The following is a 115,343-nucleotide window of genomic DNA, read 5'->3' as shown; positions in this document are numbered from 1 at the left end:
TAAACAAAAACGACTTAGGCTCTTTAATATGCTCAGTAGATTTAGCCTGACACAAGCGGACGTACGTATCCTGTAGTATGTCGTCGACTTCTTTAGGCGGCACAAGGCGCGATAGCATTTTGGCCATCGAGCCGCGCGCCGACATATAGGCATTATGTATGGCTGTTTCTATGGGCATATTGTTATTTTTTATCGTTGTTACTTACTAAGACGACAGCCACGCTATTTTCCCCCAGTATTTTCAACATTATCGCTCAAAAATTAAATTTGTTAATGGGTTGTATATAATGCGGCGCTAGTTTAAAACAACACCAACAATAAAGAGGAGGGTGACGCGTAGGCATTTCCCCTTCATAAATTAATAATAACAATAGCGTAAATACAAATATGCCTGTGGCAAATAACCCATTCGACACACAACCCAAGCTGCCTTTTAAGCCTAAAGCTTTAACGGTTGCGCTGTGTATGGTGTCGTTCGGCGCAAGTCACACCGCTATTGCTCAATCGGTGCTTCCTCACCAACAAGCCGAAGTAATTGCTCAAAATAAGTCACCGCTTCCAGCGATAAATTTCGCTATTCCCGCACAAAGCGCAGATGAGGCGATCATCGCGTTTGCAAACCAGGCCGAGCTGACCGTAGTCTTTCCCTTCAATAAAGTCAGACATGTCTTTGCCAACGAAGTAAGTGGTAACTATACGCCGCAGGAGGCAATTAAAAAGCTTTTAGCTGGTACGGGTCTGAGTGCTCACATTGTTGATAACACACGCATAAAAATAGTGCCTGCTAGCGATGGCGATGAAAACAATCACTTGCTAGGTCGCCTGTTTAACGCCATTACCGCACAAGACGATAGCTTGGTGACCGTACCGGATGAGCAAGGTAGTTACGACATTGAATACATTGAAGTAAGGGGCTTGCGAGCGCGTGTTGCTCAATCGGTGGGGATTAAACGCAACGCGAACGTCATCATTGATACAATCCAGTCGGTGGATATGGGTAAGTTCCCCGATCAAAACCTCGCAGAAGCGCTGCAGCGTGTGTCTGGCGTATCTATCGACCGCGCAGAAGGGGAAGGGCAACTTGTTACGGTGAGGGGCTTTGGGCCGGAATTTAATCGGGTTTTATTAAACGGCAGGCCCATGGCAACCGATAAGCTCGGGCGCGAATTCAGTTTTGATACACTGGCTTCTGAGATTGTCAGCAGTGTAACCGTACACAAACAAAGTCAGGCGACTATGCAGTCGGGTGGCATTGGCGCTACGATTGATGTTCAAACTGCTAAACCTTTATCCTTCAAGGGAATGCGGGCGGCTGGCAGCGTCAAAATGCAGTACGACACCAACTCGCAACAATACGCGCCTTCTACCTCTGCTATGTTCAGCAACACCTATTTAAATAACTCGTTTGGTATTCTAGCCTCTTTTACTCAGCACAAGCGCCAAGCGCGGTTAGAAGAAGCGCAAATTGATGGCTGGTTGGTAAATACTAACGTACCTGAAAGTGAGCTTTCTGAATACGTTCCTACGTTATACGTTCCCAGAAATTACGATCAAAGAGTGCGTTTTGACGATAGAACCCGCACGGGGTCTGCACTCGTTTTACAGTATAGACCTAACAACAAGCTAGAGCTTACTGCCGACTATTTGGGGTCGACATTCGATGTGGAGACCTCGGCAACCTCAATGGGGCATTGGTTTACATCAAGTAATCTTGAAGATGTTACGGTTGATAAAAACGGCACGGCGGTGGCTTTTTCACAAAACAGTGGGCACGCCACCGACTTTCACGCGCGCACATTTAACCGTTCGTCGACTTTAAAAAGCTTCGGTTTTGCAGCAAACTATATCGCGAGCGATAGCGTAATTGTTGATGCTGATCTGTCTTATTCAATGGCTAATGTCGATGACAATAACGGAGAGGGCAATTCACTCTCTCTTATCGGCTATTTAAATCGCTCTTCATTTGACCATACTCAATCAAACATATTGCCGGCTATATCGGGCTTTGAACAAGCCAACCCTCGTCAAGTTAACGCTTTGGGGGAGCCTGTGGGGGTATCCCATTACTTAGACCCAGCTAACGGCCGTTCTCATGTGATGCTGCGCAGAGGATGGAGTGTTGACGACGATATAGGGCAAGGAAAAATCAATGTAAGCGTGCTTGGCGACGATAACTGGTTTAGCAAAATTGACGTTGGCGGAGCATTAACTCAGCGAGAAAAAGCCAACGAAAGAAGAGACAACGAAGCCGACGCAAGACACTGCAGTTTTTGTGGCTATTTTGATGCACCTGATATTCCCGATAGCTTCCAAACCATATTTGACGCTGGCGACGATTTTCTTGGGTCAATTAGTGGGCATGAGAACATACCTCATCAGTGGCTGCGTCACGACGGCGATACATTATTTCGTTACTTGGAGAACGCCGGTGATGTCAGTTTAGCCGCTGAAACTCGGGGGAGTTCTTTCGCGGTTAAGGAAACCGTGTATGCGGGGTATGTTCAAGCCGCTATTGAAAAGGATTTTGCGCCTTGGTTTATTGATGTGCATGCAGGGCTACGGGCTGAGTATACTGACGTAAAAGTAAGTGGTGTCGACGAACAGTTGTCGGCGTTAGTTATTTTAGACCAAACCGAACTGGGGCAAGAATTTGGCGCCTCGGTAAGCATTGATGAATCGTCAAACTACACCAATGTTTTACCTAGCGTAAGTTTTAAAGCCAGCTGGTTAGATAGCTGGGTATTTCGCGCGGCTTATAATCACAGTATCACCCGCCCAACCTTAGAACAGATGGCGCCGGGCGTAACTTACACCACCACGCGACAAGGTGGTGATCTGCGGGCGCGTATCGGAAACGCACAGCTATTGCCCTTTGAGGCAAAAAACATTGATTTGGCCATTGAGCATTACTACCAGGAAAATAGCTATATATCGGCAGGTTACTTTAGAAAAACGGTAGATAATTTCATTGTTAATGAAAGCAGTACACAAACCTTTAACAACGTGACTGACCCTAGCACCGGCACAGATCCAAACGCGGTTGATGATGCTGATGCATTAGCGCAGTTTTCCGTAATATCTCCTAGCAACGGTGAGTCTGCAACGGTTGAAGGGGTAGAGGTAGCAGTACAGCATTTGTTTGGCGAGTCAGGGTGGGGAATTCAGGCCAATGCGAGCTTTGTAGACAGCAACGCTGAATTAGACACCGCCAATATCCGTTCAACCTTCGCACTTACAGGGTTGTCGGGTGCAAAAAACATGGTGCTTTTTTATGAAAAAAATGCGCTGCAATGGCGGGTGGCCTGGAACCAGCGAGAAGGGTTCTTGCAATCACTGAACCAAACCCAAAGCACCGAGCCTACCTTTGTTAGCCCCTACAAGCAGTGGGATATGAGCCTTTCATACCAATTTAGCCCGAGGGTTTCTGTATTTTTTGAAGGAATCAATATTACTAACGAAACCGTGCATAAGCGCGGCCGATTCAGCAATCATCTCTTGCTTGTGCAAGACGCGGGGGCGCGCTACGCCTTAGGTGTAAACATCACGTATTAGTATTCGGTCACACGCAATGTGCAAGCGCCTAGCATTTATGTTCCTTGTGTATTCTTCTCCAGTGTTTCTATTTCTTTCCACAGTTTTTCTGATTGGGCGGTAAGCAATGAATAAGTCTTTATGTCACCGTTTCTTTGCGCGTGCATGGCTTTTTCAAGAAGGGCGTCATACTGCTTCCGCATCTTTTTGGTTGGATTGCTTTTAAAAAGTCCAAACATAGTGAAAGTCCTAAAAAGAGAGATAGCGAGAAAACGTTTGAACAGGAACTTTCGATCACCCATTTTCGTGAACAAACTTTCATAAACATTCATGGGAGAATACTTGAGTGAATAGCAGGCCACTTGGCTAAGTTGAACTCAGTATGGCCTGCACTTTGGTTACATTAGAACTGGTAAGTGACGTAGGCACTTATACTTCTGCCTGGCTCTGAGTAGCGCTGGTATCCATTGCCGCTTACGCCGCCAAAGAAACCACCAGTACCGTCTCTTACGCTATTAAGTACTTCCCAGCGGTAATACTCTTTGTCTGTAAGGTTGTAAATTGCCGTGGTAAAGCGCAGGTTTTCAGTAATGTCGTAGTAGGCGAGCAGGTCGAAAACAGCATAGCCTGCAGGCGTATGCGATGGACCTGCGCCGTTGTTCAACGAGGTGTAGCTAAGTTGAGTACTTTCTTCTACCCCTTTACTCAAAATTGCGACAAGTTCTGCGCCCCAATCACCTTCATCAGATACGTAGCCTAATCCAACTGTTGCGGTATCTGGCGATACGGTTTCTAAGTCGTCACCTGCATTGTTGAAAGCAGACGCGGTGTCGTAGGTACCGTCCAACGCTGTATATGCAAAACGACCTGATACATTATCGGTAAAATGATAATTGGCGGTAACTTCAAAACCGTCAACAGTCAGTTCACCCGTATTTTGTGGCTGCGTGAATACATCATCAGTGTTCACTACAGTTTCACAACCGAAACGACCGCACTGCACGGTAGTTACTTCAGTGCCATAAGGCGTTGAATAAGTCTCGTCTTGAATCATGTTGGTGTACTCAGTTCTAAACACCGACACGCTGACATTCCCGTTCTCGAAATCACCAATATAAGTGAGTTCAAAGTTAGTCGACTCTTGAGCATCAAGCTCACTGTTGGCTATACGATCAAGATCAATAAAGGTGTCACCAGTTATAATGTCGGTAACTTCATCCCCTGAGTTCGTGCCAAAATATAAGCTTTGTAGCGTAGGCGCTTGGTAGCCCTGAGCAACACGGACATTTATAGAATGACCTTTTACGAATTCGTAGGTAGCACCAATCTCACCAACCACCGCACTAAACTCGCTGTCTGTGATGCTTAACCCTGTGGGGTCTGAAAATGTGCTATCTACAGTAGGCGTGTATTCGGTTGAATCGTAGCGAAGTCCAAGGTTTACACTTAATTGCTCGCTAAGTTCAACCGTGTCAGCTAGGTAGGCTGTAATTAACGTTTTTTCGGTTTCTGGAACAAAGCTTTGGTCGCGAATAGGGTAGCCGTCTAATATAGGCGAGTCCGCGGTTTGTCCAGCGAACCTGCGGTCAAACATCACCGCTTCAGCGTCCACCTGTTGAAAACTAAAACCATAAATAATCTCATGGTTAAATTCTCCGGTGATTGATTTGGCCAAATCAACATTGAAACTCAATGAGTCCTGGCTGAAATTGCGGTCTTCGGTACGCAATATAGCGTCGCCGTCTGCACTGCCGTAAAGAAAGCTGGTTACACCCGATGAAAACAGCTCTTGATAGTTCAATGTCACATCTATGCTGTCAGCAAACGCTAGGCCCAAGTTTTCGTTGTTAAAGAAAAGCCCAATTCGCTCGCGGTTATTTTCATCCGCTGAGGTGAAGTCAAAATAAGAATCACTTTGGCGAGAAAGAGGTACGCCGTTCGTTTCTCTGTCTGTCTTTTCGTAAACAAAGCCTAGTTGCTGGTGCTTAGAAAAGTTATAAGCAAGTTTAAGTAAAACTGCATCGACTTGATTATCCATCGGGTCAGCCTGACCACGTGCTGAGCCAGAGATATTCTCACCATGGCTGTGGGCTTCTGTTTCACTACTGTCGCGCATTGTGTATTGCAATAGCGAGTCGAAGTTACCCGTTCTGTTAGCGACGGTGCCGTGTACTAGCCATTCGTCAGAGCGTGCATCAAAACCGGTTTTCAACTTAACGCCTGTAGCATCACCTGTGGCAGGTAAAAAGTCGCTCGCTTCATTGGTCACGTAGGTAACTGAGCCTGCAAGGGAGCCTGGTCCTTGCGCGACAGCGCTTGGGCCTTTAGTGATATTGACGGCTTTTACGTGTTCCAATTCAATTTCGCCGCGGCTCGATCCATACATTCCATAAGCGGCGAATGAGCTTGGGTTTAGCGTTTCGCCTTGACCGACGCCATCTACAGTTACTGCTACGGCGTCTCCTTCCAAGCCGCGAATGTTGAAGCCATCGTTACCGAAACGGTTACCCGTATCATTAGTTTGTACTCCTGGGATATAGCGAGCGGTATCTTCAATATTTGTAATTGAGCGCTTTGACAGAGTTTGTGCATCCAGCACGGTTTCGACAGTCGTTGTCAGGGTTTCTTCACTTTTGGCCTTTGTAACTGCCAATTCTGATTGTTGAGCTAGGGCAGGAAGTGTTAGCGCACAGCCAAGCGAAATAGCTACCGTTGAGCGTTTAAATTTCATTGTTCTTTTCCAATTTTTAATAAAAGTGCAAATAATTAGTATTTCGTATCAACGCTAAACCTCCTGTTTGCGTCGGTTGATATCATTTTTATTTTTCTTAAATCGCGCCTGTCAAAGCGATTTCTTGACACTTCGTGCGTCAAAAATCGATCGTAATACTATTGATAACCATTATCATTTGCAATAGTATGATTTCACTTTTACACAACTAGAAAATAAAAAACCATGAAAAAACACACGCTCATCAGTTTACCCTTGCTTATTGCAAGCTGCTTCAGTGGCGCTGCTCTAGCCCACGTGGCTTACCTAAAACCGCTTCAGTTTGAACCGGTTAGAGGCGGTAAAGTCACGCTGGATGCATCTTTTGCAGAACAATTTTTTGTACCAGAAGCGGCAATTACGAATGCATCGTTTGAAGTGGTAACCCCTAGCGGCAAGCAAGTGAGTGTGGAGAAGGTTGTCGATCTGTCTACCCGTAATGTTCTTGAGCACACTTTAGAGGAAGAAGGGACTTACCAGTTTTCGACCGGAAAACGCATGGGGGCAATTTTTCGCGTGTATGAAAAGGACGGTGAGCGAGGCTCTATGCGAGGTAATGAAAAGCCTCTACCTGAAGGTGCGATACTAAAAGAGCACTTTCAATCAGTTACGTTTGCAACAACGTACGTAACGAAGAAAGGGCCAAGTGAACAGGCGTTAGCGCCAAGAAACGACGGCTTAGAGATCGTGGCAATTAATCACCCTAACAGTTTGTTTGCCAACGAGAGTTTTAATTTCAAAGTTCTGTTTAACGGTAAGCCTGTTACCGATCATGAAATCTCGGTGTACCAAGGAAAAGATCAGTTCGCCGAAGAATCTGATGTAGAAAAATTAACGACAAATGCCAAAGGGCAAGCGTCATTTACTCCTTCAGCACAAGATGTCTATTTGATGCAAGTAAGACTGCGTACCGACGCGCCTGATGGTGCAGACGTGCCCACTTATAGCTACACCACCACACTATCATTCGAAGCCTATTAATCATTGAGGGTACAAGGAGATAATTATGTTTAAAACAGTAAGTTTAGCCGTTGTATCTGCGCTTTGTATTAGCGCTTCGGCAGTAGCGGCACCACATAGCGCCAGCGGCATTATATTGACCTATGACTTAAACAAAGACGAGTCACTTCCATTAGAAGAGTTCGTTGATGCCAGACGCGCTCGCTTCAATGCGTCTGATACCAACAAAGACGGTGTACTTGATGAAAGTGAATACGTTTATGAGTGGGAAGGCAAAGTAGAAAAACGGTTAGCTGAAGACAGAAAAGCATCGGTAAAACAAACTCACATACGTTTCCATGCTGTCGATAGTAACGATGACGAGTTCATTACTATTGATGAAGTAAACGCGGTGGGTGAGCGAAGTTTCTCGCGTATGGACAGTGATAATGATGGTGTAGTTGCACTGGGCGACCCTGAACCAGCGCCCCGTCGCTCGGCGTCACAGGAAAAAGATGACAAACCTGAGCTAGTACAGCGCCCTATGTTGCGCATGCCGACCAGCCACAATATTGAAGGCTTTGTCACCTTATACGACCAAAACGGTGACGAAAAGGTAACAAAAGAAGAGTTTCACGCCGTTCGCAAAGCGCAATTCCAGCGTACAGACGAAAACAGTGATGACAAGCTTACAGAGCAAGAATACGTGCTTGAGTTTGAAGACAGGCTGGATGCACAGATCGAGAAGACCCATGAAGGGCAAATTAAACAAACTTACGTTCGCTTTGAAGTTCTTGATACAGACGAGAATGGCAAAATGACATTTTCAGAGTACATGGTGTCTGGGTTTAATGCCTTTCATCGCTACGACACTAATGGTGATGGCTACTTAACGTTAGCTGATCCAGCGCCTGCGCCACGTCAGCAGGAGCAAAGTGACACCACCACTGCACAAGTCAGCGAATAATGGTTGGGCGTTTCCTTTTATATCTGGCGGTATTTACCGCCAGCTATGCTGTTAAGGCCGAGTTGTATGTGTTTCCTGCACCATCACCAGAAGCAACCTCCCACACACTTAACACAGAAATAACCCTGTACGAAGAGCAGACACTTAGCGCCATTGAGCAAAAGAATATTGATCTACTGATTAAAGACACCTATCAAACGCTAGATAAATCAAACGCAACGAGTGCGCTTAGCGAAATTAATCAACGTTACGAAGGTACACTTCCGGCGTGGCTGTACAGTGCCATTAAGCGGTGCGAGGATTGGTTTAATCGGACTGAAGGTAACATAAGCTGCCGCAACGGTGCGCTTTATGACTATTGGGCCGAATATGTTCAAGGTAAGCATGACCTTTCGCGTCGCGAAGTGAGACGTCTTGCTCGTGTGGCGCGCATTGCTGAGGTCAATTTTAATGACGATAACAGCGTGGCATTTGCGTCACCTATCCAGTGGGATTTATCCGAGTTCACAGCTTCTCTTGCCGTAGATCGCATTGCTCACTACCTGACATCAATTAATATTCGTTCTTACCACATTAGCGCGCAAGGGCTAGAAACCCACGCGTCGAACCAAGGTTTTAGTTGGCAGGGGACCGTGGCGCAAGAGGCTGTAATTCAAAATGGCCGCGCAACGGACGCTGTTAGTAATCCAAGCACCATCGCATACATCAGGCCGTGGCAACGCCCAGTACTTTCTACTTCAAAGCTGGCGTCTTTAGAAAAGGGCGTGTTAAGCCACAGTGACGGTTGGCCTAGCGCCAAGTTTCAAGCCATATCAGTGGCGGATAACGCATTTGAAGCCATGTTGTTAGCACACTTTTCGGCAACCAAAACAGCGCAGCAAGCCATGGAGTTAGTTAACGCGAACCCATCACTAGCGCTGAAGTTAATTGATGAAAATGGCAGGGTATTTACCAGCAACACCTATACGGCTCGCACGTCGGGTAAAAACAAGGCTGAAAAAAATGGCCACGCCATCTCAATTGATATCACCTTACCGCTATTTGACATTGCAGATTATCGCGGTCCTTACGTAAGCGTGTGGATAAGCGACGAAAAGAACCGGCTAGTAAAAAGCTTGGCGCTTCGCGGCACCAGCGAAAGGTGGCTAGGCGAGCTGCGCACATGGTGGCGAAGAGTGGGTCGGAAAAATGAAGGTTTAGTCGATGGGTTTGCCGGGGCTACAAAGAAAAACGCGCCCTTGCACATAGAGTGGGATGGATTGGATGATTTTGGACAAAGCGCAAACTCTTCGTCGTTAATACTTCACGTTGAAGTGGCTAGAGAGCACGGCGGTCGAAGCTATGAGAAAATTCCATTTACCTTTGATAGCCTGACTTCACCAATAACCGTAACGGGCACGGATGAAATCGCGTCTATTACACTTTCACTAATGAATTAGTCGTCAATCTTAAAATTGCAGTAACGTAACGAGCACTACCAAAGGCAGCTATCGCAAATCGCTATCTGAAGTTTTCATAGTCCTCATTATTAGGGCTGAGCGTTTTACCCTTTAAACGTGATACTGGCGTTTGCGGTTAGCCTGCCTTCTTTCACATCAACAGAATCCGAAATATCGTTAGGTAAACAGCCGCTGTGCAGCAAGTTGGCTGGATACAACACGGCGCGATTAAACATAGGCTCAATGCGGGCGATTTGGATGAACATGGCGGTATCACCGTTTATGTACGCTTTAGGTGGTAGCCCTACGCTGGTGGCTTGACGTTTTAAGGTTTTAAAATAGCCTTCGTATTGCGCTGCATTAACCCGCTCTAACCCCGTTTCAATATGTCGATAGAATGCAGTACCGCCCAAAGGTGCGCTAAACAGATAGTGTACCAATGCCCATTCATTATCCTTTTGCGTATCGATGTGTGGAATACATTGAATGGGCGACAAATTTTTCGGCTCTTGATTGGCTATGGAAAGTTGCACTAGGGGTATTTGAAGCGGCTTTTCCACGCCAAAATCTTGTAGCCCATTATGCGAAGCAAGTTGGCTAAACAGCAGCGGAAGCGAGGTATGTAGGTGTTCGACATACTCCTGGGGCGGGTGACTTCTCACCCCCGGATAAAAGTCGCCATCTCGTTTTGTAAACGGGTGGTGTTGAGCAATTGTTTCTACCAAACTCAGCGGGTCTGGTATGAAACCATCGATAACAACAATCGGTGTGGCTTGCTCACCAACCTTAATCAATTTGTAGTTTGAAACCATGCGTCTGCGTTTTTATTCGCCTTGTTCTTTTTGTCGATAAGGGCATAGATTTGTGCGTTTGACGCTATGAGCGTGTAAATGCATTGCAGCATGTGTTGTGCATGCAAATCAGCAATCGCGTCAGCACTAAGCGCCGCTAGCTTATCTTCATCAATGGTATATAACCCTGTTATAGACGTTTTGCTTTCGTTTTCAAAGGTAATATCTAGGGTGAATGGTGTGATAAGGTTGTGCTGTTGCAGCGCGGCAATAAAACGTTGATTTTGCGTTTCACCGTCAAGAAGCTGAGCAAGGATCTGCTGCTTTTCTAACAGGTAGTTACTGGGCTCTCCCGTGTTATCAAAAAGCGGTGTGCCTTTTTCTTCGCTTACTGAAGCGTTATCCATATCAATGCACAGCACCCGGTTGCTGCTGTCAGCGCTTTGCGCTTCCGTTCCTACATAAAAAGGCAGGCGTTCAAACTGTGCGGGAATATAAACCGCATCCCATTCACCTTGTTGCCAAAATAGGTTTTCTTTTTCTTCAAAACCTAATAAGGCAGATAAGCCAAATTGTCCAGAATCGTCAAACTTGGTGATCACCACGGGGTAATGTACCACAAGCTTGTTGAGTTCAGAGACCACCACAGGAACAAGGTGCTGATTGGCACTGAGTGACAATGCATCGTCGGTTACTTTCAAATCTGCATGTTGTTTATTATTAATGGCAACCATGTGAGTCATACGTAGGCCCTGCTTATTGATTTACGTTAAACGGCCTGCAGGCCGAATTGGTGAATTTTATTAATAAGTTCGCGATGTTTAGGCAGTTTCTCCACCGCCATGCCGCGAGCTTTTCTGTTCTGCATCAACTGTTGCTTAGCAAAGTCGGCGTTAACCCATTGCTGATGTGCGCCTAAATCTGAGGTGAACCCCATACCGTACAGGACATACTGATAGCTTGCCGCGGGGAATACCTCGTTGTTGCTGGTAAAGTCTTTGTCACTAGGTGGGTGGTATTGCCACAGTGCGAGTAATTCTTTTAATGAATCCGGAATAGTATGACTATCGCGATTGTCCCGCCAAAATGCGCTGTCTTCTCGCTTACTCAACATGTAATGCAGCTTTAAGAAGTCGATAATTCGCTGCCAACGGTAAGAAAAGGTGTCATTAAAGCGCTTCGCCACAATATCCATTACGGCTCGGTTTGCTGGTAACTGTTCAGCAATCATTGAGGCAGACAGCTCCACCAGTACAAGCGCTGAGGCTTCTAACGGCTCTAGAAAGCCCGCCGCTAGCCCAACAGCCACGCAGTTATTTTGCCAAAAGCGCTGCCTGTGTCCGCTTTGAATAGTAATGTCTTTTACGTTTATCCCATCTATGCCGTTTAACGTGCTGGTTTGGCGAACGTATGTGTCTAAGCGAGCATAGGCGTCATCTTTACTCTGATGCCTACTGGAATAGACGTGGCCTACACCTCGGCGTGACTGCAAACCGATATCCCAAATCCAACCGGCGTCTTGTGCGGTGGAGATAGTGTGGGAAGCAATAGGACTTTGCGGGGTGTCATAAGGCACGTGTACTGCTAATGCTCGGTCGATAAAAAGTACATCGTCACAGGGAATAAACGGCACTTTGTAATGCTCACCAAGCAGCATAGATTTGAAGCCGGTACAGTCAACAAAAAGGTCGCCCTCTACTATTACCCCTTGCTCGGTATTAAGGGCTTTGATATCGCCGTTATTGCTGCTTTCAACGCGGTTAACGTCGGCCAGCACATGGTGTACACCTAGTTTTTCAGTGCAGTGTTTGGTTAAAAAGGCGGTAAATTTTCCTGCATCTAGGTGATAAGCATAGTTTGCGGTGCCTGCAAACTCTGCGTGGCGTATGCTTTTAGGTGCACAACCTGCTTCGCATATCGCTTCCTGAACACATACTGCATGGGAAAAAGATTCGTTTAATTCTGGTGCAACAGACTGCCAATAAGGGCCTAAATTTGTTTGCGAAAAACCTTGGGGCAGCATGAGAGGGTGGTAGTAAAAATCGTGCTCTTCACCGCTGGTCCACTTAGCGAACTTTGCCCCTTGCTTGAATGTGGCGTCGCATTCTTTGATGAAAGTGGTTTCGCTAATACCCAATGCAATTAGTGTTGAGCGCATGGTTGGCCAAGTGCCTTCGCCCACGCCAATAATAGGCACATTGGGGCTTTCTATTAAGGTTACTTTAATGTCTTTGCGGGTAGCGCATTGATGTTGCGCTGCAATACGACCAGCCGTTAGCCACCCTGCGCTACCGCCACCAACTACTACAATGTGCGTTATGGGAGTTGCTGTTGTCATACTGATTTCCTGAATAAAAACTGTGGCTACCAAAGGGTAGCCACGAATGTGGGACCAACAAATGTCGGCCCCAATTACGCGAAACTAAAAGTTTCCGCGCACACCGAAGGCCCAACGTCTGCCGCTGTCTTCAACCAACAGCAAGTGATTAGAGAAGCGACCGCGTTTATGTACAAACTCTTCTGTAAGGTTAATACCTTCAAAGAAGATTTCTACATTGTCTGTCACGCTGTAGCTACCGCTAATGTCAAGCTGTTGATAAGACTCAACAATGGTTGGGCCGTCACCCTGCCCTTGTGTTAACGACTGAACAAACTCATCACGCCAGTTATAGGCAAGACGAATTTGATAATCGTCAGTTTCATAAAATGCCACCAAGTTGTAAGAATCACTTAACCCGGTTAGTGCAAATACCTGATTAATATCGAATGGATCGAGTTCGGCGTCACTGTCAACGATAGTTCCGTTGGCAAGCACCCCAAAGCCATTATCGAAAGTGTGCTGAAGCGCAAGCTCGAAGCCGTCTACCGTCGCGTCTTCACCGTTATTTGGCAGAGTATTGGTAAACACAGCTACGTCGTCACCCGCATCTGGCGCGCTAGCGTTAGTGCCTGTAGAAGGGTCGGTTAGCAGGCTGCCGTCAGCAAGCTCAAAGGTTTTGTCTTCTTGACTATTAACAATAAAGTTCGATACCAGCTTTCTGAAGTAACCAATCGATGCATAGCTTGCTTCGTCATAGTAATACTCTAGTGACAAGTCCAAGTTATCCGATTTGAATGGCTCTAACGCAGGGTTACCACTGGTAGATGTTAAGTCACCACCTTGGCGGGTGGTTGTAATTACCGTTACCGGCGACATGCTGTTAAGCGTAGGGCGAGTAATAGTTGAACTCGCCGCAAAGCGCGCAATTAAGTCGTCGGTAATTTCCAAACGTACGCTGAAGTTTGGCAATAGCACGTCGTAATCAGACTCAGTGGCAATACTTTGCGCATCGCCAAAACCAGCCAGCATTTCGGTTTGATCCAGAATCGTTAAGCCCGTTATTGGCGCTTGCGTTCCGTTAACCGTCACATCCGTCATTTCATAACGCACACCAGCGGTTGCGCTTAAGAACATGTCTGCAACTTCGCCTTCAAAGTCGAATTCCATATAGGTAGAGATAATATCTTCTTCAACTTCAAAGCTGTTATTACGACGCACCGCATCAAAACTAATCGACTCACCATTTACGCTTTGATAATAAGATTCTAAAAACGCAAAGTTGGCTTCGCCATCATGGGCAAGCCAAGAGGTGGGCATGCGACCGCTACCACTTACGTCAGAAAGAAAATCGCTGCCTGCGTCAAAAACGTATTGGCTGCCTGCTGGGATCTCAGGTAAGTCTGGGTAACCACAGTAAGTACAGTGAATACCTACACCTTCATTGTCCCAACGGGTAAGTGATTTGGTTTCGGTGCTGTACTGTGCGCCAAAGCGAATTTCAGTTAAGCCGCTGCCATCTGTTACGTATTCGCCGTCAAAGCGCAGCTGGCTCACTTCATCTTCTACCGCCCAGCCTCGACGCAGCATTACGTGAGCTCGGCTGTTAGCTTCATCAAGATGATTGCTCACACCATCAGGTGTCAGTGCAGGGTTGTATATAGGGAATCCGTCAGGACCAGTAACAATCGCGCCATCTAGTTCTTGTTGTCCGCTATAAATATTGTCATTAGGCGAAGCGAACATGCTGGCAACTGGTAAAATGTTGTCATCTACTTGGAATCGTACGCGGTTGGCATAACCAATAAGTGAAAGCTGATCGCCGCCACCATTATTGGCTTCGCGTTCGGCTTCTGAATGACTTAAATCAAACGATAAATTCAGATTATCAGAGTACTGGTAATCAAAGTTAAGGCCTATGGCATAGGTATCAGTTAAACGGTCGAACGTTTTGGCGTGCATATCTGTCGCCAAACCTACCTCTTGGTATAAATCGACAATAGTACCGTTTGCATCAACCGTTGGGCTGCGGCGATTGCCGTTTTCATCAAACAGGCTGCCGTCATCACCTACACCCTGAATGTTAGGTGCGGTAAACCAGTGGCCGTACGACGTTGCTTCAGACTCTACGTCAAAATCTGAATACAGTGCGTCAGCAGTTACAACCAGTTTGTCGTTAGGTGCATATTGGAATACAAGATTAGCGTTTGTTCGGGTACGCTCTTCAAAGGTCACTTTGTGATCGTAGTTTCGCGGTGAAAATACATTGCCTGTCCAAGCGTCGCCTGACTGCGTAACAGGGTTTGGCACGCCAACGTTCTCTAGCCAACCGTCCATCTGAGCCTGGTTAAGGCGAGTCTCACGCTCTTGGTGTGAAACGGCAAGTAATACACCGAAGGTGTCGTCATTGAACGTGTTGCTAATAAGGCCAGAAAATTGCGGCGTAGTTTCTTCGCTATTTTCGTCGTACACGCCTTTTACCGAGCCCGCCATTTTAAAACCGTTTAATGCGAACGGGCGCGCGGTATTAATATTAATGGTAGAGCCTACACCACCAGACTGCATTGTGGCCGTTGACGTTTTATGCACATCAAGGCTGCTTACTAACTCAGAAGCAATCGTGTCGAAACTGAACGCACGCGAATCGTTTTCAGACGCCATTTGACGGCCATTTACCAACACGGTGTTAAACTGTGGTCCAAAACCACGTACGGTAATTAGCTGGCCTTCACCGCCTGAACGGTCGATAGATACGCCGGTAATACGCTGTAGTGATTCAGCTAAGTTGGTATCGGGAAAATCACCGATGTCTTCTGCGCTAATGGCGTCGACTACGCCAGCAGAGCTGCGTTTAACATCCATCGATTTTGCAACCGATGAGCGGATACCACTTACCTCAATCACTTCTACGTCTTTATTGGGTTGCGCGTCTTGGGCAAATGCACTATTCGCAGAAATAGCCGACGCTAAAACTGCTGCCACTGAGCATGCAAGCTTGGTTTTCCTATACATGATGGTGTGTGTCCTAATCGTTAATTTTAATGCGCCTTATGGTGTGCACCCCACTTGGCTTTCTCTCACAGCATTTCGCTGTTAATTCATCAAGACGACACGGTTTGTAAAATCCCCCAAATTTATTTAACAATTTTTTAAATTAATTGAATCACCTTATTTAAAAGGCGTGATTTCTTCGACATCGATTATCGTATTTCACCTTTACGTGTGTTTAAAAAGTGCACAATTATTAATGTATTCACAGAATAAATGCTTCTTTATCCACTTCATTTATCGCCTGTATGCCATTTCTATATAAATATTAGTTATGACTCGTAAGTAAATGATACTAGTGATGTATGCCCATATAGCGTAGCTTTGCCGCAGTTTCGCTTGAAAAATAAGCGGAATAAGGGGTGCTATTCGAAGCAAAATAAATACAGAAATTGCCTGTTCTGTTTTTGATTTCGCTAGAGAATGCTAGGCATAAGTGAATAAAATGGCTTAGTACTGTTTAAAGGGTGTCATTCTCGGATAGCCGGAATGTGAGGAGAAGCGTGTGAAAATCATAATATTAAATGAGTCAAAAGCGCCAGATCCGCTAAATAATGTGGAGAAGCGATGTGCGGCTACACCTAGTAGTGCACAGCGTCTGGTGAAAAAAGGGGCGACCTTACTGCTTGAAGCAGGAGCAGGCGTACACTCAGGGTATTCAGATAAAGAATACAAAGATGTAGGCGTAACTGTCATCGATGATGTGAATGATGCATTATCAACAGCAGATATGCTCGTGGCGGTGAACAAACCCACCGATGCACAGCTAGCGTTGATGAAAAAAGGGGCCATTGTGGTAGGCCATCTCGACCCTTTCTTTCAGCAATCGCTTGTTGAGTCTATTGCAGAAAAGGGGCTAACCGCTATTTCTGTAGAGATGATCCCTCGTTCTTCTCGTGCACAAAAAATGGACGCATTGAGCTCGCAAGCGAGTCTTGCGGGTTACGTAATGGTGATGCAGGCGGCGAATCAGTTGCCATCAATATTACCTATGATGATGACACCGTCAGGAACAATAAAACCAGCAAAGGTATTTATTATTGGAGCTGGCGTAGCGGGTCTTCAAGCCATAGCAACCGCGAAACGCTTAGGCGCAAACGTACTTGCTTATGACACCCGCCCTGTGGTGGCTGAGCAAGTAGAATCGCTAGGTGGCAAATTCCTTAAGATCGACATTGGGGAAACAGGCCAAACGAAGGACGGTTATGCAAAAGAACTGACCGATGAACAAAAAGCGAAGCAGCAAGAAGCGCAACGCGACGCGATTGCCGACTCTGACATTGTTATTACGACAGCGCAGTTATTTGGTCGCAAGCCACCAGTGCTTATCTCAAAAGATACATTAGCACTCATGAAGCCGGGCAGTGTGGTTGTAGATATGGCCGCAACATCAGGTGGTAATGTTGAAGGTTCGGTTGCTGGCGAAACCGTTGAAGTTAACGGTGTAAAGGTAATTGGTAATGGTAACTGGAGCCAGTATGTGGCTAAAGCCGCCACCGACATGTACGCCAATAACATCTACAACCTTGTGGATGAGTTCTTCGACGATGAAACCAAAACCTTTGGGCTGAATTTAGAAGACGACATTCTGGCCGGCTGTGTTATCGCCCACGACGGTAGCATCACCAACGACATGCTTAACAACGCATACAAAGGAGCCTAATCATGGAAATCATTTACCTACTTTTCATCGTGCTACTGGCTGCTTTTTTGGGTTTTGAGTTAATTCGAAAAGTCCCAGCAACCTTACATACACCCTTAATGTCAGGCTCTAACGCGATATCGGGTATTACGTTAGTGGGAGCATTGGTAGCCTCGGGTAGCGACAACAACTTGCTAACGACCATTCTTGGTACCGCAGCGGTGGCGCTGGCCAGCATCAACGTGGTGGGTGGTTATCTCGTTACTGATCGCATGCTTGGCATGTTCAAGAAAAAAGATAAATAAGGAGTACGCAAGTGAGTGATATCGTAACCGTAATAAACCTTGCGTACGTAGTAGCTGCGGCACTATTTATACTAGGACTTAAGTTACTTAGCCATCCAGATACCGCGAAAAAAGGTAACCTTATTTCTGCCATTGGTATGCTGGTTGCTGTCGTCGTCACCCTGCTTGACCAGCAGATTATTAGCTATCATTACATCCTGCTAGGTTTTGTTATTGGTGGCGCCTTTGGTGCGTGGAAAGCCAAGACCGTTGAAATGACGGCAATGCCAGAAATGGTGTCGTTATTTAATGGCTTTGGTGGCGCAGCGTCATTGCTTCTGGGTTGGGCAACATTAGCCGGAATGAGCCTAATTACTCTTAAAACGGAAAGTGCGTTCACTTTTATTACCCTGTTTTTCACAATTTTAGTTGGGGGCATTACGTTCTCTGGCTCGGTGGTAGCCTGGGGTAAGTTGTCAGGAAAAATGAGCTCTAAAGCCGTTATTTTCACAGGGCTTCGCGAGCTAAGCATCTTGCATCTAATTGGCATGGTGGTGATAGGTTATTTCTTTACTACCGACCCAAGCAACCCACTTTGGATTTACTGTGCTATTGCGTTGTCACTAAGCTTCGGCTTGTGGGCTACCATTTCAATTGGTGGTGCAGATATGCCAGTGGTTATTGCGCTTTTAAATAGCTACTCAGGTGTAGCAGCGTCGGCGGCAGGTCTTGCTACAGGTAACACAATATTGATTGTTACCGGTCTACTAGTAGGCGCTTCAGGCTTAATTCTTACCAATATTATGTGTAAGGCCATGAACCGTTCATTGATGAATGTGTTGTTGTCTGGCTTTGCCAAGCCAGTCGAGGCCGGCGAAAAAATAGAAGGCGAGATTAAAGTACTGTCGGCGCAAGATGCATTTTATGTATTAGAAGCAGCGCAAGCAGTACTGGTGGTGCCTGGTTATGGTATGGCGGTTGCGCAAGCGCAGCATGCGGTACGTGAACTTCAGTCGTTGCTAGAGGAAAATGGCTGTACGGTTGACTACGCCATTCACGCTGTAGCGGGGCGTATGCCGGGCCACATGAACGTGTTATTGGCAGAAGCTGACGTGCCTTATGACCAACTATACGAGATGGATGACGTTAACCCTCGTATGGAAAACTATGACGTGGTTATTGTTATCGGTGCAAACGATGTTGTTAACCCAGCAGCCAAAGAGATGAAAGGCAGCCCTATTTACGGAATGCCAGTTATCGAAGCACATCGTGCGAAAACGGTCTTTGTACTTAAGCGTTCTGCGAATGCCGGTTTTGCCGGTGTAGACAACCCGCTGTTTTTCAAAGACAACACGCGCATGGTTCTGGGTGACGCTAAAGACACTATTAACAGCATTATTCGCGAGTTCGGAGACGACTAATACAGCGTATCTTTTTGATACATCTTCTATAAAGGCCTGTTTAAACACAGGCCTTTTTGTTGGGTATTAAACTTAATTATAAAGTACTCAACTATAGTTGTAGTTGATGCTTATCAGCTCTAGTATGTGAATGCTATAGATGTTGAGTTAGCTATTCATATAGTCGCATAGAGATGTACGAATAAATGTCTACGACCCCTTTTCATATTGAGCCGTTTAGAAATTGTATTTTGGTCACGCTTCGTGGCGAGTGGGATATGTCTACCAACATTCAGTACCTTGCTAAGCTTTCTGATTGCTTGAAAACCCGTAAAGGCAGACCCTTTCACTTATTTGTAGACATGCGTAGTTGGCAAATCCCCAATTCTGATACCTTCAATCAAATAAAAGCGCCCATTAAGTTAGATAGGCGAAGTCAGCTCAGCGAGACATGGCTGGAAGATGAAGCAACAGATGCTGATCACATTGCAGAGAAGTTTTTTAGCGCGCCATCAATTAAACTGGGATTTGAACTTGAACGTACTCAAAGCATCTCAGAGTTTATAACCCATTGTGAAGAAAAAGCAGATAACGTCGTTTTAGATTATGTTCGAACTTGGATAGGCTAAAAAAGCCCGCGTTCGATAAACAAAATTCGTCGCGACAATAGATATTTTATATCGCAACAACTATCGCGTTCAGTCTTACGTTGACTATAATACGCTGCTTATTTTCGCACTTTCTATGCTAGGTATTGGCCTAGCCCACTTACAAATAGGTGAATAAATTGTCAGATTGGAGCATCGAAGAAGCGGAGCGCGTCTATGGCGTGTCTCAATGGGGTGGCGGCTATTTTCAAATTGGTGAAAACGGCAACGTCCATATTACCCCTGTTCCTGAAGATCCTAGCATTCGAATCGACTTTAATTCGGTAATTGAAGATATCCGCAAAGAAGGCGTACAGTTTCCTGTTGTTGTGCGCTTCCACGATATTCTGCGCTCGCAAGTTGCAGGCTTGAACAAAGCATTTAGAAGCTCCATCGAAGAAGCCGAATACCAAGGCCAGTACCAAGGTGTGTATCCGGTAAAAGTAAACCAAATGCGCGAAGTCGTTGAGGAAATTGTCGATGCGGGCAAGCCATTTAACTATGGCTTAGAAGCGGGGTCAAAAGCCGAGCTTCTGACTGTGCTTGCCATGAATACTAACGAAGAGTCTCTGACTATCCTAAATGGTTATAAAGACGACGAAGTTATGCGTCTTGCGCTGTTAGGAAGAAAGCTGGGTCGCCGCGTTGTGGTAGTAGTTGAAAAATACACCGAGCTTCTTCTTCTGGTAAAAATAGCCAAAGAGCTGGATATCGATCCTATCATTGGTGTGCGCTCAAAAATGACGGTGAAAGGTCGTGGTAAGTGGGAAAGCTCTGGTGGTGAACGTGCGAAATTTGGTTTAACCATTACTGAGATCATTAACGCAGCCCGCTACCTTGAAGAGCAAGGCATGGCGCACTGCTTAAAGCTGCTGCATTTCCATATTGGTAGCCAATTAACAGACATTCGTGCGGTTAAAGAAGCGGTAACCGAAGGCGCGCGTATTTACGCAGACCTTCACAAAATGGGCTTCGAGCTAGATTATGTTGATGTAGGAGGTGGCCTTGGTATCGATTACGACGGCAGTAATTCAACTAATGAATCGTCGCGTAACTACAGCATGCAAGAGTATGTTGCTGACGTTGTCTATGGCATGAAGGAAATGTGCGACCTTGAAGGCGTACCGCATCCGCATCTGGTTAGTGAAAGTGGACGTGCAATCACTGCGCATCACAGCTGCGTTATCACGGAAATTGTGGGCGAAATTAAGTCGAATGCGTCGCAAATGGATACATCAGCAAAAGCGGGTGAACACTTCTTCCTTAAGAATATGCGCGAACTTGCAGACACGTTTGATGAACAAACGAACATGCATGAAATTTACAACGATGCGTCGCAGTATAAAGAGCAAGCGCTAGATGCATTTAAATTACGCGTGTTGTCACTTGAAGAGCTGGGCAAAATCGAAACGCTGTACTGGCAAATTATGGGTCGCTTACAGCAGTGGTATCGCAACGAAGAATATGTTCCAGAAGAGCTTCAAGAGCTAGATTACAGTTTGTCGTCTCAGTACCTTTGTAATTTCTCTGTATTCCAGTCGGCTGCTGATACATGGGCCATCGACCAGCTGCTGCCGGTAGTGCCTCTTATTCGTATGAATGAAGAGCCAACGGTCAATTGCTCGCTAGTGGATATTACCTGTGATAGCGACGGTAAAATTGATCAGTTCACTATTGGCCGTGAAATTACTGACGTACTGCCAATGCACCCACTTAAGAAAGATGAGCCGTACTACATTGGTTTGTTCTTAACGGGCGCTTATCAAGACGTTATGGGCGACATGCACAACTTGTTTGGTCGCTTAAATGAAGTGCATATTTACAGCTATGACGACGATCCTGAAGACTTTTACATTGAAGAAGTGGTGAAGGGGTCATCGGTAGAAGATGTACTTAACGTTATGCAGTATAACCCGCGCGCAATGGCATCAGACGTAAAACGCATGATAGACAAGCAAGTGTGGGACGGAAAATTGAACCCTCGTGAAGGGGTTCGCTGGACTGATTTTTACGAAAACTGTTTGGCAGGTTATACCTATCTAAAACAGTAGCGTTTAATATCTGAATGAAAGTACCTAAAAGCCGATGCCGATATTACTTATCTGCGTCGGCTTTTTTCAAGTAACGCTTCCAAAACTCGGCTGTCGTTGAATTAATCATATTCGACTCTGCGTTCATCAGCATCACATAGCCAACTTTGTGTTCAGGCAAAAACGCCACGTCAGCGCGATAGCCTTTTACCCAACCCCCATGATAGTTAAGCTGTAATCCATTTAAGTCGTAAATACGCCAACCCAAACCATAGTGAGCATCGTCAATCATGCCGCGCCAACCTCTGCGGTAGGTTTCACGCTTCGTTTTCACGCGCTTTGTAGTGACATAGTCCACCATTTCATCGGATATGACCGTTGGGAACTCGCCTAGCAGCGCTTGCAGATAAATCGTCATATCTGAAATGCTAGCGTTAACGCCAGCAGCTGGAGAGAACCGGTAGTAGTTGCTTTCTACCTTTCCTTCGCGCCATTTATTTCTGGCGATAGCAATATGAGGTTGAGCCCATGATTCTGATGCAAGCAATCCGCCTTTTCCAACACTGGCTGTTTTCATACCTAGTGGTGCAAACAGGTTGGCCTGAAGCTGTCGTGAGTAAGAGGTATTATTGTTGCTGAAGTAGTATTCCAGCGCACCAAAGAGTGCATTTTGATAGGTATAGCATTCACCCGGCGCACACAGTGGTTCAAGCTCGCCCAGAGATTTAAGCACGCGCTCCAGCGAGTAGTCAGCTTCAATAAGGTTGTCGTAAGCGTTGGGCATAAAGCCACTAGATTGGCCAACGATATGTTGCAGTTGCAGCGCATTCATTCCTTTGCCTTTAAAAGGAATGTCGGGTAATAAGGTGGTTATCGGTGTTTCCCAGCTAAGCTGGTTTTTTTCTACAAGTTTAGCTGACAACAACGCAGTAAAGGTTTTTGAAACAGAAGCTAGCCTGAATACTGTGTTCTCTGTAACTTTCTCTCCGCCGCGTTTGCGGGTACTTCCATATACGTAAACCCTTGGCGCTTTGCCCTGTTCATAAAACACAAACGCATAACCAGGCACGTTGTATTTTGAGGCTTCCTTTTGAACGTAACTAGCATAGTCATCAAGCCAATCCGCAAAAGCGCTTTGTGTAATGACCATTAGCATCGCTATCAGCCAAATTTTAGACAGGCGCAGCTTGAAGGTGCGCAAAGAGTTCAGCATACAGTCAGCTCGTTAAGCCTGTGGTTTTCTGATACATCCATCAGGCGCTCATTATTATTATCGCATTATTATGCGTTTAGCTGCTCCAATGATCAAATGTCGCTAATTATGCTCACTATCTCTTCAATGATTTGATTTATTCTAGCGGTAAGCGAACCGTTGTAAGAATATGCAAGAAAGGAAGAGAAGTTCGACTAGCAAGATTTGTAATTATTGAGTTCTGATTTTGTCGCACCAACAGAGCCAATGCACGATACACTAGATAAAGGTGATAAACGACAGGTGGGAAGTGCATTCTAATGCCAGACAGTCTTTTTGTCTCAGACATGAGGGTTTCAGAAAACTCGACAACTGCTGAGTCAGTGCTTTCAAAAGCAAGGCTTAGCAGAGATCCGCGCTTTGACGGACGATTTTTTGTGGCGGTAAAAACAACCGGTATTTTCTGTAGGCCAATCTGTCCAGCGCGACTTCCTAAAGAAGAGAATGTGACTTACTTTCAACACGCCACACAGGCAATGGCACATGGTTATCGTCCATGTTTTCGCTGCAGGCCTGACAGTGCACCTCGTTCAGCGGCGTGGAAAGGCGTGGGCGCAACGATTAACCGAGCGTTGTCGCTGCTATCTGTTATTCCCATTGAACGCGTTGCGGATATTGCTATGCGGTTGGGTATTAGTGAGCGTTACCTAAATAAGTTGGTCGTCAATGCTGTGGGCATACCGCCTAAGCAGTTTCAAAATATGCAGCGCACTTTGTTTGCAAAGCAGCTTATTCAACAAACTCATTTATCTATGACAGATATCGCAATTACGGCAGGCTATCAATCACTGAGACAACTGCAGCGGGCCATAGAGCAATATTGCGCTACGTCTCCTACCCAGCTTAGAAAAAGAGAGCCGGTTCAACAAAAGGCTATCTCTTTATTTCTTTCATATCGGCCGCCGTACAATTGGCCCTATGTACGAGATTTCTTGGCAACTCGCGCTATTGAGGGCATGGAACGAGTAACGAACGAGAGCTATGAACGATACTTTTCATGCAATGAAAGTTTAGGCTTTTTTAAAGCCATTCACGACGAGGCGCGCCACGGATTCAAACTTCTCATCGACATGCCTGATTTAGGTCGTCTTCATACGATAATTGAAAACATAAAGCAGGTACTAGATCTTCACGCTGACCCGCTGTTAATTGAACAAAGCCTATTGCAGTCTGGGTTACCGCCGAGCAAGTTAACGCCTGGGCTACGCCTTCCCAGTGCATGGAGCGTATTTGAAAGTGGTTGTCGGGCTATTGTAGGCCAGCAAGTTAGTGTAAAAGCGGCTATTGGCCAGGTGACTTTACTGGTACATCAGCTGGGCGAAACGGTATCTGATGCGCTCCCGTCAAACGGTCTTGAATCTATAACGAATGAACGCTACAGCTTTCCCTCGCCTGAAAGTGTGGCCGAAAACAGTCTGGAATTCTTACGTATGCCACAGGCGAGGAAGGAAGCCGTGCGTCATTTTGCTCGTTTATTCATAAACGGTAACATGCCAAGCCATGAAGACATATTCGCCATTAAAGGCGTGGGCCCGTGGACGCTCGACTATTTAAAAATGCGGGGGGAGAGAAACCCTGATATTTACCTTGGCGGTGATTTAATCGTTCGTAAAATGGCGCAGCAGTACCCCATAGCGCCTGAAAAAGCGGCACCTTGGCGCAGTTATTTAACCCTTCAATTGTGGCAGTTAAGTAATCAGTAAAGAGAGTCGTTAGTATGAAATATACAGATTTCGTGAACAGCATACAGGGGCTTGTTAAAGTTGAAGCCACTGATAAAGGTATAACGGCTATCGAGTTCGTGAGTGCCGCTGAATCAGGTAATACGGCCAACGCAAAGCAGGGTGGCATAGGCAGAAAAACTGCAGCGCAAGAAAGCGTGCTAAGCAACGACTTTCATTCGCAAAAAAACGCCATCACCGAAGCAGCGTGCAGTCAGTTACAAGCATACTTTGACGGTACGTTACGCGAGTTTGACCTACCGCTTTGCCCTAAAGGTACGGCGTTTCAGAATCAGGTGTGGGATGCCTTGCAGCAAGTTAAATACGGCGAAACCGCTAGCTATTTAGACATCGCAAAAGCCATTGGCAACCCAAAAGCTGTCCGCGCCGTGGGTATGGCAAATGGTCGTAATCCTATTGCTATTGTCGTGCCTTGCCATCGTATAATCGGAAGTAATAAAACCCTAACGGGCTATGCAGGTGGTTTACCGCGTAAGCAGTATTTACTTAATTTAGAAGGAGCCCAAGGGGTGCTGGGGCTATAAAAGAATGGGTGATAAGAAAATGGTGATAAAAGAATGGCAATAAGAGACATTATCTCGCTGCTTGTGTTAGCCGGTATCTGGGGCGGTTCATTTATTTTCATGCGTGTTGCCGCACCAGAATTTGGCATTTATGTATTAGTAGCCATTCGTACCGTGCTTGCTACAGCGGTATTGCTACCATTGCTGCTAATACGAGGGTCGGTAAAAGACATAAAGCGCCACTGGTTGGCCATTGCGCTGGTGGGCATGGCTAACACGGCGGTGCCTTTCGTCCTGTTTAATTACAGCAGCCTGCATTTAGAGGCAGGGGTGAATGCCATTTTAAATGCCACGGCTCCCATGTTTGGCGCCATTGTCGCTTGGCTGTGGTTAGGTGACAAACTAACAAAGTCAGCAGTAGCGGGGCTTTTTGTAGGCTTTGTAGGCGTAACCGTTATTAGTCAGCAAAAGCTTGGCGAGGGCGATATTAGTTTTCTTCCTATTTTGACTGCATTATTGGCCACCACTGGCTACGGCATAGCGGCGTGTATGATGAAGAAATGGTTGCAGGGGGTTAAACCTTTGGTTGTCGCTACAGGTAGTCAGGCTATGGCCAGCGTGATGCTAGCACCATTCGCGCTTGCGACCTTGCCAGAAACAATGCCAAGCGTTAATGCATGGGTAAATGCGGTAGCGCTGGCTGTCGGTGGCACGGGCATAGCGTATATCTTGTATTTCAAACTCATAGCTGACATCGGCCCAGCCAAAGCCATTACTGTAGCTTACCTAGTACCACTATTTGGCATTATTTGGGGTGTACTGTTCTTGCAAGAGCACTTATCAATTCAAACCATTGTGGGTGGTTTAATGATTTTGTTCGGTGTGGCGTTAACCACAGGCGTTCTCAAAAGAAAACGCCTTAAGGTTAAACCTGCTTAAATTGAATCAAACTTGGGCTAGTCTATCAGCTGCATTCTTACTAAATTGCTGCCGTCGCGCTTGGCTTGATAAAGCGCGTCTTCCGCGTGCGCGGTTACTTCGTGCATAGCGCGCGGTGACGCGGTGTAAGATATACCAATAGACGCTGTAATAAGCAGTTCTGGTAACTCTTGTAGCGGCGGCAAGGTTGCGATGCCGTGACGAAGATTTTGTGCCATATCAAAAGCCACATGCGGGCCGGTATGTGGCAATAGAATAATGAATTCTGCACTGCTCCAGCGTCCCAATACATCCTGCTCGCGCAAGTGCTCAGCCAAGTAGGCCACAACTTTATCTAATAAGTCGTCGCCTGCGTTTCTGCCGTGAGCGTCGACAATGTCAGAAAACTCATCAATGCTAATCAGCATTACGCTTAGTGACTTATGTTCAGCCAGTAGCGTTTTGTAGATAAGCTGTAAATTCTCTTTTTCTGGAAGACGGTTAGTATGGCGAACAACCAGATCTGGCTGCATGTCTTTTCTAAAGTAATACAACAGATTGTAGATAAGCAAAAACAGCGAGAATACAACAACCAGTAGTGTTACAACGCTGAATATAAATGCTTGTGAAATTTCAGCCTGACGTTCTTCAAGTGGACTGAGTAAAAACACCGTCCAACCAAATTGATTAAGTTTTACTTCGGCAATAAGGTAATCATTCTGGTCGATCGTCACTAACTTATTGTTGAGTGCCTGCTCGTTCTGGATAGTAAGGGGAAGGCTGGCATACCAAGGCAATTCTGACAAATTGGTAAAATCAGAGTAAGACGCAATAAGATTAGGATCAGAAGACAGCATAATGTCGCCCTCACCATCTACAAACAAAAAGTCGTAGCCGTACTCTTGCTTATAGGTATCGAAGACCTCGATAAAACTGCGCAGACTCTTTCCAACACCAAAGAAGCCCAAGAAGCGGCCATTTTCATCGTGGATCTTTATATCAATATAGAAATGGGTGTCTTCCCATTTACCGATATCTGCCACGGCATCGGTAGGGTAGTCCTTGTACTTGAAATACCAGCTTACTTCCCCTTCAATCAGGTTAATTATGCTGCCATCAGAATTATATTGTTTTCTGTCTGCCTCGCTGGCAATAAAGAAAGACAACCCAAACTCGTTTTCAAGACGATCCAATGTTTTGAAAACAGCCTCTTGGTCAATCGTTTCTCCATCCATCAAGTCTACTAACTCGGTGGAATGCCCCAAAGCTTCTGAAATATGGAGTGGTTTTAAAAGTTGCTCCACAATAAGTGAGATTGCGGGCGAAAGTGACTGTTGTTGCGCGCGACTCTGCTCGGCAACAATCTTGGAAATACTAAAATGTACCAGTGTAACGATAGCGATAACCACTACCGCGAATAACACTAAAATGCTTCTATGCAGTGTTCTAAATGTGTTCACAGACTGCGCATGCTCCCTTGCCTGACTGAACTTTACCTATAATGGTAAGTATACCTGTTGCAATATTGAACTACTAGGTGACTATCATTAACTTTAGACTAAATAACAATGAAGGAAAACACCTAGTTTTCGCACTCTGCAAATAGCTTTTGATCACGAATGAACCGCTGACATATGCTATTTCCTTGGTTACACTATGCTCCGATTTTTCATTCTCTTTGCGAAATAAAGGAATTATATGGCTTTCTCAGTGGTTGTTTTAGCGGCGGGTAAAGGTACTCGTATGAAATCATCGTTGCCCAAGGTGTTACACAAAGTAGGTGGTGTACCTATGGTGCAGCGAATTATCAACACAGTAAAATCACTGGGTGCTGACAATATTCATTTGGTCTACGGTCATGGCGGCGACCAGCTTAAGGCAACGGTTGTTGAAGATAATCTAAACTGGTGCTTACAGGCCGAACAGTTAGGTACAGGCCACGCTGTTCAGCAAGCGGCACCTCATATTAAAGACAATGAAGACGTGCTTGTTCTGGTTGGCGACGCGCCACTTATTCGCGAAGAGACACTAAGTGCGTTAAAAGCTGTGAAGGAAAGCTGTGATTTAGCACTGCTCACTGTAAATCTAGACGACCCCACAGGCATGGGCCGTATTATTCGTGAGAATGACAACATTACCGCGATAGTTGAGCACAAAGACGCCACTGATGCCCAGCGTGAAATTAAAGAAATTAACACCGGTATGATGATGATGTCTGGCGTTGATCTTAAGCGCTGGTTGGGCGAGTTAAGCAATGATAACGCGCAAGGTGAGTATTACCTTACCGACGTTATTGCCATGGCAGCGACCGAAGGCAAGCGAATTCAGTCAGCACAGCCACAGTCTGCGGTAGAAGTGGAAGGCGTTAATAATCGTTTGCAGTTAGCTAACTTGGAGCGCGCGCTTCAGCGTCGCCAAGCCGAGGAGCTAATGACCAATGGCGTGACCTTACTGGATCCTGCTCGTTTTGACTTACGCGGCCAGCTTGAAACCGGTAACGACGTAATTATCGACGTTAACGTTATTGTTGAAGGTAAGGTGACACTTGGTAGCAACGTCAACATTGGTGCAAACTGTATTCTGCGCAACTGTACTATTGCCGATAACGCTGTAATTGAAGCTAATTCTATTGTTGAAGAAGCCTGTGTAGGTGAAGCCTGTACGGTCGGGCCTTTCGCTCGACTACGCCCTGGTGCAGTAATGCAGAAAAATGCCAAAGTGGGTAACTTCGTGGAAATGAAGAAGGCTATTTTAGGCGAGGGCGCCAAAGCGAATCACTTAATCTACCTAGGCGATGCAGAAGTGGGTGCCAAAGCGAACATTGGCGCAGGCACTATTACCTGTAACTACGACGGTGTGAACAAGTCCAAAACCGTCATCGGCGAAAATGCCTTTATCGGCTCAAACTCGTCGCTTGTCGCGCCTGTAAACATTGGCAAAGGGGCTACTGTAGGTGCTGGTTCCGTGATCACGTCAACCGTAGACGAAGACGCGCTAGCCGTTGCCCGCGGTAAGCAGCGCAATATTCCAAATTGGCCGCGCCCGACCAAAAAATAAAGACGTACCCTTATTAAAGCTCGCTAACGGGTTACATGATGAGATAGGGCTGGCAAACACAAATAGTGATTAGCTAGCCCAGTTTCTTCTTCAGTCCCATCAAACTATCACCCAGTCAGAAAGATGACAAAATCAGAGGGCTTAAATTAACGTCTACTGTGTCGCTGTAAACACAACTCATTCAGCTATCTGTCTTCTAAATAATGAACTATCTATGGTTTCCCCTATCTATCATTACTGATAGTGTGTGTTTACTTACCTCTTAATTCTCGTTACACAAGGATATGCGATGATATCTACACTTCTGGTTGGCTTTGGATTTTCCGCCACAACCTTTCATTTGCCATTTCTAAATTATCTACCGCAGTTCTCTGTCGATGTGGTTATCTCTTCAAAACCTGATGTGGTTAACGCAGTTTTACCCCATGCTGAAGTGTATGGCTCGTTGGAAGAAGCGCTTAAAATTCACGATGTAGATTTGGTGGTTATTACAACCCCAAATCACCTTCATGGGCCACAGGCGAAACTGGCATTAGAGCACAGCTGTCACGTATTGGTAGAAAAGCCATTTACATTAGATAGTGAAGAAGCAGAAGCTTTAGTAGAGCTTGCACATTCTCAAAATAAACAGCTTTGTGTTTATCACAACAGACGTTTTGATGGCGATTTTCTTACGATTAAGCAGCTAATTAACGATGAAAAACTTGGCGACATTAAACGTTTGGAAAGCCGCTTCGATCGATTTCGCCCAGTACCACGAGACAGGTGGCGTGAAAATGCAGGGCCAGGAAGCGGTATCTTCTGGGATTTAGGTCCCCACTTAATCGACCAAGCGCTACAGCTTTTCGGCGAGCCGGAAGAAGTGTCGGCAAACATACAGGCCTTGCGTGAAAATGGACAGTCAGATGACACGTTCGATGTAACACTTCACTATGTTGATAAAGTTGTAAAGCTAGGTAGTTCAGCTTTTCAGGCAGGAGCAACATTGCGCTACGACTTGCAAGGCACAAAAGGCAGCTTTCGAAAGTTCTATTTAGATCCGCAAGAAGATCAATTGCGTGCAGAGCTATCCTTTGATGATGAACACTGGGCGATTACAAAAGATAACGAGCATGGCGTGCTAGCTGTGGTCAATGAAAGCGGCCAGCTAGTTGAAGAGACGGTGACAACATTGAAGGGTGAATATCTCACGTTTTTCAATCGCCTTGCTCACGCTATTGAAGACGGTAAATTCTCGCCGGCTGACGCGAGTACGGTCGTACCTGTTATCAAAGTCATTGAGCTAGCCATAAAAGCGAGTGCTCAAAAGAAATCGCTGGCGTTTAATTAAACAATTACCTTGATCGTCGTTTCAATTTAACTTACGATGCTTTCACTTTAAAACTAATAACTTTCGTTTTGAAAGTTATGATTGAATGTTGAAGGTGTGTTTGCGGACTGTTTTGCAGACTTTTCATGGCTTGTTCTCAATTGGAACAACGCGTACAGGAAGGTTTAGCGAGAAGGCGGCAAGAGCATGAGGTTATATTGAAAAGTAGTAAATCGGTTGAACAGCGCCGCCAGCAGATAGTGGCGTGGGTGAAAGAGCATGGTCAATCTCAAGTTGAAGATTTGGCCGTGCGTTTTGCTACGTCTGAAGTCACCATTAGAAAAGATCTCGCAGCCCTTTCGCAGCAAGGTTTACTGATTCGACAGTTTGGTGGCGCAGTGCCTGTACCATCATCTACCAACTCAAATGCTGGGCCATCTCAGTTTATTACCAGTGACCCTTTCGCGAATTCAACTACTAGCCCAGCAATTAACGCTATAGGCCAACTTGCAGCGAGCTTGGTCAAACCGGGCAATAAGCTCGTTATAGACTGCGGGTCTACCACCGCATCCATCTTACCCCATTTATCACATGCCGATGATTTAGTGGTAATGACCAACACATTATCAACCGCCAATTACCTTACCCAAAGTGAAAAAGAGCCGACGGTGTTAATGGTAGGGGGCACATGGGATGCCCAATCTCAGTCGTTTCAAGGCGCTATGGCTGAACAGTTGGTTAGTGCCTATAGTTTTGACATTGCGTTTATTGGTGCCGCGGGCATAGATGTCAACAGAGGCACCACCACCTTTAACGAGCTTATTGGTGTAACCCGCGCCATGGCTGTGGCGGCTAGTAAGGTGGTTATAGTAGCCAGCTCAAAGAAATTAACGCATAAAATGCCTAACCTAGAGCTAAGCTGGAAAAACATTTCTGTTTTGATCACTGATGAAGGCATTTGTAAACAAGACAAACTTAATATTGAAAATCAGGGCGTGACAGTACTTATTGCAGCGCCGAGTGGAGAATAATTATGTGTGGAATAGTTGGCGCTGTAGCTGAGCGTAACGTGGTTGAAATCCTATTAGAAGGTTTAAAAAGACTGGAGTATCGCGGCTATGATTCAGCTGGCGTAGCGCTATTGCAAGGCGACGGCACGCTTACGCGTATTCGCCGTACAGGCAAAGTACAAGAGCTTGCTGATGCGGTGGCAGAAGGTGAAGCTTTGGGTACAACTGGAATTGCTCATACCCGTTGGGCAACGCACGGTGGTGTGACTGAAGCGAATGCGCACCCACACTTTTCAACTGAACGTGTAGCTGTTGTTCACAATGGTATTATTGAAAACTACGTTAACTTAAAAGCACAGTTAAAAGAGCAGGGCTATACCTTTACCAGCGACACCGACACAGAAACTATTGCTCACACCGTACACGAAGAGCTTAAGTCAGGTAAGACTTTACTAGACGCTGTGCAAAGTGCCGTTAAAACCTTCCACGGTGCGTATGGCACCGTCATCATGGATAAAGAAGATCCTAGTCGCGTAGTGGTTGCACGTTCGGGCAGCCCGCTTGTAATTGGTTTGGGGCTTGGCGAAAACTTCATTGCGTCAGATCAAATGGCATTATTGCCAGTGACACGCCGCTTTATCTTTTTAGAAGAAGGCGATGTGGCAGAGATTACTCGTCGCGACGTTAAAATCTTCGATAAAGACGGCAATGCCGTTGAACGCGAAGTGATTGAGTCGAATATCGAGCACGACGCGGGTGACAAAGCGGGTTACCGCCACTACATGCTTAAGGAAATTCACGAGCAGCCAACCGTTGTTCGTAATGCGCTTAAAGATCGTATTGACGAAAACGGACTTACTGCTGACATATTTGGTAAAGGTGCTGACGAGATATTCAAAAAAGTACAGCATGTACAAATTATTGCCTGTGGTACCAGCTACCATGCGGGTATGACGGCGCGCTATTGGCTAGAACAATATGCAAATGTGTCGTGCAACGTAGAAATTGCATCAGAATTCCGTTACCGCAAGTCAGTAGTGCACCCAAACAGCCTGCTTATTACTATCTCTCAATCAGGTGAGACAGCCGATACGTTAGCTGCCCTTCGCTTAGCAAAAGAGCTGGGCTATATGTCTAGTTTGACTATCTGTAACGTTCAGGGTTCGTCATTAGTACGCGAGTCAGACCTTGCATTTATGACCCGCGCTGGCGCGGAAATTGGCGTTGCGTCTACCAAAGCTTTCACTACTCAGCTCACTGCGTTCTTAATGCTTACCCTAGCACTGGGCAAAGAAAACGGCATGACAGACGCTGACAGCAAAGCTATTGTCTCTGCGCTTCATAGTCTACCTGCAAAGCTTGAAGAGACCTTAGCGATAACTGGTGGCATTGAAGATTTAGCTGAAGAATTTGCAGATAAGAACCACAGCTTGTTCCTAGGTCGTGGCGATCAATACCCTATTGCCATGGAAGGAGCGCTTAAGCTTAAAGAGATTTCTTATATTCATGCGGAAGCGTATGCGTCTGGGGAATTGAAACACGGCCCACTTGCGCTTATTGATGACGAAATGCCCGTTATTGTGGTTGCACCTAACAACGAACTCCTCGAGAAGCTAAAGTCGAACGTTGAAGAAGTACGTGCCCGTGGCGGCATCATGTATGTATTTGCGGATAAAGATGCGGCGTTTGAAGGTGATGAAACCATGCGCGTTATCAACGTACCGCACTGCGACGAACCAATCGCACCTATCATTTATACCTTGCCACTACAACTTTTGAGCTACTACGTAGCGCTAATTAAGGGCACCGACGTTGACCAGCCGCGTAACTTGGCGAAGTCGGTTACGGTGGAATAAAGCACACTGCTGAAGCACTTATTCGTGCTCACAAACAAAGCCTGCGGCTGACAAAAGCGCAGGCTTTTTTGTTTTCAATAGGCGATTATTGGCTGCTAATTAAGTGGCTTTCCTGCAAGTCCATGACTCACTATTATTTCACTTCTCTTTCCACCACTCTCACTTTATCGATAAACCTTCTCCATCCGTCTTACTTTGTTAGGTAAGGCAGTTGTAAAACGAGGAGTAAGGTCATAACTATAAGTCATAACAGGTTTCAACATTGCGAGGCAATATGGCTATCCCATACTCACTGCTAGATTTAGCGCCAATATCTGAAGGTTTTGGCGTAAAAGACGCGTTAAACAATTCAAAGTTAATGGCTGTGGAAGCTGAGCGCTGCGGCTATGAACGTGTGTGGTTAGCCGAGCATCACGGCATGCGTGGTGTTGCCAGTTCTGCCACCTCAGTAGTGTTAACGCACATTGCTAATGCTACCTCGACTATTAAAGTGGGTGCGGGCGGTATTATGCTGCCAAACCATGCACCTTTGGTCATTGCTGAACAGTTTGGCACCTTGGCTGAATTATTTCCCAATCGCATAGAGCTTGGACTCGGTCGTGCACCAGGCACTGATATGGCAACCGCACGCGCGCTTCGTCGCAATTTGCAAAGCGATGTAGACAGTTACCCAGAAGATATTCAAGAACTTCAGCACTACTTGGGTACACCGCAAGACGGGCAGCCAATTGTCGCAGTACCTGGGGCAAATACTCATGTCCCACTGTGGTTGCTTGGCTCTAGCTTATACAGTGCCCAAGTGGCGGCAAAAATGGGGCTGCCATATTCGTTCGCCTCGCATTTTGCGCCCGATGCGCTGTTCGATGCGCTTCATGTGTACCGCAATATGTTCAAATCGTCGCCTCAGTTATCAGCGCCAAAAGCGATGGCTGGTGTGATGGTGGTGATTGCTGAAACCGATGAAGAGGCTGAACTCCTATTCACGTCAGTGAAGCAGCAATTTATGAACATGCGACGTGGTCTTAATCGGCCTTTCGCTAAGCCTATGCCTAACTTTGACGAATATTGTACGGCGACTGACGAAGCAATGTTATCGAATGTATTGAGGTATGCGTTGGTAGGTTCGAAAGAGACGGTGCAAAACAAGCTAGCTCAGTTTGTTGAAGCGACGGATGTTGATGAAATTATCGTGTCGATGCCGATTTACGATATAGAAGCGCGCCTGTTTAGTGTTAACGCATTTGCGGAAATCGCATCTTAGTTTTAAGAAAGCTATTCCCAGTATTGAATATTTGGTTATAACTTCCACTATGAATGACCTTCGAATAACTTTATGATACGTCTATATGTGCGTATTTTCAGTTAGTTGTGTTAGGTTCACAGTCATGACAAAGGTCTGGTTTTCCCTTCTTTTAGCTTTATCATCTTTGATGTGGGGCGCTAGTGCTGCTTTTGCGAAAGAAACCCTGGACCTAATTGTTCTTGAAACACTGCCTGTTCCAATTGTCGCTGATTCGCGGGCCGAGTTCGAAAAGGAACTTGCGCGGATTATGCCCGATCACGAGATTAACGTAACATCGTATAACGCCGAAGGCTCTGAAGTTCGTGCTAAGGAGATACTTACCGAGCTTGCACAAAACCCAGCGCCTGACCTTATTGTATCGGTGGCGACCCTTGCCACCAGAGCGCTGAATGCGTCTGAAGCGTTTGTTGATGTACCTAAGCTGTTTATGGCGGTCTCAGCACCGGTTGAAGAAGGAATAGTTTCTGCTATTGGTGCGGTTAGTGAACGCAACATGACGGGCGAGTCACACGTGCTAGACGCAAAGGTAAAGCTAGATATGTTAGAGGGCGTGCTCAGAGCGTCTAAGCCCTCATCGCTTTTTACCATCGGTCTAGTCCATTCTACATACCCATCGTCAAGTAACTTGGTTAATCAACTTCTGGCACTGAATGGTGACTACGAGAACATAAATCTTGTTGCTGTTAGTACACCGTATATAGAAGGAGATGATGGACTGGTTGAAATGACTGACAGCATCATCAACAGCTTGCAGCAAAAAACAAACGAGCTGGATGGTTACTGGCTTTCATCTGGGCCGCTCGCGGAATCGAATGGCTTAGTAACAAAGGTAAAAGAAGCTACGGGACTGCTTCCTTTATTTGCAGAAAGCATTTCCTCTGTGAAAGAAGGTGCGCTTCTTGGCGTAGTATCTGAGCCAGCGAGTATTGGCAAATCAGCTGCAAGAAAAGCCAAGCTAATTCTTGAGAAAAAATCGGCGAGGGACATTCCCGTTGATAAAATGGATACGTACACTGTAGCGGTAAATGTGTCTACAGCAATCAAACTGCAGTTACCCATTCCTTCAAATTACTTGAAGCTGTCGAAAAAACATGTGTATCAATAAGGCCTAATTAGAAGTAAGTATGCGGATTAAATCGAAACTGCTGGTTATCTACATTCCAATTTTATTAATTGGTATGGCACTTACAGGGTATTGGGCTTATTTGACGGCGTACGATTCAGTACGCGAAAGAGAATATCAGCTCCTCACTCAGACGCTTACATTAAACGTTTTAGAGATCATTGACGAAAGACGTGAACTGCTTATTGAGTCGGGCCTAGAGAATGTGCCTGTGTTTCGCGAGGCCTATCAAAAGGAAGTGTTTGAAGAGCTAAAGTCGTTGCAGCAAGCCACCGACCGCCACTTTGCGATCAGTGACAAGAGTGCTGATACTGTGGTGTTTAGTACGATGGAGCACACTGTGGTTCCTAATGTCGAAGATGCGACAATCGCAACCATTGCCAGTCGTAAGGTCGCCTTTGGTGAGTCGAATATTAACGATGCTGACGTGTTATTTGCGTGTGCGGAATTTGCGCCATGGAATTGGAAAGTTACCGTATTGCAGCCTGCTGACGCACTGCAATCTTCCCTATCTACTATTGCGTGGCTAACGTCATTAGTGACGCTATTTGCTGTCGTTATTGTCAGTTTGCTTATGGGAAGAGTCACACAGGTGTTTGTTGTTTCTCCTATCGAAAAAATAAAATCAGCAGCAAGTCGCATTGCGGTTGACCATAAGAAGGTCAGTATAGGCTTACAGCAGAACGACGAGTTAGGTAGTTTAGCGCGAGACGTTGAGGCAATGTCTGGTGAAATAGAGCAATACGTTGCTCAAGCTCAGCAAGCAAACCGCGCAAAAACGGATTTTCTTGCGGTAATGAGTCACGAAATTCGCACCCCACTGAACGGTATTCAGGGATTAGCAACGCTACTTCTTGATACGCAACTGTCGGATAAGCAGCATCAGTATGCCAGTGATTTGAAATCATCGGCGTCTATTCTAGCGACCGTTATCAACGATGTTCTGGATCTCTCAAAAATTGAATCAGGTATGTCAGAGGTTGACGTTACAGAGTTCGATCTTGACGCAATGCTGAATGACCTTATTACGCTACTGGGTACCAATGCTAGCGCCAATAGTACGCGTTTGGTTTACAAAAGTAAGAACATGGAATCGGTGGCAGTAACCAGTGATATTACGAAGTTACGCCAGATAATCATTAACTTGGTGAGTAATGCAATTAAGTTTACTCATAAGGGCACTGTGACTATTTCCGCCAAACTCAAACAGCCTTCACAGGATACCGTGAGCGAGAACCATTTGGTAATTGCGGTTAAAGATACCGGTATTGGTATTGAGCCAGACAGGCTCGAGCATATTTTTGATAAGTTTACGCAGTCCGATTCATCAATTACGCGTAAATACGGTGGCACTGGGCTAGGTCTTGCTATTGCAAAGCAGCTTGCACAAATATTAGGTGGTGATATTAAGGTGGTGAGCAAAGTAGGTGAAGGTTCATGTTTTACCGTTACCGCCAACGTGCAGAGTCGTCGCAGGGTGGAGTCGTCGGCCGATTCAGATTCCGCGCGACAAGCAGAGCGCGCTAGCTTACCAGAAGGTATTAAAGTTCTGTTGGCTGAAGATAATGCCATTAATGCTGTGGTAGCACAGGCACTCTTTGAACAGCTGAAATGTGATGTTGAGCACGTTGATAATGGATTGAAAGCCGCTGCACGAGTTGAAGAGGGCGGTATAGATGTTGTTTTCATGGATGTGCACATGCCAGTGATGGACGGCATTGAAGCGACAAAACGCATTCGAAAGCTTGATGGAGAGCTTAGCAAAACCCCAGTTATCGGGCTTACCGCCGAAGCATTCAAAGAGCGTCACGTGTCATTTAAAGAAGCGGGGATGGACGACATCGTTACCAAACCTGTCACCGTTGAGGCACTGCAAGAAAGTTTGTCAAAACTGGCGCTTAATCAAGAAGTCACTGATAATAGTTAACGAGATATAGCTTCAGTAATTTGAAGTTGTAAGAGCCCGTGGGGGATTTCAACATGGGCTAATATATAGATGCTTTAACAGTAACTTATTGCTTAAGGTGGCGTGTGCAAATCAATAAAACCCGCGAGCTACTTCGGCTGAGAATTGCGCTGATCATTGGTACTGTACTTGTGCTTGCCTTTATGGCTGCTGACTTGATGCTACTACCAAGCAACATGTACGAGTTGTACATATTCGATCGCTTACTTCTTCAATTCCCTATTATACTCGTCGTTGTTGTACTCTCCTTCTGGCGCAGATTCATACAGCTTCGAGCCAATATTTTCGCAGGGTTACTTATTGCGCTTTCTTACAGTAACTACTGGTTAATATGGGTTTGCTGGGAAGAGCATAGCTTCATTTTCCCCTACGAGGGCACCATTTTATATGCTTTCTTCTGTGTGTTTGCGCTGGGCATTGCCTTTAAATTAGCGCTAGCAGCCAACGTCATCAATATTCTGGGTTTCTTGGGGTTAATGTGGGTTGCGCCGGTTTATGGTGACAGAGTTCCAATCTCAATGGCATTTGTATCTGGGTCTTTGTTTATTTGTGTCTATGCCCGTTATCGGTTAGATCGCAGCGTACGCATGTTAAAAGAAACCAATGACAGGCTACTTAAACTTAGCAAATTTGACCCCTTATCTGATTTATTGAATCGGCGTGCGTTACGAGAGCAGAGTGAAAAACTGTTGGCGTTGAGTAAGCGTCATAAAGTGTCGATGGCTGTGATGATGCTCGACTTAGATGATTTTAAAAAATATAACGACTGTTTTGGTCATCAGCAGGGTGATGAAGCCATAAAAATACAAGCCCGCATTATGAAGCAGGTCTTTAAGCGAGAGACAGACATATTAGGTCGGTACGGTGGCGAAGAGTTTATCGTTGTATTGAGCGACATTCAGAAAGAACAAGTTGAGAAGCACTGTGATGCACTTTTGAATAAGTGGACAGAAGCAGCATTAGAACATGCACAAGATGCAAAGCATCCTTTAATGAGTTGTTCCATTGGTGTGGTGTTTGCCAAGTCGGCCGAGAATATGTCAATTGATTACCTTATTGACGAAGCAGATAAAGCACTTTACGAAGCAAAAGAAAAAGGCAAAGCCCAGTTTGTATTAAATCAGGCGCAGTGCTTAGAATAACACTGCGCTTTTTCACGATTGGCTTACAGCTTCACAATCATCTTGCCGGTGTTCTTGCCTTCAAACAGCATATTTAGGCCCATCTCGGCGTTCTCTAAGCCTTCCACAGTGTGTGCACGGTACTTGATTTTACCTTGTTGGACATAAGGCGAAAGCTTTTGCAGTAGTTGTGGAATTTCACCCCAGTGATCAGGCATAGCAAAACCGCGAATGTTAATTCGCTTTTTAATCAGCGGGATCCAGTTCGGGCCCGGTGACGGCTTTTCAGACTGGTAATCGGCAATCATTCCACATACCACAATTCGGCCATGGGCATTCATTCTGTTAAAAATGTGCTGCTGAATAGGACCGCCCGTATTTTCAAAGAAGACGTCTATTTTATTTGGTGTTAGTTCGGCTAACTTTTCTTCTAAATTGTCGGTTTTGTAGTTTATAGCCCCATCAAACCCAAGCTCGTTAACTATCCAATCGGCTTTATCTTCGCTTCCTACTACGCCAATTACACGCAGGCCGTCTGCTTTAGCAAGCTGACCTACAATTGAGCCTACAGAACCTGCTGCGCCCGTAACAATAAGTGTCTCACCTTCTTTGGGCTCGCCAAAGTTATATAAACCTGTTGTGGCCGTTAGGCCTGGTAGTGCAAAAACACAAAGGGCCATTTCCTCAGTAATGCCAGGCTGAAGTTTGTTAAAACCAGAACCGTCGCTGAGCACATATTCACTCCAGCCAGTCATTCCCATAACTTTGTCGCCAACCGAAAAATTAGGGTTGTTAGACTCAACCACTTCGCCCACACCGCTTGAGCGCATTACATCGCCAAGCTTCACAGGTGGAATATAGCTCTCTCTGTCTTCACTCATCCAACCTAACATCGCAGGGTCTAAAGACATGTGAGTTTGCTTTATCAAAATTTGACCGTCTTTAGGCGTGGGAATTTCGAGCTCTTTGCTTTCAAATAAATGTGGCCCAATTTTTCTGTCATGGGGGCGATTAACGAGTGTAATAGCTTTGTATGTTGACATGGTGTCCTCCTGTTACAAGCACAAATGGTCGACGTTTTATCGAATGTAAAAGTGCATCGCTAAACACGGTTACATCTGCGCTGTTTAAAATAGGGTGGGGGTTATAGACATAAACACAACCTATTTATAAATTTGAGTGAAACCTTTTTGCATTTCCAATAGGTGTTAGTGATAGTTAATTAAAATGGTGTTAACAATATTGAGATCTTTAGTTAACTCTGTTTTATCAAGGTTGCTTATAAATACGTCGAAGTTGTAGCCATAATTGTAAAAAATGCGATAAAAGTGCGTAAATGGCGTTTACTTGCATTGAACAAAAGTACTCAGATCCGTAGAATGCCCGATGCAATTTTCCCCTTTTACAATGAGTATCTTATGAAGCAACAGTTTTCTTTACGTGCCTCAGTTTGCTTAGCGCTTGCTACCTTAGCCTCTTCTTCTGCGCTGGCAGCTGGTTTCCAAGTTAATGAACACAGTGCAAACGGTCTAGGCCGTGCCATGGCTGGTCAAGCGGCTAAGCCAGAGAATGCCTCCATTTTAGCAACTAACCCTGCAGCGATTGGTGTATTTAAAGAAGCTGAGTTCAGTGCATCAGTAAGCTTTATCGATCCGAACGTAGATATCGATGGTGTTGTTAGCTATGCGTTAGGCGAAGCCCCAGTTGGCCAACCTATGCCAGCAGCAGAAGACAACATTGCAGATACTGCTTTTGTTCCAGGATTCTTTTATGTAAGCCCAATTAATGAAAAGCTATCTGCTGGTGTAGGTGTATTCACAACCTACGGTCTTCGTTCAGATTACTCTGATGATTTTGGTGCGCTGCATTTTGCTGACACAGCTGAAGTAAAAACGGTTACCCTAAACCCTGCTGTATCTTATAAAGTGAATAAGCAGCTTATGGTAGGTTTTGGTTTAAACATCACTTACGCTGAAGCTGAAATTGGTTCTGGTGTATCAAACACGCTAGCGGGCACTGTTGCAGGCCTAGCGCCAACAGCAGAAGCATTAGGTATTACATTGCCTACGCTTACTCCTGGCAATTCACTGTTTAGCATGGAAGGTGACGATTGGGGCTATGGTTGGAACGCTGGTATTTTCTGGCAACCAACTGATATGACTAATGTTGCGCTTTCATACCGTGCAGAAACGAAACTAGAACTTGAAGGCGCGGTATCTTCAGAGACGCCAGTGTTTCCTATCAACTTAAACCAGCCTGGTAGTCTAGATTTGAACCTTGCTGCGATTACAGAGCTAGCGATTGATCAAAAAATTGACAATCAGTGGTCTGTACAAGCAAGTGTTACTTTCACTGACTGGAGTACGTTTGAGAAGCTTGAAGCTAACCTAGAAGACGGCATCGATTTCCTAATTAAAGAAGAGAATTTCGACGACTCATGGCGTGCAGCGCTTGGTGTAACTTACATCCTAAACGATGAAATTACCCTTCGTGCTGGCTATGCTTATGATGACGGTGTGGTATCGGTAGAAAACCGCTCACTAAGTATCCCAGATACAGACCGTCATTGGTTCTCTGGTGGTATGACTTACACGGTTAGCGAAGATACATCAATAGACGTGGCTTACGTATTCATAGATGGCCGTGAAGCGAATATCGACAAAGATAGAACGATTCTAAGCAATGTTCTTCCTGGTACTGACTTTACCACTAACTTCTCAGGCACACAGTCAGCTACTGCGCACATTCTAAGTGTTCAAATGAACACTCGTTTCTAATTTCAAAGAAGCCAAGTTAAATAAGAAAGGCAGCGTATTTACGCTGCCTTTTTGGTAATGACCTATGCACACTGGTATAACGTCGCATTTTTTATGTGCGATGGGGTTCTTGTGCGCTGTTTAACGACTAAATTTGCGCAAATAAATCTTGAAGACATGTAATTGCTGCGCCGATTTTTGCAGGCATTAGCTCCCTTTTCGGTGTAACCGCATAAACCGTATAATCTGGTAACTCCCAGTCAGTGAAGAGCTGCTTCATTTCACCAAACTTTAATAGATGTCTCACTTCTGGTTCGGGAAGAACCGCATAGCCAACACTATCTTGAGTAAGTTTAATCAATGTCTGCATTGAGTTGACATCAATGCGTTGTGTATCCAATTCATACTCGCCTTCGCTTTCGTGCTTCATGACGTATTCTTCAATATGTCTGTGAGCAATGTATGTATGCGCGTTAAGCGCTTCAGGCGAAGTCAGAGTTTCGTTTGCAAGTGGATGGTCTGCAGAGACACATAAAATGCGCTTCCAGGTCGCGAGTACCAAACTGCTGAAATTTGTATCTGATACTGGGGCGAAGCAAAGAACAAGATCGGCACTGGAAGCGATAATGTCTTTAGGCTCGTCAGTTACGGTTAAAGAAATAGTTATTTTAGGAAATTCTTCACAAAGCTTTTTCAGTGGCTCGCTTAACAGTCCTCCGCCAAAACCCTCCGGCGCGATGATGTTTATTTTACCTGTGGGATCATCCTGCAGACTTTCAATTTTTTGCTGGGCAAGTTCTGCGTTTTGTAGCATTTGCTTACTGGTTTCGTAATAGATGCGCCCTGCTTCCGTTAGGCTCAAACTTCGGGTATTTCGGTTAAAAAGGCTAAGGCCGATATCGTGTTCTAGCTTTCTTAACTGCTGACTAATAGCAGAGACAGTCATGTGCAGCTCTCTCGCAGCTACACTCATGCTGCCGCTATCGGTTACTGCAACAAAAACCTGAAGAGAGCGAAGTAATTTAGTATTCATGGCGCTTAGTTAATCCTTTTTATTGGCCGCAGTATTTTGACTGTTCATTTGTAGCAAATTAACGACGGAAATAGTCGAATTCTACCGTATTTTAACGTTGATGAACGCTTTTGAAGCAGGTCTTTACGCAATGCTTACATTGGAAAGTTATGCATTCTCTTCGCATTTGTAGCTAAAATTAATTTTGGAGCTCGCCTTGTTTTAAAGATGTTTTCTTTATGTTTTTAAATGGTAAATTATTGAAATCCAGCGTTTCTTTGCCCGGTTAAAGTGCTAGTTTAACTATTCACTAACTATGCAGCTGAGAATCGCGAATGAAACAGTTTACTTTGATGATTATTGTTCTGCTCTCCACCTCGTGGATGGGCGGTTGTACTTCTACTAAAACGTCCGATGGCGCTTCATACGGGCCCGCCGCGTTCTCACAGCCTGCGTTTACTGCTGTTACCGTAGCCTACGCACCCGAAATGCAGGGTATCCTTAATCGTATTGAGCAAGATCCCAATGCATCCATTCACACAACCACAACCATCAAAGGCGTTACGTATCGCATAGGTACCTATCACGACGAGCCAATATTAATATTCGCTACTGGAATGAGCATTGCAAACGCTGCTATGACTATGCAGATGGCGTTGGATTACTTTCCGGTTAAGCAAGTGGTTTACATGGGGATTGCGGGAGCGGTTAACCCAAAATGGCAACCGGGTGACGTCATTGTTCCGGCGCGTTGGTACTACCATGATGAGAGTGTGTACACCAATGAAGATCCGAATGCTCCGGGGGAATACATACTGCCTGAATATTATGCAAAGTTCATTGAAGAGCAAGATGAACGCCGCGCTAAAGATCCTCACACACCAAAATATAAGCCCTTTCACTTCATTCATCCTGACGAAGTGCTTATTGTGAAAGAGGGGATGGATAAACCACAAGATACCGCCTATTTCAGCGCGACACCGCGTCTTTTAACTGCGGCGAAACAAGCTATGAGCACTATGCCAACGCAGCGCGTGCTTGGTGAGCGGGATGCCGAGCTCTTTGTAGGCGGAAATGGTATTACTGGGTCTGTCTTTATGGATAACCGCGAGTATAGAAAGTGGACAAGAGACGTGTTCAATGCCGAAGTAACTGAGATGGAGTCAGCCGCAATAGGTCAAGTATGTACCGTTAACGACGTTGACTGGATTATTGTTCGAGCTATTAGTGATTTGGCTGGCGGTCAAGAAGGCGTTAACGTAGAGAACAAGTACGACGATGAAGTGTCGCGAATTGGCGCTAACGTTCTGTTTTCTGTATTAGATACACTCGCTGAGGACGAGTAGTCGATAGTATGGCAAACATTGAGGCAACGTTGCTTCTTTGCATATGAATGTTAGTTTCAAAACTAAGCCAATCGCGACAGCCTAAAAATAAGTAGGCGGATAGAGAAGGTAAACAGTACGCGCTATCCGCCTTTCTTAGGTGCTTCTAACGCTATCAACTGAACGCCAGCGAGCAAGCTGTTGTCGATACGTGGCTAGCGGATGGTTCTGACCATATTTATGGTATTTGTCGCAAGTTTTACTTCAACCAGAAAAACAATGAGCGCACTGATTAGAAACATCATAGCCAGTATGAACAATACGATGACTGGTGTTTTTAAATCGACAACCCATAGCGACCCAGAAAACAGCGCCATAATGACGGTACACACCATCAGTCCAGCGGCGACACATAGCCCAATCGCCCAGTTAATCACTTTTACCCTGCGCCATAGCACCTTAATTTCTTTTTTTGAGCGATCGACAATATGCGGATCTGAAAGGGTATGAATCTGTCTTTCTGCCACCCTCACCCTGTCGGATATTCGGCCCAGCCGAGACGACATAACATTGAGGAAGCCCGCAATACCGGTAAGTAAAAATACGGGGGCAACAGCGAATTCGATAAGCTGTGAAAGACTAGGAATAAGTGTGTCCAATGGTTCCTCCAGCGAACAAAGTTTTATGTTCTTAATTCAGGCAAAGAGTGATTGACCCATTGCTGAATCTACTAACGTACTGCCAGTCTATATGCGTTAGATACACGTAAATTAGAAATAGTGTATAAAACTAAGACTTATGTTGTGACAGTAAAGTCTGCGAACTGCAAAGTCTACGCCAACGCTTAAATCAGAGATATGACGTAATGGTCAAAATGCCGCAACAGTTTAGCGAGTTTTAACCCATTCTTGCCTAAATTAACGATACACTAGCATCAGTTGCTAAAAAAACATTTTGTCATCATAAGGATAGATAATGCGCTTTGCCCCAAGCTTTCCTCTGTCGTTGCTAGCTGTGTCTCTGCTATCGCATGCAGCCATCGCTCAACAAACCAATGAAATAGAAAGAATTGAAACCACGTCTTCTCGTATACAGGGAAATATGAATGCTTCCGGTTATGCAGTGTCGTCTATTTCAGAAGAAACGCTTTCGCTGCTTTCATTTCAACATATCCAAGAGTCGCTGAATTACATTGCGGGTGCCGGCGTACAGCGGGGCAATGGGCAAGAGTATTTACCTGCCCTTCGTTCGCCAGTGTTAACCGGCGCTGGCGCGTGCGGCGGAATTTTAGCTGCAGAAGATGGTATTGCGTTGCGCGCAGCAGGTTTTTGCAATATTAACGAGCTGTTTGAAGCACACGGTGAAATTGCACAGCGTATTGACGTGATAAAAGGCCCTGCGTCAGCGCTTTATGGCTCTAATGCGATACATGGTGTGATTAATGTGATTACCCCTGACACAACCCAAGGCGACGGGGAGGTTAGCGTTGATTACGGGTCTTATGGGTTTCATCGCGTAAAGCTTAAAGAAGGGAAAGACTTTGGTCGCAGCGGCGTGGGTATTGCTGCCAGTGTTACCAGAGATACAGGATATCGAAATGAAGAGGGCGTTGACCAAGAGAAAGTCTCGCTTCGCCACAGGCTAGAGTGGGATAACTCGGTTATCACGAGCGGCCTTACCTATACCCATCTGGACCAAGAAACTGCCGGCTACATCGAAGGGTTTGAAAGCTACAAAAATACACAAATAGCCAAAAGCAACTCAAACCCCGAAGCGTTTCGAAAAGCAGAAAGTTTTAGGCTATGGAGCAAGTTCGATACAAGCTTTAGCGGTGGTCATGCACTGTCGATTACACCTTACTTACGCAACCAGGACATGCGTTTTAGAATGCATTTTCTTCCAGGCAAACCCCTTGAAACGAATGCCCAAAAAGGCGTTGGTGTGCTGTCTCAGTTCAATTACGTCTTCAATGACAACTTAAATACGGATATAGGGCTAGACGTAGAATACACCGAAGGTGAATTAACCCAGTCACAAGACAGCGCCACAGAAGGGTCAGCCTTTTTGGTTGAAACCATTCCTGCAGGTAAACACTATGATTATGATGTAGATGCCACGCTATTTGCGCCTTTCTTTACCTTTAATTGGCAAGCTGAGCATTGGGCTATTTCTGTCGGCGGGCGCTTTGAGTCTATGCAATACGACTACACCAACAATATGAATGTTGGTCGTGTACGCGAGGATGGCACACAGTGCGGTTTTGGCGGCTGCAGATATTCCAGACCAGCAGACAGCGAAAATGATTTTAATAACTTTAGTCCGAAGTTTTCACTTCGTTATCAACTTAATCCTCAAACACAGTTATTTGGCGGCATCGCAAGAGGCTATCGCGCGCCTCAGGCAACAGAGCTGTATCGTTTGCAGCGTGCACAGACTGTTACTGATCTTGACTCGGTAACGGCCGATAATATCGAGATGGGCGTTTCAGGTACACTATTTGACGGCAGCTATACGCTTAGCCTTTACAGCCTACAAAAAGATAATGTGATTTACCGCGACAGCGACTTTTTCAACGTAAGCAACGGCGAAACGTGGCATAGAGGCGTAGAACTTACTTTTGACCAACCGTTAAGCGATATACTGCACTTAGATTTTGCTGGTACATACGCAAGGCATACCTACGAGCACAGTCAGCTCTCAGGTGAACAAGACATTAAAGGTAATGATATTGATACTGCGCCAAAGCTTCAGTTTAACGCTCGTTTAAGCTTTGAGATGTCGAGCAAAGTACAAACGCAACTAGAGTGGCAGCATGTTTCGAGCTATTTCACCGACGCTGAAAATCTCAACGAGTACGAGGGGCATGACTTGGTACATGCGCGTGTACGCTACAGCGTGAACGAAGACGTTACATTGTATGCGCGGGTTAACAATGTATTTGATACGGACTACGCTGAACGCGCCGATTTTACTAGCTTCACAGGCCCTCGATATTTTCCTGGGCGGCCTCGAAACTTCATGATAACGGCATCGTTCACGTTATAGCTTCAAATAAGCAGCTGTAATAGATAATTATTAATCTTGAAAATACAGACTATTGCCGTGATTTGCTTGTACCGCAGCGGCATCAGGCGTAGTCTGTAGGCATCAGCATGGGTCTCAGTCACGCCATGTATAGCGCTTGGAAAGGTCAGGCGACATACGTGGAATGATTGTTAATAGGTATACCCATGCAAAAAATAGTAATTGTTGGTGGCGGTGCTGGTGGTCTTGAATTAGCCAGTCGCTTAAGCCGCACCCTCGGGAGAAAGAAACAAGCCGAAATTACCCTCGTCGATCGCAGTCGAACCCATATCTGGAAGCCGCTATTACACGAAGTGGCCGCCGGTGTAATTGATAAGCATTCAGACGGTGTGGACTACGCCATCCACGCTGCAGCTCACCACTACCGCTTTCAATTAGGTGAAATGTGCTCGCTTAACGCGCAAGCGCAAACCATAACCTTGTCGCCTTTAATCGATGAAGAAGGGACTCAGGTTTTGCCTGAACGCGAGATTCATTATGACCAGTTAGTGCTGGCGGTTGGCAGCGTGAGTAACGACTTTGGCACACCTGGCGTTGCTGAGCATTGCTACTTTCTTGACTCGTTAAAGCAAGCTGAACGTTTTCACAGAGCGCTTCTTAATCAACTAATCCGCATCAATCAGCAAGAAGATAAAGACGCCAGAATTGATGTCGCTATTGTCGGGGCAGGAGCAACAGGTACTGAGCTAGCCGCTCAACTTCACCATGTGGCGAATTTGTCCAAGGCGTACGGAATGCCAGACATGTCAGCTTCTCGTCTTAAGATTACGATCGTAGAAGCGGGAGAGCGTATATTGCCTGCGCTACCTGAGCGTATAGCAAACTCTGCAAGAAAAGCGCTGCATAAGTTGGGCGTAGACATTAAAGAGCAAACCATGGTGGCAGAAGCCGACGCGAAAGGGCTGATCACAAAAGACGGTGGTCGGATTGACGCTGATTTAATGGTGTGGGCTGCGGGGGTGAAAGCACCGGACTTCATAACAAAGCTTGCGCTTTTTGAAACGAACAGAGCTAATCAAATTCTTGTTGATAAGCAGCTTCGCAGTTCATCTCATAAGAATATTTGGGTGTTAGGCGATTGCTGTGGTTTCCAGCAGGAAAATGGGAAGTGGGTGCCGCCTCGAGCGCAGTCTGCCCACCAAATGGCGGATATTGTTGCGCATAATATAACGTCGCTATTTACTCAAAAAGACACGAAAGATTTTACTTACAAGGACTATGGATCCTTGGTTCACTTAAGTAAATACAGCACTGTTGGAAGCTTAATGGGCTCACTGTCAAACAGCAGTATGTTCATTGAAGGGCGTCTAGCTAAGTTGGTTTACGTTTCTTTGTATAATATGCACCAGTTTGCAGTACACGGAAAAATTAAAGGTGCTCTAAAGCTCCTTGTGAAGAAGTTAAGTCAGGCCATCAGCCCTAAGCTGAAGCTTCACTAACCACATGTAAAAAAAGCCCCATGTTTGGGGCTTTCTTAAATCATAAATTTAGTTCGCTGGGACTAAATGTAAATAGCTATTGTTTCACGCCTTCAACGTGAAGCTCTAATTCTACCGTTTGCGACGCTGGGCCTAAATCATAGTCGATGCCATAATCTTTAAGTGCAATCGTCGTTGTGCCCATAAAGCCTGCACGATAGCCGCCCCATGGGTCTTTGCCTTCGCCAATCTTTTTGGCTTCAATTGTAATAGGCTTTGTTACACCATGAAGCGTGAAGTCACCCATTACATCCATCATGCCATTGCCTTTATCGACAATTTTTGTGCTGACAAACTTCGCCTCTGGAAAGTCGTCAACGTTTAAGAAATCGTCGCTCTTAAGGTGCTTGTCACGCTCTGCGTGGTTTGAGTCGATACTGTCGGTATCGATAGTCACCATAATTTTTGCTGCACTAGGTGCTGCGTCGTCGTAACTAAAAGTACCTTTAAAATCGTTGAAGCGACCAGTAAGCCACGAGTAGCCCAAGTGTTGAATTTTAAAGTTGATAGACGCGTGGGCGCCTTTGCTATCAATCACATAATCTGCGGCGTTAGCGGTGCTTAAAGACAGCGCAGCGGCCAAGGCAAGTGTTAACTTCTTCATCATTTCTCCTTTTTCCTCAATATCATCGAAGCCGTAACATCTGCTTCAGTGTGTCATCGTTACTAATAAAGTGGTGTTTCAGCGCAGCCAGCGCGTGAATGATTGCTAATACAATCACTGACCACGCAATATAAAAATGGGCCTCTCCTGCAATGTCTTCTTGATTTTCAAAGAACTCGCCCATTGCAGGTACAGAAAACCAATTAAATACGTCGATGCTTCTTCCATCGGCCGTTGAAATTAAATAGCCGCTCGCGAATAGCATGATAATCAAGGTGTACAGAAGCCCATGACCTATGCGACTTAACCTTTTTTCTAACGGGGTGCCATGTGACGGCGGCCGTGAAGTAACAAAGCGCGTGACTAAGCGAATAACAGTGATGGCAAGCAAAATTAATCCAACACTCTTGTGCCAATGCGGTGCCGTCTTATACCAGTCGCTGTAATATGTGAGGTCGACCATCCACAGCCCTGAAGCAAACATGCCGACAATGGCAATGGCAGATATCCAATGCAAAATAACTATAGGTCTGGACCATCTTGATTTCATATCACTTCCGTTATTACTTACTTGCAATCAGGTTGTTTAGACCTTCAGTTAATGCGTTATCTCAAACGCTAAATGACCGCTGAAAAAACACCTCATGCATCAATTGAATCTAGTGTATTTCTAATTACGTTGGCTAAACATCACATTTAATGGGAGTGTTCGTTCTTGTTTTTAGAACGAATGTACAGAAAATAACCCACCAAACCTGAGTCGCGACACGGCTAGTTTTCTAAGACATGTCGTTTAATGGTCGATAAAATGCGCTAAACACCTCTATTAAACGCGCTAAATACTCTTATAGTTTAAATAGGCAGTAACAAAAGTGGCTGCTTTGCTTCAATGTTGTTTAGTTCAGTAGAGGTTGTACGCTTTGCGCGTTTCGTACGTTTTGTTGGCCGTTATTCTGCCAGCGTTATTTTCATCACTAGTATCCGTCTCCGTATTGGGAGAGGGAAGAAGTGTGCAAAATATTGCGGGGCAGTCGAACAGTGCAAATACGCTCTCAACCCTCATTAGCGAATGGGAAAGCTCCGCTTTTGAAGTATCTGACGACGACATTGATGATGGCATTTCGTTTGTCGACATCACCAGCGGCTTGGAAAAATACCGGTTTTCGGCTGGAAAAACGATTGATGCAAAAGCCTTTACTAGGCAGCGCGATAACATCATTCGAGGGCCACCTTCTTTCACTTAATCATTAAAAAACTGAATTTTTTATTTTTGATTAGGAGAAAGGTATGCACGCCTTAAATCTATATAAAACCGAAGCTATCGATACATTGGCATGGCCGGTTGTTGAAAACACTATTACTGTAAAATCATCTGCTATGGCGGTCTTCACTGACTTTAAGCAGCACTTACCACACGTTATTGATGCTCGAACTCCAGCAACGAAAATAGAGTCGATTATGCGTCAGTCTCATGTGCGTATGATGCTGGTGGTAAACAGTGAGAACCGTTTCATTGGTATTGTGACCAGTCACGATGTCGGTGAACAGCAAATCATTCAGCGTGTGAGCGAGCTTAAGATTAAGCGAGAAGAGCTCACTGTTCATGATTTCATGCGTCCTAAAACCTCGCTCATGTCGTTTGATTTCAGTGAGCTAATACGTTCATCAGTGGGCGACGTGATAGAAACACTCAAAGACTACGGGCAGCACCATTGCCTTGTCATGGACAGAGACAGCCATGAAATTCGTGGCGTAATCAGCGTGAGTGACATTGCTAGAGAGCTGCGTTTGCCGCTTGATATACAGGGCCGCCCTACGTTTGCTGAGCTGATCAACATTCTTGCCGCTTAATTTTCAATTTTCTCAATACTGAACCATACTTTGACTACGTGTTGTTTCAAAACAACTCGTAGTCAAAGGCATATATCGCCTTAACGGTATTTGCTAGCTTAATATTTTATCGAAGTAGTTAGGTGGTTATATGCAGTATGCTCATGGTGAATTTATTATTACACGCTGTGGTGATGCGGTGCTAACGCAAGCTTATGGGCCGTGGAACAGAGAGTGTGTAAATAGCTTTGCCAGTGAGTATCGCACGCTTTCCGAGTGCTTACATGGGAAAGCTTGGTGCGATATTGTTAGTGTTGTTGGCGAATCACTACTCATTCCTGATGCTGAAGCGCTGCTTCACGAACGTGTGGCTTCGGTAAATCCCATAGGGCTCACTCATGTGGCATTAGTGATGGGAGAGTCAAGCGTTCGAGCAACCACGCAGGCGCAACTTAAACGCGTGTATCGCGATACCAATATTGATTATATTTTTGTGGATTCCATAGAAGATGCTGTTGATTGGTTGTCTTCAAAAGGATTTTCCGTCGATAAAGATGGCATCGATTTGCATCGTGAGAAAGTAGCAATGAAGCTGTAGATAAAACTTGGTACGCATTTCGCAACGTTTCATAACATCTGTATAACATTGTTCGATGAAACGAGGCGATATTATGAATAGATCACTATTTCCTACCAGCGTTGTTACGAAAGCCTTCACTTGGGCATACCAGGAACTGGGTTTAAATATCAAGCAAGCTTCTGAAATATTGGATATTTCTCCATCTTCTTTGGCGCAGACTACGCTACTTGGGTTTGAGAGTGGCACATCAGAGTACAGAAAGCAGCTCGCTTTTATTCGTATGTATCATTTACTCATTTCATTGTCAGATGGGGACAGTGAGCAAATGAAGGCGTGGTTTAGCAGTTACAATATAACGCTGGGCGCGACCCCTTTTGAAATGTGCAAAGCGTATGACGGCATTGAGAGAGTCGCCGATCAGCTTCGCAAACTGAAGCAGTCGACTTATGGTCGAGAGCGCACACTCGCCGTTGTTGAGTTTTCTCATAAAGAGCACGTTGAAAAGACAGGTGCAAGGCTTCACTAAGCCACTTACTTAAGCGCTTTCGTCAATCGATATTATAAAGTCTGCGCACGCTTGCACCTGAGTAACGGGGATCATGTGGCCAGCGCCAGAAATAATTTTGTGTACCGCACTTCCTATTGCCTTTGTTACCGCGGTGATGTGCTCGTCGGGCCTCAAGATAGTATCTTTTTCACCATACAATACCCCAACAGGGCATTGAATATCTTCATAACGAGTTTGCTGACGGTGCAGACTGCCCTGCGCAGATACTGTATCTCTGCTACCTTCATAAAAGCTTCGAGAGTGAAGCGCTAATAAACCACCGCCTTCAGTTGAAAAGGACGGGGGGACAGGTTCGGGGTGAAAAATTTGTGCGACTTGTTTTCGACCTAACTTTGCACGCAGTGGACTGGCAATGGTTTTTGCAACACTGCTGCGTACCCATTCATTGGGTATGTAAAGCACCGAAAGAGGCCCGGCACCACCTTTTAGTGGTGTAGTTAACGGGCATAGAAGCGAAACCGATTTTATTTTGTCAGGTGCATCGATTGCCATCCTCAGTGCAATTCCTCCTCCCATTGAATGCCCAGCGATGCTCGCACTACCTATTCCCTCTTTTTGCATCCACTCGAGTATCATTTTACTTTGCTGTTCGAAGCTGGCGGATGTGCTTTTATAGCGGCTCGAAAATCCGCTGCCTGGACGATCAATGGTATAGACCGTGTAGCGGGAAGCGAGGGTTTTTGCTAATTCGCTAAAATTGTTACTATTGCCAAGTAAACCATGAATCAGCACAAGCGCCGGACCGTTTCCTTGCTTTTGCCAGTGAATAATTCCACCATCAACAGGCGTAAGTTTTCCTGATGGTGTGAATGAAGCTTCGATATTGCTGTCCATTTTGGCGGTAAACCAAATAAGCGCTACAACGATACAAATAATGATGAGCAATGCGATGATCATGTTTTATGTCCAAAATAAGGATAAAAAACAACCTATCGGTTAACGCAAAAATGGTCAAGTAAGCAGTAGTGATAGTGACCTATAGATGTAGAGCCGCTAGTGCTGCAACGTTAACGTGGTTACGCCATGACGTATTAGGATTTGAGATGGAATTAATAATAACCCCTTCTATCGCGATAGATGAAAGCGAAGCTGAATTGCAAGCTATTCGAGCACAAGGTAGCGGTGGGCAGAATGTGAACAAAGTAAGTAGCGCCATACATTTACGCTTCGACATAAATGGATCATCGCTGCCTGAAAAGCTGAAAGAAAAGCTACTTCAGCTTAAAGATAGTCGCGTAACCAACGACGGTGTTTTTGTGCTTAAAGCGCAAAATTATCGAACGCAAGAACAAAACAGAGAAGATGCGCTAGCGCGACTTGTTGCGTGGATAAAGGCTGCGACAATTGAACAAAAACCGCGCATAAAAACAAAGGTGAGCCGTGCGGCAAAAGCACGTCGTGTAGATGTAAAAAAACAACAAGGTGCTAAAAAATCTATGCGTAAGAAAGTGGAATTTTAAACAAAACTAATCTAAAGTATAAAGCCTTATAGATGTCATTTCGCAAGACAACGGAAAATTCTTACAATAATAAATGAATGTGTCTTGTGCTTATGCTAATTATTGGAACTTAGGGAAGCATACAAAGTGACGCGTTCGAACGTTATTCCTATGGTGTTATTTGCAGCCATAGTGGTTTCGCTTGGGATTAATACACCGCAAGCCGCAAACGAGATTATTGCTCGTTTGTTCAACAAATCTATTTCTAATACTGAACTACAGCCTTCACAGGCTGATGTTGACCGTTTTCAGTCTATTTTAACTGACAAGTCTGAGAAAGAAGTACGAGCTATTTTAGCTCAGCGTGCACTTGGTAATAAAATTACCGAGTCTGTTCTTTCAGATTTTGCCGATAAAAATGCGATAGAGCCAAATGAAAGCGAAATTCAATCTGCGTATTCTGTAATAAAATTATGGACCGTTGATTTGGACAGCGATGGCGCCTATCAAGATGAAGAGCTAGAGCGTTATCGTTTGGCAATGGCGGAAGGCATGGCAAAAAGCTGGAAAGTATCGAAAGCCCTTTACGAAGCGTACGGCGGAGATGTGGTTTTTCAACAGGATAACCCGTTAACACCAGTAGGAGCTTATCAAAAACTGTTTGAACAGTATCGCGAAAAGGGTGAGTTTGTTATTTACGACCCTGCTTTCAAAGCTGCGTTTTGGAGTTCAGTTAAAATGAAATATGCCAAAACTTACGACCCAGATAATATAGATTTTTCACTTCCCTGGTGGGAAAAGAGCATGACTGCTTCAGAAAAATAGTTCGAAAAGCCCTGTTTTTACAGGGCTTTTTTAATTCTTTTAAAAAAATCAAACTCAGTGCGGAATAAAAACTTTTCTTCAATCGTTATCTCAGTGTCCTTTATGAAAAACGGAGATAAACGGATGAAAAAGTTAAATACTGCAATTGCACTGGCTTTAGGTATCGCGTCAACGTCTGTGTTGGCTCAAGAAACCACGTTCTCTGCTAACACATCAGCTAATGCGTCGACTTCTACATCACTTTCACTAACAAGCGGTGCAACTACACAGTCTGCAAATCAGGTTAATACGCAGACTTCTGCCGAAGGCGAAGCATCTACGCAGAGCCAAATGTCCACCGAGAGCTCAGCCGATACCGGTTTACAATTATCCGCAAACCAAACAAGCAACGATCTATCTGCCGATCAGGGAGTGAGTCAAGTTTCTGCAACATCAGATAAGGCGAACTCGATAACTTCGCCAGTGGCAGGCGCACTGACAAGTAGTGTATCTGGGTCATTATCTGTACTGTCATCAGCGTCTGGAAATGCAGAACAAGTCGATGGAGCAGAAAGTGAAGCAGAAAGTACAGCGCAGACAGCGCCAAGCTTGGCATTGAACCAAATCGGTTCACTAGCAAACAATGGCGCGGAAAATACCGCAGGAGGTTCGCTAGCTGGCAGTGTAAGTGGTGCACTAAACAATACTGCAGAAACAGCAGCAGGTAGTACCTTATCGAACACGGCTGCAGGCACCATCGAAAGTGCGGTAAACGGCGGCGTAGCCAATACAGCAGCCAGCACCGTAGCAAGCTCAGTGACCAGTTCTGTAACCGGAATGGTTGGCACCGCTGTCGAAGGAACAATTACTGACACGGTAGGAGATACGGTAGAAGGCACGGTAGAAAGCACGGTAGAAGGCACGGTAGCAACTACGGTGGATAGCTCTGTAGAAGGCGCAGTTTCAAATACAGTCGAGCAAACTGTGTCAGCAACAGTCGCAAATACGGTAGGAAATACGGTAGGAAATACGGTAGGAAATACGGTAGAAGGTACGGTAGAAGGCACGGTAGAAGGCACGGTAGCAAATACGGTGGATAGCACCGTAGCAAGCACCGTAAATAATACCGTGGCGAGTTCGGTTGAAAGCGCCGTAACAAGCACTGTAAACGACAACGTAGCTTCAAGTATTTCAGGTGCGCTTGGCCTTTAATATAAAGGCCTAAACCATTAGGTGGGCGTAGAGCAATCTTGAGCTAGCACGTTAAATAGCCACCTTAAAGTCTGAGTGCGGCTTGTCTAAATAGAAAGGCAAGCCGCTATTTAAGGTCTAGGCTGCAGGTGCGAATACACTGCCTCGCTATCGTGCATTCCTTAAAGCGAGCACCTCAAGTCAAATCTCACGTCTCTCCTTAAAAACAGCAATCGCTAAGTTTCACTTTCTCTGTGGTAGGTAACAACAATGAATACGCAAATACTTCAACACTCATCAACAACAAACAACCTTATTCGTGGCGGCCGCAAATGCCTATTGCCGTCCGTGGCAGCTGTTTTACTCGGTAGTAGCGCTGCTAATGCGGGCTCTGACAGTCACTCGCACAATGATGAAGATGCGAATCATACAAACGCAAAACACCAAACGATTTCATTCTCAGGGTCTGGCTATTTAGGGTACCGCTCTGATAGCAATGTGAGCGTTAGCGAGCTCGATACGAATTCAGATGTGGCCGACGACGCGGTACAGTCAGAAGCTCAGCTAAAGGTGCTGGTGAAGCCCACAGCGAAATGGGAAAATGTACTGTCGGTAAGTCAGGCGAATACCAACTATCAAACGCTAAGCGAGTTCGATCTTGGCCTTACCACACTGTCCGCTAGCACCAGCTATGCGTTTGACTTCGCCAAACTAGGAGCGCACTACTATCACGCTAGCGCTGAGCTAGACGGGCGTGACTTCCTCACCTATCAACAGTCTGGATTATCTGTCGGAAAATTGTTGGGGCAGCGCACTTACTTGCGTGTTAGTAGCGACCTTATCGATAAACAATTCGAGAACACGCCTGAAGGTGCGCCAATTCGAGATAGTGAAGCAGCTGCTGTGCGCAGTGACCTATTTTACTTCTTCGAAGGGGAAGACTTCTTCCAAATCGCACTTAAGTATCAAAATGAAGATGCCCAAAATAATGTGTTCGATTACACCAGTATTGGGATGGATCTAGCGTACACCTATCCTCTAGCGGTGTTTAGTAAACCCTTGAAGCTTACGGTTGCCTATCAATTAGATGTAAGAGATTACGCCTCAGAACAAGATGGAGGTATAGGCAGGGAAGACGACAGACACGTTGTTGAGATGAGTGCCGATTACGCCATTCACAACAATGTTGATATTAAACTGTCTACGCAATATGGAGACTTTGCTTCTAGTGTCGATGGCGCAAATTATCAAGAAACCATTGCTGAGTTAGGCATTAACGTTCATTTTTAGTGGGCGTTAATATAAATTCTATAATGAACAGCACGCTTAATTTAAGGCAGCACACCAAAACCGAATACGCTGTCTCGTCCGGGAGCCCCTGCATCTAAAGCTAGCTGCTGAAGTTTCAACAAGGCAGCGTTCCTTTCTTGTTTTTCGCGCAAAAAGCATGCATACAAAGCGGTGGCGCGCGGTGAAGCCATAGAGGTTCCCGTTTGCCTGATCGTTTTTCCATTAGGATGTGCGGCATTTACCGACACGCCAAACGCACCAAAATCAACGTAATCCCCTTGGTTTGCCCACCGGTAAATTACATTAGATTTATCAACGGCCGTAATGCCCAATGTTTCTGTATAAGCCGCGGGGTACAAGGGTAAAGAGGCTGGCCCCTCGTTGCCCACCGCTGCAATGATTTGAATACCGCTCTTATCCAATTGATTTATGACCCGCGCTAAAATAGGGTTGTCGGGACCTGCAAGACTCATGTTTATGGCGTCTACCTGCTGTGATGCAAGATAGTTTAAACCTTCAATTAACGACATTAGCGTAGCGCCTTGGCTAACGCTATTACGCGAATAAAACACACTGGCGTTAAATACCTGGCTAGACTTAGGCAACGACGCCGCCAATAGGCTGGCTACTGCGGTACCGTGGTCTGACGAAAAGGCAACGTCAGTTTCGCTGCCCGCATTGCCATCTTGCTCCTGATTTCGATCTTGATTATGACCAACAATAAAAGACGCTTGCGTTAAATTAACGTGTGAGAGCAGTGGGTGATTGGACGCTACATGAGTATCAACCATTTCAATGCGCAGTGGGGTTGGACAGGTGTCCAGCTTTTCCCTGCTTATCTCTTGAAAAGACCCGTTCGAAGTGGGCTTGGTCTGTGATAAATAAATATGATTTCGACCAATTTGAGACTGCAAATTATGGGGCAAACTGTTGCGAATAGACGACACATCATCCTCATCTCCTGTGACTTTAACTTTAAAAAGCCACTGAGAGAGCGCGGGCAAAAACTGAGCTTTTTGTATTTCAATATTGGCACCTTGAAAATGTACTTTGTCGGCTTCTTCCCCTAGGAATAGCCACTCCTTTTCGACAGCCAGAAAGCCATTTTCAACCGTTACTTCATTAACAACTACCTGGCCTGAAGTCGATAAAATAGTGGTTGCTGCAGGAGCGATAAATTGGGGGGCAGGAATGTCGCCTAGTACGCCCGACGCCACTGTTGATAAGTCTCTGGCGCCTTCGATAGATGATTGCGCTTTTCGTCTTGCTTCCTCGCGAATGGCGTTTAGGTCGGAGGAGGTTCTATCAATTATCGGACGCACAGGAGACACCACTTGATTCAATGTTCCTGCTAGTTGGGCTTGTGATATTGGTGCCGCAATCAAACTCAAAATCGCCACAATGAGTGTGTACTTCATTTTACTACCTTTACGTTAACGTTGGGGCAGATCGGTGCCTAAAGAAGGAATGGCATAAATTGTGCCATAGCCTCTATTAGAAGCCTGTGGTCCATTGTGCACAAACGTTGTTCTAAATGTGCGTTAAAGGCGAACAGGCATTTACCACTACCTTACAGTGTAGTGACGATTAGACAGAAGAAAAATTCCAATGCGACCCTTTAGACTGTTAAACATTCGCCTTGTCTAGATGGCTCATAGACCGCTGCAATACAGTGCAGTAAAAAATAGGTCTTAGTACGTGGAATAAAAACAAGAGTGGCTCGTTAACAGGGTAGAGATAACGGGAAACCTCACAAAGGTACATGAAAATGAAAGATGAGTTGACTGAACTCGTCCCGTCATTGCGAAAGTTTGCATATTCGTTGACGGGTAACATGCATGATGCTGATGATTTACTTCAGAACACGCTTGAACGGCTATTGAGTAAACCGCTTCCTGAGCAAGTTACATTAATGGCTTGGGCATTTAGAGTGTGCCGCAACTGTTGGATAGACGAATACAGAGCGAAGAAAGTTAGAACCAATGCGACTGATGCCCTTTCCTATGAAGCGCAATCGGCGAATAGCTGCAATGACATAGATGACGCTATAACGCAGACAATTACGCTTAAACAAGTCTCAAGCGCTATGGATGAGTTACCCTGTGAGCAAAGAGAAACCCTTTCTTTGGTTGCTGTACAAGGGATGAGTTACGCGGATGCTTCTGAAGTGTTGCAGGTACCGACGGGCACCATTATGAGCCGTCTTGCCAGAGCGAGAGCAAAAATATCAAACTTACTAAATGGTCAAAACGAGGTGCTATCGTGATCTTAACTGACGAAAAACTCTCAGCATTTTTAGATGGAGAGTTAGATACCGCTGAGATGGATCTGGTTCGTGAAGCGATAGCGCACGATGTTACCGTTTCTGACCGACTCGCCGCACTTGCAGAAGTGGATAGAGTTGTGAAAGTTGCTGCAGAAAAAGCGACAGCAGTGGCGCTGCCTAAAGAAATCGTGGCACTTTTGAGTGATGAAAAACCGCTGAGCCAAGAAAGCGAAGTACAGGCCTCTGGCGTGAGCTTAGTTAGCGAAAGCTCGTCAAATCAGAGTTTTGCGGAAAATGTTAAGCCGTTTCCAAAGAAGGTGGACGTAACTAATAGTGGGCTAGGTGGGCAAACAAAGTGGAAAGGACCTTTTGCAATAGCGGCGAGTGTAGCGGTATTAGCAAGCTTAGTGTTCTTTAATCAACAGGGCGCTGAAACAACGCAGCCTTCTCATTGGGCGAGAGTATCATCGGTACTCGACAGTAATCTAACTGGCGAAGCAACAACCTTTGATTCAGGCGTGACGGTTACGCCACAGTTGTCTTTCGTAAATACGGAGTTTAACTACTGTAGACAGGCTGAAGTCTCATCGAAAGATGAACTAAATGTAATGATTGCTTGTAAAGATAAGCAAGGTGCGTGGCAGCTTGCCGCTAGCAAATTGGACGAGCTAGGTGAGAATGCAGGTCAATACCAAACCGCCACTAGCGCTAAAGTAATGGAAGAAGAGTTAGACAAAATGATGGCGTCTGCGCCATTAAACCGAGAGCAAGAGAAAAACGCAATTGAAGCAACTTGGCTAGCTGATAAGGCCGAAGGAGTAAATGATGAAAACTAAAATTATGTTAGTACTTGCGATATTAATTATGGCGGGCTGCGCCAGTCAACCCGATTATAGACAGGCCAAAAAAGGCGGCTTTGGCTACACGGAAAGTAAGTTGAGTGATACCCAATATCGCGTGCATTTCAAAGCGAAGGGGTCTGATAAAGGCAAGGCGATGGATTACGCCATGCTCCGTGCTGCCGAGCTTACGTTATTAGAAGGCTACGACTGGTTTGTAGTGACTGACCGAGAGACCTTAGTAGATAAAGAGACCGTGCAAACCACACCTACCGCAGGCTTTAGCCAGCGATATGCACGGGTTACCGAATGCGGTGTGCTCACTTGCAGAACGTCCTACCACCCTACTACCCAATTCGAAACGGGTGTATTTGTAGGGGGCTCTCAGCAAAGTGAGATCGAAAGTATCTTGAGCATTGAGATAGGCAAAGGTACGCGTCCAACGTCGGCAACGAGCTTTGACGCAAGGGAAGTTCGCGATAACTTACAGCCTAAGACGGAAGAGTGATAAAAAATCAAAGGGCATAACCTCCCTTGACTTTGACACAAATAAAAAGGGCCGCTGCATTATGCAGCGGCCCTTTTAGTAGCAGTAAAGATTAACAACACAGTGATACCAGATTGTTATACTGCCAGTGTCTTAATTCATATATTGAAGACGGCGATTAATTAAAATAACCATCGACCTCTTTTTCAGCTTCGTCACGGCTTTTGCCATAAGCTTGTTGAATCTTACCTACTAGTTCTTCACGTCGACCGTCAATTACATCTAGGTCGTCATCGGTAAGTTTGCCCCACTTTTGCTGCACCTTACCTTTCATTTCTTTCCAATTACCTTCAATACGATCACTGTTCATAACTTGCTCTCCTTATCCAAACAATTGGTTGAAAAAACTGGCGGAATAATTGGCCAGTTATTTTCTTAGCAGCAAATGCTGTTCCATTGTGTAGGTATATGAAAGTATTGAATTTGTTGTTTATGAAAATTCTGTCGTACAGTTGTTTTTTATGCAGAATTTACAAGTTCTTGCAAAGCCTACAGGAAGCATAGTCATCAACTAGGCCAATGTTTTAGCATACGCTTCACTGTCCTGCATTTTTTCTATTTTATGTTGATCTTCGCTGCGGCCTTTCTTCCAGTAGCTACTAATATAAATATTCTCGTGCGCCACGGATTTTTCGTCCTTGAGCCATGTCCGAATCGCTCGCATATCAGAAAATTCACACGCCACCCAAACTGTGGGGTTTCCGTCGAGCCAAGTTAACTGGTCAAGGCGGGAAGGTAAAGATTGCTCATGTTCCCATATCACCGTTACTCCTTCGGGCTTCTTAAGTGTAACCGCATCCTTTTCGTCTTCAATTTTAATCACGGCGTAGCCTTTGGTTTGTACAGGAAGCTCGGCGAGGTGATTTCTAATACTAGGAAGCGCTGTCATGTCGCCAGCCAACAATATCCAATCATATTGCTCGCTGAGTCCCTTACTAGAACCGGGCCCTGCGAGCGTGATGATGTCGCCAGGCTTTGTACTTGTCGCCCATGCCGACGCAGGGCCAGTTTTACCACCATCGGCATGAATAACCATATCCAGAACCATTTCAGGCTTCTCTGTGTCAAAGTGCGCAACCGTATAGGTGCGCATTGCCACTTGGTTCGTATCTGTGGGGCGTTTCAGCGAGTTTCCTTCTAGGTCGAACATAAGTTTAATGTACGCACCTGCAGTGACCGAGGGAAAGGTAAGAAGGTCTTCCCCACTAAGGTGTACACGCTGCATATTCGGGGTAATTCGGACTGATTGGGTGACAATAGCTCTGCGAGGTTGCGGTTTAGACATTAGCTTACTCCTGTGATCTTGAGTAGCTATTCTATTTAGAAATAATTCTCATTTCTATTTCTAAAGGTGAAATGATCAGGATTGTTTAGTTCTATTTTTTAGATTAACTGACCGGTCTTAAGAGAAACTAATACAAATAAAATAGATAGGTGTACGTTGGATTAGCACTATAACAATAAGCGAGGAATACACACTGGAAAAGGAAGATTGGAGCAAAAGAAAAGGGGCTAAAATGCCCCTTAAAAAACCACAACATAACTTGGAAAACACATTTACACACCACAAAGACGCACACTCAACGACTTCATGTATAAGTTAAGATAGCCTAATTATAAAAAGGTTCCGCTTTTTTAAAAATAAAAGGTAAAAAAATAAATACCTTTGAAATAGGCGTATTCCTGTCACCTGTCAGGCTGACATTAATTCGCTAAGGCCTGTTTAGCTTTTATGACGAATTGGGCCAAATGTATGGCAACGGTTAACAGGCCCTAGCCAACGTGTCTTATTCTTCGCAATGTTATGTAGACGACGCACGTGGTTGCTGCGATTAGCGCTGACGCTATTGCGAACGGAAGCGCGATGTCCAGTTGGTAAATGAAAGCTGCCAGTGGTGGACCTATTACGTAGCCCATGGCAGTAGTCGCTGTAATTAACCCAGTGATAGTGGCTTGTTGAGAGGGGGCGCAGTAGGTCGTTGCTGCAGCTGCCAAAGATGGGTAGGCCATTCCCATACCTAAACCCATTAATGTCATGGCCGCATAAAGCATAAATAACGAATGTTGAAGAAAGAGCAGCAAGTAGGCTAAGCCCAATAGCGGAAGCGCGATAGTGATCATCGCTTCTTTGCTTATTCGGCCTTTTTGTACCCACCCAAATTGGGCTGTGAGAGACGCGGCAGCACTGACCATCATCGCGAAACCCACTTGCCGAGCAGCGTCTACGGGTGAATAGTCGTAAAAATCGATAAAAAAGAAACCCAGTGATTGCTGCATCATCGCCATTGCGCAAAATACACAAATACATGCAGCGACGAATACATAAGGTACTTTGCTAGGCGCTTGGTCATTGTCGCTAGTCTGCTGAGCGTTTTTTTGCTGAGACAAAGGCGGCAGAACAGGTAGCTTAAAATATACCAATGAAAGCGCCAGTAAGGTTAGCAACACGATGCTGTACAACGGTGCCAATAAGCCAAAACCGACTAAAAGCCCAGCGTAGGCGGGCCCCACAATTTGCCCTACGTTGCTTGCAGAGGTGACTTTGCTGATTGCACTTACTCTACTTTGGGGCGTACTGATAGCGACGGCGTAACCTACCGCAGAAGGCGGAGTTGCAGACATAATGGTTGATTGCAGACTTCGGCTTATCAACAATGCCAAAAACAAATTGGTGCCGCTTATAATGCCAGAAAATCCTGCCATCCATGCACTAGCGAAGGCAAATGTGCCCAAGCTATAACCCGACAGACCAACCATTAAAATACGTTTAAAGCCCGCACGCTTAGCGACCTTGCTCCACACATTCGTACCGAACGCAAAAATAAGTGCAGAGCTAGACATAATAGTGGCAATGTGGAATTCAGAAAGGTTCGCCTGTCGCCCCATAGAAGGGAGTGTGGTAAGCATTACGCTTTGGCCAACAGACGTAGCGAGCAACGCACAAAAAAGAACTCTAAAAACGATAGTAGATGCAGACGGCGAAAGCACGCAGGTAGCCCTTTTGGTAGGCGATAAAGAAACAACACAATTTTATCACAAATGAAGATAAAAAAATGCCCGCCAAAGGCGGGCCAAAATCAGAGGTATGTAAAGGCCGGGATGGGCCTTTGAGGGGAGAGGGTAGTCGTCGGATGACAACTCACTAATAACATCGACGACATTACCAGTGTCCTCACTATGGTCTCGCTGAAGCAACACACACGTACATTCAACGAATCCAAATTGGGTCAACAATCCCTTGCTGCACGAGACATCACTGTCGGTGCTTGCGATGTAGGTACTCAGAGCTTGTTTGCAATCCTTATGAAACAAGTGCCTTGCATCCTGCGAGTTTAATTAGGTTGTCTTTTACCTAACCTCATCATCGACCAGCAATTTAACGAATCTTCTACAGGCATCCATTAGTTACAATACTGACACATCCGTTTTTCCTTGGTGACACACTCCATGCACTTCCCATCTCGTCACCTTCAGTATTTGTCATCTACGCAATTTGGCCTCTCCGTCGCTAAAGCTGTCCTAGCTACAAACTGCGTTCTGTATTTATCCGTTAGTCTAATGTATGCGTGATCTGTGCCAAACCTTAAAAACAATTTAGAAATATTATATATTATTGATTTTTATGGTTTATTTTTTGGTTAGTTAGCTCTTTTTATCCGTTTTGTAAAACTGTCGTGAAACGACTCTGTAGTTTTTTCTCGGTAGTGTGTAGCGTTTTACAAACACATTTAACACTCATATGTCGCTTGTCGCTTGTCGCATTACCCTTGATCTTTTCTGAAAATACATTAAATTGTTTATATAAGATTTATCTTATTTAAAGTTGTTAGTCTCGCGTATAACTTTAATTAAGTTGCAGCTCTTATTAAGAAGCAGTCTTCGAATCTATTTCAGTGCAGCAGGATGATGCATGGGAAAAGCCAAATTTTTCTAAGCATTAATGAGTGCACTTAAGCGCAGTCCAACTAGGAGTTCATTGTTATGTTTACGGCAGTTATTGAAAGATTACTGTTTTTGTCTACCCACAAAGGAAAGTGGATATATGCCGTCTTATTGTTGGCTGTCTTATTTTGTGCTTATCAAATGCGGTTAATTACGATAGACACCGATCCGGAGAATATGCTTGAAGCCAATCATCCTGCCCGCGTGTTTCATAACGATGTGAAGCATACTTTTGCTATGCATGACGCGATTGTGGTGGGGGTTATAGCATCATCGGCGAATGACACTGCTACTGAGAATGCCGATAGAACTACCAATAAAGGCATCTACACACCAGAGAATCTAAGTGCAATAGACAAGGTTTCTCAACATATATTGAACACTGAGGGCGTGATTGCTCAAGATGTCATGTCGTTTTCAACGGTGGACAACATCACTCAGGGCGACAGTGGCGAGCTTAAGTTTTCTTGGATGATGCCAAACGCTCCGGCGTCTCAAGAGGAAGCGGGGAAAATTGCTGAGGCAATAGCACGTCTTCCGATGTTGCAAGGTACCCTAGCCTCTTCTTCTAAAAATGCAGCCGCTATTTATGTGCCAATTAAAGACAAAAATGAAAGCTTTCGAATTGCAGAAGACATTCGCGCATTTATTGGCGCGAATACAACAAACGAAACATTGCAGTGGCACATAACAGGGCTGCCCGTTGCTGAAGATCAGTTCGGCGTTGAAATGTTTATTCAAATGGCAATTTCAGCGCCAGCTGCGGGATTGATGATTTTTATTCTCCTATTTGTTTTCTTCCGTAATTTCACGTTGATTACTGCCCCAATGGTGGTAGCAATGGCAACGGTAATTATCACAATGGGCGCCTTAATCGGCTTAGGTTTCACTGTGCACATCATGTCATCCATGATTGCCATATTTTTGATGCCAATAGCTGTTGTCGATTCGGTACATATATTGTCTGAGTTTTCAGACCGCTATAAACCAGGTCAGAAGGCCGATGATGTGATTACCACTGTGGTTGAACACTTATTTCAGCCGATGCTTTATACGTCGCTGACCTCCGCAGCCGGTTTCTACTCACTTATGCTTACACCGATCCCGCCGGTGCAAATCTTCGGCGCCTTCATTGGCTCAGGTATCCTGTTGGCTTTCATTATTACGCTCACTTTTATTCCTGCTTATATATCAAGAATGTCCCCAGAAGCGCTGGCTAAGCTGCAGGCTGCTTTACATACCGATGCCAACTCATCTTCAGTAAAGGCTACGTATCTACAGCGATTTGTATACGGTATTCGCAATGTTGCGCTTAATTACAAAGGTGCGTTACTCGTAGCGTTCATGGTGATTTCAGCGGTATCAGTGTGGGGTATTTTCCAAATACAAATTAACGACAACCCTGTGCGCTGGTTTAAAGAAAATCATGAAATTCGTGTAGCAGATAAGGCGCTTAACAAGGAGTTTGCGGGTACGTACAACGCGTACATTGTTATTCAAGATACCCGCAAGCTGAAAAGTGCAGGTGAAATACTGCAAAGTGCAGTGTTGCCCTCTTCGTTAGATGAATGGCGCAAAACAACCCTCGATACACTCAACAATGAAAATGCCGGTAATAATTATGAGACTCTCGCATTTGCCGTCGATGATGCACTGTTCGGTGATCTAGACAGCAACGAATATGACGCCTTAAATCGCTTGCTTTCAAGCATTGATGAAATTAAAGGCACAAGCAAAACGTTTCAACAGCCCGATAATGTAGCGCTGCTTTCAGACCTGCAAAGTTACTTAAGCACTCAAACGCTGGTGGGTAAAACTCAGTCCCTCAGTGATGTGGTTAAAGTAGTTAACCGAGAGCTGCACTCGGGCAATGACAGTGACTACGTGTTACCTAATACTCAGCCAGCGATAGCACAAACGCTTTTACAGTATCAGTCCTCTCATAGACCGCAAGACTTGTGGCATTTCGTGACACCAGACTATCGTAAAACCTTGGTGTGGCTGCAGCTATCAAGTGGTGATAACCAAGATATGACAGAGGTAATTGAGTTGGTAGATAACTACTTTGCTCAACATCCACTGCCTGACGGCCTAACTTATCAATGGGCAGGTAAAGCGTACCTAAATGTGGTGTGGCAGGACAATATGGTGGCAGGCATGTTAGACAGCTTACTTAGCGCCTTCATTATTGTCTTCGTGATGATGGTGTTGCTGCTGCGCTCGCTGGTGTTTGGCCTATTAGCTATGCTGCCTCTTACCATAACTATCACCTTTATTTACGGCGCTATTGGCATTGTAGGTAAAGATTACGACATGCCAATTGCCGTGCTTTCGGCCCTTACATTGGGTTTGTCGGTAGACTTTGCCATTCACTTCTTGGCTAGAGCTAAAGAGATCTACAAGCAAACTGGTGATGTGAATGCCACGCTAAGTGCTATGTTTGAAGAGCCTGCGAGCGCTATAACTCGTAATGCGCTGGTTATTGCGCTTGGCTTTACGCCGCTGCTTTTAGCGCCACTCGTGCCTTATATTACCGTGGGTATTTTCCTGGCAAGTATCATGTTTATTTCGGCACTCGTTACGCTGCTGGTGTTGCCAGCTGCGATGACTTTGCTTAAACGTTGGGTTTTCAAGGAGGCCTAAAATGCGTATTTCCCTATTATCAACTCTACGGTTGCGTCGACCAACAATGTTAAATCTACGCAGCTCATTCACGGGGCTTGTTGCGCTATTACTTATATCAGGTAATGGTTTCGCTCAAACCTCGGCAAACCAAAACGGTAGTAATATAGATGTTGCCGAAATCGTCAATAAGGCCGAGCAAGCAGCGTATTACGCAGGCAATGACGGGCGTTCAATGGCGAGAATGCTGATTGTAGATGAGCAAGGTCGAAAGCAAATGCGTCAGTTTACTATTCTGCGCAAAGATGTGCTGAATGAGGCAGGCGCCGACACCGGCGATCAACGTATGCTGGTTTTCTTTAGCCGTCCTACTGAAGTTGAAGGTACGGTATTTCGCGTTGAAAAGCATGCGGCGCTTAATTCTGATGACGACCGTTGGTTATATTTACCAGCTTTAGATTTAGTAAAGCGAATCGCGGCAGGCGATAAACGTACATCGTTTGTTGGTTCTCATTTCTTCTATGAAGATGTTTCAGGCCGCGCAACGGCGCAAGACAGTTTTGAGCTGCTTGAACAAACCCAAACTCATTATCGCTTAAAAGCGACGCCTAAGGACACAGCGCTCGTAGAGTTCAGCCACTATGTAGTAGAGATAGACAAAGACACTTACTTGCCCACCTTAATTAACTTTTATAAGGGTGACAATAACTACCGTCGTGTTGAAGCTGTGACCATTGAGACTATACAGGGCAACCCTACTGTGGTGAGAAGTAAGGTGACGGACCTTGCATCAGGTGGCTATACCCTTATGGAATTCAGAGGGATTGAGTACGACATAGGTCTTCCAGATAGCATATTTAGTGAGCGTAGCCTACGTGTGCCACCGCAACGCTATATTAAATAACACTATTTTGAAAAAGGAATTTAGCACGGTGCGCTTGCCTAAATTACTAGCTCCATCCATATGGATAACGCTGCCTAGCCAAGCCTATGGTCTTTCTGAGCGGGTTAAAAAGCAATGGAGGGCGCACGCTTTACTCGCGCCGATTATTCTCACCTTTGCGCTCACGGCTGTAGTCAGTCTGCCGTTAAACGCGCAGACGGTGGGTGTTGAAAGCCAAAATCAGAAAGACCCGGTGAAAAGCGGTGAACAAGAACAGGAAGCTAACGCAAACGACGAGTGGGACAGCGTGTGGCCTGGGGACGACAATGTCGAATCAGGTGATGATTGGAATGATGAGTGGGATGACGAATGGGGCACTGACATCAAAAGTAAGCTTCGTATTTCTGGTTTCGCCGAGCTCGCCGTAGGAAACCGTTTTTCCCGTGACATGGCTACCGCGTTTGGCAGTCAGAATTCACAAATGAACGAGAGTTTTCAAGCTGCTAACGCGCCATCTGTGTTAAATAACAGCACATTGCGCGACGCCAGAGTTCAACTTCGCGCAGATTATGCATTAGACAGTTCCTCAATTTCCAGTAAAGCAGACGTTTGGTATGACGGCGTTACATCGTCGTGGGAATCACAACTTCGCGAACTGGCATGGCAAGGTAGCTTAAGCAGTATTCTTCCCAGCGCTTTAGTCGGCGCAGGGAACTGGGCAAACGCATTCGATATCAAAGTCGGTAAGCAAGTGCTGACTTGGGGGACAGGGGATTACTTGTTCTTAAATGATCTCTTCCCTAAAGATTATCAGTCGTTCTTTGCAGGAAGAGAAGACGAATACCTTAAAGCGCCGAGTAATGCATTAAAGGTGTCGGGCTACACGGATTTTGCCAATGTAGATTTAGTCGTCACACCTGAATTTGAGCCTGATATTGGTATTACAGGCGAAGTGTTTTCTTTTTACAGCCCGCAATTGGATCAAAACATTGCCCCTTCGTTTTCTGTTGTACGTGATAATCGCCCACGAGGAAGTGAGCTTGCCTTAAGGGTGTATAAATCTGTTAAGGGGATGGAGATTGCAGGCTATGGTTACACCGGTTATACAAGGCAGCCCACCGCGACAGATTCTCTTGGAAGACCGCGCTACAGTAAAATGAATGCCTATGGCGCAAGTGTTGTCGCGCCTCTGGGGCGGGGGATAGCAAATGCGGAATACGTTTTCTACAACAGCCTTGAAGACATAGATGGAAGTGACGGGCAAATAGCGAATGATCAAAGTCGTTTCTTACTAGGCTATAGCCAAGAGATTGCCGCAAATCTTACCGGTGGTTTCCAGTGGTATACCGAGTACTTACACAATGCGGATGGCCTAGATAGAACAGTCTCGTCTTCTGAGCGAGTTCAAGAAAAATACCGCCATTGGGTAACCACCCGTTTAACGTGGTTAGCACTTCGTCAAACACTGACGTTAAATACTTTTCTGTTTTATTCACCCAGCGATAGCGACGGATACCTAAAGACTACAGTGGCTTATTCGCCCACCGACAAGTGGCAAGTGAGAGCGGGGGTGAATGTCTTTTCAGGTAAGGATAACTATACGTTTTGGGGGCAGTTTGAAGACGCAAGTAATGCGTTTATTGCCTATCGATTTTATTTTTAATCTCTTCCAATATCTAAGGATTACGTTATGTCTCAGGAAAAAGCATTAACCGCCTTCGCAGGGCTCATGGTGTTGTTGTCTGTATTACTAACCCATTTTGTTCATGCAAACTTTATGTGGTTTACCGTGTTTATTGGCGCAAACTTGTTCCAACAGAGCTTCACTGGCTTTTGCCCAGCAACGCTATTTTTTAAACACGTGCTTGGGCTTAAAAGTGAACGGGAGCTAGCGCTATTCGTGGAGTAGCTAAGATGAACACGCGAGTTGCCCCGGCTACTCTAGCTTCGCTCTCTACCAAGACCCATACATTGGATTAGGCAGAATAAAAATCTCTGTGCCCACTCGTGGCATGAGCAACTCAACGTTGGCAGATTCTTGGGTTACGCCGCCCACATCTTCAATGTTGTCGCCAATTTGCATGATAATAGTGTGAGGCACAGCCCACGTAGACGTCGCGTCTTTAGACGTATTCGAACATGCGATCTTGCCCTGGGTAAGCTGCATTCTGCGCAAGTCTTTGTCATTAACCATACCTTCTTGGCCTACCGCTTCTTTGTCTTCAGCAGTGCGGCCAACAACACAGGTATTACTCGTGGTAAGCGGCAAACCTCGCGCCAAAAGGTTATTCCAGGTGTGACTATCAAGCGCTTTATTGCGATTCGTAATAAGCGCCACCTTGCCATTTCGTGCAACTACTTCATCGATGAAAGCGGCTACACCAGGCACCAGTGTGGCTTCTTCACGTTTTACCCATTCGGCCCAGCTTTGTGAAGAATATCCCAAGCCAGCACTTTCCCGTTCTTTTTGGTAGGTGCTATTGTCTAGCACGGTTTCATCAACATCCATCACCACAACATCGCCATTAGCAAAACGCGTAGGCAGCGCTGAAATAGCTTGGCCATACACAAAGCTTGAGAGAACAGGGTACTCTTTGCTGCTGGTTTGGTATATCACGGCATTTGACAGAGTGTGTGATTTTACACCAGCAAGCGGGGTTGATGGCGTAGACGAGCACGCCGCAATAGCTGATACTGCAGCGCCTATGCACGCCGCTTTGCTGATGTAAGAGAGCTTGTTAAGAGATAACAATGTTATTTTCCTTTTATTGCTTCTTCTGCCTACCGGTTTCAACACCCAAATTATGTCTGAATTTATCGATGAACTGGGCCTGATAATTCAGCAATGGCGTCGTGTGCATGCAGACTTTCTTGATGTTCTACTTTTACACGAAAATAGGTAGCTTGGTAATACGTACTTAACGCTTCATGCAGTCGCCTTACCGAATCTTCTACAAACATTAGATTTTCAGCATTACGCTTGGCAAACGCCTGTTCATCTTCACGCTTAACTGCGGTTTGAAGCGGTGTGCCTAACGCGTTTTCTATCAGGTCAATAATACCAATAAAATCGGGGATCTCGTTGTCGCTTAAATCTAGAGTTATATCGGCAAAGGAACGCTGTGCATGCGCCGTGGCGATGCTGGCTTGTTTAGAAGCGAGCCAAGCGCCCATTTCTTCTACGGATAAATCTTTTCCTTCGAATTGCTGTACAAATGCATCTGATAACGCCTTGCGAGAGAGGGAGGCCGAACAAGGACAAGTACTAGAGTACGGTACTCTTAACTTAAGCTGTGCCTCATAACGTTCAGGTGATCGTCTTACGCAAAGTGAAGCAGGGTACGATTGATATCCTGACATCCTACTTATGAGCGCAGGACGCGACACGGTGAGGTCAAAGTGTAAATTAAGCTGGGCGCTGTTGCTCAGCCCATCTTGAGACTCGATAAGCGCGTTCATTAACGACACAAGTGCCGACTTATGTAAGTCTTGGTTGCTCAAATATCGCTGTAGCAAGCTGTACAATCGAGACATGTGAATGCCTTTAGCATTGGGTTGATCTAAACTCACTGTTACATCGACTTTTACTTGGCTGGCTAATCGCTCACCGCGCTTAGCTAGCACGTGCAGAGGGATAGCAATGCCCTGCATGCCTACACTATCAATAACAGGAAGTTGTGCAGTGGAATGCTCTGTAGTGACATCGGGAAGTACCGTGTCGGAATGATTAAAACTAGACAAAATAACCTCTGAATGAGACCTCAAAAACGACTTACATCACTAATATTGCGAGCGTCGCTCGATAAGAATTACCCGCTTTTGAGATTATGATGAAACTAATAGGGTTGTGATTGGGTGGTCTCGCGCTCTTCGCAAATAGGCACCTGCACGGTCGACCTAAGCCTATAGTTAATCAGGTGCGCACCAACGATAATAAACGACGCGATTACCGTGATTGTTACTTCACCATATTCACCAAGCACTTCGTGTCCTAAGCCTATCCACTCAACGAGCAGCGGACTACTTAAAAGCGTTAGTCCAAAAACGCCAGCAAATACTACCCACTTATTTTTGTGATGTAGGTAGCCTAGTGAGAGCGCAAAAACACCGATGGGCAACACAAAGAACAGCAATATTTGATGGAAGGTTTCATCATTGAGAATTGACACACCTGCCAATGCAGGTATGGAAATTAATAAAATAGGCGTTAATAAACAATGTATTACGCAAAGGGATGAAAGGAGCATAGCGAGCTTGTCTGAAATAAACTGCACTTTTGGCATTGCGCTGCTTCCTTGATATATCGAATTCATAGTATGTCCGAAAATTGCTATGGCGCACGCATAATGGGTGAAGCTTGCGCCTGAGAGAGTAAAAAATCTAACTAGCTGCTTATCAGTAAGGTTGGCTGACTTGGCGTTATCTCTAGTGCGCCTTGTCCTTTGTTGGTTACCCAAATTGTATTAACGTGCTGCAGGCTTGGCCAATGGGGAAACCCTGTCATCTCAATACGCTTTACGGGGCCTTGGCAACTAAGCAAATATGCGACACGAAAATCAGAATGAGTGTTGCGATGGGCATGGTCTTCGTGTTCACTTTCATGCTCGTCATGCTCGTCATGCTCGTCATGCTCGTCATGCTCGTCATGCTCGTCATGCTCGTCATGCTCGTCATGCTCGTTAGCTACCTCCCATGGGCTTTCAAGTGTGGTATCGAGTAATTCACACGTATTGCTCAGGGTAAAAATATCGTCAAAGCGCTGAAAAACCTTTTGCGTTTCTTTATAACGTTTTTTCTCGCTAGACGTGGATGGCGCGTATTCAAACCCCAGAACATCAGCAGCAGGCAGCTGCAGCACAAACTGCCACTCACTTCCCGCTTGTAGGATTTGTAGTTTGCCTTCGCCGTGAGTATGAGGCGCAGCATGAACAGCGTTGATACCAATCCCAGCCAAATTCAATCCGACAAAAGTACCTACCTTAAGAAAAGTTGAAGAGGCGCGTAGCGCTTTTTGTGAATTCTTCCACGTAATAGAAATAGTTTTCATTTTTACCTCTTGCGTAAACGTTACAATATAACATACCATAAAAATAAATATGATACATTATCATATTACACAAATTCAGAGGTTAGAATAATGAAACTGTCTCGATTGGCGTTAGGCTTATCGCTTTCAGCGCCTGCGTTGCTATTAGCATCTCCGGCAGCGCTGGCACAAACACTTTCTGGCACGGTAACTAATGCAGCCGGAAAGCCGCTCGCCAATGCCACTGTTGAAATTGAGGCGCTAAAGCGCGTTACCAGCACTAACGAGCTGGGCGAGTTTACTTTCTCTAACGTAAAGGAAGGCGACTATACGCTTCACATATTCGCCTCTGGCTTCGCTCACTTACATGAGCATGCGCAAGTTCAATCTGACAACGCAGAAGGCGCTAACTTTGTCTTGGCGCGCAGTGCTATCGAAGTGATTGACGTGCACGCCACGCCTATGCATTTATCGGTGATGGAATCGGCCACACCAGTGAGCGTGTTATCTGGCGAAACCTTACGTCGGCAACAAGCGGCCACGCTGGGCGATACGCTAGAAAAATTACCCGGCGTACAGTCTAACTTCCATGGCAATGTTGCGAGCACGCCAATTATTCGTGGCCTTAGCGGACCACGGGTACTGATTACTCAAAATGGCTTGGATGTGAGCGACGTTTCCCGTGTTGGCCCCGACCACGCAGTAGCAAGTGAAGCCTCAACCGCTAAACAAATTGAAGTGCTGCGTGGGCCAGCAACCCTGTTCTTCGGAAGCGGTGCGATAGGCGGTGTGGTGAACGTAGTTGACCAACGTGTGCCCACGTCCACTGAAACGCGCGGTGAATTTGTATTAGAAACGCAAACCGTTAACGACCAGAAACTTGGAACGTTTAACGTGACTACTGGGGTGGACAACATAGCCTTTTACGCTGACGGTTTTTATCGCGATTCAAATGATTATGAAACACCTGTTGCCCCTGACATTGATGACCCAGATGGCGCCCATGTGGTTGAAAACAGTAACGAAGAATCGAATGGGTTTACGTTAGGGACCAGCTATTTATTCGACCAAGGCTATGTTGGCGTAGCGGTAGAGCGATTTGAGCGAGAGTATGGCGTGCCTGGGCACAGCCATGGCGGAGATACTTCGGTATTCGCTGATCTTGAGCAAACTAAGTATCAGCTTTTAGGTGAGTACAACTTTACCAATGACTTTTTGCAAAGTGTTCACTTTAGAGCGGGCTATACCGATTATGAACATGCTGAAGTTGAGGGCGGTTTAGTAGGTACCACTTTTAGTAATGAAACCGAAGAACTTCGCGTAGAGTTATTGCATAAACCCATGGCTGGCTGGCGCGGTGGTATCAGCCTTCATTACAAAGGGAGCGATGTATTTGCTCAAGGCGAAGAAGCCTTTACACCGCCTTCAGAAATGGAGATGTTTGCTGTAGCACTCATGGAAGAGCGTCACTTTGGTGATTTTCTGGTTCAATTAGGGGCGCGAGCGGAAAGCGTAACATTAGACGCATCAAGTGTGCTGTTGCCTGAGCTTGACGCTCACGAGCACAACGATGAACATGATCATGATGAGCATGCTCACGACGAACATGAACATGAAGGCAGCGAGTTCGTACGACAGTTCGCGGTAGATCAAGAGTTTACACCTATATCGCTATCAGCGGGTGTAGTTTATACCATTAGTGAAAGCTATAACGTGGGCGTTTCACTTTCCCGTTCAGAGCGCGCCCCTTCTGCCTCTGAGCTTCTTTCTTTTGGCCCGCATATTGGCACCCGTACCTATGAAATTGGCGCCCTGTTTGATTTGTCAGAGGAAGGCGAGTTTGTGCTTTCTCAAACGGCAATCGATCTTGAGACAGCAAATAACATCGACCTAACGTTCAGAAAAACACAGGGTGACGTTGGCTTTGTATTTAATGCTTTTTATAACCAAGTAGATAACTACTACTTCCAAGAAGAAACCGGCTTATTCGCTGAAAGTGGTCATGACCATGATCATGGCGAAGAGGGGCACGGTGAAGAAGAGCATAGCGAAGATGAACACAGCGATGAGTTACCTGTTTATCTGTTTGGTTCAGCTGACGCCATCCTTCATGGTTTTGAGTTACAAGTTGCCTGGCAAACCACTGACAACCTAAAACTCGATTTCTTCGCCGACTACGTTAAAGCCCGCCTTAAAGATGGTGGCGCACTGCCTCGCACTTCACCCATGCGAGTGGGCTCACACGTTGCCTACACGTTAGATAACATTCGCGCAGATTTAGACATCACATATTTTGCAAAACAAGACGATATCTCGACGTTCGAGACTGAAACGGACGGCTACACCCTTGTTGATGCTTCAATCACGTACGACATTCCTTTGGGAGATATTGATTTATCGGTTTACCTGAGCGGTGAAAACCTAACCGACGAAGAAGCGCGCGTTCACACCTCATTTTTGAAAGATATTGCACCACGCCCGGGTAGAAACTTTGCTTTCGGCGTACGCGGTTATTTCTAAGATCAGCTTATAAAAAAGAATTATTGATAGGAATACACACATGAAAAATAGACTAGTACTAAGCGCTATAGCCAGCGCACTTTTGCTCGCAGGCTGTGGTGATGCAGAAACCAATATTGTAGAGCTGGATCCTATTGAGGTGCCAGAGGATGATCACGACCACGACGGCCATGATCACGATGACGACCACGACTCAGACTATGATATTGAAAGTGAAGGCAGATTGGTTGTTGCCGATGCTGCATCAAATACGCTCACTGTCTTTGATCTAGATGATAATTCAGTACTTGATACGTTTTCTGCAACCTTTGATGGAAGTAGTGTAAGCGCCTCTGCAGACTATCGCTTTGCAGTCATCAACAGCCGAGCAAACGGATTAACTGAGTTTCTTGATGGTGGATTATGGCGAGAAGATCACGTAGAGCACCTGCACGACTATGAAGAAGCCCCAAGTCTGTCTGGTTTCACACTTGAAGGTAGTCAACCGACTCACGTAGTAACACACGACGGTCAGCTTGCTGTGTTTTACGATGGAAATGCGGACACCAGCATGCCGGCAGCGGTAAAAGTGGTAACCGATACCCAAATTGCCAGTGAAATTACAGCAGTTCCTACTTTGGAATTTACTGTAAATATGCACGGTGTCGCGGAACCGCGTGGAGACATGCTAATTAGTACTGTACGTCGTGATGATGCAGAGTCTCGTTCTGCTAACCCAATCTTGCCAGACAGCGTTGCGGTATATCACTGGCATGATGGCGAGTACGAAGAAGAGCAACGCTTTGATGGCGAGTGTGCTGATTTACATGGCGCCGCTCAAAACGAAATCGCTGTGGCATTTGGCTGTAGCGACGGCGTATTAATTCTCAACGAAAATGATGAGGTATTTACCAGCGCGTTTATTGACAACATTGATGGGCTTGGCGATTTGCGCATTGGCACAATGTATGGACATGAACACGCTGAAGCGTTTATTGGTATTGCTTCACAGCACGGCGGTGGCAGCGCCATCTTGGCCAATGTGTCGCCTGTAACTAGCACAATGAGCGTGATTGACTGGCAGCCAGAGACTGACGCTCATGCAGTGTCATACGGCTTCTCAATGGGCGGTGAACTCTTTGTTATTTTAGATGACAAAGGTTTTGTAACACTGCTAGAAGCGCATGAAGAAGACGGTGACACGCACTGGGAATTTTCGCACAAAATTGATGTGGCCAGTGCCAGCGCCGCAAACCTAGCAGAAGGTCAGTCATTTAGCATGGCGGCATCGCAACACGAAGAAGCCTTGTTTGTTGTTGACCCTGTTGCGCAAGCTATCCTTGCTGTTGATTTGGAAACCGAGACCACAGAAACCTTGCTTGAACTGGATTTTGAGCCTGCAGGTGCAGTTTGGCTAGGTATTGCTGAAGAACACGAGCACGACGATCACGACCACTAATTAGATGTAGTGCTCTGCAAAATGCTAACAAGCATTTAGATCGTAGATGAAGACTAGGGGCATAGCAATATGCCCCTATTTAAGAAATCGTCTGACCCAACTTACCTACTTCCGCTTTTGACTCTGATCTTGTGGATAAAAGAGAATCACGCAAAATCTAACAAGTCAGTACCGAAGAAGTTATCGATGACACAGCGCCATTCACCACTTGCATCCCTTTGCAGAACGTAAACGGCGCGCTTACCCTCGCAGGGTAGGGCGTTGGGTGTTGCTTTGGGGACAAGGTAAAGCTTAGCGACGACTAGCGCTACGTCACCGGCTTGTATAACCCGTTCATCTCCGGTTGTAACAAAATGATCGGGCATGAATTTCTTTTGAAATTTAAGCAGGGCATCAACGCAGTCTCGCTGCGTGGCATGTTCTTCAGCGGCTTGGTTTTGCGTTGAGCTGGACATAGGGGTCGCGACCACTGTTGCATCGCTAGCATAACATTGGGATAAGGCGTCTTGATCGCCGCGGTTTACTGCGTCGTGCAACTGTTGTAACACGTGAGATATTGGATTGTTCATGGCTGTCGTTCCGTTATTTTTACCGCAAGACGAGCCAATAAAAAACCCGCCTTTGCGGCGGGTTTAGTGAATTCTATTTACGCACTAGCTAACCCGCCCATTCCTTAGAATAGCGAGAATAATAATCAGCGCAGACGCTGAGTAAGCAGTATGTGTATTCGTGTTTTTAGGCATAGTATTTAAAAACAGTGCGCTGCTAGTGAGTATTTAATGACCCGAGTATCCTGTGCACAATGAAGAAAGTCAACGGGTTTTTCAGGTGTAGAAATTAGACCCATGCGAGTGGGTGGGCAAGCGGTAAGTGTAAGATGTAAGGTCTAACGCTACCCTAGGCTTCAAATATGGTAATGCTAATAATCGAGCCCTGCTTTAAACAATCATAAATATCTTTATCAGTGAACCCGCTATTGCGGAGAAGTTGCCTGGCAACTAGCTTAGCGCCTTTTGTACATTGCTTGTCGTGTATTATCCGAAGTGCTTTGTTTAAATAACTAATAGAAGGCATGATAAATAACCTAACGCGCTAGGCGTAAGTTTTGTATGATATTTAAACGATATGTTTTGGTGTAATGATCACTCAAACCATACAAACTGTGTTACGAATTAAGGTGGAATTTGACCCTTGGAGTTACTTTATAGCTGGTTAACGGCCAATGATGCGATGTCGATGTCATCATCAGTAGTACTTGTTGTTACCTCCTTCTTTACGTCGATGATGACAGCAACGCTGGGTATTGGTGGCGGGGTCTTATTACTGGCAGTAATGGCCGGTACTATGCCAGTCAGTGCGCTGATCCCGGTTCACGGTTTAGTACAGCTTGGTTCAAACGGCAACCGTGCACTGATGACGGCAAGGCATATCGACTGGAATATGCTGAAGTATTTTTCTTTAGGCGCAATCGTTGGCGCTTTTTTGGCCTCGTTTGTTGTGGTTCAGCTGCCGTTGGTTATTATTCAATTTGCGGTTGCCGCATTTATTTTATTTCTGGTGTGGGGGAGTAAACCCAAAGCACAAGAAATGAACCCCGCGGGTAGAACATTGGCAGGGTTGGTAACCACGCTGGTTTCAATGTTTGTAGGTGCCACAGGGCCTTTGGTGGCGGCATTTGTACACCGAAATAATTACAGCAAAATGCAGATTACCGGCACGTTTGCCAGCTGTATGACACTGCAACACGGCCTTAAAGCGTTTGTTTTTACCTTTGTAGGGTTTTCTTTTGCCCAGTGGGCCGGACTAATCATTATTATGATTGCCAGTGGTGCGCTCGGCACATTCATCGGCTTGAAAGTATTAAAGCGTGTCCCCGCTGAAAAATTTATGCTGGCGTTCAAGATAGTGGTGACACTGTTGGCCCTGCGGCTCTTGTGGCAGGCATTCTCAACCTTATTTCCCGCTGTAATCTGACACAGCTCTTTACCTTCAAAATACTCACGTTAGTGCACAAGTTTTCATTTCTAGCGTTTAAAACGGCATGTGTATCAGACATTACGAGTAGATAAACCAGCGAAGGAGAATCACTGGTTTATCTTTATGCCTTTTGCAGTTTGAGTTTTAAACGGTTAGAACCTGTAGCTCAGCGATAAATGCCACTCTCGCCCCGCAGCGGGTACTCGCTCACCTACTGCAACATCAGTATTCATCACGCGGTTAATTCCTGCTGTGTGTGGGGCGTAGTGTTTATCAAACAGGTTATGAACGGTTGCCGTTACCTGAAGGTTTGACTGTGCATTATCTATAAGGGTGAAAAGCCCCGTAATATGCACCAATCCATATCCAGCGGTAGTGTTTTCACTTTGTAGCGCTGAAACGTGGTTTTGTGCTCCTACCAATTCTGACGTTAATTGGAGTGCCATTGGCGTATCAAGCAGCTGTGTGTCCCATTGAATGGTGGTGATCAGCTGTTCAGGGGCAATACGAAACAACGCATCGTCGATATCGTCGCGATTACCGTGCTGAACACTTGCTACTGCGTTAAGCTTCACGTTATCAAACACATTACCCGAAACAGTCAGATCTGCCCCTTTGATTACGGCGTCTGTATTAGTCCACTGAAATGGTATTGTGCCTGCCATCATGGTAGAGACCATATTGGCAGCCATATTCGTGCTGGGAGAACCAGTAATATAGTCTTCAATATCTTGATAAAAGAGACGAGGAGAAACTGACCAGCTTTTGAAACGGTAATCAATACCCACATCTATCTGGCGTGCTGTTTCGTTGTCTAGAGCCAAGTTACCAATGTAGTTAAATCCGTCTGCCATTCCCCCAGAAATACCAAGAGGTAGCCACGTATAGCGCTCGAAGTAAGTAGGGGCACGGTTTTTCTGCGATACCCCAAGGACAACATCGACATTGTCGCTGGCGTGATATCGCGTGCTAGCGGCAATATCTAACATGTTATAGCTCTTACTGCGTTCTGCCGCGTTGAAATCATCAACGAGTGAAGCAATGGCTGGGTTCATCATAACCATATTAGAACCGGCTAGCCCGGCATCCATGTCAACACGTGTATATCGGGTACCAATTGTTGTTGAAAAAGATGCTTTATCTCGCTGCCATTCTGCGTATACGCTGGCTGTATCTTTTTCTACGTTGGTAAAGTTATCAACGAAGAACATGCCGTTATTAGGGTTGGTGATGGTCGAGTTATTCCTGCTGTGGTGCAGATTGGCTCCCAGTTTGAGGTCGCCTTTATAAAATGGCATTACATAGGTGGCATCTACACCTTGAGCAATAGCATCAGCGTTATTCTCTCTCGCCATGTCGGCAGACATCACCATGCGCTGTGAGAAGTTGTCCATGGCATGTTGGTTGCTGTTGCCAAACCAGCTTAACGTGAAGAACTCCCTATCATTTGCGTTATAGCGATAGCCCAGTCGATACCAAGCGGCATCAATAAAACCAATGTCCATGGCTAAAGCAGGCGTGCCGCTTTCGTTAGTATTAAGTTGCTGATAACTCACATCGACTTGGTGATTGCCCCACTCATAGCCCGCCCTAAACTTACCGCCATTTCTTTGGTAATGGCTGTTTGGTATAACGCTGTTATCTCCCGACTCTTGTTCGTCGCGCTGCTGATGAGTGAAGGCGCCGCTAACAAAAGCCTGGCCACTCTTATAAAACAGATTGCCTTGGTATTGCTGACCGCTCCCCGGAGATATTGCGCTGGCACTTACGCTACCGCTAAAGCCTGTATTCAAGTCAAAAAGTGCTGAGGCATCAGAGTGAATGCGAAGCTTTCCGCCTAGCGTCTGCACACCTGCACTTACTGGCACAATCCCCCGGTAAAGGGTGGTGGTCAGTCCTGGTTCTGGCAGCACATGAGAAAGGGGCGAGTCCATGGCGTTTGGTCCTGCTCCAGCAATATCAACGCCATCAATGCTTACGCCAACTCGGTCACCATAAAGTCCTCTATACTGAATAAGCCCAGTGACTGGGCCGTTTCGAGATATCGACACGCCAGGTAATGTGGCAAGCTGATCGCCAAAGTCAGCGTCAATATTGCTGGTAGCACTAACAGACTCTTGCTCGATATTTTGCGTGCTAAGGGAAAGCGGTGTGCCAATAATGGTGACCACTTCTGTCGAAGTGTTATCGGCTAAGTCGATGGTGTTTGCGTAAATGTGTACGGGCGCGCACGCAGTGAATACGGCAAGCGCAATGATAGATTGCTTCATAACAATTCCATTTTAAAAAACGAGTGTTGTGCATGGTGAAAGCATGCATGTTCAGTGTGTTTGGGAGGTTGTTATGCGTGTGGTGGGGCACGACTTAGCGGCGCCGCGTAAGCAAAATCTGTAAAGGGCTTAGCCGCTAAACGCGCGACTAAAGCGCGATAGCGAACCAGCGATAGTAAAGGTAATGTGGCATGTAGTGGCTCGTCAACCTGAGGTAAGTCGGCTAACGTGCCATTGGTACAGTCAACGTGCTCGGCGGGTGCTTTGAGCAGTTCGGGGCTAACAAAAACGAACTCACCTTCAAACTCAGTGGCGCTAATTGAAATGTAGCGCATGGTCTTGCCAGTACAAATAAGTTCAATATCTTCACCTACAAACGCACGTGCTTGCTGCATAGTATGGGCAGCAAGGCCAAGTGCTAATGCATTTTGCAAAAGCATACAAGGGCAAAGTGTTAGTGTAAGTAGGCGTCTTAAAGTCATTTTTCTTTATCTGGTTAGCGCCTTTTATCATAGCCTGCGTTTTGGTAATTTTTCTACCTATTATTTTTTAAGTATCTCCAACCCCCGCTTTTTTCAGCTTTCTGTAAAGTGTACGGGTACTCACTCCCAGCGCTTGTGCAAGTTGCTGGGTATCGCCTTCAAAAGACGTGTGAACCTGACGTAAGTATTGGCGTTCCATTTCGTCTAAGGTCACAACGTTACCGTGAGATGACGAGGCATCATTGATAGCATCAGCGCTTATGTTATCGAGCTCGGGTAAATCTGTATCGTAAATAACGGTTTCATCAGCCAGTAAAATGGCTTGGTCTACAATGTTCTTGAGTTCGCGAATGTTTCCCGGGAACGGGTAGTTGGTTAGTTTTTCTAGCGCGTTTTTATGAAACCGTTTTTTCTCTTTAGACATTGCCAAAAAGTGAGCGGCTATCAGTGCTATATCTGATTTTCTTTGTCTTAAAGAAGGGAGGTTGATAGGAAAGCCGGCAATGCGGTAGTACAGGTCCTGTCTGAATTCGCCCGTTTCCACCATGTGCTTTAAATTTTTGTGTGATGCACACACCAAACGAAAATCAGCCTTTTTAGACACTGTGCTTCCTACAGGCCGATAAGTTTGAGACTCGAACAGCCGCAGAAGCTTTACTTGTGTTGAAAGTGGGATATCGCCGACTTCATCAAAAAACAATGTGCCGCCTTCCGCTGCTTCTACGAGCCCTTTCTTATTCGTGGTAGCGCCTGTAAATGCCCCTTTTTCATAACCGAATAGTTCGCTTTCAAGCAGCGTGTCAGACATGCCGGTACACTCGATGATAACAAATGGTTTGCCAGCACGGTGACTACTCGAGTGAAGTGCTTGGGACACCAGCTCTTTACCCGTGCCGGTTTCGCCAAACAGTAGTACTGAAATATCTGAGTTTGCGGCACGATTTATTTTGTTTAGCATTGCTTTAAATGCCTCTGATTCGCCGACCATCTTTCCTGCTGAAGGTCGGTTTGAAGCAAACGAAAGCTTATCAATTATTTCCAAGAAACCTAATAATTCTCCGCTACCGTCGAAGATCGGGCGCATGAGGATGTCGCAGTAGCTTTGACCCTCACTGGTGGTATGAACGTGTACTACGCTAGCCGCTCGTCCTGTGGCTTTACTCTCTTGCATGGGGCAATGTTCGCCGCACTTATCGCAAGGTTTGCTGTTGCGATGAGAGACTTGATAGCAGGTACTAAAGCCAAGCTTTATATCCACAGGGTAGGTGTCTCTGTAGGGCTGGTTGACAGCTTCAATAACGTAGCTTGGGTTAATGAAGATTGCGGGTTTATCTATCGCATCTATCATCGCTTGTACTATGGATATATTCATGGGGCGCTGAATATTAGTTTGCTCTAATTTGATTTTAGCAATTTATCATATTGGCATAGAGCTTGTTCACTGTTTGAGACAAACGGCAATACTTGGGTAGCAACTCATTCAATTCCTAGGAGAGTTTTATAATGAAAAATGGCGTAATGCTGGTGGCGATAAGCTTATTGGCGAGTAGTGCTCATTCATTGGCAGACACAGCGACTGCCTATGAGAAACAAAGTGAAAATAGTGTGCAGGAAAAAGTCAAAGAAGCGCGATTACACGCAAAAGCGCTGGGAGGCGCGCTAAAATCACGACTACAGCAAGCAATTCAATCCGGAGGGCTAGAAGCTGGCGTTAACGAATGCCAGATCGCAGCGGCTCCTATTGCTCTGGCGCTCAGTCAAAACGGGTGGGAGGTTGGGCGTACCGCGCTGAAAGTAAGGAACCCAAACAATGCGGCAGATCAATGGGAGCGTGAGCAGTTAGCATGGTTTTCACAATTACTGACCAAAGCTAAGCAAGACAATTTGACCCCTAAAAGACCCCTTGAAACTTATCAATACGATAGCGAAAGCGGTAAGTTTAGGTACATGATGGCTATTGAACAAGGTCAGGTATGCATGGCATGCCACGGAGCTAATGTGGCACCTTCAGTAAAACAATCCATTCTAAAGCACTATCCCAACGATCAAGCTACAGGGTTCGAATTGGGAGAATTACGAGGCGCGTTCACACTCTCATATACCCCTTAACTTTTCCTTATACTCCACTTTTTGACATTCGGCTAAGCAGTCTTTCTTTTGTGTCATATTTGTCACATAAGTGACAAATATGGCGAATTTATCGCCGCCAATTGTTGCGTTGGATCAATAAGCCACACGCTCGGTCGTGGAATGATTTATCTGCACAGTACGGAAATACCGCCGTCTATCGGTAATTGAGGCTTAAGCAGCCAAATTACTGATGTATGGCATAAACCGTGCTATTGCCATGCGGCATATTCACGTGTTCATCACTGAATTTTAAACCACTTTTCTGCTAAGCGTTTAACGCGCACACGAAATACAAGGGAGATAACCCATGAGCGATACGTTAATAGAACTATCGCGGTGGCAATTTGCATTAACTGCAATGTTCCACTTTATATTTGTACCCTTAACTTTGGGGCTTAGTTTCTTACTTGCCATTATGGAATCGGTATACGTAATGACGGGTAAAGAAATTTATAAGCAGATGACCCAATTCTGGGGAAAGCTGTTTGGAATTAACTTTGCCATTGGTGTAGCCACAGGCTTAACCATGGAATTCCAGTTCGGAATGAACTGGTCTTACTATTCTCACTATGTAGGCGATATCTTCGGTGCGCCACTTGCCATCGAAGGCCTAATGGCCTTTTTCCTGGAGTCTACCTTCGTGGGGTTGTTCTTCTTTGGCTGGGACAAAATGTCAAAGGTGAAGCATCTGATGGCGACTTGGCTGGTGGCCATTGGTTCAAACTTCTCTGCACTATGGATCTTGATTGCTAACGGCTGGATGCAATACCCGGTAGGCGCTGAATTTAATTTTGAAGCCATGCGTATGGAAATGACCAGCTTTGCTGAGGTTATTTTTAACCCCGTAGCACAGGTCAAATTTGTTCACACTGTATCAGCAGGTTACGTGACCGGCGCAATGTTTGTGTTGGCAATTTCAAGTTACTACCTGCTTAATCATAAGCATATCGCCTTTGCGCGCCGTTCGTTCGCCATAGCTGCTAGCTTTGGCCTAGCCTCAACGCTTTCTGTGATCGTGCTAGGTGATGAAAGTGGTTATGAGCTTGGTGATGTACAAAAAGTGAAGCTGGCAGCAGTTGAAGCTGAGTACGAAACCCATCCTGCACCTGCGCCGTTTACTGTGTTTGGTATTCCAAACGACGAGAAGCAGGAAACCGAGTACGCCCTTCAAATTCCTTGGGCAATGGGCATTATTGCTACCCGTTCGTTAACCGAAGAAGTAAAAGGTATTAAGGATCTCAAAGAAGAGAATCGCGAGCGTATTCTAAGCGGAATTAAAGCCTATGAAGTGCTTGATGATGTAAGAAACGGCACCGCGACAGCTGAGCAACGAACTGCCTTCGACCAAAATAAAGACAGTTTGGGCTACGCTATGTTGTTAGAGCCTTTCACTGAGAACGTTTCAAATCCTTCTGATGCCGCGCTTCAACAGGCAGTAGATTACAGCATTCCGCCGGTTGCCCCATTGTTTTGGAGTTTCCGCCTTATGGTTGTGGCTGGCTTTATTATGCTTGCGCTATTTGTGTGCGCCTTTTACTACAGTACTAAACACAAGATTACTAAGCCACGTTGGCTATTAAAAAGCGCGCTCTACGGTTTGCCGCTTCCTTGGATTGCCTGTGAGGCTGGCTGGTTTGTCGCTGAATATGGCCGCCAACCATGGTCAATTGCAGAGGTGCTTCCGGTGCATACGTCGGTATCTAATCTCGCCGTAAGCGACGTGGTAACAACCCTTGTAGCCTACGGTGCTTTCTACACCGGCATGTTCATTATTGGTTTTTACCTAATGAAGAAGTTTGCCAAGAAAGGGCCAGTTCCACCTGAAGATAAGCAGCCTGACACTGAATTTGATCTTATTGACCTTGATGAGCAAGGAGCAAAAGCATGATTGATTATGAACTACTGAGAGTCATTTGGTGGTGCTTGGTTGGCGTTCTGCTAATTGGCTTCGCGGTTACTGATGGCTTCGATTTGGGCGTTGGAGCACTGCTCACGCTTATTGGTAAAAATGACAAAGAGCGCCGCGTAATGATAAATACAGTAGGGCCGCACTGGGATGGCAACCAAGTTTGGTTTATCACCGCAGGTGGCGCTATTTTCGCCGCGTGGCCGATGATTTACGCCACTGCGTTTTCTGGGTTTTACCTCGCGCTGGCCCTTACCTTAATTGCCCTTTGGATGCGCCCGATAGGCTTTGATTACCGCAGTAAATTACCTAACCCGCAGTGGCGTAAAGCGTGGGATTGGGCGTTATTTGCTGGCGGTATAATCCCAGCCCTTATCTTTGGTGTGGCGTTTGGTAACCTGCTGTTGGGCGTACCGTTTGAAATGGACAGCACGCTTAAATCAACTTACACAGGCTCGTTCTTTGGCCTTTTAACACCGTTTGCGCTGGTGGCAGGACTGCTATCTGTGGCTATGTTGCTGAATCACGGTGCAACCTGGCTACAAATGAAAACCGATGGCTTTATTGAAGTTCGCGCACGTGCAGTATCGGTTGTGTTAAGCCTGGCTGGTGTCACGCTATTTGTACTTGCAGGTCTTTGGGTAGCATTTGGATTAGATGGCTTCGTGATTACGTCGGCAGTCGATACCATTGCTACGTCAAATCCACTTAAGAAAGAGGTTGCCATTGAAGCTGGAGCTTGGGTGAGCAACTACAGCAAATACCCCCTTATGATGGCAGCACCTGTGCTGGGTATTATTGCGGGTCTGGCCTGTGCGCTTTTCTCTAAGAAAGGTAATGCAGGCATGGCGTTTGTATCGAGTGCGCTATTTATAGCAGGCGTTATCTTAACGGCTGGCTTTTCAATGTTCCCATTTCTAATGCCAAGCATCACTATGCCAGAGGCGAGCTTAACGGTTTGGGACGCAACGTCTAGCCATATGACGCTCAACGTAATGTTTATCGTTGCCTGTATCTTTGTGCCTATTGTACTTAGCTACACGGCCTATAGCTTTTACGTAATGCGCGGGCGTATTAAAAATGAAGACCTTGACCAGTCTCACACCATTTATTAAGGAGAACGCTATGTGGTATTTCGCTTGGATTTTAGGAGTTTTACTGGCGTGCTCTTTTGGCATTATCAACGCCATGTGGTTGGAGTCGACGGAAAATATGGATAGGCCCGAAGACCAAGAGTAGAAGTGGAGGTGGGCTGACCGAAGAACACGCCGTGAGCCCGTCCTTGGGGGCTTTTCAGCAGCGTCCCTGCTGCTGAAGGTTTGAAAACGGGTGAACACCGAGTCATCAGTTTAGTTGGCAGGTGTTGGAGCGTTCTTGCAGCCAGCCCACCACCACTTCGAAAAGAATGAAAAAAAATGCGAGATTTGCTCTCGTTACTAAGTAACGAAAAAGATGAGTCAAAACCACAGTGATCAAAGAAAAAGTTCCCAACCGGCAAACGCTCAACGCGTGGTCCAATAAGATAGATAAGGCGCAGTCGCTTGGCTTGCGTACCTCTCTTATGGCCCTAGTAATGGTTAAGTGTTTGTCGCTTTTTTCTTTGATTATTGGGTTCTATTATTTTTCACATATTGCTCATGACTGGGTAGTAAACCAGACTCCTGCAACAGCGAGTGATGTCACAGGACTTGCCGTTTCTCTGGGGCTTAGCTGGCTGCTACAAGGCGCATTCAATGCCTTATCTAGTAGTGCAAGAATGCAGGTGTTAAACAAGCTCGAACAGCACCTACAACACGTATTCATTGAGCGTCAACATGCGCTTATTCGACTGCACTCGGTTTACTATTGGCAAACGTTGTGGCTACAGCACTTACAGGCTTTTGCTGACTGGGCACTTGAATATCGAGTGCAGCAATTGATTGCAGTTGTTGTCCCATTATTTGCTTTAGCCGTTATCTTTTATGTGAACCCCATTATAGGGATTGGCCTACTGCTTACATTGCCAGTAGTGCCACTTTTTATGATTATTGTGGGTAAAGGGGCGGCAGCCCTTCATCGAAAGCACTTTATCGCCCTTGAACGTTTGGGAAGTTTATTTACTGATAGGTTAGCTGCATTGCCTATGCTGACTAGCTATCAGGCGCATCAAAAGCAAACTGCCCTGCTAAAAGATGCCAGTGAAAACTTGAATGCGCGTACTATGAAAGTAGTGAGCGTAGCCTTTTTGTCCAACAGCGTGCTCGACTTCTTCGCAACACTCGCGGTTGCACTTACGGCAGTATTTATTGGTTTTTCACTGTTAGGTGAATTGAGTATTGGGCCGGAAATAACGCTCCAGCAAGGCTTATGGATATTGCTGACCGTACCTTTGCTGCTAAGTGAAATGAAAAAGTTGGGGCAGGTATACCATCAGAAGGCGCAAGCGGAAGCAGCCAAAACTGAACTCGCGCCGTTATTCTCGTGCTTCACGCAAAATCTTGATAGTAGTGCAGTGAACGCGGTTAACATTGCCACATCCCACTATCATTTTTCAGAACACGGTGTATTGCTAACGGCTAACAATCTTAAGGTCTATGACATTAACGCCGGGCAAACTCACTCGCAAAGCTCTTGCGCTACAACGGATGTTGATGAGCCGTCTGTGCTTTTGCACGCTGAATCTCTAGAAGTATCAAAGGGCGACAAAATACTTATTAGCGGGCGCTCAGGTTCGGGTAAAACACTGTTATTAGAAGCCCTAGGTGGTCAAAGATCTAGCACACATACATTCAGTGAACCGGTAATTTGGATAACCCAGCACCCCGTGATCACGCCAGGTACCGTGCGTGAAAATTTGTGCTTGAACGACACCTATACAGACGACGCGCTTATGAAAGCGCTAGAAGCAGTAGAACTTGACTTGTGGCTGTCGTTATTGCCTTTGGGGCTTGATACGGTAATGACGGATTATCCGCTGCTTTCAGGTGGAGAAGCGCAAAGGCTGTCGCTTGCGAGAGCGCTGTTGCGCAAAGACAATATATGGTTGCTCGATGAACCCACGGCCCATTTACCTGATGCTCAGCACACAAGATTGGCACAGCTAATTGAACGATTGGGCAAAGATAAAACACTGATTTGGGCTTCTCACAAAGCCCTCCCTGCAAACTGGTTTAACCGCTTTTGGACGGTATCGCGAAGCACGCCTGAACAAGACGTTATTTCCAACTCAAACTTCAGCTCAAAGTCAAAATCAGAGGCAGGGCTTAAAAGCAAAAGAGGCGCAGTACAAGATGGATACCCGCAAGGTTGTAGCAGCGTGACGGCAACGCGCTTTAAGGCGAATGCCAATCAAAAGGAGTGTGGCCTTGATGAAAAGTAAACCGGCTTATCTCACGCTGCTGCTTGCTCTTTTACATGGTATGGCAGGAATAACTATTCTTGTTATTTCTTCGTGGTTTATTGCTATCAGCGCTATTGCACCAATAGGTTTTAATTACGTTATTCCCGCGGTGGTTATTCGGGCGCTAGCACTACTTCGCATTGCTTCGGGATATGCCAGTATGTGGGTGGGTCATAACGATTTGCTTACCCGTATCGCAGAGGGGCGCTTGCTTGTATTCAGTCAACTTGAAAACAGTGAAATTACCGACAAAGCATTCACAACAGAAGCATTAGCCCAGCATACCGAAACGCTTGCCAGTCGGTGGATTGCTTGGATAGCTCCGCTTTCTAACATCACATTTATATTCACTAACCTTTGCGTTGCTGCGGTATGGTTTGACCTTCCCGGCACCTCGTTTTTACTTACACTTTTTGTCATTTGGCTCTTCATCGTTGTGCTGCAAGGCTTTAGTGGTTTAAACGTTGCGAAAAAAGCGACAAAGGAAAACAAAGTGTTTCGCCAAGAGTCAGCCGACTTCCTTAACTGCAGCGCTTTATGGCACTTAAATAAAACAATGAAAGATAAGCCGCAGGAAGAGAGTGGGCATGTGATCAATAGTGTGCCGAGTGCTGACAGGGTGTGGCGACAACAAACTACGCAGAAAGACAAAGCGCAACGCGCGAGCTGGTGGTTTCAAGGCGCGGCATTTTTTGCGGTAGTGTTAGTTATGTCGGGCGCAGTTAGCCCAATATCTGACTTTTCGTATATGCCTATTGCTATTGTTGTGCCCATGATATTGATGGCTGCGCCTGATTGGGCTGGTGCAGCTTTTCACAGCATTACCAAGTTTGCACAGCACAAACAAAGCGCGAAAGCCCTTAAGAAGCTCAAAACCTCACCCATTAAAGTACTTGAACCCACCGAACTGCACCATTCACTCACGTTATCTGCCTATACTGCCAAAAATAGACGCTTACCTTTGGTTAGCGCTACATTCCCAGCCACTGGCATCGTATGTATATCCGGGCCGTCCGGCTGTGGTAAGTCATCTTTGCTTCAGTCAATTGCGGGGGTTGTGCCTTCTACTGGATTTAAAGAAGTGGATGGCATGCGTATACCCGATGGCTTAATTACAAACTGGCGCTATGTGGAACAAGAGCCAATAGTACTTTCTGGCAGTGTCTCTTCAAATTTAGACCCTGCCGGAATGGGTATTCCCCTTGATGACATGACTAACCTGTTGGCTCAATTAGGGCTAGAGGCACTGTTGCCGTTGTCTATGTGGGTTGGCAAGGCGGGAAGGGCGCTTTCTGGGGGAGAGCGTAAGCGACTAGCCTTAGCGCGCGCTATTTTATCTCACGCAAAAGTGTTGCTTGTTGATGAACCCTTCGAGGGATTGGATGTAACTACTCAACATAAAGTGTGTGAGGTATTAAATCGCTACGCCGCCAACCATCTTATCCTTGTTGCTTCTCACGTTATCCCAAGCGCGTTGAATGTATCATCAACACTACCATTAGAAGAGGCGAGAATGGATAACCTTTGTGCAGGTCAGCATGCTATCAGGTTGCCTTAATATACAGGATTGACCTCAGCTAAGCGCATCGCTCAAATTCTTCTGTGATTTCCTCCAAGGTTCTCCCTTTTGTTTCTGGGAAGAGCTTGGCAACTAAGATCAGACTGACTAAGGCGAACCCGCCGTAAATTGCAAACGTGGCCGCGGCTCCCAAGTTGGCCAACTCCCAAGGGAAAACAACTTGAACTAGAAAACTGGTGAGTGAATTCACCATGCCCACTAATGAAATAGCCAAAGCGCGGGTTTGATTCGGAAAAATTTCAGCAAGCATCGCCCACATCACAGGGCCAAGGGACATCGCGAACGAAGCAACAAACGCAATGATGCCAAACAACACTAAAGGTGCATTCATATTAATACTGCTGGTTAGCAATGGTTGCTGATACGCATCGTATTCGTCGCTGGTAAGTGTGGTCTTTAGCGTGCGCTTAAACTCAACGTCTGAATAATAAATATCGCTGGTTAGTGGAGTTAGCTTTATTGCCACACTCGGCGCATCTTGCTGTATTTCGTTTATGGCCGTTTGCTGTACTTGATATGTCGCCTGTTTAAAGCCATAGGTACAAATAGACATGCTGATCACTACGCCAGTTAAGCCAATCAGTAGCAGCGGTTTTCTTCCCCATTTATCAATAGTTAGCATAGCGACTACGGTAAATGCTACGTTAACCAAGCCAATCCATACAGCCTGCATAAATGCCGCATTGGTACCTACACCGCTTTGTTCAAAAATCGTGGGCGCGTAAAAAAAGATAACGTTAATTCCGGTAATTTGCTGAGCAATGGCAATGATAATGCCGACCATTAACGGAAATCGCATGGCCTTTGCCTTTAGAAAGCCTAGGCGTTCACGAAAAGGCCACGACTTTTCTTTAAGTGAAGACGCTATATCTTCAACAAGAGCGCTGGCTTGGGCTTTGTCGAATAAGCGGTTTATAACCTGTTCGGCTTCCTCGTGTTGGCCTTTGAGTACCAGCCACCTGGGGCTACGCGGAATAGTAAACAGTAAACCAAACCATAGTGCAGCGGGAATAACCTCCAAGCCCAGCATGTAGCGCCACAAATGCGTATCTATACTCCATTCAGTAACCCAACCTGCACCGCTATTGCTGAGCTGCAACAGGTAATAGTTGGTGAAATAGGAAAGGGCGAAGCCAAATACAATATTTAGCTGGTTCACCGACACCATTTTGCCTCGGTTTTCTGGAGCGCTTATTTCCGAAATATACAGCGGGGCAATGATCAGCGAACAAAACGCAATGCCGCCAATAAAGCGAGAAAGCACTAATAGTTCGAAATTAGGGGCTAAGGCTGAGCCGACAGAAGAAAGCAGGTAAAGGAAAGCGACAAGAATGAGTGCTTTGCGCCTGCCAATAGCGTCGCTAACGCCACCGGCAAATAGCATGGCTATTAGCGCACCTAGTGTCGGTGAGCTTACGACGAAGCCTTGCTGCCAATCGCTTAGGTTAAATTCGGCATCGATAAAGCCATTGGCTCCTGCTATCACACTGGCATCGAAGCCAAAAATAAACCCTCCAAGAGAGACAATGAGTGTGTAATACAGCGACGGAGACAGGGCTTTATTCATTTTATAATTTGCCTAATGTGTCCCTATTTACTACTTCGGGTTCAAATAAGTGCTCAATAGGAATAGGGCTTTTTATGTCATAAACATGTTGTAGCACCCAATAAGCAGCCATTTCTCCCATAGCGTGAATAGGGTTATTAATGGTAGTGAGTTTTGGATAAAGATAGCGCGAAAACAGTACGTTATCGAAGCCAATGATAGAAAGCTGTGACGGTATATCAAATCCCGCTTCTCTTGCGGCGGTCATTGCACCAGAGGCCATTTCGTCGTTCGCGCATACCAATGCGGTAAAGTCAGAGAATGTTCTCTGAAGATGCTGCATGCCTTCTTGGCCTGATGACTCGTGGAAGTCACCTTCAAAGACACTGTTTTCACGAAAGGTAACCCCTGCTTCTTGAAGGGCTCTTTTGTGACCTGCCAGACGATCGCTCGCATCCTTTTTAAATAGCGGGCCGCTAATGTACGCAATCTTTTTGTGGCCTGCGTCAATAGCAGCTTTCGTTGCCATGTAGCCGCCTCTTTCGTTGTCCACAACAAAGCAGTTCTCGTCGAGAGCGTCCACTTTTCGGTTTATCACAACAACGGGGATCTTACTGTCTACTAGTGTTTTTAAGTAGTCATCGGAGACGGCTTCAGCGTGAAGAATCAGGGCATCGCAACGGCGGCTTTTTAAAAACTCAATAGCTTCGTGCTCGCGCTTTTCATCCACATGACCGGCGGTAATAATAACGTGCTTACCGTTTTGTTTAAGCACATGTTCTACCGTACTCATCAAGTCGCCAAAGTAAGAGCCGTGCAGTTCAGATACGAGCAAACCGACGCTGTTAGTGCGGTTTGACGCAAGAGATTGCGCAATGGCATTGGGTTGATATCCCAACGATGCCATAGCGTCCTCTACTTTTTTGCGGGTGCGCTCGCTTACCTTCGCGTTGCCATTCATAACGCGAGAAACGGTAGCTAACGAAACACCTGCGGCCTCTGATACTTGGTAAATTGTTGCCATACGGTTTGGTACTTGTCCTTATTTGATACCGCTAATGTACCCATTTATCCGGCTCTTAACCAGTTTTGAATAAGCCAAAGCGCTTTGTTTTGGCGTACGTTTTTGGGTTTCGTAGTCGACATAAACTATGCCGAAACGCTTTGAATAGCCCAGCGCCCACTCAAAGTTGTCCATTAGGCTCCATGCAAAATATCCGCGTATGTCTACGCCTTTTTCTATTGCTTCATTTACCGCATTTAAATGGGTGTGGAAGTAGGCGGTACGCCCATTGTCCAACACTTCCTCATCTATGAGCTCATCATCCATTGCTGCTCCGTTTTCAGTGATATAAATAGGCGGTAAGTCGTAGCGTTGGTGCAAATCAACAAGCAGCTCGGTAAAGGCATCAGGAGTGATTTCCCAGCCCATTGCGGTTAATTCGGTTGTGGCTGGAGGCACAATTTCAAACCAACCATTGCCATCACTTTGATACACAGTGCGGGTGTAATAATTAATGCCTAAGTAATCGATTGGTTGGCAAATAATAGCCATATCACCTTCCGCAATGTCTGGCTTAACGTCGGGAGCGAGCTTATCGATAATGTCTGGATATTTGCCTTCAATGATAGGCTTTAGATACCATTGATTGTGGTAATCATCGGCGAGTTTGGCGGCGTGTATGTCTTCGGGTGAATCACTTTTTGTATGGCAATTGCTAAAGTTAAGTACGATACCGTTTTGGCTTTTTGGGCAAACTCGGTTAAGCACCTTCAACGCTAAACCGTGAGCAAGCAATAAGTGATGCGCTGCCTTTCGACCATTTGCCATGCCTGTCTTTCCAGGTGCATGAATGCCTGCCTCATAACCCAAATAGGCTGAACAAAATGGCTCATTTAATGTCGCGTAAGAGTGGACTTTTTCGCCCAACGCGTTTGCTACGGCTTCAGCATATTTTTCGAATTCATAGGCTGTGTTGCGATTAAGCCAGCCACCGTTGTCTTCAAGGTGTTGCGGTAAATCCCAGTGATAAAGCGTAACGAACACTTTCATGCCGCGCTTGATAACTTCATTGATTAAGTTTACGTAAAAGCGCATGCCCACTTCGTTTACGCTACCGTCCTGTTTCATCACTCGTGGCCAAGAGATAGACAGTCTATAAGCATCAACACCAAGAGAATCAATTAGCTCTACATCTTGTTTCCACAAATCTATGTGGTTACAGGCAATGTCACCGTTAGTGGCATCAGTAATGGCATTTTTCTTTTCGCAGAACGTGTCCCAAATACAATCTAACCTTCCTTTTCTGTCTCCCTCTATTTGGAAACTTGATGTAGCCACACCAAACAAAAAGTCTTTCGACAACATCATTGAATTGGATGGAAGGTTAATTTCTTGCATCGTGGGTATGTCCTGACTATAACAATTTTTTCATATTAACCCTGCGCTAGACAGGTCAAATAACATCATATTTACATTGAATTCGATTACGCTTCGTGTAATTATCTCTTCAATGTAAGCGCTTACAAAATCACTTGTAGTTAGATGTAAGCGCTTTCAAATGTAAATTTATCATTAAATAGAAAAATAGCAACAGAGGTTATTCGTGGACACACCAGTGCAGCCTAATATTTCAAGCGCCCAAGAGGCAGAGGCAAACGGTGGATACCGTTTTGCGCTTATCTCACTCACCACGCTGTTCTTCATGTGGGGTTTTATTACCTGTTTGAATGACATCCTTATTCCTTACTTAAAAGGTGCATTCAACCTTAGCTTCACACAAGCAATGCTGATTCAGTTTTGCTTTTTTAGTGCCTATTTCATTGTGTCACTGCCTGCAGGCATGGTGGTGTCGCGCATTGGTTACCAGAAAGGTATTGTACTTGGGCTCGCTATAGCCTGCGTGGGGTGCTTGCTGTTCTTCCCCGCTGCATCAAGTCAAATATACGGTATTTTTCTGTTAGCTCTTTTTGTATTAGCGTCTGGTATAACCGTACTTCAGGTGTCTGCCAACCCTTATGTAACGGTACTCGGCGACCCTAAAACTGCCTCGTCACGACTCACCATGACCCAAGCATTTAACGCTTTTGGTACAACCGTGGCTCCCTTCTTCGGTTCTTATCTTATATATGGCGCTACAGGAGAGCACGGAGGCGGTACGCCAAGCGCTTCAGACGTGCAAGTGCCTTACCTAATTCTTGCTGCATCACTGCTTCTTCTGGCTCTTATTTTCATGTACTTAAAGCTGCCGAAGCTAAATCACACCAGCGCAAGCACTGGAGTATTTAAAGGAGGTGCATGGCATCACAAGCACCTTGTTTTAGGCGCTGTCGGCATTTTTATGTATGTCGGCGCGGAAGTGGCTATTGGCAGCATGCTAGTGAATTATCTAGCGAGTCCGGCGGTTGGCGGATTAAGTGAGGCAGGGGCGGCCAAGCTACTTGCCTACTATTGGGGAGGCGCGATGGTAGGGCGCTTTATCGGTGCTGTGGTTATGCAAAAAATCTCAGGCGGTTATGTACTGGCGTTTAACGCTTGTATGGCTATTGCGCTTATTTTGCTATCACTTTCAAGCACAGGCGATATAGCGCTGTGGAGTATTTTGGGAGTAGGTTTGTTTAACTCAATCATGTTCCCCACCATTTTTAGCCTTGCACTTCACCAGCTAGGAAAAGACACCCCACAAGGTTCTGGCATTCTCTGTTTAGCCATAGTTGGCGGCGCCATTATTCCACTTCTTCAGGGCATGCTGGCAGACACTATCGGCGTTACGCTGTCATTTTTACTACCCGCTTCTTGCTACCTTTACATTGCCTACTATGGCCTTGTAGGAAGTCGCGTATCTCACATTAATACCACTGAAAAGTAACGAGGATTAAGAATGCGAAAAAGTATAATCGCGAAAGTTGTTACCGGTGCATTGGTTGGCGTTTTAGTTAGTGCATGTTCAGCTGAAAAAAATACGGCTTCAGTCGATGACGTTGAGCCACAGCCAAACAAAGCGGGCGAGGTATGGCCTAAACTAGATATTGAAGTTAAAACAAACGCTACTGTCGAAACTAAGGTAGAAGAAATTCTGTCTACCATGACTACCGAGCAAAAAATTGCGCAGATGATCCAGCCTGAAATTCGCAATATCACGGTAGAAGATATGCGCAAATATGGATTTGGTTCTTATCTTAACGGCGGTGGTGCATTCCCTAATAACGACAAGCACGCCACACCAGAAGACTGGGTAGCACTTGCAGAAAAGCTTTATCAGGCTTCCATCGATGACAGTTTGGACGGCTCGACAATTCCTACAATGTGGGGGACAGACGCTGTTCACGGTCATAACAATGTTATAGGCGCAACCTTGTTTCCTCACAACATTGGATTAGGCGCGGCGAATAACCCTGAACTGGTAGAGAAGATTGCGCACATTACAGCTAAAGAGGTCATGGCAACAGGTATCGATTGGGTATTTGCGCCTACCGTTGCTGTGGTTCGCGATGACCGATGGGGCAGAACCTACGAGAGCTATTCTGAAGACCCAGCCATTGTTAGAGAGTATGCTGCTTCAGTGGTTAAAGGTCTTCAAGGCGCGGCTGACAAAGACTTTTTAAGCGACCAGCGTGTAATTAGCACGGTAAAGCACTTTGTAGGTGACGGCGGTACGGTTGGCGGTGATGACCAAGGTGACAATGTTGCCAGCGAACAAGCGTTATTTGATATTCACGCCCAAGGCTACGTGGGCGGACTAACGGCGGGCGCACAATCTGTTATGGCGTCGTTCAATAGCTGGAATGGCGAGAAACTTCACGGTCATAAATACTTACTAACCGACGTACTTAAAGAGCAAATGGGCTTTGACGGGTTTGTAGTCGGTGACTGGAACGGTCATGGGCAAGTTAAAGGTTGCAACAACGAAGATTGTGCGCAGGCCATTAACGCAGGCTTAGATATCTTCATGGTGCCAAACGATTGGAAGGTGCTGTATGACAACACTCTTGCTCAAGTAAACGACGGCACCATCCCTATGTCGCGTATTGATGATGCGGTACGCCGAATTCTTCGAGTGAAAGTACGCGCTGGACTTTTCGAAAAGCCAAGCCCGGCAAACCGCCCGTTATCTGGCGACCGTTCGCTTATTGGTAAGGCAGAGCATAGAGAAGTGGCGGCGCAAGCGGTGCGCGAGTCTCTGGTACTGCTGAAAAATAAAAATAAAACCCTCCCGATTTCTGCAAGCAAACGCATATTGGTAGCGGGCGATGGTGCGGATAACATCGGCAAGCAATCAGGTGGTTGGAGTATTACGTGGCAAGGCACAAATAATACCAACGATGACTTCCCTGGCGGCAGCTCTATTTATGACGGTATTAAAGCACATGTAGACAATGCTGGTGGTAACGTACAGCTATCGGTTGACGGTAGCTTTGAAACTAAACCTGATGTCGCCATAGTGGTGTTCGGTGAAGAGCCTTATGCAGAAGGTCATGGCGACAGAGAAACCTTAATTTATCAACACGGTAGCAAGACGGATCTAGCGTTGCTCGAAAACTTGAAATCTCAGGGAATTCCCGTGGTGTCGGTGTTTATCAGCGGCCGTCCGATGTGGGTTAACGCAGAGCTTAATGCATCTGATGCATTTGTTGCAGCTTGGCTTCCTGGCTCTGAAGGTGCAGCGGTGGCAGACGTTTTGTTTGGTGAGCAGGACTTTAAAGGCAAGCTGTCTTTCTCTTGGCCGTCAGAGCCTCAGCAGATCGTTAACAAGGGCGATGAAACCTATGAACCTTTGCTGCCTTATGGCTTCGGCTTAACGTACAGCGATGACAATGTTCTAAGCGATACGCTAAATACTGAAATTAAGGTGAGTACTGACAGCAACAAGCCGATGGAAATTCTAAAGGGCTCGGTTGAGGCACCTTGGGTATTATGGCTCTACTCTGGTGATGATTCTCTGGCAGTGAACGCAAGCACGCATACTGTTGGAGCCATTACTTATCGTACGGTTGATAAGGAAGTGCAGGAAGATGCGCGTAAAATCACTTTCGATGGCACCGAGTTCGCCGCTATGCGTTTTGCAAGCAAGAGCTTCTTCCGTGAAGATTTAAGTGCGCAACTACTTACGCATGGTGCCTTAAGCTTTAACGTTAGTCGTCACTCAGACATAAATGCACCTGTAACCGTAGGCATGAACTGTGAAGGCGAGGGAGACGCAGCGGGCAGCTGTTCAACTCAAATTGATATTAGCGAGCAGCTAAAGGCAATGCCAGCTGACACATGGACAAACATAAGTATTGACCTACAGTGCTTTGTTAATGAAGGTATCGATTTTACCGGCCTTGTTGTGCCGTTTGAGCTGGGAAGTTCAGGGAAGGCTAGCTTGAGTGTGGCAGATATTCAGTTTACCCCTGAGGCTGACAAATCGGCGAGTATAAGTTGCCAAAACTAAACAGTAAGTAGCTCTCAACGCTACTAGAAAAAACAACGCCGCCAACCTCAAAAACTGGCGGCTTTTTTTTGTTTGCACCGACCTTGAGCCTTCCGTTTATCGATCTATTATGCAGTTCATCCCGTAGCCAACCTGTAATATAAACAACAATCGTTGGTGAGATGAAAGTAGATAAGACGTGTTTCCGTCCTGCATTCATCCTTGTCATTCGGGAAAATTACAGGGTAGTAAAATGACAGATGAACAGCGTGCAACACCAAGTCTCTTACTTGCGTTAACACCTGTTGTATTGACGCTTTTAATCCTCGGCACCCAGATATTTTACTTCGGCGTGTTTGAGCCTCATATACCGCTTGCCATTGGCATAGCATTAACAAGTTTTGTTGGTACTTATCTTGGTCTAACGTGGGAAGAAGTGCGGGCAGGAATCTTTAAAGTTATCCATGTTGCGTTGCCGTCGGTAAGTGTACTTATTGTCGTAGGGATGATCATAGGTATTTGGATAGCCAGCGGTACGGTACCCACCATTATTTACTACGGGTTAAAGACCCTGTCTCCCCAAATTTTTCTGGCCGCGGGTATGGTTATCTGTGCAGTCGTTTCAGTTTCTTTAGGCACAAGTTGGGGCAGCGTAGGCACCGTTGGTTTAGCATTAATGGGTATCGGTGAAGGATTCGATATCCCCATGTACTGGACGGCGGGAGCAGTAGTTTCAGGCGCCTTTTTCGGAGACAAGGTATCGCCGCTGTCGGATACTACAAACCTTGCTCCAGCGGTTACAGGTACCGATGTGTTTTCACATATCAAGAATATGATGGCAACGACAATCCCTGCCATGGTGCTCGCATTTCTGATCTACCTTGGCGTCGGCTTCTTCGTTATCGATGCTCAGAGCGTCTCATTTGCAAAAATTGCAGGTATCACCAGTGCATTAGAAGATAACTTTACCGTTACGGGGTGGGCGTTATTGCCAGCGCTTGTTGTTATGGGGTTGGCCTTAAAGAAAATTCCCCCCCTTCCTGCGTTATTTGCAGGAGCGGTTGTGGGAGGAGCTTTCGCCATGTTTATGCAAGGTCAGAGTCTGCAAGCCGTTTTCGATTATGCAAATAACGGATATGCCATTTAAACCAATATTGTTGAAATAGATAGTTTGCTTAATCGCGGCGGCGTTCAGTCAATGATGTGGACTATTTCATTGGTATTGATTGCGCTTGGTTTCGGTGGAGCGTTAGAAACGACAGGCTGTCTAAGAAGCATTATCAATGCAATAAAGAGCAAAGCGAAAACCTTTGCTGGTACACAGATAGCAGCGGTTGGTACGGCGTTTTCTACTAATCTGGTGGCTGGCGACCCGTACTTGTCGGTAGCCTTGCCGGGAAGAATGTATTCACCCGTTTATAGAGGCATGGGTTATTCCACGCTTAACCTGTCCCGTGGCATTGAAGAAGGGGGCACGTTAATGTCTCCGCTCATCCCTTGGAATGCCGGTGGTGCGTTTGTGATATCTGCTCTTGGCCTGGGTATTTCTGGCGCAAACTTAGAAAACCTGCTGTACATCCCTCTTGCCTTTGCATGTTGGACGGCGCCCCTAATAGGAATATTTTACGCCTATGTCGGTTGGTTCTCACCCAAAGCCACTAAAGCTGAAAAGGAAGAGTGGGAGTCTTCTGGCGCCGAAATAGCGAAATTTAACAAGGACGGAACGCCCGTTACCGAGTAATGTTGGATAAGCGAAAACAGTCGCTTGAAACGCGCAAGTGACCGTAGCTAAAACTAGTTACTACAGTGTTAAAGTCTGATGACTCTAATACTGTAGTACACTCGACTTATTGGCATTCAATTCTTTGGTTTTCTTAGTCATCCTGACTGAAAATACAAACTCTATTCCTACCAAACTTTTTAGCGACATAAAGTGCTTCGTCACACTGCTTAATGAGATTCGATGTTTCAATCCCTGTTTGATACTGCGCAATGCCAGCAGAAAAGGTTTGTGCGCTGATATTTGGCGAAATACGCACTTTTCGATAACTATCAAGGATAGAGTTAACAACTTTTTTAGCCTCGGCAGCCGACGTGTTAGGAAGGCACAGAATGAACTCCTCTCCACCATAACGTCCAAATGTATCTGTTTTTCTAATGGACTTGGAAACGTGTTCACAAAAGGCTTTGAGTAAATCGTCCCCACACTCATGGCCATAGTTGTCATTGATTTCTTTGAAGTTATCTAAATCGATTAACACCAAAGATAAGTCGTTTTTATACGCCTTTGCTTCATTTAGCTCTAACTGCACTGCGCCGAGTAAACTTCTTCTATTACGAACGCCTGTGAGCGTATCTACGGTCGCTAATGTTTCCTGTTCTCTTTTCAACCTTCGCTGGACAGCATATAGATAGCTAATGAGGGCTAAAAGTCCTAATAAAGTCAGCGCCCCAGCAGTAAGAATTAGATTCATTCTGTTGCTGTTTGCAAGTTCCAGTTGAGATAATTCGTGCTGTTGTTTTAACAGTTGTAGTTTTCGCTCAGCTAACGCACTTTCATAATAGTCGCTAAACAGTTCTTTTCTGTCGTCAGTTTGATAGTAAAGAGATTGATAAAAGTTCTTACTGTCTCGCAATGCTGAAATGGCAGCCTCTTTGTTCCCCAGCTGCTCGAAAAGAGAAGACTGAATAGATTTGAATTGTGCCCAATGTAAATCGGGTGAGCTGTACTCGTCACTCAAGTTGTCGATAATTAAAGCTGACAACGCGTTAGCTCTTTCAAACTCACTCTGTTCTACTAGTGCTTTGAACCGAGAAATTTGATAAGTGTTAGTATCGTATGAGGTCGGTAGTAAGGATATGAAACTCTCAGTTTTTTCAATTAATTCATGCGCCTCTTTTACTTTGCCCAGAGCATAGAAATATTCAATTTTTAAAACTAGTCCATAGGTGTAGGTATCCCAGTCCTCAATGGATGTAGCGTATTCGGTGTATTTTTCGAGCATGTCGAAAGCCTCATCTATTCGACCTAAGTTCTCGAGGTTTCTTCGTTGGCAGTCTAGGGCAATTTGGTAATACCGATGGGGGCTAGACAAAGGCCTAGTATAAAAAAAGGTCTCTGCACGAGAACACAATTCTAAAGCACGCTTATTCTCCCCTAAGTAAGACATATTGAGCCCTATCTCAAGCTCCATGTTTTCTATTGCACCGTCTCCAAAGAAGCGTTTTTCGGTTAATGAAGGCAGTTCGCCTAACACTTTCGCGCCAGAGTTTAGGGATGCTCTTATTAGTCCCATTCTCGCTAGAAAAATGGATTTAGTCGCAATAGCGTCAAAGTAAAGCTCAGGATCATTGTCGTTGGCAAACGCTATTACTTCGTCAATAGTGCTATGGGCTAAACGCCACTTTTCCTGAATGGCGAGGTTATAAGCTGACAGAATGTTGTGTCTGAAATACAACGCTGGGTGTGAACGCTTTATATCTTTTAAGTGGTCTTTCGGGGCAAGTTTGTACTCTTCGAATCCCGTGGGATGATCAAGCATAGATTGCAGTAAAGCAATGTAAACAGATGCAAGAGATGACTGTTCAGATAAGACATCAGAGTCAGAGACTAATGCCGTTAACTCTTCTTCACTGTCGGGTTTACTGCCTATAATTTGGGAATACGCTTGGAAATATCTGTCATCGTCAGATGCGAAGGTATTGTTTATTCCCAACAAAAATAGCACTAGTACGCTAATACACTTCTTATACTTCACTCGCTTTCTTCTTTTATTACTCGTACCTGAGCTTGTCTAGTGAGGTTATCAAATATTGGAAGAAATGTTTGATAATTCTAGCGTGCTAAAACAAAAAAGGGCCTGAAAAGGCCCTTAGTATTATTGCTCTATCAACTTAGAAAGTATATCTAGCGCCAAGCGTGTAGCGAGGTCCGTACTGACGAGCAAATAAGAATTGCTCTTCGAATCGGCCGTAGCCACGCTCTGTTTCGTCGTTAATGTTTACGCCTTCTAGGAAGATAGTTAGGTGCTCATTCACATCATAGTTGATGCTGGCATCAACTTGACCAAAGGTGTCGAACTGAGTTGCTGGGTTATCTGAAGAACCTTGTGCTTGGCCAATACCCACAACATAGTCTGAGCGCCATGCATAGGTCACTTTTACAGAAAGGCCTTCTTTCTCATAAAACACCTGGAAGTTGGCGGAGTCGCTGATACCTACTAGCGGGTCTTGCTCGTTCAGGTTGTAAGGATCGTATTCAACGTCACCGTCAACTAACGTTGCGTTGGCGCCGAAACCAAAACCAGTGTCGCCAAACGTGTGCTGTATAGCTAGCTCAATACCTTCAACGGTTTTTGAATCGCTGGAATTACCAGGCTGTGTGGTACGCCAGGTAATTAACGGGTCGTCCGCATTAGGGGTTACCACACCGTTTTCGTCAGCATAGCCGTTATCAATAAAGTAATTATAGATAGCGCTATCGGTGGCTTGCTCACCAGCTGCCGTTAATGCGGTCACGGCTTCGTTCCAGCGAGGGCCTTGATAGATGTCGCGTAAACCTTCGAACTGCTGATCTTGACCTGTGGTTGTAATGTAGTTTTCAACCGACTTTCTGAATAAACCCACGGCAAGCATGCTCGACTCGTCGTAGTACCACTCAAATGAAAGGTCTAAGTTAGTTGACTCGAACGGTAGCAAGCTGGTGTTACCCGCCGATGCGGTTCTCGCGCCAATTTTAGGGCTTCCACTGAATGCCAAGCCACCTTGTAGCAAGCCAATCGGCGCTCTGGTAATTGATTTACCCCAAGAGAAACGCGCAACAATGTCATCCGTCACATCTACTTTTACGTCGAACATGGGTAATAAAATGTCATATTCGCCAGTAAAGTCTTGCACCTGTAGCTCGTCTTCAAACTGCGTGATCCACTCAGAAGCTGCGACCCAATTTACCTGCACAGGTACACGAACCTCCGCAGAGCTTGGCACTTCTGTTTCTTCGTAGCGTACACCAGCATTTATTTGCACGTAATAATCACCGACCTCGAAGTCCCACTCTGACTGAACATAAATAGAGTCGGTAATTTCCTCTACGTTACTGACAGAAGGCGCACCGCTGAAGTAAGGGTCGATAGAGTAAGCGTTACTCTCGCCAACGACATCACCAGTAATGAAAGCAAGTTGACGGGCAATGGCTTCGTCAAAATCATAGGTGTAATAGTAACCCGGATTCATGCCTGCGCCGCCACCGTCAAAAGCGTCTAGGAAGCCTGATGTGTCATTGCGAATAAACATGCTGTCTGGGAAAATTTCTGTGAAAGATGGACTAAAACCCGGGCCACCGCGTAGTCCGCTCCACGCTTCAAAACCCGTCAATGCTTGTTCTGTTCGGGCGTAACCAAAGTCAATTTTAACCAGTGGTATGTCGAAAGCTGAGTTATACCACGTGCCGTCAAGCTGCAGTTGCTCAATATCAGAGCGACCTGGTGAGTAAATGAATTGGCTGAAGTTAGAGTCAATTTCACTAGGTAAGATTTCATTCGTACCGTTGTTCCAGTTCACATAAACTTGTGGAATCTCGCCTGCTCTGTAGTCGTAAACTTTTGACTCAAGCTGGTTTGAGCCCAGTATAATTTGACCAGAGCTACCCAAACCTTTGTCATAACCGTTATCAATCTCGTTGTAAGAATCGTGGTAATCCAGACGGAAATGCCAATCGTCAGACACTACCCAGTCTAGGTTTACACCAATTGAACGCGCGTCAACTCGCGTGGTTTCGCGACTGGCAGTAAACGAGCCGTCGTCGCCACTAATATCGGCATAGACTGCTGTACCATTTTCGTCTAATTCGTACGCATTAATATTAGCGCCAAAGTTATTCCAAATACCCCATCCCACTGTGTTGGTGCCAGTAGTGGCGCGTGTTGCAGTGTAATCTATCGTTGCCGTAAAATCGTCAACTGGGCGAAATTGGAAAGTAACTTGGGCGTTTGAACGCTCACGCTGAACGTCAGTAATGCTGTAGTTCATGTCTTTAGGGAAGAACGCAGCGTCGGTAATATTGGTGCGGTTATCAACCACATTTTCAGGGTCTAAGTCAGGTAGTGCAGCGTTTTCTTGAAGCTGCCAGCCTTGAATATTTGCCGCTTGCTGCTGAAAGTCACGTTCTTGGTGAGAGAATGACAGACCAAATCCAAACATGTCATCGGCAAACGTGTTGCTGTAGACACCAGCAATTTCAGGGGTTACGTCATCACCCGCTTCGTTAGACGAGTCGTAAATACCTTTCACTGAAAACGTGGCATTTTGTCCTGATTGCGCCAACGGCTTCATGGTAATAATGTTTACCGTTGCACCTAGTCCCCCGCTGGGATTTTCTGCACGGGCGGTCTTCTGAAGCTCAAGCGTGTTTACACCTTCAGAAGAAAGGTTGGCTAAATTGAAGGAACGGGTAAAGCCCGTCCCCGGCATTTGTCTACCGTTCAGGGTAATTAGGTTGAACTCAGGACCAAAACCACGAACGGTAATTTCACTACCTTCACCGTTTGAACGACTAATACTTACACCTGTAATGCGTTGAAGTGCCTCAGCCAGGTTGGTATCAGGAAATTTACCTAGTTCTTCAGCGGATATGGCATCTACTACGCCGCTTGAGCTGCGTTTCAAATCCATAGAGCGGATCATACTGCCGCGAATACCGCTTACTTGAATAACTTCAACTTCGCCCTCTGCCGGTGTTACCGCTTCTGATTCTTGTGCGTAAGAGGGAAGAGCTAGGGTAGAGCCCATCAACAAAGCCATTGATGTGGCAAGCTGGGTCTTTTTAAATGGTGTGTTTTTCATAATTGCCCTACTAATTCTTATCAATTGGTCACTGCCGCTTTAAAGGCTAAAGCGGCATTTGCTTTGTTACTGTGCTGCTATTTCTACATTGTCGATGCGATAAACTGCACCTTCGCCTTGCCCCCATGCTGGGAACATCATGATGACGTTGATAGCGCTGATATCTAAGCCTGCGTCATATAGGGTTTGTAGTGGGAAAGTGTATGTTTGCCATTCACCTTCAACCGGATCAGCACCTTCCAAGCTGGCCGACATTGGAAGTTCAACAGCAGAAGAGACATTAATGGACTCTACTTTGAACAACCAAGGTGCAGAGGCGTCGTTAGGCATTGAGCTTACTTTCATTTCAAACTTAATCGCGCCATTTGAAAGTAGTGATGAAGCATCGAATGATACGGTTTCATCAGCTAAGAAACCCATCACCGTTGGTGTAGCGCCAATGCGAAATTCTGCTACTGTGCCGTGTTCCGCGTCGTCTACTTCTTCAGTTGGCGTTGAGCCACCACAACAATCCCAGATTGACCATTGTTCAGCTGCTGTATCAGCAAAGAGTGTGATGCCCGCACCTGACGCATCTTCGCCGCTATCAGGGTGGTAAAATTTCACATTGTCTAAGCGATAAACCGCGCCTTCACCTGTGCCCCAAGCTGGGAAAACCATAATGACGTCGATAGCACTTACGTCCAAACCACGTGCCTGCAATTCTGAAATAGTAAATGTGTAGGTTTGCCATTCACCTTCCACAGGCTCCTGACCCTCAACGCTATCAGAAAGTGGCAATTCAACAGCAGTAGATGCGCCATTAGACTCGATTTTGAATATCCAAGATGCTTCGGCGTTACTAGGCGCACTCACTACGCGCATATCAAACTGCAATAAGCCACCGTCGGTAAGTGCTGTAGCATCGAACGGGGTGTCACCGCCGCCAGATTCAGGACGCGTGATAAAGCCCATTACAGTCGGTTCTGCGCCAATTCGAAATTCTGCAGTTAGACCGTGTTCTTCGTTGTCCATTTCTTCAGTAGGGGTAGAGCCGCCACAGCAGTCCCACATAGGCCAGTTAGGGTTTTGCCCATCTTCGAAGATGACTAATTCTGGGTAGCTAGCTCCGCCTTCTTGCGAAATTTCTACGTTAGCCATGCGATACACTGCTCCATTGCCGGTATCCCACGCAGGGAAAACCATGATGACATCGATAGCACTTGTATCTAAGCCTGCTGCTGCAAGCGCGCTAAGTGGAAATTCGTAAGACTCCCACACACCCTGTTCAGGCGCAGCACCAGCGGTGTCTGCGGGTCCTACATAGCCGTCCATCAGTGGAAGTTCTGCGGCAGTTGAACCTTCAGAACTTTCAATCTTAAATAGCCAATTAGTTGTCGCATTTGCAGGCAGCGATGTAACTTTCAGATCGAATTTAACACTGCCAGTTTCTTCCATTGGAGACGCATCAAACGGAGACGCTTCACCTTCTGGGTCGGTAATGAATTGAGCTCGACTGATAAAGCCCATTACCGTAGGTGTTTCATTAATAGCAAATTCGAAAACCTGTCCTTGCTCGGCATCTTCTACAAGTGCTGGTGTTGAACCACCGCAGCAGTCCCACGCAGGCCAGTTTGGATTAGGTGTTCCGTCGAAAATAGTAAGGTTTTGTGCAACACCGGTTGACGGTGGTGAAGGGATAGGCGCCTCGCCTTCCACTAATGCATCGTCTAGTGAGTTGTAACCTGGGCGAACAGTTTCACAGCCCTTGCCGGTGTCTGGGTTCGATGCACATTGGTACACTCGAACATAATCGACCTCGTAAGTCTGACCTTCGGCTAACGCTTCAGCATCAATGCCTGTTTCGTTTACGTTAGCTGGCCAGTCGCCACCTACTGCAAAGTTAAGGATAATGTAGAATTCTTGATCGAATGGCGCGTTGTCCCAGTGAGTGGTTAGCTCACCTGTGCCTTGCTCAAAGTATTCCGCATACCAGCCGCGGTGAGAAAGTCCAGTTGCGTCACCGTTTGCGTTATAACGAACTTCTGAACGACGCTGCGTAGCGTAAAGGTAATCGTCCATGTACCAGCGAATTTCGCCTTCTTGCCATTCAACGGCGTAGGTGTGAAAGTCGTCTGCTGGATTCGCTCCATCAGGAAGCGAGTAGGCTTTGCCTGAGCTATCGTTATTTGGCCATTCTTGACCATAGTGAAGGGTGCCGTGAATATGGCTTTCAGGATTGCCGTCAGCATCTAGTGCTTTAAGGTTTACGGCTTCCATGATGTCAATTTCGCCAGAACGAGGCCAGCCACCGTAAACCTCATCAGTAGGCATCATCCAAAACGCCGGCCAACTGCCTTGGCCCGAGGGTAATTTAGCACGCATTTCAATACGGCCGTATTTAAAGTCTGCTTTGTAGCGCGTGTTTAGACGGGCTGACGTATAAGGCTTTTGCGCTCCTTCTTCCGCGGGTAGAGCAACAATTTTTAGGCTACCGTCAGACACAAATGAATTGTCTTCGCTGTCGGTATAACACTGAGATTCATTATTGCCGCCACCGTCGCAGTTTACTTCATGAGTCCAGTTGTCATCGTCAATACTGTTCCCATCGAACTCGTCGCTCCATACCAGCTCCCAGTCAGCAACGGGTGCCGCAGGATCAACAACGTCGATGTCTGTAGATGTGGTTGCTCCGCCTCCACAGCCAAATAGGGTTGCGACTGAGATCGCGGCAGCTATCCGCGAAAGTTGAGATGCTTTTTTCGTCATTGTTTTCAGCCCTGATCTAAAGAAATTGGGTTTTTATGTAGTGGCAAATGCCACGTAAAAAGCTTTTTGTAAGCGCTTACAATTTAGGTCAAATAAAAATGGCTGTTTGAAAGCGCTTACATTACATTAAGCGACTGACACATAAAGATCAATACTGTTCTCAAAAAATTAACATTTGGCTGTCGGTCTTATTTTTGTTGCTTTTCGTTTATTTTCAAATAAAACAATAAGATAAGGTTGTATTAGAGGGTGGGTTAAAATTTAAAGGTGCTTGTTTCACTGGCTATTTACAAATTATCTCAGGGACTTGTTAATGACCTGTGCTCGATATTTTGTTCGCACCTGGGTACACATCACGTTAAGCTCAATATACGATCTCATGTGAGTTGTTATTATGCATCACCACAATCACAGCACTTCCGCCTCTAATTATCATAAAGGTCAGCATCACGGCCATCACCACGGTGCGCATGCTGAAGCGCTAGGCACAGATTCCACACGCATTGGATGGGCGTTCTGGCTAAATTTCATCTTTACTATTATTGAATTCATCGGGGGGTGGCTTACTAACAGTGTCGCCATAATGGCAGATGCTGTTCACGATTTAGGAGACTCTCTATCCATAGGTCTGGCGTGGTATTTAAGTAAGCTCGGGAATAAAGCATCTACCGAAAAGTATACGTATGGCTTCAAACGGCTGAGCCTTATGGGAGCTATGATCAACGGCGTTATCTTGGTGATTGGCTCAATTTGGGTGTTGTCTGAGGCCATCCCTCGTTTATCTAACCCCGAAATGCCCGTTACAGAGGGTATGATTGGATTAGCGATCCTCGGTATTGTCGTGAACGGATTTGCAGCTTATAAACTCCACGGCGGTCATTCGATGAATGAAAAGGTGCTTAACTGGCACTTAATTGAAGACACGATGGGGTGGGTAGCGGTACTGGTAGTAGCCATTGTGCTCCATTTTGTTGAATGGCCTATACTCGACCCAATTTTATCTATTGGTTTTACGCTATTTATTTTGGTCAATGTTGTTCGGTATGTTGTGCAGACTATGTCATTGTTTCTGCAGGGCGTACCTGACTTGGCTACAAGGAATGCTATTAGCAACACGCTTTTGAAAATCGAGCACGTTGAAGAAATTCACCATGTACATTTTTGGTCGCTTGACGGAGAGCAGCACGTGCTTACTGCACACGTGGTAATAAACTGTGCAATAGACAATGACAAACTGAGAGCACTCAAAAAGGAAGTTCACGAGCGTTTAGCCCCCTTTGAGCTTGCTCATACCACGATAGAGTTTGAGTTGCCGGGTGAGCCATGTCGTGATGATAATGACCATTTACACGCCCACTCTCATGAACACCAGCACGAAGAGATAAATTAATACTATTATTTGGTCAAAGGCGTTTGTTTTGATTTTCAGGGACTAACAGTCTGTAGTTGTGCAAAAAAGAGGGGCGTTCACACGCCCCTTTCAACACACACGTTTTTTAATTTATAACGAGATTAAAACCTTGCTTTAAATGCTACGCCGTAATAGCGATCTGCATCGCGCGGTATTTGATAGCGGAAGTTGTCGCCGCTATATGTGGTCGCGTAGCTTTCATCAAGCAAGTTCTTCGCAATCAAAGATACGCGGAAGGCATCGTCTTTGAATGAGAAGCTCACGCTTGCGTTAAGCATGCTGTAGTCAGGTAACAATGAGTGAGGATTGAATTCACCCGTGTTGCCTGGCAAGTCAGAGTACTGTTCATCGGTATAGATGTAAGACGCGTTGTAGTAAACGTCAAAACCATGCTCTGTTTCCATGAAGTACTCCGCTGACAGTGAGTATTTCATGTCAGGTGAGAATGGAACATCCAAGCCCGAACGGTCGGTACACTCAGCCTCTTCAGGACAATTAAATCTATCGATCTCAGCCTTGGTGTACGCAGCGCCACCGATTAGCGTCAGGTTGTCGGTTGCGTTCCACATAAAGTCTACTTCAACGCCTTGGGTCGTCACATCACCAGCATTGGTAAGGCGCGTGATACATGCGCCGTCAGAACAATCAAAGTTGTTTGCTTGGAAGCCTTCAATGTCAGTGCTAAATAGCGCGATATTTAAAAGTAGATCGCGACTTGCGTACTTATAGCCAATTTCGTAAGCGTCAGATTCTTCCGCGCCAATTGGGCGTCCGTCATTCTCTGGGTTGAAGTTATAGTAAACATTGAAACCAGGGCCTTTGTAGCCTTGAGAATAGGTTGCATAAACCATTTGATTTTGGTCGAGATCGTATTGAACACCAAGGCGGCCAGACAAATTGGTTTCATCTACCACACCTTCTGCATCGGTGTTCTCGGTCGCAGGTCGAACGCCCACACCGCGGCGTCCATATTCGTCGTTACTTATACGACGGTGAGTGTAAGACACTTCATCATCGGTATAGCGAAGACCGAAGATAAGGCGTAAGTCATCGCTTAAGTCGTAGGTGCCATCTCCGTAAACGGCCCAGTTATTAAACTCAGTGCTCATGAATGCCGTGGCAGACACAATGTCGTTGGCATTACATGTCACACCTAGTGAATTAGCGTAAGCGTCTAGGTCAGAAAGTGCGTCTGTCAGCGCGTCTCCAGACAGGTTATTCTGCGCATAGAATGTCAGTGCTTGGTCAAGTTGAAGGTTATTGTTTTGGCAACTTGCATCACGAGTGAAGTTACGCTCTGAATCCATGTTCCAGTAGAACATACCGGCTAAGAAGTTGAATGGGCCAGCTAGGTTTGATGCAACACGGAATTCTTGAGAAAACTGACTCCATTCTTGCTCACCTACGTCATGCAGCTGAAACGGCACTCCAAATACTGGCTGGTCGCTGTCGCCAGCAATAGACGTAAAATCACCTTCGCGGAATTCTGTATTTTCCCACGAGCGCTGGGCAGTGATCGACGTGAAGGTGTAGTCACCAATGGTTTTGTCCACTTGTACGGAGAAGGCCGAGTGGTCGTCAATAGTGCGAGATTCGAAGTCATGATCAATTTGACGCTGCTCTAAATCGATACCGTCGGCAATGGTCTCACTGTTGGGTGCTGCCTTTGAGTCGGGATTTCGACCGCTAGATACGCCTTCTAAATCAGCACAACAGTCGTCATCCGCGCTGTAAATTTCGCTAATGAACTTTACTTTTAAATCATTGGTTGGCTCGTAAACCACAACTGCACGGGCACCTTCACGGTCATAGCCGTTTACTTTTTCATTGTTGTAAACGTTGTCGATATAGCCGTCGAATTTACCTTGGAAGACGGTTAAGCTGGCTGAAAGGTCGTCGGTTAAGCCACCACTTACTGTGCCTTTTAAACGGTATTCGTTATCTTGATAAAACTCAGTAGAAAGACTGCCTGTGAGCTCCTGAGAAGGATCTTTTGTGGTGATGTTTACCACACCAGCAGAGGCGTTCTTGCCAAATAAAGTACCCTGTGGACCACGTAATACCTCAATTCGATCTACATCGTACAAATCGGCAAACGCTTGACCAGAACGCCCTAATACAACGCCATCTACCACCGTGGCTACGCTTGGCTCTGCGGCGATACTAAATGAAATTGTTCCAATACCACGAACGGTTAAGGCTGAATTTCGAGTTGTTGTCCCTTTGCGGAAGCTCACAGAAGGCACAAGCGCTTGTAGATTTTCAACATTGTTAGCAAAGGCAGATTCTATCTGGTCACCGCGTAACACTGATACAGCAACGGGCACATCGCTGATGCTTTGAACACGCTTTTGCGATGTAACGACAATTTGTTCAAATGATTTATCATCTTTTGAGGCGTCGACTTGCTCTGTATCTGCCTCTTGCGCAAATGCATTGGTGTGAAGTAGCAATCCAGATGTCATAGCAAGGGTTACCGCCTTGCTGATGAGTGATCTCTTTGTATTCATGTTGTTCTCCAGGGTGTTTCGCTTATCACGCCCTCACTTACACCTTGCTACCTTTAGTCGGATACAAAAGCATTTGAGCAAGTAATCGGCGTTTCGTTTTTTATTCTGGCTGCGTAGGGTACAGCGCTACGCGTATTATTCTTTCAATAGCAAAATTCAATAGCGTAAAAATACGGTCTTCTATATAAAAGATATCTTGCATCTGATGTCTTATATAAGAGTGATTAAGTTAAACAATTGTTAAGCCGTTTGCAAACGTTATGTTAATTTTTTTGTGTTTTTTCTATACAAAAATGACGAAGAAGAGTTAGGCGTGCTGAGAAGCAAGGCGTTTCAAGCCTTGCTCATACTTTACTCGCCACCATTTCAGACTTATACCAATTGCCACGAAACATGTTGCCCACAAGCCGACTAGTGCAGGGACAAACGCGTTGCTTAGTCCATTCACAAAGCCTACAGGAGAGAACATCAGGTAAAGCGTTGCGATAAGGCCAACAAGCACGATGGCGCAGGGAATGGCATAGCGCCATGGCGTCATATTGACTTCAGCCTTTGCAGTGAAATGCCATGGAGTAGTCATTGGGTAGAGCCTGCCTATAGTCAACATAATAGCCAATTCAATAGCGAACAAAATGGCGTAGATATGGATAAAGTTAATATCGACTTCCCATACGAACTTAAGCAGTCCATAGGCAATTACGTGGAAGATAATCGCGACTTTTGCCGCCAGCGCAGGAACGCGTTTTGTAAATAAGCCAACAAGCACAATAGTGATAACGGGAATATTGTAAAAGCCAGTGAATATGCGAATGATTTGCCACAATCCTTCAGGGGCAAACATAAGCAGCGGCGCCGTGATAAAAGAGAGCACAGCAATAACAATACTGGTGATCTTGGCAACGCGAATAAGCTTTTCGTCGCTCACTTTGTCTTTTTTGAAGGGTTTGTATACGTCTAAGCAAAATAGGGTGGCAGCACTGTTAAGCAGTGAATTAAAAGAGCTAAACACCGCACCAAGCAATACTGCTAAAAAGAAACCCGACAAATACTGTGGGAGTACATCTTTTACTAAATGAGGGTAGGCAAGGTCGATAGTTTGAAGGTTTTCGTCTTGATATAAGTGATAAGCAATCACGCCTGGTAACATCATCATAAAGGGCACAAGCACTTTAAAATAGCCAGAGAACAACACCCCTTTTTGGCCTTCAACCAGATTTTTAGCGCCTAAGGTTCGCTGAATTACGTATTGGTTAGTACCCCAGTAAAACAAATTGGCTAAAATCATACCCGTGAAAATAGTACCAAAAGGAACAGGGTCGTCGGGACCACCTATAGCATTGAGCTTTTCAGTTTCCGTTGTAGCAATAGTAGATAGACCTTGGCTAAAGCTGCCGTCGCCTAAGGCCACCAAGCCAAGAACGGGAACCAATAAACCCACAATTAAAAGGCCAACTCCATTAATCGTGTCTGATACGGCTACCGCTTTTAAACCACCGAAAATGGCATAGAGAGCGCCAATCGTACCGACTATGACGATGGTAAGTACCAGTCCCACCTCATAGCTTACGTTGAAAAGCCCGGGTACATCAAAAAGCCTAAGCACGGCAATAGAGCCAGAGTAAAGCACCGATGGAATGGTAACTAACGAATACCCCACCATAAACAAAACTACCGTCATTCTGCGAACGCTATCGTCGAAACGGTCGCGTAAAAACTCAGGTAGGGTGGAGAAAGCGCCCGCTAAGTAACGAGGCAAGAAAATAAGCGCCATAATAATGGTAGAGATACCAGCGGTAACTTCCCACGCCATAGCGCTTAAGTTATACCCAAAGGCAGAGCCATTTAATCCAATTAGCTGCTCTGCGGAAAGATTGGTAAGGATCATGGACCCAGCAATAAAAGTGCCGGTCAACCCTCTTCCTGCAAGGAAGTAACCGTCTTGCGTGTTTACTTCCCCTTTTGTTTTCATGTAAGAAATAACGGCAACCAGTGCCATAAATGCCATGCATGACAATAGGGTAAGGGTGATATCCATGAACTGCTCCTATGCGCTACGCTGGCCAATGTGTGGTGTTCGACATATCCATATCGGTATGTTGAACATCTGGGCCCATTACAATGCGACAGCCTTTTTGGATGAACACCGCCACATCGTTAAGCGCAAGTATTTCTTCTCTGTATTGCTCACCCTGCACGACTTCTTCGGTACCAAAACGTATCCATTCACCTTTTGGTAAGTAGTATTTAATTTTTCCGCCGGGCACCACGCAAGGCACAACAAGTAGGTCATCACCGCACATAAATTGTTGTTCAAAACCGTGCGAAAGCGGCTGTTCAGGGAAGGCTAACGCCATGGCGCGCTGAACCGGAAGTCCTGTTTGTGATGCTTTTTCTGCGGTTTCCTTTAGGTATGGAATAAGCTTATATCTTAGCTTAAGGGCCTCAAATACTGCATTGGAAGCGGCATCGCCGTAGGACCAGGGTTCACGAGGGCCAATACCGTGCAATCGCATGTGGGCACTAAACACTGACGCTTGTGCCCATCTTACGTAAAGTTCTGCATCTCGGGTGTCTTTGTAAAACCCGCCTATATCGGTAGCGAAAAACGGCCCGCCTGACATACCCCAGGACAAACTGCCACGAATACTTGCGGCTAGGCCATGCCAGTCGGCTTGCGGGTCACCGCCCCATTGTGATGGGTAGCGCTGACTTCCTGTCCAAGCTGAACGGCTAAATAGGAAAGGACCTGTTTTGCAGTAAGCGTCGGCAGCCTCGTACACACAGCGGTTGTAAAGCATACTGTAAACGTTATGTAGACGATTACCTGAATCACCGCTATACGACAGCATATTGTCGTCTTCCAACTGTTCGCCAAAGTCGGCCTTTATCATATCTACGCCAAGGTCAAATAAAGGTTTGTGCGACGTTTTCCAAAACTCGTAAGCTTCAGGGTTGGTAAAGTCTAAAATACCTGAGTCTGGCAAAGGCGTAAGTACTTCACCAAATGGGCTTAAGTCCCACGCATAGCGGTACGCTTCGCCAGTGCGTTTATCCTTTATCAGCCAACCCTTTTCGGCCGCCTTTTTGTAAAGGGGGTTTTTCACTGAAATCATGGGGTATTCCCACACACAGATTTTAAAACC

Annotated in this window: 87 protein-coding genes and 1 pseudogene (2 of these 88 cut by a window edge); 52 read left to right on the top strand and 36 right to left on the bottom strand. The window is 45.7% G+C overall.

What is annotated here, in order from left to right; genetic code table 11:
* On the bottom strand, positions 1 to 178 hold the 5' portion of the coding sequence (locus MHM99_RS00950; RefSeq protein ID WP_239217767.1) for a sigma-70 family RNA polymerase sigma factor. The gene continues 413 nt to the left of window position 1, outside the view; only the first 178 of its 591 coding nucleotides appear in the window; the start codon lies at positions 176 to 178; its stop codon lies off the left edge, out of view.
* Positions 179 to 387: 209 nt separating this feature from the next.
* On the opposite strand from MHM99_RS00950, the gene MHM99_RS00945 reads away from it, so the two are divergent.
* Entirely contained in the window at positions 388 to 3,552 is a 3,165-nt protein-coding gene (locus tag MHM99_RS00945; RefSeq protein WP_239217765.1) for a TonB-dependent receptor, read from the top strand.
* Positions 3,553 to 3,587: 35 nt separating this feature from the next.
* Here MHM99_RS00945 and MHM99_RS00940 read toward each other — a convergent pair whose 3' ends face one another.
* Both MHM99_RS00940 and MHM99_RS00935 read right to left on the bottom strand, forming a co-directional pair.
* Complete coding sequence (locus MHM99_RS00940) at positions 3,588 to 3,770, bottom strand: DUF6435 family protein (RefSeq protein WP_039229326.1); 183 nt, start codon at positions 3,768 to 3,770, stop codon at positions 3,588 to 3,590.
* Between the two features lie 164 nt (positions 3,771 to 3,934).
* On the bottom strand, positions 3,935 to 6,262 hold the full coding sequence (locus MHM99_RS00935; protein ID WP_239217763.1) for a TonB-dependent hemoglobin/transferrin/lactoferrin family receptor: 2,328 nt from the start codon (positions 6,260 to 6,262) through the stop codon (positions 3,935 to 3,937).
* 225 nt (positions 6,263 to 6,487) lie between these two features.
* Here MHM99_RS00935 and MHM99_RS00930 point away from each other — a divergent pair, with 225 nt between their 5' ends.
* The 3 genes from MHM99_RS00930 to MHM99_RS00920 are packed head-to-tail and all read left to right on the top strand — an operon-like array spanning position 6,488 to position 9,646.
* Entirely contained in the window at positions 6,488 to 7,282 is a 795-nt protein-coding gene (locus tag MHM99_RS00930; RefSeq protein ID WP_239217761.1) for a DUF4198 domain-containing protein, read from the top strand.
* Positions 7,283 to 7,307: 25 nt separating this feature from the next.
* Positions 7,308 to 8,207: a calcium-binding protein gene (locus MHM99_RS00925; RefSeq protein WP_061486789.1), complete on the top strand. Its 900-nt coding sequence runs from the start codon at positions 7,308 to 7,310 to the stop codon at positions 8,205 to 8,207.
* On the top strand, positions 8,207 to 9,646 hold the full coding sequence (locus MHM99_RS00920) for a DUF2271 domain-containing protein (protein ID WP_239217759.1): 1,440 nt from the start codon (positions 8,207 to 8,209) through the stop codon (positions 9,644 to 9,646). The genes MHM99_RS00925 and MHM99_RS00920 overlap by 1 nt, the downstream gene beginning before the upstream one ends.
* Positions 9,647 to 9,750: 104 nt before the next feature.
* On the opposite strand, the gene MHM99_RS00915 is transcribed toward MHM99_RS00920, so the two are convergent.
* From MHM99_RS00915 to MHM99_RS00900, 4 genes are all read right to left on the bottom strand, one after another.
* Complete coding sequence (locus MHM99_RS00915; RefSeq protein ID WP_168463123.1) at positions 9,751 to 10,458, bottom strand: DUF6445 family protein; 708 nt, start codon at positions 10,456 to 10,458, stop codon at positions 9,751 to 9,753.
* Positions 10,437 to 11,180, bottom strand: a complete 744-nt coding sequence (locus MHM99_RS00910) for a SapC family protein (RefSeq protein WP_168463124.1) — start codon at positions 11,178 to 11,180, stop codon at positions 10,437 to 10,439. The genes MHM99_RS00915 and MHM99_RS00910 overlap by 22 nt, the downstream gene beginning before the upstream one ends.
* Before the next feature lie 26 nt (positions 11,181 to 11,206).
* The gene (locus tag MHM99_RS00905; RefSeq protein ID WP_168463125.1) at positions 11,207 to 12,775 is read right to left on the bottom strand and encodes a tryptophan halogenase family protein; all 1,569 of its coding nucleotides are present in this window, start codon (positions 12,773 to 12,775) and stop codon (positions 11,207 to 11,209) included.
* A gap of 84 nt (positions 12,776 to 12,859) precedes the next feature.
* Complete coding sequence (locus MHM99_RS00900) at positions 12,860 to 15,766, bottom strand: TonB-dependent receptor (protein ID WP_168463126.1); 2,907 nt, start codon at positions 15,764 to 15,766, stop codon at positions 12,860 to 12,862.
* Positions 15,767 to 16,307: 541 nt separating this feature from the next.
* On the opposite strand from MHM99_RS00900, the gene MHM99_RS00895 reads away from it, so the two are divergent.
* The 5 genes from MHM99_RS00895 (at position 16,308) to speA (ending at position 21,826) form a co-directional block, all read left to right on the top strand.
* Positions 16,308 to 17,465, top strand: coding sequence for an NAD(P) transhydrogenase subunit alpha (locus MHM99_RS00895; protein WP_014980650.1), 1,158 nt, complete (start codon positions 16,308 to 16,310; stop codon positions 17,463 to 17,465).
* Positions 17,466 to 17,467: 2 nt separating this feature from the next.
* On the top strand, positions 17,468 to 17,749 hold the full coding sequence (locus tag MHM99_RS00890) for an NAD(P) transhydrogenase subunit alpha (protein WP_014951245.1): 282 nt from the start codon (positions 17,468 to 17,470) through the stop codon (positions 17,747 to 17,749).
* Between the two features lie 11 nt (positions 17,750 to 17,760).
* Positions 17,761 to 19,149 carry an NAD(P)(+) transhydrogenase (Re/Si-specific) subunit beta gene (locus MHM99_RS00885; protein ID WP_239217757.1) on the top strand — a complete coding sequence of 463 codons (1,389 nt, stop codon included), beginning with the start codon at positions 17,761 to 17,763 and terminating at the stop codon, positions 19,147 to 19,149.
* Between the two features lie 185 nt (positions 19,150 to 19,334).
* The gene (locus MHM99_RS00880; RefSeq protein WP_239217755.1) at positions 19,335 to 19,757 is read left to right on the top strand and encodes an arginine decarboxylase; all 423 of its coding nucleotides are present in this window, start codon (positions 19,335 to 19,337) and stop codon (positions 19,755 to 19,757) included.
* A gap of 158 nt (positions 19,758 to 19,915) precedes the next feature.
* Positions 19,916 to 21,826 (top strand): biosynthetic arginine decarboxylase, encoded by a 1,911-nt coding sequence (gene speA, locus MHM99_RS00875; RefSeq protein ID WP_014951242.1) that lies wholly within the window; start codon positions 19,916 to 19,918, stop codon positions 21,824 to 21,826.
* Between the two features lie 43 nt (positions 21,827 to 21,869).
* On the opposite strand, the gene MHM99_RS00870 is transcribed toward speA, so the two are convergent.
* Positions 21,870 to 23,018 (bottom strand): serine hydrolase domain-containing protein, encoded by a 1,149-nt coding sequence (locus MHM99_RS00870; protein WP_239217753.1) that lies wholly within the window; start codon positions 23,016 to 23,018, stop codon positions 21,870 to 21,872.
* 299 nt (positions 23,019 to 23,317) lie between these two features.
* Between MHM99_RS00870 and MHM99_RS00865 the strand changes: the two genes are divergently transcribed.
* The 3 genes from MHM99_RS00865 to MHM99_RS00855 are packed head-to-tail and all read left to right on the top strand — an operon-like array spanning position 23,318 to position 26,241.
* The gene (locus tag MHM99_RS00865) at positions 23,318 to 24,760 is read left to right on the top strand and encodes an Ada metal-binding domain-containing protein (protein WP_239217751.1); all 1,443 of its coding nucleotides are present in this window, start codon (positions 23,318 to 23,320) and stop codon (positions 24,758 to 24,760) included.
* 14 nt (positions 24,761 to 24,774) lie between these two features.
* On the top strand, positions 24,775 to 25,323 hold the full coding sequence (locus tag MHM99_RS00860) for a methylated-DNA--[protein]-cysteine S-methyltransferase (protein WP_049585570.1): 549 nt from the start codon (positions 24,775 to 24,777) through the stop codon (positions 25,321 to 25,323).
* Between the two features lie 33 nt (positions 25,324 to 25,356).
* Positions 25,357 to 26,241, top strand: coding sequence for a DMT family transporter (locus MHM99_RS00855; RefSeq protein WP_014951239.1), 885 nt, complete (start codon positions 25,357 to 25,359; stop codon positions 26,239 to 26,241).
* Between the two features lie 17 nt (positions 26,242 to 26,258).
* Here MHM99_RS00855 and MHM99_RS00850 read toward each other — a convergent pair whose 3' ends face one another.
* The gene (locus MHM99_RS00850; RefSeq protein WP_239217749.1) at positions 26,259 to 27,680 is read right to left on the bottom strand and encodes a diguanylate cyclase; all 1,422 of its coding nucleotides are present in this window, start codon (positions 27,678 to 27,680) and stop codon (positions 26,259 to 26,261) included.
* 238 nt (positions 27,681 to 27,918) lie between these two features.
* Between MHM99_RS00850 and glmU the strand changes: the two genes are divergently transcribed.
* The 8 genes from glmU to MHM99_RS00810 all read left to right on the top strand — a co-directional run bounded on the left by glmU (position 27,919) and on the right by MHM99_RS00810 (position 38,986).
* Entirely contained in the window at positions 27,919 to 29,277 is a 1,359-nt protein-coding gene (gene glmU / locus MHM99_RS00845; RefSeq protein WP_239217747.1) for a bifunctional UDP-N-acetylglucosamine diphosphorylase/glucosamine-1-phosphate N-acetyltransferase GlmU, read from the top strand.
* A gap of 289 nt (positions 29,278 to 29,566) precedes the next feature.
* Entirely contained in the window at positions 29,567 to 30,607 is a 1,041-nt protein-coding gene (locus MHM99_RS00840) for a Gfo/Idh/MocA family oxidoreductase (protein WP_239217745.1), read from the top strand.
* A gap of 197 nt (positions 30,608 to 30,804) precedes the next feature.
* Positions 30,805 to 31,617 carry a DeoR family transcriptional regulator gene (locus MHM99_RS00835; protein WP_156078992.1) on the top strand — a complete coding sequence of 271 codons (813 nt, stop codon included), beginning with the start codon at positions 30,805 to 30,807 and terminating at the stop codon, positions 31,615 to 31,617.
* Between the two features lie 2 nt (positions 31,618 to 31,619).
* Positions 31,620 to 33,452 carry a glutamine--fructose-6-phosphate transaminase (isomerizing) gene (glmS, locus tag MHM99_RS00830; RefSeq protein ID WP_014951234.1) on the top strand — a complete coding sequence of 611 codons (1,833 nt, stop codon included), beginning with the start codon at positions 31,620 to 31,622 and terminating at the stop codon, positions 33,450 to 33,452.
* Positions 33,453 to 33,726: 274 nt separating this feature from the next.
* The gene (locus MHM99_RS00825; RefSeq protein WP_239217743.1) at positions 33,727 to 34,713 is read left to right on the top strand and encodes an LLM class flavin-dependent oxidoreductase; all 987 of its coding nucleotides are present in this window, start codon (positions 33,727 to 33,729) and stop codon (positions 34,711 to 34,713) included.
* Between the two features lie 124 nt (positions 34,714 to 34,837).
* Positions 34,838 to 35,860 (top strand): ABC transporter substrate binding protein, encoded by a 1,023-nt coding sequence (locus MHM99_RS00820; RefSeq protein WP_014980639.1) that lies wholly within the window; start codon positions 34,838 to 34,840, stop codon positions 35,858 to 35,860.
* A gap of 19 nt (positions 35,861 to 35,879) precedes the next feature.
* On the top strand, positions 35,880 to 37,805 hold the full coding sequence (locus tag MHM99_RS00815; RefSeq protein ID WP_239217741.1) for an ATP-binding protein: 1,926 nt from the start codon (positions 35,880 to 35,882) through the stop codon (positions 37,803 to 37,805).
* Positions 37,806 to 37,909: 104 nt separating this feature from the next.
* On the top strand, positions 37,910 to 38,986 hold the full coding sequence (locus tag MHM99_RS00810) for a GGDEF domain-containing protein (protein ID WP_239217739.1): 1,077 nt from the start codon (positions 37,910 to 37,912) through the stop codon (positions 38,984 to 38,986).
* A gap of 23 nt (positions 38,987 to 39,009) precedes the next feature.
* On the opposite strand, the gene MHM99_RS00805 is transcribed toward MHM99_RS00810, so the two are convergent.
* The gene (locus MHM99_RS00805) at positions 39,010 to 40,008 is read right to left on the bottom strand and encodes an NADP-dependent oxidoreductase (protein WP_239217737.1); all 999 of its coding nucleotides are present in this window, start codon (positions 40,006 to 40,008) and stop codon (positions 39,010 to 39,012) included.
* Between the two features lie 375 nt (positions 40,009 to 40,383).
* Between MHM99_RS00805 and MHM99_RS00800 the strand changes: the two genes are divergently transcribed.
* A complete protein-coding gene (locus MHM99_RS00800; RefSeq protein ID WP_049585748.1) occupies positions 40,384 to 41,742 on the top strand; it encodes an outer membrane protein transport protein in 1,359 nt (452 codons plus the stop codon).
* A gap of 127 nt (positions 41,743 to 41,869) precedes the next feature.
* Here MHM99_RS00800 and MHM99_RS00795 read toward each other — a convergent pair whose 3' ends face one another.
* A complete protein-coding gene (locus MHM99_RS00795) occupies positions 41,870 to 42,754 on the bottom strand; it encodes a LysR family transcriptional regulator (protein ID WP_239217735.1) in 885 nt (294 codons plus the stop codon).
* Between the two features lie 314 nt (positions 42,755 to 43,068).
* Between MHM99_RS00795 and MHM99_RS00790 the strand changes: the two genes are divergently transcribed.
* Positions 43,069 to 44,079 (top strand): 5'-methylthioadenosine/S-adenosylhomocysteine nucleosidase, encoded by a 1,011-nt coding sequence (locus tag MHM99_RS00790; RefSeq protein WP_014951196.1) that lies wholly within the window; start codon positions 43,069 to 43,071, stop codon positions 44,077 to 44,079.
* 194 nt (positions 44,080 to 44,273) lie between these two features.
* Here the strand turns inward: MHM99_RS00790 and MHM99_RS00785 are convergent, their stop codons facing one another.
* A complete protein-coding gene (locus MHM99_RS00785; protein ID WP_014951195.1) occupies positions 44,274 to 44,717 on the bottom strand; it encodes a DUF2721 domain-containing protein in 444 nt (147 codons plus the stop codon).
* A 316-nt stretch (positions 44,718 to 45,033) separates the two neighbouring features.
* On the opposite strand from MHM99_RS00785, the gene MHM99_RS00780 reads away from it, so the two are divergent.
* Both MHM99_RS00780 and MHM99_RS00775 read left to right on the top strand, forming a co-directional pair.
* Entirely contained in the window at positions 45,034 to 47,103 is a 2,070-nt protein-coding gene (locus MHM99_RS00780; RefSeq protein ID WP_239217733.1) for a TonB-dependent receptor, read from the top strand.
* A gap of 185 nt (positions 47,104 to 47,288) precedes the next feature.
* Positions 47,289 to 48,581 (top strand): NAD(P)/FAD-dependent oxidoreductase, encoded by a 1,293-nt coding sequence (locus tag MHM99_RS00775; RefSeq protein WP_039233728.1) that lies wholly within the window; start codon positions 47,289 to 47,291, stop codon positions 48,579 to 48,581.
* Positions 48,582 to 48,657: 76 nt separating this feature from the next.
* Here MHM99_RS00775 and MHM99_RS00770 read toward each other — a convergent pair whose 3' ends face one another.
* Together MHM99_RS00770 and MHM99_RS00765 are read right to left on the bottom strand one after the other, a co-directional pair.
* A complete protein-coding gene (locus MHM99_RS00770; protein ID WP_014951192.1) occupies positions 48,658 to 49,224 on the bottom strand; it encodes a YceI family protein in 567 nt (188 codons plus the stop codon).
* Between the two features lie 22 nt (positions 49,225 to 49,246).
* Entirely contained in the window at positions 49,247 to 49,774 is a 528-nt protein-coding gene (locus tag MHM99_RS00765; RefSeq protein WP_239217731.1) for a cytochrome b, read from the bottom strand.
* Positions 49,775 to 50,234: 460 nt separating this feature from the next.
* Here MHM99_RS00765 and MHM99_RS00760 point away from each other — a divergent pair, with 460 nt between their 5' ends.
* The 4 genes from MHM99_RS00760 (at position 50,235) to MHM99_RS00745 (ending at position 52,160) form a co-directional block, all read left to right on the top strand.
* The gene (locus tag MHM99_RS00760; RefSeq protein ID WP_014977718.1) at positions 50,235 to 50,468 is read left to right on the top strand and encodes a hypothetical protein; all 234 of its coding nucleotides are present in this window, start codon (positions 50,235 to 50,237) and stop codon (positions 50,466 to 50,468) included.
* A 43-nt stretch (positions 50,469 to 50,511) separates the two neighbouring features.
* Positions 50,512 to 51,075, top strand: a complete 564-nt coding sequence (locus MHM99_RS00755; RefSeq protein ID WP_014951189.1) for a CBS domain-containing protein — start codon at positions 50,512 to 50,514, stop codon at positions 51,073 to 51,075.
* A 130-nt stretch (positions 51,076 to 51,205) separates the two neighbouring features.
* Positions 51,206 to 51,652 (top strand): hypothetical protein, encoded by a 447-nt coding sequence (locus MHM99_RS00750; protein WP_014951188.1) that lies wholly within the window; start codon positions 51,206 to 51,208, stop codon positions 51,650 to 51,652.
* 73 nt (positions 51,653 to 51,725) lie between these two features.
* Complete coding sequence (locus MHM99_RS00745) at positions 51,726 to 52,160, top strand: hypothetical protein (RefSeq protein ID WP_239217729.1); 435 nt, start codon at positions 51,726 to 51,728, stop codon at positions 52,158 to 52,160.
* A 9-nt stretch (positions 52,161 to 52,169) separates the two neighbouring features.
* Here MHM99_RS00745 and MHM99_RS00740 read toward each other — a convergent pair whose 3' ends face one another.
* On the bottom strand, positions 52,170 to 53,099 hold the full coding sequence (locus tag MHM99_RS00740; RefSeq protein ID WP_061096124.1) for an alpha/beta hydrolase: 930 nt from the start codon (positions 53,097 to 53,099) through the stop codon (positions 52,170 to 52,172).
* A gap of 146 nt (positions 53,100 to 53,245) precedes the next feature.
* Here MHM99_RS00740 and arfB point away from each other — a divergent pair, with 146 nt between their 5' ends.
* The 4 genes from arfB to MHM99_RS00720 all read left to right on the top strand — a co-directional run bounded on the left by arfB (position 53,246) and on the right by MHM99_RS00720 (position 56,926).
* Positions 53,246 to 53,662, top strand: coding sequence for an alternative ribosome rescue aminoacyl-tRNA hydrolase ArfB (gene arfB / locus MHM99_RS00735; protein ID WP_014951185.1), 417 nt, complete (start codon positions 53,246 to 53,248; stop codon positions 53,660 to 53,662).
* Positions 53,663 to 53,788: 126 nt separating this feature from the next.
* Positions 53,789 to 54,466, top strand: a complete 678-nt coding sequence (locus MHM99_RS00730; RefSeq protein ID WP_039229119.1) for a hypothetical protein — start codon at positions 53,789 to 53,791, stop codon at positions 54,464 to 54,466.
* Between the two features lie 123 nt (positions 54,467 to 54,589).
* Positions 54,590 to 55,657 (top strand): hypothetical protein, encoded by a 1,068-nt coding sequence (locus MHM99_RS00725; protein WP_239217727.1) that lies wholly within the window; start codon positions 54,590 to 54,592, stop codon positions 55,655 to 55,657.
* Positions 55,658 to 55,906: 249 nt separating this feature from the next.
* Positions 55,907 to 56,926, top strand: a complete 1,020-nt coding sequence (locus MHM99_RS00720) for an outer membrane beta-barrel protein (protein ID WP_156087173.1) — start codon at positions 55,907 to 55,909, stop codon at positions 56,924 to 56,926.
* Positions 56,927 to 56,967: 41 nt separating this feature from the next.
* Here the strand turns inward: MHM99_RS00720 and MHM99_RS00715 are convergent, their stop codons facing one another.
* Entirely contained in the window at positions 56,968 to 58,344 is a 1,377-nt protein-coding gene (locus MHM99_RS00715; RefSeq protein WP_239217725.1) for a S8 family serine peptidase, read from the bottom strand.
* A 350-nt stretch (positions 58,345 to 58,694) separates the two neighbouring features.
* Between MHM99_RS00715 and MHM99_RS00710 the strand changes: the two genes are divergently transcribed.
* The 3 genes from MHM99_RS00710 to MHM99_RS00700 are packed head-to-tail and all read left to right on the top strand — an operon-like array spanning position 58,695 to position 60,539.
* On the top strand, positions 58,695 to 59,192 hold the full coding sequence (locus MHM99_RS00710) for an RNA polymerase sigma factor (protein WP_039229337.1): 498 nt from the start codon (positions 58,695 to 58,697) through the stop codon (positions 59,190 to 59,192).
* Entirely contained in the window at positions 59,189 to 60,028 is an 840-nt protein-coding gene (locus MHM99_RS00705; RefSeq protein ID WP_049585609.1) for a DVU3141 family protein, read from the top strand. The genes MHM99_RS00710 and MHM99_RS00705 overlap by 4 nt, the downstream gene beginning before the upstream one ends.
* Positions 60,018 to 60,539 (top strand): hypothetical protein, encoded by a 522-nt coding sequence (locus tag MHM99_RS00700; RefSeq protein WP_014951178.1) that lies wholly within the window; start codon positions 60,018 to 60,020, stop codon positions 60,537 to 60,539. Before MHM99_RS00705 ends, MHM99_RS00700 begins: the two co-directional genes overlap by 11 nt.
* A gap of 157 nt (positions 60,540 to 60,696) precedes the next feature.
* Here the strand turns inward: MHM99_RS00700 and MHM99_RS00695 are convergent, their stop codons facing one another.
* The 3 genes from MHM99_RS00695 to MHM99_RS00685 form a co-directional block, all read right to left on the bottom strand.
* Positions 60,697 to 60,888 (bottom strand): CsbD family protein, encoded by a 192-nt coding sequence (locus MHM99_RS00695; RefSeq protein ID WP_014951177.1) that lies wholly within the window; start codon positions 60,886 to 60,888, stop codon positions 60,697 to 60,699.
* A gap of 201 nt (positions 60,889 to 61,089) precedes the next feature.
* Positions 61,090 to 61,863 carry a siderophore-interacting protein gene (locus MHM99_RS00690; RefSeq protein WP_049585612.1) on the bottom strand — a complete coding sequence of 258 codons (774 nt, stop codon included), beginning with the start codon at positions 61,861 to 61,863 and terminating at the stop codon, positions 61,090 to 61,092.
* Between the two features lie 488 nt (positions 61,864 to 62,351).
* On the bottom strand, positions 62,352 to 63,566 hold the full coding sequence (locus MHM99_RS00685) for an MFS transporter (RefSeq protein ID WP_080986361.1): 1,215 nt from the start codon (positions 63,564 to 63,566) through the stop codon (positions 62,352 to 62,354).
* A gap of 993 nt (positions 63,567 to 64,559) precedes the next feature.
* Here MHM99_RS00685 and MHM99_RS00680 point away from each other — a divergent pair.
* Genes MHM99_RS00680 through MHM99_RS00665 form a run of 4 tightly spaced genes read left to right on the top strand, consistent with a single transcriptional unit; the run spans position 64,560 to position 69,934 of the window.
* Complete coding sequence (locus tag MHM99_RS00680; protein ID WP_049585614.1) at positions 64,560 to 67,163, top strand: MMPL family transporter; 2,604 nt, start codon at positions 64,560 to 64,562, stop codon at positions 67,161 to 67,163.
* 1 nt (position 67,164) lies between these two features.
* Positions 67,165 to 68,046 carry an outer membrane lipoprotein-sorting protein gene (locus MHM99_RS00675; RefSeq protein WP_049585616.1) on the top strand — a complete coding sequence of 294 codons (882 nt, stop codon included), beginning with the start codon at positions 67,165 to 67,167 and terminating at the stop codon, positions 68,044 to 68,046.
* Between the two features lie 28 nt (positions 68,047 to 68,074).
* Positions 68,075 to 69,688 (top strand): hypothetical protein, encoded by a 1,614-nt coding sequence (locus tag MHM99_RS00670; RefSeq protein ID WP_239217721.1) that lies wholly within the window; start codon positions 68,075 to 68,077, stop codon positions 69,686 to 69,688.
* 27 nt (positions 69,689 to 69,715) lie between these two features.
* Positions 69,716 to 69,934 (top strand): DUF2892 domain-containing protein, encoded by a 219-nt coding sequence (locus MHM99_RS00665; protein ID WP_239217719.1) that lies wholly within the window; start codon positions 69,716 to 69,718, stop codon positions 69,932 to 69,934.
* Between the two features lie 45 nt (positions 69,935 to 69,979).
* Here the strand turns inward: MHM99_RS00665 and MHM99_RS00660 are convergent, their stop codons facing one another.
* The 4 genes from MHM99_RS00660 to MHM99_RS00645 all read right to left on the bottom strand — a co-directional run bounded on the left by MHM99_RS00660 (position 69,980) and on the right by MHM99_RS00645 (position 73,072).
* Positions 69,980 to 70,777: an HAD family acid phosphatase gene (locus MHM99_RS00660; protein WP_239217717.1), complete on the bottom strand. Its 798-nt coding sequence runs from the start codon at positions 70,775 to 70,777 to the stop codon at positions 69,980 to 69,982.
* 62 nt (positions 70,778 to 70,839) lie between these two features.
* Entirely contained in the window at positions 70,840 to 71,766 is a 927-nt protein-coding gene (folE2, locus tag MHM99_RS00655; protein ID WP_239217715.1) for a GTP cyclohydrolase FolE2, read from the bottom strand.
* 95 nt (positions 71,767 to 71,861) lie between these two features.
* Complete coding sequence (locus MHM99_RS00650) at positions 71,862 to 72,308, bottom strand: MerC domain-containing protein (RefSeq protein ID WP_049585626.1); 447 nt, start codon at positions 72,306 to 72,308, stop codon at positions 71,862 to 71,864.
* Positions 72,309 to 72,409: 101 nt separating this feature from the next.
* A complete protein-coding gene (locus tag MHM99_RS00645; protein ID WP_239217713.1) occupies positions 72,410 to 73,072 on the bottom strand; it encodes a DUF2796 domain-containing protein in 663 nt (220 codons plus the stop codon).
* Between the two features lie 90 nt (positions 73,073 to 73,162).
* Between MHM99_RS00645 and MHM99_RS00640 the strand changes: the two genes are divergently transcribed.
* Positions 73,163 to 75,571 carry a TonB-dependent receptor gene (locus MHM99_RS00640; RefSeq protein WP_152910862.1) on the top strand — a complete coding sequence of 803 codons (2,409 nt, stop codon included), beginning with the start codon at positions 73,163 to 73,165 and terminating at the stop codon, positions 75,569 to 75,571.
* A gap of 40 nt (positions 75,572 to 75,611) precedes the next feature.
* The gene (locus tag MHM99_RS00635; protein WP_049585628.1) at positions 75,612 to 77,009 is read left to right on the top strand and encodes a hypothetical protein; all 1,398 of its coding nucleotides are present in this window, start codon (positions 75,612 to 75,614) and stop codon (positions 77,007 to 77,009) included.
* A 146-nt stretch (positions 77,010 to 77,155) separates the two neighbouring features.
* Here MHM99_RS00635 and MHM99_RS00630 read toward each other — a convergent pair whose 3' ends face one another.
* Entirely contained in the window at positions 77,156 to 77,578 is a 423-nt protein-coding gene (locus MHM99_RS00630) for a DUF4440 domain-containing protein (protein ID WP_014951158.1), read from the bottom strand.
* A 622-nt stretch (positions 77,579 to 78,200) separates the two neighbouring features.
* On the opposite strand from MHM99_RS00630, the gene MHM99_RS00625 reads away from it, so the two are divergent.
* Positions 78,201 to 78,983, top strand: a complete 783-nt coding sequence (locus tag MHM99_RS00625) for a sulfite exporter TauE/SafE family protein (protein ID WP_049585629.1) — start codon at positions 78,201 to 78,203, stop codon at positions 78,981 to 78,983.
* Positions 78,984 to 79,138: 155 nt separating this feature from the next.
* Here the strand turns inward: MHM99_RS00625 and MHM99_RS00620 are convergent, their stop codons facing one another.
* The 3 genes from MHM99_RS00620 to MHM99_RS00610 all read right to left on the bottom strand — a co-directional run bounded on the left by MHM99_RS00620 (position 79,139) and on the right by MHM99_RS00610 (position 83,086).
* Entirely contained in the window at positions 79,139 to 81,256 is a 2,118-nt protein-coding gene (locus MHM99_RS00620; RefSeq protein ID WP_049585631.1) for a TonB-dependent receptor, read from the bottom strand.
* A gap of 71 nt (positions 81,257 to 81,327) precedes the next feature.
* Positions 81,328 to 81,738, bottom strand: coding sequence for a hypothetical protein (locus tag MHM99_RS00615; RefSeq protein WP_049585633.1), 411 nt, complete (start codon positions 81,736 to 81,738; stop codon positions 81,328 to 81,330).
* A 67-nt stretch (positions 81,739 to 81,805) separates the two neighbouring features.
* Positions 81,806 to 83,086: a sigma-54-dependent Fis family transcriptional regulator gene (locus MHM99_RS00610; protein WP_049585635.1), complete on the bottom strand. Its 1,281-nt coding sequence runs from the start codon at positions 83,084 to 83,086 to the stop codon at positions 81,806 to 81,808.
* A gap of 155 nt (positions 83,087 to 83,241) precedes the next feature.
* Here MHM99_RS00610 and MHM99_RS00605 point away from each other — a divergent pair, with 155 nt between their 5' ends.
* The 6 genes from MHM99_RS00605 (at position 83,242) to MHM99_RS00580 (ending at position 90,711) form a co-directional block, all read left to right on the top strand.
* Positions 83,242 to 83,847, top strand: a complete 606-nt coding sequence (locus MHM99_RS00605; protein ID WP_049585637.1) for a DUF3365 domain-containing protein — start codon at positions 83,242 to 83,244, stop codon at positions 83,845 to 83,847.
* Positions 83,848 to 84,175: 328 nt separating this feature from the next.
* Positions 84,176 to 85,756, top strand: coding sequence for a cytochrome ubiquinol oxidase subunit I (locus tag MHM99_RS00600; RefSeq protein WP_239217711.1), 1,581 nt, complete (start codon positions 84,176 to 84,178; stop codon positions 85,754 to 85,756).
* The gene (gene cydB, locus MHM99_RS00595; protein WP_049585641.1) at positions 85,753 to 86,889 is read left to right on the top strand and encodes a cytochrome d ubiquinol oxidase subunit II; all 1,137 of its coding nucleotides are present in this window, start codon (positions 85,753 to 85,755) and stop codon (positions 86,887 to 86,889) included. Before MHM99_RS00600 ends, cydB begins: the two co-directional genes overlap by 4 nt.
* A 10-nt stretch (positions 86,890 to 86,899) precedes the next feature.
* A complete protein-coding gene (cydX, locus tag MHM99_RS00590; protein WP_014951149.1) occupies positions 86,900 to 87,013 on the top strand; it encodes a cytochrome bd-I oxidase subunit CydX in 114 nt (37 codons plus the stop codon).
* A gap of 229 nt (positions 87,014 to 87,242) precedes the next feature.
* Positions 87,243 to 89,132, top strand: a complete 1,890-nt coding sequence (locus MHM99_RS00585; protein ID WP_239217709.1) for an ATP-binding cassette domain-containing protein — start codon at positions 87,243 to 87,245, stop codon at positions 89,130 to 89,132.
* Positions 89,122 to 90,711, top strand: coding sequence for an ATP-binding cassette domain-containing protein (locus MHM99_RS00580; RefSeq protein WP_239217708.1), 1,590 nt, complete (start codon positions 89,122 to 89,124; stop codon positions 90,709 to 90,711). The genes MHM99_RS00585 and MHM99_RS00580 overlap by 11 nt, the downstream gene beginning before the upstream one ends.
* A 19-nt stretch (positions 90,712 to 90,730) precedes the next feature.
* Here MHM99_RS00580 and MHM99_RS00575 read toward each other — a convergent pair whose 3' ends face one another.
* From MHM99_RS00575 to MHM99_RS00565, 3 genes are read right to left on the bottom strand one after another with little or no spacing between them, the layout of a single operon-like run.
* Positions 90,731 to 92,299, bottom strand: coding sequence for a sugar porter family MFS transporter (locus MHM99_RS00575; RefSeq protein ID WP_049585647.1), 1,569 nt, complete (start codon positions 92,297 to 92,299; stop codon positions 90,731 to 90,733).
* A 1-nt stretch (position 92,300) separates the two neighbouring features.
* Positions 92,301 to 93,302, bottom strand: coding sequence for a LacI family DNA-binding transcriptional regulator (locus MHM99_RS00570; protein WP_014977687.1), 1,002 nt, complete (start codon positions 93,300 to 93,302; stop codon positions 92,301 to 92,303).
* A gap of 18 nt (positions 93,303 to 93,320) precedes the next feature.
* Positions 93,321 to 94,679 carry a GH1 family beta-glucosidase gene (locus MHM99_RS00565; RefSeq protein WP_049585649.1) on the bottom strand — a complete coding sequence of 453 codons (1,359 nt, stop codon included), beginning with the start codon at positions 94,677 to 94,679 and terminating at the stop codon, positions 93,321 to 93,323.
* 205 nt (positions 94,680 to 94,884) lie between these two features.
* Between MHM99_RS00565 and MHM99_RS00560 the strand changes: the two genes are divergently transcribed.
* The 3 genes and pseudogenes from MHM99_RS00560 to nhaC all read left to right on the top strand — a co-directional run bounded on the left by MHM99_RS00560 (position 94,885) and on the right by nhaC (position 100,432).
* Positions 94,885 to 96,147 (top strand): sugar MFS transporter, encoded by a 1,263-nt coding sequence (locus MHM99_RS00560; protein WP_049585650.1) that lies wholly within the window; start codon positions 94,885 to 94,887, stop codon positions 96,145 to 96,147.
* A 12-nt stretch (positions 96,148 to 96,159) separates the two neighbouring features.
* Entirely contained in the window at positions 96,160 to 98,712 is a 2,553-nt protein-coding gene (locus MHM99_RS00555) for an exo 1,3/1,4-beta-D-glucan glucohydrolase (protein ID WP_049585652.1), read from the top strand.
* A 232-nt stretch (positions 98,713 to 98,944) separates the two neighbouring features.
* A pseudogene (gene nhaC, locus MHM99_RS00550) lies at positions 98,945 to 100,432 on the top strand (Na+/H+ antiporter NhaC).
* 133 nt (positions 100,433 to 100,565) lie between these two features.
* Here the strand turns inward: nhaC and MHM99_RS00545 are convergent.
* The 3 genes from MHM99_RS00545 to MHM99_RS00535 all read right to left on the bottom strand — a co-directional run bounded on the left by MHM99_RS00545 (position 100,566) and on the right by MHM99_RS00535 (position 108,279).
* Entirely contained in the window at positions 100,566 to 102,449 is a 1,884-nt protein-coding gene (locus MHM99_RS00545; RefSeq protein ID WP_239217707.1) for a GGDEF domain-containing protein, read from the bottom strand.
* Between the two features lie 136 nt (positions 102,450 to 102,585).
* On the bottom strand, positions 102,586 to 105,531 hold the full coding sequence (locus MHM99_RS00540) for a TonB-dependent receptor (RefSeq protein WP_239217706.1): 2,946 nt from the start codon (positions 105,529 to 105,531) through the stop codon (positions 102,586 to 102,588).
* A gap of 66 nt (positions 105,532 to 105,597) precedes the next feature.
* Positions 105,598 to 108,279: a glycoside hydrolase family 16 protein gene (locus MHM99_RS00535; RefSeq protein ID WP_239217704.1), complete on the bottom strand. Its 2,682-nt coding sequence runs from the start codon at positions 108,277 to 108,279 to the stop codon at positions 105,598 to 105,600.
* 394 nt (positions 108,280 to 108,673) lie between these two features.
* On the opposite strand from MHM99_RS00535, the gene MHM99_RS00530 reads away from it, so the two are divergent.
* Positions 108,674 to 109,669 carry a cation diffusion facilitator family transporter gene (locus MHM99_RS00530; RefSeq protein WP_239217702.1) on the top strand — a complete coding sequence of 332 codons (996 nt, stop codon included), beginning with the start codon at positions 108,674 to 108,676 and terminating at the stop codon, positions 109,667 to 109,669.
* Between the two features lie 122 nt (positions 109,670 to 109,791).
* Here MHM99_RS00530 and MHM99_RS00525 read toward each other — a convergent pair whose 3' ends face one another.
* From MHM99_RS00525 to MHM99_RS00515, 3 genes are all read right to left on the bottom strand, one after another.
* Positions 109,792 to 112,200: a TonB-dependent receptor gene (locus MHM99_RS00525; protein WP_014951136.1), complete on the bottom strand. Its 2,409-nt coding sequence runs from the start codon at positions 112,198 to 112,200 to the stop codon at positions 109,792 to 109,794.
* A 307-nt stretch (positions 112,201 to 112,507) separates the two neighbouring features.
* Complete coding sequence (locus MHM99_RS00520) at positions 112,508 to 114,235, bottom strand: solute:sodium symporter family transporter (protein ID WP_014951135.1); 1,728 nt, start codon at positions 114,233 to 114,235, stop codon at positions 112,508 to 112,510.
* 16 nt (positions 114,236 to 114,251) lie between these two features.
* A protein-coding gene (locus tag MHM99_RS00515; protein WP_168463118.1) for an alpha-xylosidase crosses the window boundary here: on the bottom strand, positions 114,252 to 115,343 show its 3' portion. Its footprint extends 975 nt past the window's final position; 1,092 of the gene's 2,067 nt are visible here — the last part of the coding sequence; its start codon lies beyond the right edge, outside the window; the stop codon is at positions 114,252 to 114,254.

The sequence above is a fragment of the Alteromonas sp. MmMcT2-2 genome (assembly GCF_022348305.1).
GTDB classification, from domain to species: domain Bacteria; phylum Pseudomonadota; class Gammaproteobacteria; order Enterobacterales; family Alteromonadaceae; genus Alteromonas; species Alteromonas macleodii.
Note: the sequence above shows the minus strand (reverse complement) of the source record. Positions and strands in the feature narration are given on the sequence as shown.

What these genes read in the sequence shown, in the direction of transcription:
- MHM99_RS00525 (WP_014951136.1), bottom strand. Translation starts at nt 112,200, where the DNA reads ATGAATACAAAGAGATCACTCATCAGCAAGGCGGTAACCCTTGCTATG.
- MHM99_RS00820 (WP_014980639.1), top strand. Translation starts at nt 34,838, where the DNA reads ATGACAAAGGTCTGGTTTTCCCTTCTTTTAGCTTTATCATCTTTGATG.
- MHM99_RS00675 (WP_049585616.1), top strand. Translation starts at nt 67,165, where the DNA reads ATGCGTATTTCCCTATTATCAACTCTACGGTTGCGTCGACCAACAATG.
- MHM99_RS00535 (WP_239217704.1), bottom strand. Translation starts at nt 108,279, where the DNA reads ATGACGAAAAAAGCATCTCAACTTTCGCGGATAGCTGCCGCGATCTCA.
- MHM99_RS00580 (WP_239217708.1), top strand. Translation starts at nt 89,122, where the DNA reads ATGAAAAGTAAACCGGCTTATCTCACGCTGCTGCTTGCTCTTTTACAT.
- glmU (WP_239217747.1), top strand. Translation starts at nt 27,919, where the DNA reads ATGGCTTTCTCAGTGGTTGTTTTAGCGGCGGGTAAAGGTACTCGTATG.
- MHM99_RS00915 (WP_168463123.1), bottom strand. Translation starts at nt 10,458, where the DNA reads ATGGTTTCAAACTACAAATTGATTAAGGTTGGTGAGCAAGCCACACCG.
- MHM99_RS00700 (WP_014951178.1), top strand. Translation starts at nt 60,018, where the DNA reads ATGAAAACTAAAATTATGTTAGTACTTGCGATATTAATTATGGCGGGC.
- MHM99_RS00570 (WP_014977687.1), bottom strand. Translation starts at nt 93,302, where the DNA reads ATGGCAACAATTTACCAAGTATCAGAGGCCGCAGGTGTTTCGTTAGCT.
- cydB (WP_049585641.1), top strand. Translation starts at nt 85,753, where the DNA reads ATGATTGATTATGAACTACTGAGAGTCATTTGGTGGTGCTTGGTTGGC.
- MHM99_RS00800 (WP_049585748.1), top strand. Translation starts at nt 40,384, where the DNA reads ATGAAGCAACAGTTTTCTTTACGTGCCTCAGTTTGCTTAGCGCTTGCT.
- MHM99_RS00935 (WP_239217763.1), bottom strand. Translation starts at nt 6,262, where the DNA reads ATGAAATTTAAACGCTCAACGGTAGCTATTTCGCTTGGCTGTGCGCTA.
- MHM99_RS00765 (WP_239217731.1), bottom strand. Translation starts at nt 49,774, where the DNA reads ATGAAATCAAGATGGTCCAGACCTATAGTTATTTTGCATTGGATATCT.
- cydX (WP_014951149.1), top strand. Translation starts at nt 86,900, where the DNA reads ATGTGGTATTTCGCTTGGATTTTAGGAGTTTTACTGGCGTGCTCTTTT.
- MHM99_RS00605 (WP_049585637.1), top strand. Translation starts at nt 83,242, where the DNA reads ATGAAAAATGGCGTAATGCTGGTGGCGATAAGCTTATTGGCGAGTAGT.
- MHM99_RS00825 (WP_239217743.1), top strand. Translation starts at nt 33,727, where the DNA reads ATGGCTATCCCATACTCACTGCTAGATTTAGCGCCAATATCTGAAGGT.
- MHM99_RS00930 (WP_239217761.1), top strand. Translation starts at nt 6,488, where the DNA reads ATGAAAAAACACACGCTCATCAGTTTACCCTTGCTTATTGCAAGCTGC.
- MHM99_RS00715 (WP_239217725.1), bottom strand. Translation starts at nt 58,344, where the DNA reads ATGAAGTACACACTCATTGTGGCGATTTTGAGTTTGATTGCGGCACCA.
- MHM99_RS00650 (WP_049585626.1), bottom strand. Translation starts at nt 72,308, where the DNA reads ATGCCAAAAGTGCAGTTTATTTCAGACAAGCTCGCTATGCTCCTTTCA.
- MHM99_RS00690 (WP_049585612.1), bottom strand. Translation starts at nt 61,863, where the DNA reads ATGTCTAAACCGCAACCTCGCAGAGCTATTGTCACCCAATCAGTCCGA.
- MHM99_RS00750 (WP_014951188.1), top strand. Translation starts at nt 51,206, where the DNA reads ATGCAGTATGCTCATGGTGAATTTATTATTACACGCTGTGGTGATGCG.
- MHM99_RS00630 (WP_014951158.1), bottom strand. Translation starts at nt 77,578, where the DNA reads ATGAACAATCCAATATCTCACGTGTTACAACAGTTGCACGACGCAGTA.
- MHM99_RS00645 (WP_239217713.1), bottom strand. Translation starts at nt 73,072, where the DNA reads ATGAAAACTATTTCTATTACGTGGAAGAATTCACAAAAAGCGCTACGC.
- MHM99_RS00945 (WP_239217765.1), top strand. Translation starts at nt 388, where the DNA reads ATGCCTGTGGCAAATAACCCATTCGACACACAACCCAAGCTGCCTTTT.
- MHM99_RS00890 (WP_014951245.1), top strand. Translation starts at nt 17,468, where the DNA reads ATGGAAATCATTTACCTACTTTTCATCGTGCTACTGGCTGCTTTTTTG.
- MHM99_RS00530 (WP_239217702.1), top strand. Translation starts at nt 108,674, where the DNA reads ATGCATCACCACAATCACAGCACTTCCGCCTCTAATTATCATAAAGGT.
- MHM99_RS00840 (WP_239217745.1), top strand. Translation starts at nt 29,567, where the DNA reads ATGATATCTACACTTCTGGTTGGCTTTGGATTTTCCGCCACAACCTTT.
- MHM99_RS00925 (WP_061486789.1), top strand. Translation starts at nt 7,308, where the DNA reads ATGTTTAAAACAGTAAGTTTAGCCGTTGTATCTGCGCTTTGTATTAGC.
- MHM99_RS00695 (WP_014951177.1), bottom strand. Translation starts at nt 60,888, where the DNA reads ATGAACAGTGATCGTATTGAAGGTAATTGGAAAGAAATGAAAGGTAAG.
- MHM99_RS00755 (WP_014951189.1), top strand. Translation starts at nt 50,512, where the DNA reads ATGCACGCCTTAAATCTATATAAAACCGAAGCTATCGATACATTGGCA.
- MHM99_RS00745 (WP_239217729.1), top strand. Translation starts at nt 51,726, where the DNA reads ATGAATAGATCACTATTTCCTACCAGCGTTGTTACGAAAGCCTTCACT.
- MHM99_RS00520 (WP_014951135.1), bottom strand. Translation starts at nt 114,235, where the DNA reads ATGGATATCACCCTTACCCTATTGTCATGCATGGCATTTATGGCACTG.
- MHM99_RS00720 (WP_156087173.1), top strand. Translation starts at nt 55,907, where the DNA reads ATGAATACGCAAATACTTCAACACTCATCAACAACAAACAACCTTATT.
- MHM99_RS00620 (WP_049585631.1), bottom strand. Translation starts at nt 81,256, where the DNA reads ATGAAGCAATCTATCATTGCGCTTGCCGTATTCACTGCGTGCGCGCCC.
- MHM99_RS00610 (WP_049585635.1), bottom strand. Translation starts at nt 83,086, where the DNA reads ATGATAGATGCGATAGATAAACCCGCAATCTTCATTAACCCAAGCTAC.
- MHM99_RS00855 (WP_014951239.1), top strand. Translation starts at nt 25,357, where the DNA reads ATGGCAATAAGAGACATTATCTCGCTGCTTGTGTTAGCCGGTATCTGG.
- MHM99_RS00940 (WP_039229326.1), bottom strand. Translation starts at nt 3,770, where the DNA reads ATGTTTGGACTTTTTAAAAGCAATCCAACCAAAAAGATGCGGAAGCAG.
- MHM99_RS00805 (WP_239217737.1), bottom strand. Translation starts at nt 40,008, where the DNA reads ATGTCAACATACAAAGCTATTACACTCGTTAATCGCCCCCATGACAGA.
- MHM99_RS00555 (WP_049585652.1), top strand. Translation starts at nt 96,160, where the DNA reads ATGCGAAAAAGTATAATCGCGAAAGTTGTTACCGGTGCATTGGTTGGC.
- MHM99_RS00790 (WP_014951196.1), top strand. Translation starts at nt 43,069, where the DNA reads ATGAAACAGTTTACTTTGATGATTATTGTTCTGCTCTCCACCTCGTGG.
- MHM99_RS00905 (WP_168463125.1), bottom strand. Translation starts at nt 12,775, where the DNA reads ATGACAACAGCAACTCCCATAACGCACATTGTAGTAGTTGGTGGCGGT.
- MHM99_RS00880 (WP_239217755.1), top strand. Translation starts at nt 19,335, where the DNA reads ATGTCTACGACCCCTTTTCATATTGAGCCGTTTAGAAATTGTATTTTG.
- arfB (WP_014951185.1), top strand. Translation starts at nt 53,246, where the DNA reads ATGGAATTAATAATAACCCCTTCTATCGCGATAGATGAAAGCGAAGCT.
- MHM99_RS00565 (WP_049585649.1), bottom strand. Translation starts at nt 94,679, where the DNA reads ATGCAAGAAATTAACCTTCCATCCAATTCAATGATGTTGTCGAAAGAC.
- MHM99_RS00920 (WP_239217759.1), top strand. Translation starts at nt 8,207, where the DNA reads ATGGTTGGGCGTTTCCTTTTATATCTGGCGGTATTTACCGCCAGCTAT.
- MHM99_RS00575 (WP_049585647.1), bottom strand. Translation starts at nt 92,299, where the DNA reads ATGAATAAAGCCCTGTCTCCGTCGCTGTATTACACACTCATTGTCTCT.
- MHM99_RS00795 (WP_239217735.1), bottom strand. Translation starts at nt 42,754, where the DNA reads ATGAATACTAAATTACTTCGCTCTCTTCAGGTTTTTGTTGCAGTAACC.
- MHM99_RS00740 (WP_061096124.1), bottom strand. Translation starts at nt 53,099, where the DNA reads ATGATCATCGCATTGCTCATCATTATTTGTATCGTTGTAGCGCTTATT.
- MHM99_RS00710 (WP_039229337.1), top strand. Translation starts at nt 58,695, where the DNA reads ATGAAAGATGAGTTGACTGAACTCGTCCCGTCATTGCGAAAGTTTGCA.
- MHM99_RS00540 (WP_239217706.1), bottom strand. Translation starts at nt 105,531, where the DNA reads ATGAAAAACACACCATTTAAAAAGACCCAGCTTGCCACATCAATGGCT.
- MHM99_RS00600 (WP_239217711.1), top strand. Translation starts at nt 84,176, where the DNA reads ATGAGCGATACGTTAATAGAACTATCGCGGTGGCAATTTGCATTAACT.
- MHM99_RS00635 (WP_049585628.1), top strand. Translation starts at nt 75,612, where the DNA reads ATGAAAAATAGACTAGTACTAAGCGCTATAGCCAGCGCACTTTTGCTC.
- MHM99_RS00680 (WP_049585614.1), top strand. Translation starts at nt 64,560, where the DNA reads ATGTTTACGGCAGTTATTGAAAGATTACTGTTTTTGTCTACCCACAAA.
- MHM99_RS00865 (WP_239217751.1), top strand. Translation starts at nt 23,318, where the DNA reads ATGCCAGACAGTCTTTTTGTCTCAGACATGAGGGTTTCAGAAAACTCG.
- MHM99_RS00860 (WP_049585570.1), top strand. Translation starts at nt 24,775, where the DNA reads ATGAAATATACAGATTTCGTGAACAGCATACAGGGGCTTGTTAAAGTT.
- glmS (WP_014951234.1), top strand. Translation starts at nt 31,620, where the DNA reads ATGTGTGGAATAGTTGGCGCTGTAGCTGAGCGTAACGTGGTTGAAATC.
- MHM99_RS00815 (WP_239217741.1), top strand. Translation starts at nt 35,880, where the DNA reads ATGCGGATTAAATCGAAACTGCTGGTTATCTACATTCCAATTTTATTA.
- MHM99_RS00775 (WP_039233728.1), top strand. Translation starts at nt 47,289, where the DNA reads ATGCAAAAAATAGTAATTGTTGGTGGCGGTGCTGGTGGTCTTGAATTA.
- MHM99_RS00640 (WP_152910862.1), top strand. Translation starts at nt 73,163, where the DNA reads ATGAAACTGTCTCGATTGGCGTTAGGCTTATCGCTTTCAGCGCCTGCG.
- MHM99_RS00770 (WP_014951192.1), bottom strand. Translation starts at nt 49,224, where the DNA reads ATGAAGAAGTTAACACTTGCCTTGGCCGCTGCGCTGTCTTTAAGCACC.
- MHM99_RS00870 (WP_239217753.1), bottom strand. Translation starts at nt 23,018, where the DNA reads ATGCTGAACTCTTTGCGCACCTTCAAGCTGCGCCTGTCTAAAATTTGG.
- MHM99_RS00725 (WP_239217727.1), top strand. Translation starts at nt 54,590, where the DNA reads ATGAAAAAGTTAAATACTGCAATTGCACTGGCTTTAGGTATCGCGTCA.
- MHM99_RS00780 (WP_239217733.1), top strand. Translation starts at nt 45,034, where the DNA reads ATGCGCTTTGCCCCAAGCTTTCCTCTGTCGTTGCTAGCTGTGTCTCTG.
- MHM99_RS00615 (WP_049585633.1), bottom strand. Translation starts at nt 81,738, where the DNA reads ATGACTTTAAGACGCCTACTTACACTAACACTTTGCCCTTGTATGCTT.
- MHM99_RS00665 (WP_239217719.1), top strand. Translation starts at nt 69,716, where the DNA reads ATGTCTCAGGAAAAAGCATTAACCGCCTTCGCAGGGCTCATGGTGTTG.
- MHM99_RS00900 (WP_168463126.1), bottom strand. Translation starts at nt 15,766, where the DNA reads ATGTATAGGAAAACCAAGCTTGCATGCTCAGTGGCAGCAGTTTTAGCG.
- MHM99_RS00910 (WP_168463124.1), bottom strand. Translation starts at nt 11,180, where the DNA reads ATGACTCACATGGTTGCCATTAATAATAAACAACATGCAGATTTGAAA.